Source organism: Streptomyces sp. NPDC021080, assembly GCF_044333225.1.
Lineage (GTDB): Bacteria > Actinomycetota > Actinomycetes > Streptomycetales > Streptomycetaceae > Streptomyces.
Map to the genome: position 1 here is coordinate 155083 of NZ_JBIRQM010000004.1, position 114302 is coordinate 269384.

At 71.6% G+C, this 114302-nt stretch carries 99 protein-coding genes, 2 tRNA genes and 1 pseudogene (1 of these 102 running past the window's edge); 30 read left to right on the plus strand and 72 right to left on the minus strand.

Going from position 1 to position 114302, the window contains the following annotated elements; all coding sequences use genetic code 11:
• Nucleotides 1-188: 188 nt before the first annotated feature.
• From ACH4S8_RS11425 to ACH4S8_RS11440, 4 genes are read left to right on the plus strand one after another with little or no spacing between them, the layout of a single operon-like run.
• The gene (locus ACH4S8_RS11425; RefSeq protein ID WP_398392495.1) at nucleotides 189-1151 is read left to right on the plus strand and encodes a metal ABC transporter solute-binding protein, Zn/Mn family; all 963 of its coding nucleotides are present in this window, start codon (nucleotides 189-191) and stop codon (nucleotides 1149-1151) included.
• Nucleotides 1152-1168: 17 nt separating this feature from the next.
• The gene (locus ACH4S8_RS11430) at nucleotides 1169-1942 is read left to right on the plus strand and encodes a metal ABC transporter ATP-binding protein (protein WP_398392496.1); all 774 of its coding nucleotides are present in this window, start codon (nucleotides 1169-1171) and stop codon (nucleotides 1940-1942) included.
• A complete protein-coding gene (locus ACH4S8_RS11435; RefSeq protein WP_398392497.1) occupies nucleotides 1942-2844 on the plus strand; it encodes a metal ABC transporter permease in 903 nt (300 codons plus the stop codon). The genes ACH4S8_RS11430 and ACH4S8_RS11435 overlap by 1 nt, the downstream gene beginning before the upstream one ends.
• A gap of 58 nt (nucleotides 2845-2902) precedes the next feature.
• Nucleotides 2903-3319, plus strand: coding sequence for a transcriptional repressor (locus tag ACH4S8_RS11440; protein WP_328555661.1), 417 nt, complete (start codon nucleotides 2903-2905; stop codon nucleotides 3317-3319).
• 22 nt (nucleotides 3320-3341) lie between these two features.
• Here the strand turns inward: ACH4S8_RS11440 and ACH4S8_RS11445 are convergent, their stop codons facing one another.
• From ACH4S8_RS11445 to ACH4S8_RS11465, 5 genes are all read right to left on the minus strand, one after another.
• On the minus strand, nucleotides 3342-3908 hold the full coding sequence (locus ACH4S8_RS11445) for a hypothetical protein (RefSeq protein WP_398392498.1): 567 nt from the start codon (nucleotides 3906-3908) through the stop codon (nucleotides 3342-3344).
• A 74-nt stretch (nucleotides 3909-3982) separates the two neighbouring features.
• Nucleotides 3983-4828, minus strand: a complete 846-nt coding sequence (locus ACH4S8_RS11450; protein WP_398392499.1) for an isoprenyl transferase — start codon at nucleotides 4826-4828, stop codon at nucleotides 3983-3985.
• Nucleotides 4829-4958: 130 nt separating this feature from the next.
• Nucleotides 4959-5705, minus strand: coding sequence for a DNA repair protein RecO (gene recO / locus ACH4S8_RS11455; protein ID WP_398392500.1), 747 nt, complete (start codon nucleotides 5703-5705; stop codon nucleotides 4959-4961).
• 137 nt (nucleotides 5706-5842) lie between these two features.
• Nucleotides 5843-6067, minus strand: coding sequence for a hypothetical protein (locus ACH4S8_RS11460; RefSeq protein WP_398392501.1), 225 nt, complete (start codon nucleotides 6065-6067; stop codon nucleotides 5843-5845).
• Nucleotides 6064-6222, minus strand: a complete 159-nt coding sequence (locus tag ACH4S8_RS11465; RefSeq protein ID WP_398392502.1) for a hypothetical protein — start codon at nucleotides 6220-6222, stop codon at nucleotides 6064-6066. The genes ACH4S8_RS11460 and ACH4S8_RS11465 overlap by 4 nt, the downstream gene beginning before the upstream one ends.
• Nucleotides 6223-6466: 244 nt before the next feature.
• On the opposite strand from ACH4S8_RS11465, the pseudogene ACH4S8_RS11470 reads away from it, so the two are divergent.
• Nucleotides 6467-6613, plus strand: a pseudogene (locus tag ACH4S8_RS11470) (transcriptional regulator); the annotation flags it as partial.
• Nucleotides 6614-6854: 241 nt separating this feature from the next.
• Entirely contained in the window at nucleotides 6855-7070 is a 216-nt protein-coding gene (locus tag ACH4S8_RS11475) for a hypothetical protein (protein ID WP_398393148.1), read from the plus strand.
• Here ACH4S8_RS11475 and ACH4S8_RS11480 read toward each other — a convergent pair.
• From ACH4S8_RS11480 to ACH4S8_RS11505, 6 genes are all read right to left on the minus strand, one after another.
• Nucleotides 6988-7932, minus strand: a complete 945-nt coding sequence (locus tag ACH4S8_RS11480) for a DUF6879 family protein (protein WP_398392503.1) — start codon at nucleotides 7930-7932, stop codon at nucleotides 6988-6990. The genes ACH4S8_RS11475 and ACH4S8_RS11480 overlap by 83 nt on opposite strands.
• A 62-nt stretch (nucleotides 7933-7994) precedes the next feature.
• Nucleotides 7995-8975: an SCO2521 family protein gene (locus ACH4S8_RS11485; protein WP_398392504.1), complete on the minus strand. Its 981-nt coding sequence runs from the start codon at nucleotides 8973-8975 to the stop codon at nucleotides 7995-7997.
• A gap of 1 nt (nucleotide 8976) precedes the next feature.
• Nucleotides 8977-9936, minus strand: coding sequence for an SCO2522 family protein (locus ACH4S8_RS11490; RefSeq protein WP_398392505.1), 960 nt, complete (start codon nucleotides 9934-9936; stop codon nucleotides 8977-8979).
• Complete coding sequence (locus tag ACH4S8_RS11495) at nucleotides 9933-10841, minus strand: SCO2523 family variant P-loop protein (RefSeq protein WP_398393150.1); 909 nt, start codon at nucleotides 10839-10841, stop codon at nucleotides 9933-9935. The genes ACH4S8_RS11490 and ACH4S8_RS11495 overlap by 4 nt, the downstream gene beginning before the upstream one ends.
• Before the next feature lie 2 nt (nucleotides 10842-10843).
• On the minus strand, nucleotides 10844-12688 hold the full coding sequence (locus tag ACH4S8_RS11500; protein ID WP_398392506.1) for an SCO2524 family protein: 1845 nt from the start codon (nucleotides 12686-12688) through the stop codon (nucleotides 10844-10846).
• A 68-nt stretch (nucleotides 12689-12756) separates the two neighbouring features.
• Nucleotides 12757-13602 carry an SCO2525 family SAM-dependent methyltransferase gene (locus tag ACH4S8_RS11505; protein ID WP_398392507.1) on the minus strand — a complete coding sequence of 282 codons (846 nt, stop codon included), beginning with the start codon at nucleotides 13600-13602 and terminating at the stop codon, nucleotides 12757-12759.
• A gap of 256 nt (nucleotides 13603-13858) precedes the next feature.
• Between ACH4S8_RS11505 and ACH4S8_RS11510 the strand changes: the two genes are divergently transcribed.
• Entirely contained in the window at nucleotides 13859-14377 is a 519-nt protein-coding gene (locus ACH4S8_RS11510; protein ID WP_398392508.1) for a GNAT family N-acetyltransferase, read from the plus strand.
• 100 nt (nucleotides 14378-14477) lie between these two features.
• On the opposite strand, the gene ACH4S8_RS11515 is transcribed toward ACH4S8_RS11510, so the two are convergent.
• Nucleotides 14478-15218 carry a FadR/GntR family transcriptional regulator gene (locus ACH4S8_RS11515; RefSeq protein ID WP_398393152.1) on the minus strand — a complete coding sequence of 247 codons (741 nt, stop codon included), beginning with the start codon at nucleotides 15216-15218 and terminating at the stop codon, nucleotides 14478-14480.
• Between the two features lie 270 nt (nucleotides 15219-15488).
• On the opposite strand from ACH4S8_RS11515, the gene ACH4S8_RS11520 reads away from it, so the two are divergent.
• The 5 genes from ACH4S8_RS11520 to ACH4S8_RS11540 are packed head-to-tail and all read left to right on the plus strand — an operon-like array spanning nucleotide 15489 to nucleotide 22113.
• Entirely contained in the window at nucleotides 15489-17117 is a 1629-nt protein-coding gene (locus ACH4S8_RS11520; RefSeq protein ID WP_398392509.1) for an ABC transporter substrate-binding protein, read from the plus strand.
• A 19-nt stretch (nucleotides 17118-17136) separates the two neighbouring features.
• Nucleotides 17137-18099 (plus strand): ABC transporter permease, encoded by a 963-nt coding sequence (locus ACH4S8_RS11525; protein WP_398392510.1) that lies wholly within the window; start codon nucleotides 17137-17139, stop codon nucleotides 18097-18099.
• Nucleotides 18096-20072, plus strand: coding sequence for a dipeptide/oligopeptide/nickel ABC transporter permease/ATP-binding protein (locus tag ACH4S8_RS11530; RefSeq protein WP_398392511.1), 1977 nt, complete (start codon nucleotides 18096-18098; stop codon nucleotides 20070-20072). Before ACH4S8_RS11525 ends, ACH4S8_RS11530 begins: the two co-directional genes overlap by 4 nt.
• Entirely contained in the window at nucleotides 20069-21181 is a 1113-nt protein-coding gene (locus ACH4S8_RS11535) for an oligopeptide/dipeptide ABC transporter ATP-binding protein (protein WP_398392512.1), read from the plus strand. Before ACH4S8_RS11530 ends, ACH4S8_RS11535 begins: the two co-directional genes overlap by 4 nt.
• Nucleotides 21178-22113 carry a dihydrodipicolinate synthase family protein gene (locus tag ACH4S8_RS11540; protein ID WP_398392513.1) on the plus strand — a complete coding sequence of 312 codons (936 nt, stop codon included), beginning with the start codon at nucleotides 21178-21180 and terminating at the stop codon, nucleotides 22111-22113. Before ACH4S8_RS11535 ends, ACH4S8_RS11540 begins: the two co-directional genes overlap by 4 nt.
• A gap of 1 nt (nucleotide 22114) precedes the next feature.
• On the opposite strand, the gene ACH4S8_RS11545 is transcribed toward ACH4S8_RS11540, so the two are convergent.
• From ACH4S8_RS11545 to leuA, 6 genes are all read right to left on the minus strand, one after another.
• Nucleotides 22115-23323 carry an exo-alpha-sialidase gene (locus ACH4S8_RS11545; RefSeq protein WP_398392514.1) on the minus strand — a complete coding sequence of 403 codons (1209 nt, stop codon included), beginning with the start codon at nucleotides 23321-23323 and terminating at the stop codon, nucleotides 22115-22117.
• Between the two features lie 188 nt (nucleotides 23324-23511).
• Nucleotides 23512-24189, minus strand: coding sequence for a response regulator (locus tag ACH4S8_RS11550; protein WP_398392515.1), 678 nt, complete (start codon nucleotides 24187-24189; stop codon nucleotides 23512-23514).
• Nucleotides 24186-25586, minus strand: a complete 1401-nt coding sequence (locus ACH4S8_RS11555; protein ID WP_398393154.1) for a sensor histidine kinase — start codon at nucleotides 25584-25586, stop codon at nucleotides 24186-24188. The genes ACH4S8_RS11550 and ACH4S8_RS11555 overlap by 4 nt, the downstream gene beginning before the upstream one ends.
• A gap of 107 nt (nucleotides 25587-25693) precedes the next feature.
• Entirely contained in the window at nucleotides 25694-27775 is a 2082-nt protein-coding gene (locus ACH4S8_RS11560; RefSeq protein WP_398392516.1) for an MMPL family transporter, read from the minus strand.
• Between the two features lie 172 nt (nucleotides 27776-27947).
• A complete protein-coding gene (locus tag ACH4S8_RS11565) occupies nucleotides 27948-28643 on the minus strand; it encodes a TerB family tellurite resistance protein (RefSeq protein ID WP_398392517.1) in 696 nt (231 codons plus the stop codon).
• A gap of 185 nt (nucleotides 28644-28828) precedes the next feature.
• Complete coding sequence (gene leuA / locus ACH4S8_RS11570; RefSeq protein WP_398392518.1) at nucleotides 28829-30580, minus strand: 2-isopropylmalate synthase; 1752 nt, start codon at nucleotides 30578-30580, stop codon at nucleotides 28829-28831.
• A gap of 320 nt (nucleotides 30581-30900) precedes the next feature.
• Here leuA and ACH4S8_RS11575 point away from each other — a divergent pair, with 320 nt between their 5' ends.
• From ACH4S8_RS11575 to ACH4S8_RS11605, 7 genes are all read left to right on the plus strand, one after another.
• Nucleotides 30901-31971, plus strand: a complete 1071-nt coding sequence (locus ACH4S8_RS11575) for a M4 family metallopeptidase (RefSeq protein WP_398392519.1) — start codon at nucleotides 30901-30903, stop codon at nucleotides 31969-31971.
• A 55-nt stretch (nucleotides 31972-32026) separates the two neighbouring features.
• Complete coding sequence (locus tag ACH4S8_RS11580; protein WP_398392520.1) at nucleotides 32027-32293, plus strand: protealysin inhibitor emfourin; 267 nt, start codon at nucleotides 32027-32029, stop codon at nucleotides 32291-32293.
• Nucleotides 32294-32436: 143 nt separating this feature from the next.
• On the plus strand, nucleotides 32437-33741 hold the full coding sequence (locus tag ACH4S8_RS11585) for a GH1 family beta-glucosidase (protein WP_398392521.1): 1305 nt from the start codon (nucleotides 32437-32439) through the stop codon (nucleotides 33739-33741).
• The gene (locus tag ACH4S8_RS11590) at nucleotides 33738-35000 is read left to right on the plus strand and encodes an MFS transporter (protein ID WP_398392522.1); all 1263 of its coding nucleotides are present in this window, start codon (nucleotides 33738-33740) and stop codon (nucleotides 34998-35000) included. The genes ACH4S8_RS11585 and ACH4S8_RS11590 overlap by 4 nt, the downstream gene beginning before the upstream one ends.
• A gap of 316 nt (nucleotides 35001-35316) precedes the next feature.
• Nucleotides 35317-35793 carry a hypothetical protein gene (locus ACH4S8_RS11595; RefSeq protein WP_398392523.1) on the plus strand — a complete coding sequence of 159 codons (477 nt, stop codon included), beginning with the start codon at nucleotides 35317-35319 and terminating at the stop codon, nucleotides 35791-35793.
• Between the two features lie 263 nt (nucleotides 35794-36056).
• On the plus strand, nucleotides 36057-37382 hold the full coding sequence (locus ACH4S8_RS11600) for a beta-xylosidase (RefSeq protein ID WP_398392524.1): 1326 nt from the start codon (nucleotides 36057-36059) through the stop codon (nucleotides 37380-37382).
• A gap of 123 nt (nucleotides 37383-37505) precedes the next feature.
• A complete protein-coding gene (locus ACH4S8_RS11605; RefSeq protein WP_398392525.1) occupies nucleotides 37506-38531 on the plus strand; it encodes a WxL protein peptidoglycan domain-containing protein in 1026 nt (341 codons plus the stop codon).
• Here the strand turns inward: ACH4S8_RS11605 and ACH4S8_RS11610 are convergent.
• Both ACH4S8_RS11610 and ACH4S8_RS11615 read right to left on the minus strand, forming a co-directional pair.
• Entirely contained in the window at nucleotides 38425-38763 is a 339-nt protein-coding gene (locus ACH4S8_RS11610) for a P-II family nitrogen regulator (RefSeq protein WP_398392526.1), read from the minus strand. The genes ACH4S8_RS11605 and ACH4S8_RS11610 overlap by 107 nt on opposite strands.
• Nucleotides 38760-40067 (minus strand): ammonium transporter, encoded by a 1308-nt coding sequence (locus tag ACH4S8_RS11615; RefSeq protein WP_398392527.1) that lies wholly within the window; start codon nucleotides 40065-40067, stop codon nucleotides 38760-38762. The genes ACH4S8_RS11610 and ACH4S8_RS11615 overlap by 4 nt, the downstream gene beginning before the upstream one ends.
• A gap of 260 nt (nucleotides 40068-40327) precedes the next feature.
• Between ACH4S8_RS11615 and era the strand changes: the two genes are divergently transcribed.
• Nucleotides 40328-41320, plus strand: a complete 993-nt coding sequence (gene era / locus ACH4S8_RS11620; protein WP_398392528.1) for a GTPase Era — start codon at nucleotides 40328-40330, stop codon at nucleotides 41318-41320.
• Between the two features lie 70 nt (nucleotides 41321-41390).
• On the opposite strand, the gene ACH4S8_RS11625 is transcribed toward era, so the two are convergent.
• Nucleotides 41391-41744, minus strand: a complete 354-nt coding sequence (locus ACH4S8_RS11625; RefSeq protein WP_398392529.1) for a cytidine deaminase — start codon at nucleotides 41742-41744, stop codon at nucleotides 41391-41393.
• A gap of 43 nt (nucleotides 41745-41787) precedes the next feature.
• Nucleotides 41788-42609: a helix-turn-helix transcriptional regulator gene (locus tag ACH4S8_RS11630; RefSeq protein ID WP_398393157.1), complete on the minus strand. Its 822-nt coding sequence runs from the start codon at nucleotides 42607-42609 to the stop codon at nucleotides 41788-41790.
• A gap of 141 nt (nucleotides 42610-42750) precedes the next feature.
• Here ACH4S8_RS11630 and ACH4S8_RS11635 point away from each other — a divergent pair, with 141 nt between their 5' ends.
• The gene (locus ACH4S8_RS11635; protein WP_398392530.1) at nucleotides 42751-44307 is read left to right on the plus strand and encodes an MFS transporter; all 1557 of its coding nucleotides are present in this window, start codon (nucleotides 42751-42753) and stop codon (nucleotides 44305-44307) included.
• Nucleotides 44308-44351: 44 nt separating this feature from the next.
• Here ACH4S8_RS11635 and ACH4S8_RS11640 read toward each other — a convergent pair whose 3' ends face one another.
• From ACH4S8_RS11640 to ACH4S8_RS11660, 5 genes are all read right to left on the minus strand, one after another.
• Entirely contained in the window at nucleotides 44352-44711 is a 360-nt protein-coding gene (locus tag ACH4S8_RS11640) for an MmcQ/YjbR family DNA-binding protein (RefSeq protein WP_398392531.1), read from the minus strand.
• A complete protein-coding gene (locus tag ACH4S8_RS11645; RefSeq protein ID WP_398392532.1) occupies nucleotides 44708-46012 on the minus strand; it encodes a hemolysin family protein in 1305 nt (434 codons plus the stop codon). Before ACH4S8_RS11645 ends, ACH4S8_RS11640 begins: the two co-directional genes overlap by 4 nt.
• Entirely contained in the window at nucleotides 46009-46506 is a 498-nt protein-coding gene (ybeY, locus tag ACH4S8_RS11650; protein WP_326787904.1) for an rRNA maturation RNase YbeY, read from the minus strand. Before ybeY ends, ACH4S8_RS11645 begins: the two co-directional genes overlap by 4 nt.
• A 12-nt stretch (nucleotides 46507-46518) precedes the next feature.
• Nucleotides 46519-47577 (minus strand): PhoH family protein, encoded by a 1059-nt coding sequence (locus ACH4S8_RS11655; protein ID WP_398392533.1) that lies wholly within the window; start codon nucleotides 47575-47577, stop codon nucleotides 46519-46521.
• Nucleotides 47578-47862: 285 nt separating this feature from the next.
• Nucleotides 47863-48966 carry a carbohydrate kinase family protein gene (locus tag ACH4S8_RS11660; RefSeq protein ID WP_398392534.1) on the minus strand — a complete coding sequence of 368 codons (1104 nt, stop codon included), beginning with the start codon at nucleotides 48964-48966 and terminating at the stop codon, nucleotides 47863-47865.
• A 550-nt stretch (nucleotides 48967-49516) separates the two neighbouring features.
• On the opposite strand from ACH4S8_RS11660, the gene ACH4S8_RS11665 reads away from it, so the two are divergent.
• Nucleotides 49517-50857, plus strand: a complete 1341-nt coding sequence (locus ACH4S8_RS11665; RefSeq protein WP_398392535.1) for an MFS transporter — start codon at nucleotides 49517-49519, stop codon at nucleotides 50855-50857.
• A 56-nt stretch (nucleotides 50858-50913) separates the two neighbouring features.
• Here the strand turns inward: ACH4S8_RS11665 and ACH4S8_RS11670 are convergent, their stop codons facing one another.
• The 10 genes from ACH4S8_RS11670 to hrcA form a co-directional block, all read right to left on the minus strand.
• Nucleotides 50914-51906 carry an adenosine deaminase gene (locus tag ACH4S8_RS11670; protein WP_398392536.1) on the minus strand — a complete coding sequence of 331 codons (993 nt, stop codon included), beginning with the start codon at nucleotides 51904-51906 and terminating at the stop codon, nucleotides 50914-50916.
• Between the two features lie 85 nt (nucleotides 51907-51991).
• On the minus strand, nucleotides 51992-52897 hold the full coding sequence (locus tag ACH4S8_RS11675) for a ribonuclease Z (protein WP_398392537.1): 906 nt from the start codon (nucleotides 52895-52897) through the stop codon (nucleotides 51992-51994).
• A gap of 6 nt (nucleotides 52898-52903) precedes the next feature.
• Complete coding sequence (locus ACH4S8_RS11680; protein ID WP_398392538.1) at nucleotides 52904-53281, minus strand: histidine triad nucleotide-binding protein; 378 nt, start codon at nucleotides 53279-53281, stop codon at nucleotides 52904-52906.
• 105 nt (nucleotides 53282-53386) lie between these two features.
• A complete protein-coding gene (locus ACH4S8_RS11685; protein ID WP_398392539.1) occupies nucleotides 53387-56635 on the minus strand; it encodes a S41 family peptidase in 3249 nt (1082 codons plus the stop codon).
• Nucleotides 56636-56729: 94 nt separating this feature from the next.
• Entirely contained in the window at nucleotides 56730-57284 is a 555-nt protein-coding gene (locus ACH4S8_RS11690) for a hypothetical protein (RefSeq protein ID WP_398392540.1), read from the minus strand.
• Between the two features lie 145 nt (nucleotides 57285-57429).
• Nucleotides 57430-57822, minus strand: a complete 393-nt coding sequence (locus ACH4S8_RS11695; RefSeq protein ID WP_398392541.1) for a VOC family protein — start codon at nucleotides 57820-57822, stop codon at nucleotides 57430-57432.
• 49 nt (nucleotides 57823-57871) lie between these two features.
• Complete coding sequence (locus ACH4S8_RS11700; RefSeq protein WP_398392543.1) at nucleotides 57872-58621, minus strand: 16S rRNA (uracil(1498)-N(3))-methyltransferase; 750 nt, start codon at nucleotides 58619-58621, stop codon at nucleotides 57872-57874.
• A complete protein-coding gene (locus tag ACH4S8_RS11705; RefSeq protein WP_398392545.1) occupies nucleotides 58618-59712 on the minus strand; it encodes a nitronate monooxygenase in 1095 nt (364 codons plus the stop codon). Before ACH4S8_RS11705 ends, ACH4S8_RS11700 begins: the two co-directional genes overlap by 4 nt.
• 110 nt (nucleotides 59713-59822) lie before the next feature.
• Complete coding sequence (dnaJ, locus tag ACH4S8_RS11710; protein ID WP_398392547.1) at nucleotides 59823-60959, minus strand: molecular chaperone DnaJ; 1137 nt, start codon at nucleotides 60957-60959, stop codon at nucleotides 59823-59825.
• On the minus strand, nucleotides 60960-61976 hold the full coding sequence (gene hrcA / locus ACH4S8_RS11715) for a heat-inducible transcriptional repressor HrcA (RefSeq protein ID WP_398392549.1): 1017 nt from the start codon (nucleotides 61974-61976) through the stop codon (nucleotides 60960-60962).
• A 175-nt stretch (nucleotides 61977-62151) separates the two neighbouring features.
• On the opposite strand from hrcA, the gene ACH4S8_RS11720 reads away from it, so the two are divergent.
• Together ACH4S8_RS11720 and ACH4S8_RS11725 are read left to right on the plus strand one after the other, a co-directional pair.
• Complete coding sequence (locus ACH4S8_RS11720; protein ID WP_398392551.1) at nucleotides 62152-62889, plus strand: MBL fold metallo-hydrolase; 738 nt, start codon at nucleotides 62152-62154, stop codon at nucleotides 62887-62889.
• Between the two features lie 186 nt (nucleotides 62890-63075).
• The gene (locus ACH4S8_RS11725) at nucleotides 63076-63882 is read left to right on the plus strand and encodes a DUF3097 domain-containing protein (RefSeq protein ID WP_398392554.1); all 807 of its coding nucleotides are present in this window, start codon (nucleotides 63076-63078) and stop codon (nucleotides 63880-63882) included.
• Here ACH4S8_RS11725 and ACH4S8_RS11730 read toward each other — a convergent pair.
• From ACH4S8_RS11730 to ACH4S8_RS11740, 3 genes are read right to left on the minus strand one after another with little or no spacing between them, the layout of a single operon-like run.
• Nucleotides 63866-65152: a hypothetical protein gene (locus tag ACH4S8_RS11730; protein ID WP_398392556.1), complete on the minus strand. Its 1287-nt coding sequence runs from the start codon at nucleotides 65150-65152 to the stop codon at nucleotides 63866-63868. The two genes, ACH4S8_RS11725 and ACH4S8_RS11730, sit on opposite strands and share 17 nt — an antisense overlap.
• A 27-nt stretch (nucleotides 65153-65179) precedes the next feature.
• Entirely contained in the window at nucleotides 65180-66421 is a 1242-nt protein-coding gene (gene hemW, locus ACH4S8_RS11735) for a radical SAM family heme chaperone HemW (RefSeq protein WP_398392558.1), read from the minus strand.
• A 47-nt stretch (nucleotides 66422-66468) separates the two neighbouring features.
• Complete coding sequence (locus tag ACH4S8_RS11740; protein ID WP_398392560.1) at nucleotides 66469-68649, minus strand: SpoIIE family protein phosphatase; 2181 nt, start codon at nucleotides 68647-68649, stop codon at nucleotides 66469-66471.
• 193 nt (nucleotides 68650-68842) lie between these two features.
• Here ACH4S8_RS11740 and ACH4S8_RS11745 point away from each other — a divergent pair, with 193 nt between their 5' ends.
• Nucleotides 68843-69427: a two-component system response regulator gene (locus ACH4S8_RS11745; protein WP_398392562.1), complete on the plus strand. Its 585-nt coding sequence runs from the start codon at nucleotides 68843-68845 to the stop codon at nucleotides 69425-69427.
• Between the two features lie 158 nt (nucleotides 69428-69585).
• Here ACH4S8_RS11745 and ACH4S8_RS11750 read toward each other — a convergent pair whose 3' ends face one another.
• Both ACH4S8_RS11750 and lepA read right to left on the minus strand, forming a co-directional pair.
• Nucleotides 69586-71457 carry an AMP-dependent synthetase/ligase gene (locus ACH4S8_RS11750; protein ID WP_398392564.1) on the minus strand — a complete coding sequence of 624 codons (1872 nt, stop codon included), beginning with the start codon at nucleotides 71455-71457 and terminating at the stop codon, nucleotides 69586-69588.
• Nucleotides 71458-71670: 213 nt separating this feature from the next.
• The gene (gene lepA, locus ACH4S8_RS11755; protein WP_398392567.1) at nucleotides 71671-73539 is read right to left on the minus strand and encodes a translation elongation factor 4; all 1869 of its coding nucleotides are present in this window, start codon (nucleotides 73537-73539) and stop codon (nucleotides 71671-71673) included.
• A gap of 314 nt (nucleotides 73540-73853) precedes the next feature.
• Between lepA and rpsT the strand changes: the two genes are divergently transcribed.
• Nucleotides 73854-74120: a 30S ribosomal protein S20 gene (gene rpsT / locus ACH4S8_RS11760; protein WP_385397191.1), complete on the plus strand. Its 267-nt coding sequence runs from the start codon at nucleotides 73854-73856 to the stop codon at nucleotides 74118-74120.
• 350 nt (nucleotides 74121-74470) lie between these two features.
• On the opposite strand, the gene holA is transcribed toward rpsT, so the two are convergent.
• The 8 genes from holA to leuS form a co-directional block, all read right to left on the minus strand.
• Nucleotides 74471-75460, minus strand: coding sequence for a DNA polymerase III subunit delta (holA, locus tag ACH4S8_RS11765; RefSeq protein WP_398392570.1), 990 nt, complete (start codon nucleotides 75458-75460; stop codon nucleotides 74471-74473).
• A 136-nt stretch (nucleotides 75461-75596) separates the two neighbouring features.
• Nucleotides 75597-75842: a hypothetical protein gene (locus ACH4S8_RS11770; protein ID WP_398392572.1), complete on the minus strand. Its 246-nt coding sequence runs from the start codon at nucleotides 75840-75842 to the stop codon at nucleotides 75597-75599.
• A gap of 84 nt (nucleotides 75843-75926) precedes the next feature.
• Nucleotides 75927-76757 carry an arylamine N-acetyltransferase gene (locus tag ACH4S8_RS11775; protein WP_398392574.1) on the minus strand — a complete coding sequence of 277 codons (831 nt, stop codon included), beginning with the start codon at nucleotides 76755-76757 and terminating at the stop codon, nucleotides 75927-75929.
• 4 nt (nucleotides 76758-76761) lie between these two features.
• The gene (locus ACH4S8_RS11780; RefSeq protein ID WP_398393159.1) at nucleotides 76762-79386 is read right to left on the minus strand and encodes a ComEC/Rec2 family competence protein; all 2625 of its coding nucleotides are present in this window, start codon (nucleotides 79384-79386) and stop codon (nucleotides 76762-76764) included.
• Nucleotides 79387-79400: 14 nt separating this feature from the next.
• Nucleotides 79401-80207: a helix-hairpin-helix domain-containing protein gene (locus tag ACH4S8_RS11785; RefSeq protein ID WP_398392576.1), complete on the minus strand. Its 807-nt coding sequence runs from the start codon at nucleotides 80205-80207 to the stop codon at nucleotides 79401-79403.
• 636 nt (nucleotides 80208-80843) lie between these two features.
• Nucleotides 80844-81689 (minus strand): DegV family protein, encoded by an 846-nt coding sequence (locus tag ACH4S8_RS11790; protein ID WP_398392578.1) that lies wholly within the window; start codon nucleotides 81687-81689, stop codon nucleotides 80844-80846.
• Nucleotides 81690-81761: 72 nt separating this feature from the next.
• Nucleotides 81762-82493 (minus strand): hypothetical protein, encoded by a 732-nt coding sequence (locus ACH4S8_RS11795; protein WP_398392580.1) that lies wholly within the window; start codon nucleotides 82491-82493, stop codon nucleotides 81762-81764.
• A gap of 145 nt (nucleotides 82494-82638) precedes the next feature.
• Complete coding sequence (leuS, locus tag ACH4S8_RS11800) at nucleotides 82639-85524, minus strand: leucine--tRNA ligase (RefSeq protein ID WP_398392582.1); 2886 nt, start codon at nucleotides 85522-85524, stop codon at nucleotides 82639-82641.
• Nucleotides 85525-85945: 421 nt separating this feature from the next.
• On the opposite strand from leuS, the gene ACH4S8_RS11805 reads away from it, so the two are divergent.
• Both ACH4S8_RS11805 and ACH4S8_RS11810 read left to right on the plus strand, forming a co-directional pair.
• Nucleotides 85946-87232: a cytochrome b/b6 domain-containing protein gene (locus tag ACH4S8_RS11805; RefSeq protein ID WP_398392584.1), complete on the plus strand. Its 1287-nt coding sequence runs from the start codon at nucleotides 85946-85948 to the stop codon at nucleotides 87230-87232.
• Nucleotides 87229-88848, plus strand: a complete 1620-nt coding sequence (locus tag ACH4S8_RS11810) for an NADH-ubiquinone oxidoreductase-F iron-sulfur binding region domain-containing protein (protein ID WP_398392586.1) — start codon at nucleotides 87229-87231, stop codon at nucleotides 88846-88848. Before ACH4S8_RS11805 ends, ACH4S8_RS11810 begins: the two co-directional genes overlap by 4 nt.
• 156 nt (nucleotides 88849-89004) lie before the next feature.
• Here ACH4S8_RS11810 and ACH4S8_RS11815 read toward each other — a convergent pair.
• The 10 genes from ACH4S8_RS11815 to ACH4S8_RS11860 form a co-directional block, all read right to left on the minus strand.
• Nucleotides 89005-89077: transfer RNA gene (locus tag ACH4S8_RS11815), tRNA-Ala, on the minus strand.
• A gap of 670 nt (nucleotides 89078-89747) precedes the next feature.
• Nucleotides 89748-89981 carry a hypothetical protein gene (locus ACH4S8_RS11820; RefSeq protein WP_037618755.1) on the minus strand — a complete coding sequence of 78 codons (234 nt, stop codon included), beginning with the start codon at nucleotides 89979-89981 and terminating at the stop codon, nucleotides 89748-89750.
• Between the two features lie 3 nt (nucleotides 89982-89984).
• A complete protein-coding gene (locus ACH4S8_RS11825) occupies nucleotides 89985-90158 on the minus strand; it encodes a hypothetical protein (protein WP_398392589.1) in 174 nt (57 codons plus the stop codon).
• Nucleotides 90159-90620: 462 nt separating this feature from the next.
• A tRNA-Ala gene (locus ACH4S8_RS11830) sits at nucleotides 90621-90693 on the minus strand.
• A 117-nt stretch (nucleotides 90694-90810) separates the two neighbouring features.
• Nucleotides 90811-91497, minus strand: coding sequence for a histidine phosphatase family protein (locus ACH4S8_RS11835; RefSeq protein ID WP_398392591.1), 687 nt, complete (start codon nucleotides 91495-91497; stop codon nucleotides 90811-90813).
• The gene (rsfS, locus tag ACH4S8_RS11840; RefSeq protein ID WP_398392593.1) at nucleotides 91494-91937 is read right to left on the minus strand and encodes a ribosome silencing factor; all 444 of its coding nucleotides are present in this window, start codon (nucleotides 91935-91937) and stop codon (nucleotides 91494-91496) included. Before rsfS ends, ACH4S8_RS11835 begins: the two co-directional genes overlap by 4 nt.
• 126 nt (nucleotides 91938-92063) lie before the next feature.
• Nucleotides 92064-93875, minus strand: a complete 1812-nt coding sequence (locus tag ACH4S8_RS11845) for a LytR C-terminal domain-containing protein (protein WP_398392595.1) — start codon at nucleotides 93873-93875, stop codon at nucleotides 92064-92066.
• Between the two features lie 17 nt (nucleotides 93876-93892).
• Entirely contained in the window at nucleotides 93893-94459 is a 567-nt protein-coding gene (nadD, locus tag ACH4S8_RS11850) for a nicotinate-nucleotide adenylyltransferase (protein WP_376451910.1), read from the minus strand.
• 233 nt (nucleotides 94460-94692) lie between these two features.
• Nucleotides 94693-94854 (minus strand): hypothetical protein, encoded by a 162-nt coding sequence (locus ACH4S8_RS11855; RefSeq protein WP_037618764.1) that lies wholly within the window; start codon nucleotides 94852-94854, stop codon nucleotides 94693-94695.
• A 176-nt stretch (nucleotides 94855-95030) separates the two neighbouring features.
• Nucleotides 95031-95222, minus strand: a complete 192-nt coding sequence (locus tag ACH4S8_RS11860) for a hypothetical protein (protein WP_398393190.1) — start codon at nucleotides 95220-95222, stop codon at nucleotides 95031-95033.
• Between the two features lie 70 nt (nucleotides 95223-95292).
• Between ACH4S8_RS11860 and ACH4S8_RS11865 the strand changes: the two genes are divergently transcribed.
• Nucleotides 95293-96432: a M48 family metallopeptidase gene (locus ACH4S8_RS11865; RefSeq protein ID WP_398392598.1), complete on the plus strand. Its 1140-nt coding sequence runs from the start codon at nucleotides 95293-95295 to the stop codon at nucleotides 96430-96432.
• A gap of 142 nt (nucleotides 96433-96574) precedes the next feature.
• Here ACH4S8_RS11865 and ACH4S8_RS11870 read toward each other — a convergent pair whose 3' ends face one another.
• The 5 genes from ACH4S8_RS11870 to proB all read right to left on the minus strand — a co-directional run bounded on the left by ACH4S8_RS11870 (nucleotide 96575) and on the right by proB (nucleotide 101827).
• Nucleotides 96575-97642, minus strand: coding sequence for a hypothetical protein (locus ACH4S8_RS11870; RefSeq protein WP_398392600.1), 1068 nt, complete (start codon nucleotides 97640-97642; stop codon nucleotides 96575-96577).
• Between the two features lie 123 nt (nucleotides 97643-97765).
• Nucleotides 97766-98380, minus strand: a complete 615-nt coding sequence (locus ACH4S8_RS11875) for a hypothetical protein (protein WP_398392602.1) — start codon at nucleotides 98378-98380, stop codon at nucleotides 97766-97768.
• Between the two features lie 242 nt (nucleotides 98381-98622).
• Nucleotides 98623-99909 carry a glutamate-5-semialdehyde dehydrogenase gene (locus ACH4S8_RS11880; RefSeq protein ID WP_398392604.1) on the minus strand — a complete coding sequence of 429 codons (1287 nt, stop codon included), beginning with the start codon at nucleotides 99907-99909 and terminating at the stop codon, nucleotides 98623-98625.
• Between the two features lie 61 nt (nucleotides 99910-99970).
• A complete protein-coding gene (locus ACH4S8_RS11885; RefSeq protein WP_398392606.1) occupies nucleotides 99971-100438 on the minus strand; it encodes a hypothetical protein in 468 nt (155 codons plus the stop codon).
• Nucleotides 100439-100720: 282 nt separating this feature from the next.
• Complete coding sequence (gene proB / locus ACH4S8_RS11890; RefSeq protein WP_398392608.1) at nucleotides 100721-101827, minus strand: glutamate 5-kinase; 1107 nt, start codon at nucleotides 101825-101827, stop codon at nucleotides 100721-100723.
• A 256-nt stretch (nucleotides 101828-102083) separates the two neighbouring features.
• On the opposite strand from proB, the gene ACH4S8_RS11895 reads away from it, so the two are divergent.
• A complete protein-coding gene (locus ACH4S8_RS11895; RefSeq protein WP_398392610.1) occupies nucleotides 102084-103484 on the plus strand; it encodes a polysaccharide pyruvyl transferase family protein in 1401 nt (466 codons plus the stop codon).
• Nucleotides 103485-103551: 67 nt separating this feature from the next.
• Here ACH4S8_RS11895 and ACH4S8_RS11900 read toward each other — a convergent pair whose 3' ends face one another.
• From ACH4S8_RS11900 to obgE, 7 genes are all read right to left on the minus strand, one after another.
• Entirely contained in the window at nucleotides 103552-104688 is a 1137-nt protein-coding gene (locus ACH4S8_RS11900; protein WP_398393161.1) for a glycosyltransferase family 2 protein, read from the minus strand.
• A 304-nt stretch (nucleotides 104689-104992) separates the two neighbouring features.
• Nucleotides 104993-107098 (minus strand): hypothetical protein, encoded by a 2106-nt coding sequence (locus tag ACH4S8_RS11905; protein ID WP_398392612.1) that lies wholly within the window; start codon nucleotides 107096-107098, stop codon nucleotides 104993-104995.
• 170 nt (nucleotides 107099-107268) lie between these two features.
• Complete coding sequence (locus tag ACH4S8_RS11910; protein ID WP_398392614.1) at nucleotides 107269-108768, minus strand: D-ribitol-5-phosphate cytidylyltransferase; 1500 nt, start codon at nucleotides 108766-108768, stop codon at nucleotides 107269-107271.
• 193 nt (nucleotides 108769-108961) lie between these two features.
• Nucleotides 108962-110173: a hypothetical protein gene (locus ACH4S8_RS11915; RefSeq protein WP_398392616.1), complete on the minus strand. Its 1212-nt coding sequence runs from the start codon at nucleotides 110171-110173 to the stop codon at nucleotides 108962-108964.
• Between the two features lie 118 nt (nucleotides 110174-110291).
• Nucleotides 110292-111842, minus strand: a complete 1551-nt coding sequence (locus tag ACH4S8_RS11920) for an alkaline phosphatase D family protein (RefSeq protein WP_398392618.1) — start codon at nucleotides 111840-111842, stop codon at nucleotides 110292-110294.
• A gap of 525 nt (nucleotides 111843-112367) precedes the next feature.
• A complete protein-coding gene (locus ACH4S8_RS11925; protein ID WP_398392620.1) occupies nucleotides 112368-113891 on the minus strand; it encodes an FG-GAP-like repeat-containing protein in 1524 nt (507 codons plus the stop codon).
• Between the two features lie 317 nt (nucleotides 113892-114208).
• Nucleotides 114209-114302, minus strand: partial view of a GTPase ObgE gene (gene obgE, locus ACH4S8_RS11930; RefSeq protein WP_398392622.1) — the 3' end only. Its footprint extends 1343 nt past the window's final position; only the last 94 of its 1437 coding nucleotides appear in the window; the start codon falls outside the window, past its right edge — the gene reads right to left on this strand; it ends in the stop codon at nucleotides 114209-114211.

Genomic DNA, 114302 nt, shown 5'->3' on the forward strand with positions numbered 1-114302 from the left:
TTCATTACGAACGGACGGCAGCGAATGCTTCAGGTTACCGGCGTCGGCCACCCCCGCATCAAATCGGTTCCCGCAGTGGACCGCTTCCTGCCGATTGAATCCACTTGATACCCGTTGCCGCGGGGCGTGCGGGCGCCCTTCCGAGGGCTTGTTGACAATCGTTTCCAGATTTGTTGAAAATGACTGTCATGAACGTACGACGACGCCTCATACCGGGGATCGCGGCCGTGGCGGCCACCGCCCTCGGCCTCGGCGCCCTGACGGCCTGCTCGGGTTCCGCCTCGGCCGACGCCAGGAACGGCGGGAAACTCGACGTGGTCGCGTCGTTCTACCCGCTCCAGTACCTCGCCGAGCAGATCGGCGGGTCGCGTGTGAGCGTCACGAACCTGACCCGGCCCGGCCAGGAGCCGCACGACCTGGAGATCAGCGCCCGCGAGACCGCGCGGCTCCAGGACGCGGACGTCGCCCTCTACCTCAAGAACCTCCAGCCGGCCGTCGACGACGCGGTGGCCCAGTCCGGCGTGAGGACCAGGATCGACGCGGCCGCGCTGACGACGCTGGAGAAGCACGGCAACGAGGTCGGCGGGCACGCGGCCGCCCACGACCACAGCGAGGGCGAGGACACCGGTGCCGCCGACCCGCACGTCTGGCTCGACCCGGTGCGGTTCGGCCAGGTGGCCGAGGGCGTGTCGGCCGCGCTGAAGAAGGCCGACCCGAAGCACGCGGCCGACTACGACCGGAACATGGCGGCGCTGCGGAAGAAGTTCACCGCGCTGGACGAGGACTTCCGCGACGGGCTCGCGCACACGAGGACCAAGACCTTCATCACCACCCACGCCGCGTTCGGCTACCTCGCCGAGCGCTACGGGCTCACCGAGGAGGCCGTCAACGGCCTGGACCCCGAGTCGGAGCCCAGCGCGAACCGGGTGAAGGGGCTGGAGAACCTGGCGAAGGCCGACGGCGTCACGACGGTGTTCTACGAGACGCTCGTCAGCGACCGGACCGCCGGCACCATCGCCCGGGACCTGGGGCTGCGGACGGACGTCCTCGACCCCCTCGAAGGCATCACCGACAAGTCCAGGGGCAGCGACTACATGCAGGTCATGCGGTCGAACCTGAAGGCCCTCCAGACGGCTCTCGGAACGAAGTGATCACTGTGGAGGACGTCATGAGCGAGGCCGAGTCCGTCGTGTCCCTGCGCGGTGTCCGGGCGGAGCTGGGTTCGCGCCCGGTCCTGCGCGGCATGGACCTGACCGTGCGGCGCGGGGAGGTCGTCGCGCTGCTCGGCGCGAACGGCTCCGGCAAGTCGACCGCCGTGCGCAGCGTCATCGGCCAGGTCGCCGTCAGCGCCGGCGAGATCGAGATCTTCGGCGTCCCGCGCCGCCGCTTCCGCGACTGGCACCGGGTGGGCTACGTCCCGCAGCGGACCACGGCCGCGGGCGGTGTGCCGGCGACGGTGACCGAGGTCGTCGCCTCGGGACGGCTGTCCCGGGCCCGCTTCGGCCTGCTGCGCAAGGCCGATCACGCGGCCGTACGACGGGCCCTGGAGCTCGTCGGGATGGCGGACCGCGCCAAGGACTCCGTGAACGCCCTGTCGGGCGGACAGCACCAGCGGGTCCTCATCGCCCGCGCGCTGGCCTCCGAACCCGAACTGCTGATCATGGACGAGCCGATGGCGGGCGTGGACCTGGCCAGCCAGGAGGTGCTGGCCGCCACCCTGCGCGACCAGGTCTCCCAGGGCACGTCGGTACTGCTCGTCCTGCACGAACTGGGCCCGCTGGAGCCGCTGATCGACCGCGCGGTCGTCCTGCGGGACGGCTGCGTCCTGCACGACGGCCCGCCACCGAGAGCGGTCGGCCAGCACGCCCTGCCCGGCCACGACCACGTACACCCGCACGCGGCCCATGACGCCGAACCCCTCCGGACGGGACTGCTCAGCTGATGGACATCCTCGACTACGCCTTCATGCAGCGGGCGCTGCTCGCCGCCGTCCTGGTGGGCGTCATCGCGCCCGCCGTCGGCATCTACCTCGTCCAGCGCCGCCAGGCCCTGATGGGCGACGGCATCGGCCATGTGGCGATGACCGGCGTCGGCCTCGGCTTCCTGCTCGACACCTCACCGGTGTGGATGGCCACGGCCGTCTCGGTGCTGGGTGCCGTGCTCATGGAGCTGATCCGCTGGTACGGGAAGACCCGCGGGGACATCGCCCTGGCCATGCTCTTCTACGGGGGCATGGCGGGCGGCGTGATGTTCATCAACCTCTCGCCGGGCGGCTCGAACGCCAACCTGACCTCGTACCTCTTCGGCTCGCTGTCGACGGTGAGCGCGTCCGACGTGACGGCGATCTGTCTGCTGGCCGCCTTCGTCATGGCGGTCACCCTGGGGCTGCGCCGGCAGTTGTTCGCGGTCAGCCAGGACGAGGAGTTCGCCCGGGTGACCGGTCTGCCGGTGCGGGCCCTGAACCTGCTGACGGCGGTCACGGCGGCGGTCACGGTCACCGTCGCGATGCGGGTGGTCGGCCTGCTGCTGGTGAGCGCGCTGATGGTGGTGCCGGTGGCGGCGGCCCAGCAGCTCACCCGGAGCTTCGCGGCGACCTTCGCCGTCGCGGTGGCGATCGGTGTGAGCGTGACGATCGGCGGCACGGTGACCTCGTTCTACCAGGACGTTCCGCCCGGCTCGACGATCGTGCTGCTGACGATCGGCGCGTTCGTCGCGCTGACGGCGCTGGCATCGCCCCTGGCCCGGCGCCGGGCCCGTGCGGTGGCCGCGGCGCAGGCCGCCGGCGACCCGGCGGAGTGTGCGATTCCGGCCGGCCGCGGCCCGGAGAGCGCCGTCGGCGTCTGACCGTGCCCTGCCCGGACTGGCACAATGGCCGGGCAAGGGCAGACGCGAGGAGGCAACGGTGACAACCGCTGGATCGCCCGTCCGGGGCCGCTCCACCCGGCAGCGCGCCGCCGTGGCGGCGGCGCTCGACGAGGTGACCGAGTTCCGCAGTGCGCAGGAGCTGCACGACATGCTCAAGCACAAGGGCGACTCGGTCGGGCTCACCACCGTCTACCGCACGCTCCAGTCCCTCGCCGACGCGGGCGAGGTCGACGTCCTGCGCACCTCGGAGGGCGAGTCCGTCTACCGGCGGTGCTCCAGCGGCGAGCACCACCACCACCTCGTCTGCCGCGTCTGCGGCAAGGCCGTGGAGGTGGAGGGCCCGGCGGTGGAGAAGTGGGCCGAGGCCATCGCCGCCGAGCACGGCTATGTGAACGTGGCGCACACGGTGGAGATCTTCGGCACGTGCGCGGAGTGCGCGGCGGCGAAGGGCTGAGCCCCTTTCGGGGCCCGGGCCCTCAGACGCGGGTCAGGTTGCGGTCGAGGAGCGCCCGCAGCCGGTCCACGTCCTCGGAGGCGCGCACGGCGCGCTTGGGCAGCGTGGTGAAGCCGGTGGCGTTCTTGTCGGGGCTGAGCATGACGAAGACGTCCTTCGTCTCCCGGTATCGGGGCTGCGCGACCCAGTTGAGCACCGTGGTGGAGTTGTCCGTGGCCAGCGTCAGCCCGGCGTCCGTGACGGTCACCCGGAAAGTTCCCTGACGCTCCGCGAGCCGCTGGAACTGGCGGGCCATGAGCCAGGGCGACAGCAGCATGAGCGGTACGAAGATGGCGAGCCAGACTCCGAGGAACAGGGACCCTCCCCGTCCGGCCAGCGCCTCCGCGATCTGTACAACCGCCACGACGGCCACGCCACCGAACACCCAGTACTGCCTCCGGCCTGCCTTGCTGACACCTCTGCGCGCTCTCAGCGCCGAGGTGAAGTCCGCGACGACCGGCCGGTACTCCAACTCGACGGCATCGGCCCCGCGCTCCTGCGGCTGTTCCGGCGACTCCTGCTGCTGCGCAGCGCCCTGGCCCTCGACCACGGCCCCTCCCCAGTTCGGTGGTGATGAGCCGTGATCGTAACGCCGGATTCGAACAACCCTGCGGGCGGCGGGTGTTAGGAGCCGTCGCCCCGCATGGCCTGTTCCATGGCGAGCAGTTGCTCGTTCGGGACGGCGCCGCCGAAGCGGCGGTCGCGCTGCGCGAACTCGACGCAGGCCCGCCACAGGTCACGCCGGTCGAAGTCGGGCCACAGCACGTCCTGGAAGACCATCTCGGCGTAGGCGCTCTGCCAGAGCAGGTAGTTGGAGGTGCGCTGCTCGCCGCTCGGGCGCAGGAACAGGTCCACGTCCGGCATGTCCGGGTAGTACATGTACTTCTGGAGGGTCTTCTCGTTGACCTTGGACGGGTCGAGGCGGCCGGCCTTCACGTCCTCGGCCAGCGCCTGCGCCGCGTCGGCGATCTCGGCACGGCCGCCGTAGTTCATGCAGAAGTACAGCGTGAGCGCGTCGTTGTCCTTGGTCTGCTCCTGGGCGATCTGGAGCTCCTTGGCGACCGACTTCCACAGCTTGGGCATCCGGCCCACCCAGCGCACCCGGATGCCGAGCTCGTCGAGGGTGTCGCGGGTCTTGCGGATGAAGTCGCGGTTGAAGTTCATCAGGAAGCGCACCTCGTCGGGCGAGCGCTTCCAGTTCTCGGTGGAGAAGGCGTACAGGGAGATGCTGCCGACGCCGACCTCGACCGCGCCCTGGAGCACGTCGAGGACGCGCTCGGCACCGACCTTGTGCCCCTCGGTGCGGGGCAGCCCGCGGTCCTTGGCCCAGCGGCCGTTCCCGTCCATGACGATCGCCACGTGGTTCGGGACGAGCTCGCCGGGGAGTTTGGGCGCGCGGGCACCGGAGGGGTGCGGTTCCGGTGCCTTGTACTCGCGGCGCCGGCCGCCCAGGATCCCGCGTACGACCATGTGCTTCTCGTCTCCCTCTTGCGTGCTCGCGTGCGCCGGGCGCTCTGCTCGCTCTGCTTGCTGTTCTTCGCTGTCTCGCGCGTGTGCGTGCCGCGCTCGTGCCCTGCCGCCCGGGCCTGCCGGGCGGCGCCTACTTCTCCACGTACCGCAGGGAACGCAGTCCGCGTTCCAGATGCCAGTGCAGATAGGCCGACACCAGCCCGCTGCCCTCCCGGACGTGCCGCGGCTCGCACGCGTCCGCGGTCTCCCAGTCTCCCGTGAGCAGCGCGCCGAGAAGTTCGAGGGCCTGAGGCGAGGGTACGACGCTGCCGGGCACCCGGCAGTCGGCACAGACGGTTCCTCCCGCTGCGACCGAGAAGAAGCGGTTGGGTCCCGGCATGCCGCATTTGGCACAGTCGATGAAGCTCGGCGCGTAGCCGTTGACCGCGAGGGAGCGCAGCAGGAAGGCGTCGAGGACGAGGTGCGGCTCGTGCTCGCCGCGGGCGAGGGTGCGCAGCCCGCCGACCAGCAGCAGGTACTGCTGCACCGCCGGCTCCCCCTCGTGGTCGGTGAACCGCTCGGCGGTCTCCAGCATCGCGGTGCCCGCGGTGTAGCGGGCGTAGTCGGTGACGATGCCGCCACCGTACGGAGCGATCGTCTCGCTCTGGGTGCACAGCGGCAGCCCGCGGCCGATCAGTTCACTGCCGCGCGCGAAGAACTGCACGTCCACGTGGGAGAAGGGTTCGAGGCGTGCCCCGAATTTCGACTTGGTCCGGCGGACCCCGCGCGCCACCGCCCGCACCCGGCCGTGACCGCGCGTGAGCAGCGTGATGATCCGGTCCGCCTCACCCAGCTTCTGGGTGCGCAGCACGATGCCGTCGTCGCGGAACAGACTCATGCGGCCCATTCTCGCCTACGGCACGGACACCCCGGCCCGGACGGCCCGCATTGTGTCCGGGACCTCTCCCGGACCCTCCCCGGCCCCTCCGGAACCTCCCCGGGGCTTCGCGCCGCGCCCGGGGACGCACCGGCGCCTCACGGCACCTCGCCACGGCTGCGCGCGTTGACGTACGCGGTCGCCGCTCCGATCCGCTCCGCCGAGGTGGCCTGCCGCACGGCCTCCGGCAGACAGTCCCACTCCCTGCCGCCGCCGAGCGGCCTCAGCTGTACGTACGGCCCCTCGTGCCCCATGACCACGCCGACCCGGCCCGTGCGGGTGTCGACCGCGCAGGAGCCGGTCGGCAGCGCCGCCGCCCTCATCGCAGGGCCGCCGCGAGCCGGGCGGCGGCCTCGACCGAGCAGCCGCCCGGAAGGATCAGCGGACAGGGGGTGTCGCGCGCCACGCTCGCCGGGTCGATCCGCAAGGACGGCAAGATGATGCCCGCCCGTGCGAGCGCCGTCCGTAAATCCTGCACAGTTTCCTCCGCCTCTTCGACGCGGTGCGCCGAGTACCGCCGACCGCCGGGTGGCGTGTCCGCGTGCGTTCGTCCTTGCGCCGGTACGTGTGCTCGTGCGTGTTCTTCCCTCACCCTGCTCCACCGTCCTGCTCCGCGGATCCTTGCCGATTTCACGCTTCGCATCTTCATCGTGACGCTCCGCATCCTGAATCGGCAGGGTCCCGTCCGCCACAAGCACGGTGCAGCGCAGGGAGGTTGGTCCATGGCCAACGGTTCGCGGCAGGCCGCCTGGGAGTTTTTCGGTTCAGAACTGAAACGACGCAGGGAGGACACGGGTTTCACCCAAGTGGAATCGGGGGCGCGGTTTTTCGTCTCCGGCGGCTGTACCGGCCGGTTCGAACAGGCCCTGGTTCAGCGGGTACAGGACGGTTCGGCGCGCACGGCACACCTACGATCCGCTCAGGGCCGCCGCGCTGCCGCCGGCGGCGTCCCTCGCCCTGATCGAGGCGACGGCGGAGGACTTCACACGATGCGCGCCCACGGCCTGGCAACGCCGGCCGGCGCAAGAGCAGCCACAGCAACGGCGAGGGCGGCAACCGCCTCGAAGTCGCCGACGCGCCCCCGGGGTCGTCCCCGTCCGGGACAGCAAGTTGCCGGACGGCCCGGTGCCGTCGATCGGCGCGAACGCCTGGAGCGCGTTCGCCGTCGCCGCGGCGGGCCGAGCGGGGACGCCCCGGACGGGGGCGATGAGGGCGTCCCCGGGACCGGCGGTCCCGGCCGCCGCTACCGGCTGGCCTCCCAGAGTTCCTCGAACCACTTGGCGCACGGATCGACGTGGTCCTCCCTCGCGTCCAGCGTCGTCTTGACGTTGACCTGCCGGAGATCCTGCTCCACCTCGTAGCAGAGCGCTCCGTCGAAGATGACGAAGTCGCTCGTCGGACCGAGCCGGGCGTGCTCGGGCACCTGGGACAGCACCACCACCCGTGCCTCGATGCCCAGGGCGTTCTGGTTCTCGCAGAGCGCCGTCAGTTCGTCCTCGACGTGCTCGGGTTCATTGACGATGAACAGCCGTCTGACCCTCACCTGCCGCAGTTTGATGGCGTCGCGCTGCGCCAGCAGGTAGCGGCGTCCGGGCTCGCTGGTCCAGAAGTCCCGGTCGACGATGGTGCTGGTGGCGTCGATGGTGCTCTTCGTGCAGTTGGTCAGGCCCAGGAGCCAGTCGTGGTTCTCTCCCCGGCTTTCGGCGCTCCGCTTGGTGAGGCCCTCCATGAGCAGCGCGAGCCTGTTGATCTCGTCCCGCGCGAAGCTGCTCATGATCTCGGTGCCCAGCAGGCCGACGCGCGTCGCGCTGTGGGCCAGTTCGGCCACTCCGTCCGGACGCAGCACCGAACGCCCCATCTGGCTGAAGAGCCGGGTCGCTTCGTTGATACGGGCGAAGCTGGTGTTGACGACGTCTTCCATCTCACGGTTGTGCGAGACGAGGTTCTCGTTCATCTCGCGGTTGTGGGAGGCCAGGCTCTCCTTCATCTCCCTGATGCGGTCGCGCTGGCCGGTCTCCATCTCCTTCAGCCGGTTCTCGAAGTCGTTCATGTACTGGATGATCAGTGCGGCGCCGCCGATGACCAGGGAAACGATCAGCTTCCACACTTCGTCCTGGTTCTGGTCCAGAACATTGGTGAGCACATACACGGGAACAGCCACAACCAGCGTGATCAGGGTCTTCTTCAAGACTCCTGGCGTCGCGTCCATCTGCCTCTCCCCCCGTCGGGATCGTGCCCGGATCTGTCGCGTCAGGGCGCGGTCTGCGCCGTTGACGGTGCTGCGATGGCCTGCAGCGTCAGTTGGTCTCGGATGCGTTGCACGAGCGTCTGCCACTGCCGGGTGAACCCGGGCTCCGTCTCCAGCACCTCCCACAACGGGCTCAGTACCCGGTCCACTCGTGCGCCGGGCATCCACAGGTGCAGCAGGTGGTCGACCAGCGGGCGCATCACGCGCATCGCCGTCGTACTCTCGGCCGCCCCCGTCCGGATGCCGTCGAGTCGTCGTACGACCGTCGTCAGCAGCCAGTCGTGCAGGGCGAGGTCTTCGCACAGCCCGGCGACGGCGGCCGGCTCCGTGCCCTGCGGCAGCCGCAGTTCGACGGTCCGCAGCCCGTCGTCGTCGAGGGTGAAGCGTTCGATCGAGGCGGTGGCACCGTCCTGGACCGGCAGGGCGGCCCACCGCAGCCTGGTACGCCGCGACTTGAACGGAACCCCGTGGTCGAGCAGGGGGTGCCGCGACAGATGGCTCAGCAGGCCTTCCGCGATGGATCCGATCCCCAACTCGCCCGCTGAAGACATTGCTTGACCTTGCGTCAGGAAACCTGCGGCGACCGCCCGTTCCGGGAGCCGGCCCAGCGGCACCAGCACTCCCGGGCGGACGAGGTAGTACCCCCACGGCTGCCGCTGGTCGAGGCCCGCGGCCGGCGCGGAGAAGTACGCGGTGGCCTGGAGAATCCGGCCCTCGGTGAGGACCGCTCGGGCGGCCACCGTCCCGATGGCCCGGACCTTGGCGTCGTTGTCCGTCGGCAGCCGGCAGTCCACGCCGGTGAGGACGTCCGGGGAGCGCGCGTACAGATTGGGGCGTTCGGAGACGCGGACCCGTTCGTCCGTGCGCAGCCCGAGCAGCCGGGCGGCGTCGCGGCCGTCGAGGCAGTGCAGGGTCGGCAGCAGGCCCGTGCGCACCTCTCCGCAGGTCAGCAGGTACCGGGGCGGCTCTCCCGTGGCCTTCACGTCACAGTCCCGGCGGAAAGACGTAGGAGGCACGGTCGGCGATCTGAACGGGTATGTCGATGCCCTCCCGCGCGGACCGCTCGGCGATCTGCCCCAGTGCCGTGGAGTCCACGTGGATCTGGTCGAGGATCACCCGGACGGCGTGCTCGACGGGCAGGAACCGGGTCGGCAGCACCGTGCAGGTGAAGTACGCGGTGAACGGCGCAGCCGAGGGGGTGAGCCTGAGCAGGGCCGGCAGGTCGTCCCAGTCGTCCGGAAAGCCCTCGCCCTTCCACGGAGCGGGCTGCGGTACGGGCCGGCCGTCGTCCCGGAGCAGTCCGAGGCGGGACAGCTGCCAGACCGCGGCGAGAAAGGGGCAGGACCAGGTGCGGTGGTCGTCGCGGTCGTCCCACAGCTCCACGTCCATGTGGATGGAGTGGCGGACGGCTCCCGTCTCGCTGGGCGGCTTCCACCGGGTGGCGGTCATCGCGGCCGAGGTGCGCAGCGAAGGTGTGCGCTGGCCGTTGGTGAGCCAGCCGGTCCGGCTGACGGGCGGGCGGAAGCCGTTGCTGCCGGGTGGCGGAGACTCGACCAGGCGTCGCGTCACGGCCTCGGCGAGGTGGACGTCCTCGGCGATGGCGCACCCCGACTCGCGGGCCAGGTAGTCGATGACCAGGTCCGCTTCCCCGGCCGCCGAGAGCAGCATCGGAACGAGCTCGGCCGGTGTGGAGAAGCGGGTGAAGTAGTCGTCGATGAGGAAACAGGTGCTGAGGCGCAGCGTCCGGCCCCCGGTCAGGACGGCGACGGCGGCGCGCGCTGCGTCGATCCAGGGCCGTACGGCGGCGAAGTGCCGCCGGAGCCGGTCCGGGCCTTCGCGCAGGTCCTCCATGTGCAGATGCCCCAGTTCCAGGGAGAGGTGGGAGAGCGGCACCGACTCGGTGCGCGGCTCCGCGCTCGTCTCCCGGAATACGGCCTCTGTCACGGCTGCCCCCAGTACGCGTCGTCGGTCAGCCTCTTGGAGAGTTCCACCAGCGCGTGCCAGGTCGCCTTGTCGGCGATCCGGCTGCCGTGCACGTCCTCGTCGGTGATGAGCTGCTCGCAGATCAGCAGGACGGGTTCCAGGGGTACGGATCCGAGGACGCGGGTCTTTCCGATGCCGCGGCTCGCCGCCATGGCGTCGAGCTTCTCGTCGTAGGCGCGCATCCAGCGGGCCGTGGTGGAGGGCATCTGGGACAGCAGGGGTGCCCCGACGGCGGGCACCGCGGCACGTACGAAGCGGATGGCGCCCGCGAGCGCCTCCTCCTCGTGTCCCACCGCCGCGCCGATTTTCATCATGGCGGAGACGAGGTCGGCGGCGGCGCTCACGTGCTGGGTGGTCCAGCGGTGGTAGACGAGCCAGCGGGCCGGGACACCCCGCAGCTCGGGCTGCGAGGTCGCCTGGAGCACCATGTCCATCGCGTAGCTGCGTCCGGCGCTCAGGTCCACCACGATCACGTCGAACTCGGCGTTCAGGCTCAGGAAGAGGTCGACGCACCGGTGCAGGCTGTCCTCGTCGGTGACGAACTCGCCGCCGTCGCGGTCCGCGGGCAGCAGCACCAGGCTGCCGGACCTGCTGGGCCGTTCGCTCAACGCCTTGCGCTCGCTGTTGGCCCAGACGTCGATGCGTGCGGGTTCACCGATGTTTCCCCACAGATACGAATGCAGGCCCTGGTGGCCGAATCCGTCCAGCACCCTGGGGATCCCGAAGACCACGGCGGCGGTCGGGGAGCCGAAGTCGAAGTCCAGATAGCAGACGTTGTCCCCGTCGAGCGCCCGGCGGTAGGCGAGATTGGCGCTGGTGACCGACCGACCCGTGCCACCCTTGTCGGAAGCCGCGAAGACCAGCACGGTCACACCTCCTGGAACGCGGCGTTCCGGGCCCGGGCAAGCGCGTCGAGCTCGGCGAGGACGCCGAGGGCCAGCGCGTAGGCGGTACCGGGCTGTTCGTCGAGCAACTGCCTGGCTCTGCGGAGGTTCGCCTCGATGCCCTGCAGGCCGGCGCTCTCCTCGCTGTTGGCCGGGGGCGCCGGCTCCATCTGCTCCTTGCCGAGGAGGTGGGTGGACTCGCTGAGCAGGGCCCTCGCGAGGGTGGACAGTTCGGCGCTGCGGATCGGCGGTTGTGTGTAGAGCTGGCGCGCGGCGACCATGCATTCGGTGACGCGCTCGGTGATGCTCCAGGACAACGGCGTCTCGACGGCCCGCGATCCGGGATAGACGGCATGGACGTTGTCCCACAGCCCGGTGCCTTCGCCTTTCTCGATCCGGCGCGCCCACAGGTGGTCCAGGGTCTGTTCGGCGAGTCGCAGCAGCCGGTCGTGGGAGACGATGTTGCGGGAGAGCACGCACAGTTGGACGATCCGCTTCAGCAGTTGGGCCGAGAAGTCCGTCATCGTCCACTGCATGGGGGGTCCCTTGGCATCGCTGCCCTGCAGGGGCAGGGTGACGCCGGGAGTGTGGAGCAGGACGGCCCGGTCGTCCCGGGTGACACGACTGGTGATCCGGCCGCGTTCGGCGAGGCGTTCCATGACGGCGACCGTGCGGGTGAGGTCGTCGTCCGTGGCACGGCGGCGCACCAGGTCGTGGACGAGCAGGGCGGCGACGGAGAGCGAGAAGTACTCGGACTCCAGCCTCCGCTGGCCTGTCGTGCGCCAGGGAATGTCCTCCAGCGGCCAGGTGTCGTCGCCGAAGCGGGCGATCCCCGACCAGAACTGCTGGGTGATCTCCCAGCGCAGTCTCAGTGCCTCGGCGAGCTTCTGCTGCTCGGAGTTGAGGAGCCCGAGGGTGAGGGTCCGGTCCGAGGAGAGGTCCTGGATGCCGTCGAGCGCGACGACGGTGAAGTAGAGGTACGGGTTGGCGTGGGCGATGCCTTCGGGCTGCGCGCCGATCGGTTCCGTGGTCTGCACCTCGGGGGCGTCGCGCACGAGACTCCAGGCCCAGCCGCACTCGAAGAGCTGGTTCTCGTCCCTCAGGCGCTCCTCGACGTCGACGCCGAGGACGAAGCTCTCACTGACCGTGGCCCGCAAGGCCTTGAAACGCTCCTGGAACTGCTGGAGGACGACCCGGTCGGACAGCCGCCCCTGGCCGAGAAGCCGGCACAGGGTCCGGCCCTGCGCGGAATCGGTGTCGAATACATTGACCGCGAAGGAGCGCAGCAGGCTCACCATGGCGGCGGTGAGTCTGGTGTTCGTGGCGGCCCTGAGTTCCTGGATCCGCCTCCTCATGTCGGTCCGCTGCGTCTTGCCCTCGTACACCTTGAGGAAACCGAGCGTGGCGAGGCAGAGAGTCACGGACATCGAGAAGGAATCGACCACCCCCAGCTCGAGCTGTTCCTTGGTGAGTTCGTCCGCCGGTTGCTCGGGGGCGAAGTAGTAGCCGCCGCCGAACGTCGGCGTTCCGTCGTCGTCCGTGTACTGGTCCATGAACTCCGTGAGTGCCGTCACCAGGTTTCCGGGGAGTTCCATCGGGCCCCCGGCTCTCCTGAGGGCCTTCTGGACGTCGTCCTGGATGGTGTTCGGGTCGTCCAGCCGGAATGCCGGGATTTCGGTGGCCGGGTACATGAGACAAAGGAGCCGTTCGGCGTCCGCTACGCTGCTTCGACCTCCCCATTCACCCCAGTCCCATGCGCCACTCGCGAAGGAGTGACGGGCGATCGCCTGCCAGATGTCCAGCAGCTGCTGACGCGGCTTGATCTGCATACCCATGCCCCTCACACAGGCCTGGAAGGTGCGTGGAGGAATCGGCCGGGAACCGAACGGACTCGCCGTCAGGAACCGGACGCGTTCACCCCTTGCACGCTCCACCATTTCGAACGCACCGGCTTGTCGACATACGCATTCCGGCGTCCACAGGTCAAAATCATCGCCGTGTATCCGTCGCGCAGCAGTCCGCCCGGCTTCCCCACGGGAAAAATTTCGACATCGTCCGAATACCGGCCCACCACGTCGGCGATCTGCGATTGACTCACATAACAGGCCGGGAACCATTCGGTGCCGACCTTGTACCCTTCCGAATGCTCCATGAAAGCGGCGGCGAAAGGCGCGCCGGGTTTCAGGGCATTCAGGAAGCAACCGGTTCCGCGCTCGAATTCCTCGTACGAGGTGGACATCGACTCGGCGACGAAGAACATGGTCCCGATGGACCAGCGCCCCTGGCTCCGCTGAAGGTCGAACAGATTCCCGCGCTTGACACGGACGACTTCCTCGAACCGCGTCCTGCGGTCCGCCTCGAGCCGGCTGTAGACCTCGTGCTTGTCCCCCTTGGAGAGCACGTCCCAGAATTGGTCCCAGCACCGGTCGAAGTCACGGAGCTGACTCTTCAGATAGTGCACGTTCGCGGACGAGCGCTCCAGCAGGGTGATCCTGTCGCACCCGGGCAGCATGGCGAGGGCGGGATAGAGATTCGCGCCGGCCCCCACGTCGATACCGGAAAGCATCCTTCCGGAATTCTCACGGAAGTGATCACCGAAGCGGTCCCGGACGATGGAGATGATCTCCGCGTCATCGGGATGCAGGATCCGATAATTGTGATCAATGTACACCTCGGGATCAAACGCGTCCCAGGGTGCATCATCGTTCAACTTTCGCCCGCCGTCCGGCGCTCTCGAGGCCATCGGTCCAATGTAGCAACGCGACCGGTGGCTCGTACTCCTTTCCGACACGGATCCTTTGCGAATCTTTGACACAGGGTCCCCACCGACGCCCTGACGAATCAGTTTTTGGCCCTAATTCCACCTTGAACGGACAGTTGTTGCCAGGAATGATGGCTTGGCCTGTGCCGATCGCACCCGGACACAGGATGTGCGCCGACCGGCTCGTATTCACCCGTGCGAGACGGCACCTCTTTGACTCCTCTCACAAGGGGCCGAAATGATTCCTCTGCCCGGAGATCACTTCCCGGCCGTCACCGGTTCCACGCTGCACCGACGGCCGGGCGACAGGCCCCTGAAGATCAGACCGGTCACCGAGTCGGACCTGCCGGAAGTCCTCCGCCTCGACGAACAGGCCTTCCCGGAGGGCCCGTACACCTACGACATACTCCGGCAGTGGCTCGACGTGTGCGGCGAACGCCTGCTCGTCGCCGACGACGGCAGGGCCCTGCACGGATACATCGCCGTGGCCGCCACGCCGAACGCCACCCGCACATGGATACTCAGCCTCGCCGTCGCCCCGGTCCACCGCGGACACGGACTGGGCAGGCGGTTGATGCTGGAGACACTGCGCCACCTGCGTTCCGACGGCGTACGGGAGGTGTGGCTGACCGTGGCACCCTCCAACACGACCGCCATCGTGCTCTACAGGTCACTCGGTTTCGCGCCCGTCGGCGGCATCCACGAGGACTATCTCGGGCCGGGCAGGGACCGGCTGGTCCTGATGCTCTCCCTTTGACCCGTCGGGTCCGGGTCCGGTTTCGGCCAGGGGGCCGGCGCGGGGGCGGTGCCCGGGGCCGGGAACCCGGGAGCGGGGACGACGGTGAGCGGAGCCGTCGTCAGCTCACACCGCGGGAGCCCTGGGCGGCCCGCGCCTCGATGCCCCGGAAGTGGTCGGCCATCGCGCGCCGGGCACCCTCGACGTCCCTCATCCGCAGGGCGGTGAGGATGTCACGGTGACGGCGGGCCGTCACCTCCGGGGCGATGTCGTCGGTCCAGCCGCGCACCACGGCGACCCGCCGGAAGACGGTCCAGAACGCGCCGAGCAGCTGGGGCACGAGCGGGTTGCCGAGCGAGGCGTACAGCAACTCGTGGAACTCGCTGTCGAGTTCGGGGAAGGGGCGCCCGTCGTCGCCGGCCGCCTCCATCTCCGTGACCACGGCTTCGAGCCGGTCCAGCTCCTCCTCGGTCAGCACCTCGACCACCCGGCTTATCAGCCCCTCCTCCAGCACCTCGCGGACCTGGAGGATCTCGGCCAGCGCCCCGGTGGGATCGTCCGGACGGGCGAGTGTGCGGAAGGTGAGTCCGTCGACGAACGGCGTCATCGACGCCTCACCCACATAGGTGCCGTAGCCGTGCCGGATCTCGACTATGTCGAGCGCCTGAAGGGCCTTGAGCGCCTCACGGACCGAGTTGCGGCTCACCCCGAGATCGTTCATCAGCTCGGTCTCGGTGGGCAGCGGCGCACCGGCCGGAAGTCCCTGGTCGAGGATCAGCTGCATGACCTCGCGCTGGATCTGGCTGCTCACCCGGCGCTCGGGCCGGCGCCGGTTCCCGGTCTCCTCAGGCATGCGCCGCATCGTACGCTCGCTGGACATCGGACGTCCCACCTCCGGGCTGATTAAACGTCAACTTCGGCCAACTGCCCCTGATTCTTACCGCCATTGGTCGCGCCTGTGGAAGATACGCCATTCGTGTGCGGGCCCTTGACCCCCTCCGTCCCCTTTCCTATGGTCGCGCTGCCCCCCATGACGTAGGACGTCGTATCTCCTGTGTCCCGGGCCGGCCGCACCGACCGCTCCACCACCTCACCGGACCGTTCAACTGGACCACTCCTTGCTGGAGGAACCGTGCGCGACGTGAACCCCACTCCGACGCCGCACCGCCGGTCGTTCCTGAAGTACACCGGGGCCCTGGGCGCGGCCGCCGCCCTCTCCTCGACGCTCGGCGCCTGCTCGTCCGGACCGGAGTCGACGAACGACACCGGTGGTTCGGGCGGTGGCGCGAACGCCACGCTGACCGCCGTGATCGGCTACGGGAACGACGGCAGCTGGGACCCGACGCAGACCGCGTCCGCCTTCTGCATGGCCGCCAACAACCATGTCTACGAAGGTCTGCTCGACACCGACCCGATCTCCCGCGAGCCCTACGCCGCGCTCGCCACCCAGGTGCCCGCCGACCTCACCGGCACGTCCTGGAAGTTCACGCTGCGCGCCGGTGCCACGTTCCACGACGGGAAGCCGGTCACCGCGGACGACGTGGTCTTCGTCTTCGACCGGATCCTCGATCCCAAGACCCAGACGCTCGCCAAGGGCTTCTTCGCCCCCTGGCTGAAGGAGGTCCGCAGGATCGACGGGCAGAACGTCGAGCTGGTCCTCAAGTTCCCGTTCCCCGAGGGAATCTCCCGGCTCACCCTGGCAAAGATCATGCCCAAGCACGTCTTCTCCCTGCCGGGCGCCTGGGACGACGCGATCAAGGGCAAGGCGATCGGTTCGGGCCCCTACCGGCAGACCGCGCACCACCCGAAGTCCAACACGACCTTCGAGGCGTTCGCCGCCTACAACGGACCGCGCAGGCCCGCCTTCAAGAAGATGAACTGGCTGACCATAGTGGACGCCGCGCCCCGCGTCGCGAGGATCTCCGGGGCGAGCGCCGGGGCCCAGATCGCCGACAACATCCCGTACGCCAACATCGCGCAGCTCCGCAAGGGCGGCATGACCGTCCAGGGCGGCGCGGGCATGAACAACCTGTTCCTGATGTTCAACACCAAGCACAAGCCGTTCGACGACGTCCGCGTCCGCCAGGCGCTGCACTACGCCATCGACACCGGCAAGATGGTCGAGGTCGCGCTCAAGGGGCACGGGAAGCCGTCGAGTTCCTTCCTCAACGAGGCCAACCCCGCCTACCGGCCCGCGAAGACCGTCTACTCCTACGACCCGGAGAAGGCGAAGAAGCTCCTGAAGGCGGCCGGGGTCAAGGGGCTGAAGATCGAGATCCTGTCGGTGAACGTCAGCTGGATCGTGGACTGCCTGCCGACCGTCAAGGCGTCCTGGGACGCGATCGGTGTCGAGACGACGCTGTCCCCGCAGGAGACCACGGCCGTGTTCACCAAGATGGACCAGAAGCAGGACTACCAGGTCGTCGCCGCCGCCTCGAACCCCAACCAGTTCGGCCTCGACGCCGACCTGATCATGCACTACAACTACGGCCCCCAGAACCTCTGGATGGGCTACGCCCGCTGGGCCGGCGACCCGGTCGCCAGGCAGCTCTTCAAGGACATGGACCGGGCGACGCGGGAACCGGACGCCGACAGGAAGAAGACGATGATCCAGGACTACATCGACGTCGTCGCCGAACAGGCCGTGCTCTACCCGGTCGTGCACAACGAGCTGATGACGGCGTGGAACCCGCGCCGCCTCGCGGGGATAAGGCCCCAGCCCTATCCGGGCATCAACCTGCTGCAAGCCAAGTGGGTCTAGGCGACAGGGGAGTCCGTACGTGGTCACCGTCGTCAGGATCCTGCTGCGCCGGATCGCGCTGCTCGTACCGCTGATGCTCGGGATCGTCCTGTTCGTGTTCCTGGTGATGCGGTTCTCGGACGTCGACCCGGCGTCCGCGTTCTTCCAGGGCGCCAACCCGACCCCGCGGCAGCTGCACGACTTCAGGGAGCGGAACGGGCTGCTCGATCCGCTGCCCGTGCGCTACGTCCACTTCGTGGGAGACCTGCTGCACGGCGACATGGGCACCAGCGCGCTCACCAGGGCGCCGGTCGTCGACCAGGTCACCACCGCACTGCCGCTCACCCTCCAGCTCACCTTCCTGGGACTCGGCATCGCGGTGGTGCTGGCGCTGCTCGGCGGGGTCACGGCCGCGATCCACCGCGACCGGCTGCCCGACCAGATCATCCGGGTGGTGTCCCTGACCGGGGTCGCGGCACCGGGCTTCTGGCTGGCCCTGCTGATGATCCAGTACCTCGCCGTCGACCGGGGCTGGTTCCCGACCGGCGGCTACGTCAACCCGGCCGACTCGCTGACCGGCTGGCTGAAGACCATGGCGCTCCCCGCGCTCGCACTGTCCCTGCCGGTCGCCGCCCAGCTCACCCGGATCGTCCGGACCTCCGTGGTCGAGGAGCTCGACAAGGACTACGTGCGCACCGCGATCGGCAGCGGGCTGCCGCCCCGGGTGGTCGTCGGCCGCAACGTCCTGCGCAACGCCCTGATGAACCCGCTGACCGTGCTGGGCCTGCGGGTCGGCTATCTGCTGGGCGGGGCGGTCGTCATCGAGACGATCTTCTCGCTGCCCGGCATGGGCAAGCTGATGATCGACGCCGTGCAGAACGGGGACCCGGCCGTCGTGCAGGGCGTCGTCCTGACCACCGCGTTCGGCTTCGTGGTCGTGAACCTCGTCATCGACATCCTGTATCTGCTGGTCAACCCACGGCTGAGGGAAGCGACCCGATGATCACGCGGAAGGATCTGGCCGGTGCCCTCGTCCGGCCCGGAATCCGGCTGCGCGGCCTGCGCAGGCTGCCGCCGCTGTCCAGGATCGCGGTCTGCTTCCTGGCCGTGGTCCTGGTGACGGCGCTGTTCGCCCCGCTGCTCGCGCCGCACGACCCGCTCGACCAGCAGCCGCAGGCGGACGGCACCGGGCATCCGTCGGCCGCCCACTGGATGGGGCAGGACAGCCTCGGCCGGGACATCCTCAGCCGGCTGATGTACGGGGCCCGCTGGTCCCTGGCCATCGGCCTCGGCGCCACCGCGCTCGCCCTGGTCGTGGGCGCGCTGCTCGGCGCGCTCGCCGCGACCTCGCGCAAGGCGGTCGACGAGACGCTGATGCGCTGCCTGGACGTGGTCATGGCGTTCCCCGGCATCGCGCTCGCCGCCGTGCTCGTCGCCGTCTTCGGCGGCGGCATCACCGTGCTGATCTGCGCGATCGCGTTCCTGTTCACCCCGCCCGTGGCCCGGGTCGTCCGGGCGAACGTGCTCGACCAGTACGGCGAGGACTACGTCACCGCCGAGCAGGTGATCGGCGCCCGCACCCCGCACATCGTGCTCCGGCACGTGGCCGTCAACTGCGCGGCCCCGGTCCTGGTGTTCTGCACCGTGCAGGTCGCCGAGGCGATCGTGTTCGAGGCCTCGCTGTCCTTCATCGGCGCGGGGGTACGGCCCCCGGACCCGTCCTGGGGCAGTGTCATCGCCGACGGCAAGAACATGGTGCTGACCGGCGGCTGGTGGGCCACCGTCTTCCCCGGTCTGCTGATGCTCCTCACCGTCCTGTCGCTGAACGTCCTCTCCGAGGGCGTCTCCGACGCGTGGGCCGCGCCGGCCGCCCGGGAGGTGTCCGTGCCTCCCGCCGAGAACCGGCTCGAAGCCCCGGAACCGGGCGGCGGCACGGTCGTCGAACTGCCCGGCCTGGCCGAGGCCGCGGCCCGGCTGCGCGCACGGGCCCGGCCGCCGGTGACGGGCGGGCAGCCCGTGCTCGCCGTCGAGCGTCTGGCCATCGGCTTCGACCACCGGCACGGCGGTGTGGACATCGTCGACGGCATCAGCTTCGAGGTGTACCCCGGGGAAGTCCTGGGCCTGGTGGGCGAGTCGGGCTGCGGGAAGTCGCTGACGGCCCTGACGGTGATGGGCCTGGAGCCCAAGGGCGCCCGGGTGCGCGGCCAGGTCCGGTTCCGGCAGCGGCAGCTGGTGGGCGAGCCGATGCGGGTGCGGCGCCGGCTGCTGGGCCACGAGATGGCGATGGTCTACCAGGACGCGCTGTCGTCCCTGAACCCGGCGATGACGATCAGGGCGCAGCTGAAGCAGGTGATACGGCGGGGCGGCCGGCGCACGGCGGCCGAACTCCTCGCCCTGGTCGGCCTCGATCCCGAACGCACCCTGCGCAGTTACCCCCACGAACTGTCCGGGGGCCAGCGCCAGCGGGTGCTGATCGCGATGGCGCTGTCCCGGGAGCCCGCGCTGATCGTCGCGGACGAACCGACGACGGCCCTGGACGTGACGGTCCAGGCGCAGGTCATGGAGCTGCTGCTGCGGCTGCGGGCGGAACTGGACTTCGCCCTGGTCCTCGTCTCGCACGACCTGGCGCTGATCTCGGCGGTGACCGACCGGGTGGTCGTGATGTACGGCGGGCAGATCGTCGAGACGGGGGCGACGGCGGACCTGGTGGAGTCCCCGGCCCACCACTACACCCGCGGGCTGCTGGGCAGCGTCCTGTCCCTGGAGTCGGCGGCGGAGCGCATGACACAGATCAGGGGGGTCGTCCCCTCCCCCGCCGACTTCCCGGCCGGCTGCCGGTTCGCCGACCGGTGCCCGATGGCCGACGAGACGTGCCGGACGACGGCGCCCGGCCTCCTCGGCACGCCCACGCACACGGCGGCCTGCCACCACCCGGCCGTCGGCCTGGTGACCACGGAGAGCGAGGCCGTGACATGAGTTCATCCCCGGTGGAGGCGCTCGTCCGGCTCACCGACGCGCACGTCGTCCACAAGGCGCGCAGCGGCGGAGTGTTCACCCGGGACCGGGTGTACGCCCTGACCGGCGCCGACCTCGCCGTCCTGCCCGGCGAGACGATCGGGGTCGTCGGCGAGTCGGGCTGCGGCAAGTCGACCCTCGCGAAGGTGCTGGTGGGGGTGCAGCGGCCGACGTCCGGCACGGTGACCTTCGGCGGCCGTGACCTGTGGTCCCTGAAACCGGACAAGCGGCGCACGGCCGTCGGCGCCGGCACGGGCATGATCTTCCAGGACCCGTCGACGGCCCTGAACCGCCGGCTGCCCGTGCGCCGGATCCTGCGCGACCCGCTGGACGTGCACCGGCGCGGCGGCGCGGCCGAACGCTCCGACCGGGTGCGGGAGCTGATGTCCCTGGTCGGTCTGCCCCGGGCCCTCGCGGACGCGCTGCCGGGTCAGCTCTCCGGCGGTCAGCGCCAGCGGGTGGCGATCGCCCGCGCCCTGGCCCTGGACCCCGGTCTCGTGGTGGCCGACGAGCCGACGAGCGCGCTGGACGTGTCGGTGCGCGCGCAGATCCTCAACCTCCTCCTCGATCTGAGGGAACGCCTCGGCCTGGCCCTGGTGTTCGTGTCCCACGACATCCAGACGGTGCGCCGGATGAGCGACCGGGTGATCACGATGTACCTCGGACGGATCGTCGAGGAGGCCCCGGCCGGCGAGGTCACCGACGGCTCCCGTCACCCGTACACCCGGGCGCTGTTCTCGGCGACCCCGGGCCTGCTCGACCCGGTCGAGCCGATCCCGCTGACCGGACCCGTCCCCTCGGCGACGCGCCCGCCGAGCGGCTGCCCCTTCCGCACCCGGTGCTGGAGGGCGGACGAGGAGTGCGCGACCCGGATGCCGGAGTTCACGGCCGCGTCGGCCCCCGGGCACCGCTTCCGGTGTCACCATCCTGTCGAGGAGGGCCGGTCGACGCGCACCCTCGTCGCGCAGGCCGAATCCGCGCACGCCGGATTCGCCCAGGCCGAGTCCGCCGCCGAGTCCGCCGCCCCGGCCGACGTTCCGCCCCAGCAGCACATCCGGGAGCCTTCATGACCTTCCCCGCCCCGCTGACCGGTGTCGTACCGCCCGTCTGCACGCCCCTGACACCGGACCGCGAGGTGGACGTCCCGTCGCTCACACGGCTGATCGACCATCTGGTGGACGCCGGGGTGCACGGCCTGTTCGTCCTCGGCTCGACGTCCGAGGTGGCCTATCTGACGGACGCGCAGCGCAGGCTCGTGGTGGAGACGACGGTGGCCCATGTCGCCGGCCGGCTGCCCGTCCTGGCCGGCGCGATCGACATGACGACGCCCCGCGTGCTGGACCACGCGCACACGGCCCGTGCCGCGGGCGCGGACGCGATCGTCGTCACGGCCCCCTTCTACACCCGCACCCATCCCGCCGAGATCGCCCGCCACTTCCGTCTCGTCGCCGCCCGCGCCGCGCTCCCCGTGTTCGCGTACGACCTGCCCGCCTCCGTCCACAGCAAGCTGAGCCCCGACCTGGTCCTCGAACTCGCCGCCGAGGGCGTCCTGGCCGGCCTCAAGGACTCCAGCGGCGACCTCGGCGGCTTCCGTACGGTCGTCACCGGCGCCCGGACGCGCCCCGGGGTGAGCGGTTTCACCGCGCTCACCGGCTCCGAGGTGGTCGTCGACTCGGCGCTGGCCCTCGGCGCGGACGGCGTGGTCCCCGGTCTGGCCAATGTGGACCCGGTGGGCTACGTACGGCTGTACGAGCTGTGCGCGGCGGGCGACTGGCAGCGGGCCCGGGCGGAGCAGGAGCGGCTGTGCGAGCTGTTCGGTCTGGTGGGCGTCGGCGACCCGGCCCGGATGGGCGGCAGTTCCTCGGCGCTCGGCGCCTTCAAGGCCGCGCTGCACCTGCGGGGCGTCATCGACTGCGCCGCGACGGCGGAGCCCCAGGTGCCGCTGTCGCCGGGCGAGGTCGAACGCGTGGGCAAGTACCTGGCGTCGGCGGGGCTGCTCTGAGCTACCCGAGGAGTCCGCGGACCGGAAGGCGCCGGAACTCGATGGACTCGTACGGTCCCGTGTCGCCGGTCTCGTAGAGGATGCCGACCCGGCCGGCACCGAGCTGGACGAGGTCCGAGTAGGCGGCCCGCCGCGTGGACAGGGTGGCCGCCTTCACGAAGTCCGCGCCGGCGGTCGTACTGCGCCATACGGCCATGGACTGCCGGACGGTGGGGACGGACGGGCCCGAGAACAGGAGCGGCGCGTGGCGGCCGGTGAGCTGCAGGACGCTGCCCTGGACGACGGGGACGTCGTTCAGGGAGGGCTGTACGGCGAAGGGGCGGTCCAGGGTCTCGGCGCCGTCGCTCGAATAGGAGTCGAGGCGGTTGCCGGGGCTCGTGCCGTTCTGGTCGCGCGAGGTGAAGTAGAGCCGCCCGTCGGGGAGTTCGGCCGCCGAGCTCTCGTTGGCGTTGTCGGTCCCGTCGTAGGAGTCGTCGACGAAGCCGATCCGCCAGGTGCGCCCGCCGTCGTCGCTGCAGAGCGCGTGCGCCCCGTAGTACCTGGCCTCCTGGCCGGTGTCGGCGGACCCGGCGGGCGGGGCGGCGGAGTGGTTCGCGGGCACGACCAGGCGTCCGGCGTGCGGTCCGTGGCGCAGGGCGATCGCGTGGCCGGGCCCGGTGGCGTACCAGCGCCAGCCCGGCGGCTTCACCTGGTCCGTGATGTCCCGCGGGGCGGTGAAGTGCCGCCCGTCGTCCCGGCTGGTCTGCGCGAAGACGCGTCGGCTCTGCTCCGCCGTGGCCTCGCCCCGCATGATCTGCGCCTCGGTCACCGCGCCGCTGTTGTAGGAGGTCAGCAGGACGATCCGGCCGGTCCGGGGGTCCACCACCGGCGCCGGGTTGCCGCGGGTGTCACCGTCACCGGCGGCGACGACCCGCAGCGGACCCCAGGTGCAGCCGCCGTCGGAGGAGCGTCTGAGGACGACGTCGATGTTCCCGGTGTCGCCGGCGCCGCTGTGCCGCCCCTCGGCGAAGGCGAGCAGCGTGCCGGCCCCGGTCATGACGGTCGCCGGGATGCGGTACGTGTCGTAGCCGTCCCGGCCCGCGGCGTACGGGACGGAGGAGGCGCATCCCCCGCCGCCCCGGGGCACGGCCGAGGCGGCGGGGCCGGCGGTGGCGAGGGCGGTGAGGAGTCCGGCGGCGGCGAACGCGAGCATGCGGCTCATGCTGGTCATGGCACTCCCTGGGCTGCGTCGGCTGCGTCGGGCATGGAACGTGGGACGTGGGACGTCCCGGTGCACCTAATGTGCCCCGGGGGCCACGGTGATACCCGTGCCCGCACGGCACGGTGACGGGGCGTCAGTCGGCTCCCGGCCGGGCGCGGGACGCCGGCGGCTCCCGGCCGGGCTTCGGGGCCGCCGGGTCAGGCCCGGCCCGTGTCTCCCGGGGTCACCAGGCCCGACTCGTACGCCACGATGACCAGCTGGGTCCGGTCGCGGGCGCCCAGCTTGCCCATGATCCGGCTGACATGGGTCTTCGCGGTGAGCGGGCTGAGCCCCAGCGCCGCGGCGATCTCGGTGTTGTTGAGGCCGCGCGCGACCAGGGTGAGCACCTCGCGCTCGCGCTCGGAGAGCCCCTCGGGGCCGCCCACCGTGAGCGCGGGGACGGACGGGGCGCGCAGGAAGCGGGCGACCAGGCGGGCGGTGGGGCCGGGCGAGAGCAGCGCGTCCCCGGCGGCCACCGTGCGGATCGCGTCGAGGAGTTCGGCGGGCCGGGTGTCCTTCACCAGGAAGCCGGAGGCGCCCGCGCGCAGGGCCTCCACGATGTGCTCGTCGGTGTCGTACGTGGTGAGCACGAGCACCCTGACCCCGGCGAGGTCCTCGTCGGCCGCGATGAGCCGGGTGGCCTCGATGCCGTCCAGGTCGGGCATGCGGATGTCCATCACCACCAGGTCGGCGCGCCCGGTGCGGGCCAGCTCGACGGCCTCCCGCCCGGTGGCGGCCTGCCCGACCACCTCCATGTCCCGCGCCGACTCCACGAGCATGGCGAACGCGGCCCGCACGAGGTTCTGGTCGTCGGCGAGGACCACACGGATGGTCATCGCGTCCCGCCCCGTCCCGGCTCGGCCCCGACCGCCGGACCGGGCCCGGGACCGGGTACGGCCTCGGGTTCCCGTGCGGGACCGCTGTCGCGCACGGCACCGGAATCCCGTACGAAACCGGGGGCGACCGGTGCCGCCGATGCCGCCGATGCCCGGAACGGGTCCGGGCCTCCTGCCGGTGTGCCCGGCTCCGGCTCCGGCCGCCGGTCCGGCACCGTCGTGCCCAGGGGCAGTACCGCCACCACCGCGAACCCGCCTTCCTCCCGCGTCCCGGTCTCCACCGTGCCGCCCACGCTGCGGGCCCGCTCCCGCATCCCCACCAGGCCGAAGCCGGGCGGTCCGCCCGCGTCGCCGACGCCGTCGTCCGTGACCCGCACCCGCAGCGCCCGGCCGTCCGTGCTCAGGTCCACCCGGACGCACGCCCCGGGACCCGCGTGCCGTACCGCGTTGGTCAGCGCCTCCTGGACGATGCGGTAGGCGGCGGCGCCCACGGCGGTGGGAACACCGTCGGCCCGTACCACCGCCGACTCCACCCGCGTGCCCGCCGAACGGGCCGCCGCCACCAGATCGGGCACCCCGTCGAGGCCGGGCAGCGGCCCCCGGCCCTCGCCGCCGCCGTGCTCGCCGTCGCGCAGCACCTCCAGTGTGGTCCGCAGTTCGCCGCGCGCGCTCCGGCAGGTCTCGGAGATGTCGTCGAGGGCCTTGGCGACGGCCGTACGGTCCAGGCGGTCGGGGTCGGCGGCCAGGACGTGGGCGGCGACGGAGGTCTGCACCCCGATCAGGGTGATGCTGTGGGCGAGCAGGTCGTGCAGGTCCCGGGCGATGCGCAGCCGTTCCTCGGCGACCCTGCGGCGGGCCTCCTCCTCGCGGGTGCGCTCGGCGCGCTCGGCGCGTTCGACGACCGAGGCGAAGTACTGCCCGTGCACCCGGACGTACACGCCGAGCACGATGAACGCGACGATCCAGCCGGTGACGCGCAGCGCCTGGGTGCCCTCGGCGGTGCCCTGCCCGAACTTGACCGCGAGCATGATGCCGATGACACCGCCGCCGACGATCAGCGATCGCAGGGGGCTTCCCGTGACGGAGACCGTGAACAGCGCGGTCATCGAGACGAGCAGCGGCGCGCTGTGGTCGAAGTCGAGCGCGTGGTACGGGGCGACGCAGGCGACGAGCAGGAGGAACGCCGGGAGCGGGGCGCACCGCCGGAAGACCACCGCGAGGTGCGCGGCGATCAGCAGGGTCCAGCCGAGCGCGTCGGGTCGCCGGCCGTCCGTGTGCAGGGTGAGCGCCACAGCGGTGTCGAGGATCAGCAGCACGCCCGCGAGCAGCGCGTCCTGGCGCAGGATCTGCGTCCGGCCGACGTTCCCCCGGTATCCGAAGCCGGTGAGGTGCAGCATGCGTTTGACGTCCACCGCTTCATCTTCCGTGAGGGGGCGCCCCCGCGGGAGGCGGGGGCGCCCGATGACTGTCGCCCGATGACTGTTGTCGGTCGTCCGGTGTGCGGTCAGCCGACGGGGACGGGGTCCTGCCGTCCGGCCGTCTCGGGGTCCGGCTCGCGGGAGAGGCCGCCCGGCCACCACACCTTGCGTCCCAGGGCCACGCTCGCGCTGGTCACCAGGTACGTACGGACGAGGAAGGTGTCGAGCAGCACTCCGACCGAGATGACGAAGCCGAGTTCGACGAGCTGGAGGAGCCCCATGTTCGTGAGCACCGCGAAGGTGGCCGCGAGGACGAGGCCGGCCGAGGCGATCACGCCCCCGGTGGTGCGCAGCGCGGTCAGCGCGGCGGCGGCCGGTTCGGCGCCCGAGAGGGACTCCTCCCGCATCCGGTGCATGAGGAAGATCCCGTAGTCGACGCCGAGGGCGACCAGGAACACGAAGGACAGCAGGCCGAGACCGGGATCGGTCCCCTCGAACCCGAGCAGCGGGCCGAAGACGAGGCCGCCGATGCCGAGCGCCGCTCCCCACACCGCGATGACGGCGGCGACGAGCAGCAGCGGCGCGACGAGGGAGCGCAGGAGCAGGATCAGGATCAGCAGCACCGAGACGAGCACGATCGGGACGACGACGAGCCGGTCGCGGGCGTCGGTGTCCTGGAGGTCGATCTGCTGGGCGCTCGGACCGCCGACGTACGATCCGCCGAGGTCCGCTCGCAGGGCCTTGATCGTGGCGGTCTCGGCCGCGGACTGCGGGGCGCCGCGCGCGATGACGGAGATCTCCGTCCAGCCCCCGCCGCTGCGTCCGCGCTCGGCGCTCGCGACCCCGGTGTGGCCGCGCACGGCGGACAGCGTCGCGTCCGCCCGCCCGGTGGGGGTGATCACGGTGATCGGCTGGGTGCCCCGCCCGGGGTAGGCGCGGGCGAGGGTCTCCATCGCGGTGACCGAGTCGGGCCGGTGGGCGAAGGAGTCCTGCTGCTTGAGCGGTCCCGGCAGGTTCAGTGTGCCGAGGGCGAGCGCTCCGAGCAGGGCGGCTCCGACGGCCAGGACGACGAGCGGCCGGCGGCCGGCGGAGGATCCCATGGCGGCGAACAGGCTCCGCCGCTGCCGGGGCTCGCTGCCGTGGGCCGGGACGAGCGGCCAGAACACCCGCCGCCCGAGCAGGACGAGCACGGCGGGCAGCAGGGTCAGCATGGCCAGGAGGGCGCAGAGCACGCCGACGGTGCCGGTCGGACCCATGCCCCGGCTGCTGTTGAGGTCGGCGGCGAGCAGGCACAGCAGTCCGGCGGCGACGGTCCCGGAGGAGGCGAGCACGGCGGGCCCGCAGCCGCGCAGGGCCTCCTTCATGGCGTCGTAGGGCCGCTCCACGCGCCGCAGTTCCTCCCGGTAGCGGGAGATGATCAGCAGGGCGTAGTCGGTCCCGGCGCCGAAGACGAGGATCGTCATCACGCCCGTGCTCTGGCCGGAGACGCTGGTGCCGAACGCCTGGTGCAGGCCGTAGGTGACACCCATCGAGAGATAGTCGGCGACGCCCGCGACGGCGAGCGGCACGAGCCACAGCAGCGGGCTGCGGTAGATGAGGATCAGCAGGAGGGCGACGACGGCGACGGTGGTGTAGAGCAGCGGTCCGCCGAGGGAGTTGTAGACCTCGCCCGCGTCGGTGGCCAGGGCTCCGGGCCCGCCGACGACGGCGCTCATCCCGTCCGTTCCCCGGGCGGTGTCGCGGACGGCGTGCACGAACGCGTCGCGCTTCTTCTCGTCGGTGCCGGGCGCGGTGGAGGCGAGGGGGTACATCAGGGTGGTGCCGTCGGCCGACGGCACGGCCCGGGGAGTGCCGGTGAGCGGGTTCGCCCGGGCGATCGCGGCGACCTGGCGGGCCGCGGTGTCCCGGTCGGCCGGGCTAAGCCCCCCGTCACGGTGGTAGACGAGCACCAACTCGGTGGCCTCGCCGCCGGGCAGCCGGTCCTCGGTCTTCGCGACCCGCGTGGAGTCGGCGCTCGACGGCAGATAGTCGACGGCCCGGTCGTGCCGCACGTCCGACAGCTTCGCCGCGAACGGGCCGACGACGGCCAGCAGCCCGATCCACAGCGCGAGCACCGCCCACGGCACGGCCCGCCGGCGCGACCGCGTTCTTGTCTCTCCGGCCCCCATGGACAGGGCCTCCCTTCGGTCCGGATGTCTGTTTCCTGATCCAGACTTCCGGTCCGGGAGGCGGCTTTCGTCGGCCGCGGGAGCGAGCCGGGCCCTACTGCGGGGGGTGTCCCGGGTCGGCCGTTACTCCCCGGGGAGTAGTGCGGCGGGCGCCGAGGAGGACGGGGTCGTCCTACGAGGGGGTGCGGGCCGTCGCCAGGAGGCGGGTCACGTCGTCCGAGCAGATGGTCAGGGCCGCGCCCACGGTGGCGAGGGCGTCGCGTTCGGCGGGGGTGTAGGGGCCGTCGGCGAGGGCGATGCGGGCGCCCTGGAGGAGGATCGCCTCGCGGCCGGTGGGGGCGAGGTGCGGGGCCAGCGGGTCCAGGGCCTCGTGGAGCTCTATGGCCAGGCTCGCTCCGCAGGGCTCGCCGAAGAAGCGGCCCGTGTCGGCGGCGAGGGCCTCGACGAGGGCGTTCAGCTGGTCCTCGGTGCAGTCGTCGAAGCCGGCCGAGCGGACGGTCGCGGCGGCGGTCTCCAGGGACGCTCGGGCGCAGCAGCCGCCCGCCGCGAGGACGGCGAGGGCGACGGTGTGGACGGCGTCGCGGAGCATCGCGGAGAAGCGGGTGGTGGTGGGGTGGTCCAGGACGTCGGCGCCGTAGTGGCTCCGGCAGGCCGCGCATTCGACGACGGGCCCCGTCTCGCCGCGCGAGAGGACGGGAACACCCAGAAGAGTGAAGCGGCGCCGGCCGGTGAGCCGCTGGTAGTTGCGGTCACCGCCGCAGCCGGGGCAGAAGAACTCCCCGTCGCCGACGGTGCTCCACGCCGTACGGGTGCCCAGGATGCGGGGAACCTGAACTGCACGACCGTTTCGTCCCCATCCTGGCAGCACGTCGCACACCTCCGTAATGCCACGGCAACATCGCCGTGCTGGCGTGATGTTAGCCACATAGGTGAGGTGTAGTCAGTACCTGGGACGAGACCTGCTTGTGACCTGCACACGATTTGGCCGGGACACGACCCGGCCCCGCCCGCCTCGAAAGGCGGACGGGGCCGGAAAGAACCAGGTGAACGAGGTCAGCGGGCCGCGCGGTTGACGGCGGAGACGACGGCCTTCAGCGAGGCACGTGTCGTGTTCGCGTCGATACCGATTCCCCACAGGACCTTGTCGCCGATCGCGCACTCGATGTACGAGGCGGCCTGCGCGGAGGCGCCCTCGCTCATCGTGTGCTCCTGGTAGTCCAGCAGGCGTACGTCGATGCCGATGGACTGCAGGGCGTCGAAGAAGGCGGAGATCGGGCCGTTGCCGGTGCCGCTCAGGACGGTGTCGGCGCCGTCGACCGTGGCCTCGACGGTCAGGGTGTCCACGCCGTCCTTGTCCGTGGTGGACTGACCGGTCCTGACCTGGATACGGCCCCAGGCGTTCTCGGGGTTGGGCAGGTACTCGTCCTGGAAGGTCGCCCAGATGTCCTTCGGCGTGACCTCGCCGCCCTCGGCGTCGGTCTTCGCCTGGATGATCTTCGAGAACTCGATCTGCATCCGGCGGGGCAGGTCCAGCTTGTGGTCGTTCTTCAGGACGTACGCGATACCGCCCTTGCCCGACTGCGAGTTGACCCGGATGACGGCCTCGTAGGAGCGGCCGACGTCCTTGGGGTCGATGGGCAGGTACGGGACGGCCCACTCGATGTCGTCGACGGTGACGCCCTTGGCGGCCGCCTCGGCCTCCATCGCGTCGAAGCCCTTCTTGATGGCGTCCTGGTGGGAGCCGGAGAAGGACGTGTAGACCAGGTCGCCCACGTACGGGTGGCGCGCGTGGACCTCCATCTGGTTGCAGTACTCCCACGTGCGACGGATCTCGTCGATGTCGGAGAAGTCGATCTGCGGGTCGACGCCCTGGGAGAACAGGTTCATGCCCAGGGTGACCAGGTCGACGTTGCCGGTGCGCTCGCCCTGGCCGAACAGACAGCCCTCGACGCGGTCGGCGCCGGCCATCAGCGCCAGTTCGGCGGCGGCGACGGCGGTGCCGCGGTCGTTGTGGGGGTGGATCGACAGGCAGACGTACTCACGGCGGGACAGGTTGCGGTGCATCCACTCGAACCGGTCGGCGTGCGTGGACGGCGTCGAACGCTCCACCGTGGCGGGCAGGTTGAGGATGATCTCGCGGCCCGGACCGGGCTGCCAGACGTCCATGACCGCCTCGCAGACCTCCAGGGCGAAGTCCAGTTCGGTGTCGGTGAAGATCTCGGGGCTGTACTGGTACCCGAACTCGGTCTCGGGGCCCAGCAGTTTCTCCGCGTACTCGACGACCAGCCGTGTGCCGTCGACGGCGATCTGCTTGATGTCGTCCTTGGAACCGCGGAAGACCACGCGGCGGAAGACCGGGGCGGTGGCGTTGTACAGGTGCACGTTGGCGCGCTTGGCGCCCTTCAGCGACTCGACGGTCCGCTCGATCAGGTCCTCGCGGGCCTGGGTCAGCACGGAGATCGTCACGTCGTCCGGGATCGCGGTCTCGTCCTCGATGATCGAGCGGACGAAGTCGAAGTCGGTCTGGCCCGAAGCCGGGAAGCCGACCTCGATCTCCTTGTAGCCCATCTTGACCAGCAGGTCGAACATCTCACGCTTGCGCGCGGGCGACATGGGGTCGATCAGCGCCTGGTTGCCGTCGCGCAGGTCCGTGGAGAGCCAGCGGGGGGCGACGGTGATCCGCTTGTCCGGCCAGGTCCGGTCGGGGATGTCCACCTGGTCGTACCGGCCGTACTTGTGGACCGGCATCGACGTGGGGCGCTGACGGTTGGTACGGGCGTGCTGGCTGCTCTGGCTGTCCGCCATGATGCGTAGGCTCCTCAGGATGTCCGAAAGGACGGCCGACGGCGCAACGCCAGACTCCGCGGGGAGGGGGTCGGCCTCGACTACAGGCCCTCGCCGCGGCAGCTAAGAAGAAGCAGCCCGAAACGCATGATGCTCCGCAGCGTAGCCGAGCCGCGCTCCGTGCGGAGGGCTGTATCAGTATGCGGGATCGCATGCCCCGAAAGGGACAAAAAGTGCGCTATACCACTTCCGGGCGAATCCCTCGGCCCGTTGTCTCCCCATTTCACCAATCATGGTTGCACGTAGTGACATGTGAATCACTCAGTGCAAGGGTGCCGGGCATGACGACCAACGGGGGCTTCGAGCCCGTCCACTGCACCATCGTTCCGCCCCACGTCCTCGACAAGCTCGCCCGGCACGAGGACCCCGCGCTCTCCGGTCCCGCCCGCCAGACCCTGGAGCGCGACGCGTACGAGCGCACCCACCGCCGGCTGACCACCGTCATCGGCGCGCCGGCCGTCGCCGCGCCCGCGGGGGCCGACGGCCGCGCGCCGCACCGCACGATCTACGACGCCCGCCACCGCCAGGACCTCCCCGGCAGGAAGGTCCGCGGCGAGGGCGACAAGCCCGGCAAGGACGCCACCGTCAACCGCGCCTACGCCGGCCTCGGCGCGACCTTCGACCTCTATCTGAACGTCTACGGACGCACCTCGATCAACGGCGAGGGCCTGCCGCTGGACGCCACCGTGCACTTCGACAAGGGCTACAACAACGCCTTCTGGAACGGCGAGCAGATGGTCTTCGGGGACGGCGACGGCGAGATCTTCCTCGACTTCACCATCCCGGTCGACGTCATCGGCCACGAGCTGACCCACGGCGTCACCCAGTACACGGCGAACCTCGCCTACTACGGCCAGTCGGGTGCCCTGAACGAGTCCATGTCGGACGTCTTCGGCTCGCTGATCAAGCAGTACGCGCTCGGCCAGACCGCCGCCGAGGCCGACTGGCTGATCGGCGCCGGGCTGCTCGCCCCACGGGTCACCGGCACCGCCCTGCGTTCCATGAAGGCGCCGGGCACCGCGTACGACGACGACGTGCTCGGCAAGGACCCGCAGCCCGGGACGATGGACGGCTACGTCTCCACCGGCCGGGACAACGGCGGCGTCCACCTCAACTCCGGCATCCCCAACCACGCCTTCTACCTCGCCGCCCAGGCCCTCGGCGGCCACGCGTGGGAGCGGGCCGGACAGATCTGGTACGACGTACTGACCGGCGGGGAACTGCCGGAGGAGGCCCTCTTCGCGGACTTCGCCCGGCTCACGCTCGCCGCGGCACGGACCCGGTACAACGAGGGGGAGGAACTGCAGGCGGTGACGAAGGCCTGGGAACAGGTCGGGGTGCCGTCCGCGTAGGCCCGGCGGAAAGCGCCGTAGCCGCGGGCGCCCGACTCGTACTAGACAGGACCCCATGCGTATCGAAGTGCGGCGTACGGGCGGTTTCGCGGGCATCGAGCGCCGTGCCGAGGTGGACACCTCGGCACGGCCCGACGCCCCCGAGTGGCACGCCCTGGCCGAACGGGCACTCGCCGCCGGCCACGGCACACCCCCGGCCGGCGTCCCGGACGGCTTCCACTACGAGATCACCGTGGACGGCAGGACGGTCCACGCCGCCGACCCGAGGCTCACGGAGGACCAGCGCGAGCTGATCTCCCGGGTGTTGAAGGAAGGGGCCTGAAGGAGAGGGCTGGAGGAGAGGCTCGCGGGAAGGCACTTGCGGGGGACGCCTGAAGGCGGGAGCCCGGCGGCGTGCCCGGCCGCCCGGCCGCGGGTTCACGCCGAACCGTTGACTTCCGTTACCGGCGGTACAGATGATCGCGCATGGCGACGAACCCTCTCCCGCAGTTCCCGTCCGGCTTCCTCTGGGGTGTGTCCACCTCGGCCCATCAGATCGAGGGGGCCGTGGACGAACGCGGTCCCTCGGTGTGGGACGCCTTCACGGCCGCGCCCGGACACGTCAAGGACGGCTCCACGGCGGCGGTGGCCTGCGACCACTTCCACCGCTACCCCGAGGACGTGGCGCTCCTCGCCGGCCTCGGCGTGGACGCGTACCGCTTCTCCGTGTCCTGGCCCCGGGTGAACTCCCCCGGCGGCCTCGACTTCTACGACCGCCTGGTCGACGCGCTGTGCGCGGCGGGCGTACGACCGGTGCCGACCCTCTTCCACTGGGACCTGCCGGCGGAGCTGGACTGGATGGACCGGGACACCGCCGAGCGGTTCGCCGAGTACACCTCCGTCGTCGCCGGCCGCCTCGGCGACCGCGTCAAGAAGTGGATCACTCTCAACGAACCCGCCGAGCACACCCTGCTCGGGCACGCGCTCGGCGCGCACGCCCCCGGCAGGCAGCTCATGTTCGACGCCCTGCCGGTGGCCCACCACCAGCTCCTCGCCCACGGTCTGGCCGTACGGGCCCTGCGCGCGGCCGGGGCGGGCGACATCGGGATCGCCAACTCGCACGGACCGACCTGGGCGGCCTCGGACCGCAGCGAGGACGTGGAGGCGGCCGACTTCTACGACCTCCTGCTCAACCGGCTCTTCGCCGACCCCGTCCTGCTGGGCCGCTACCCCGACGGCATCGCCGAACTGATGCCCGGTGACGTCGAGGCGGACCTGAAGATCATCGGCGAGCCGGTCGACTGGTACGGGATCAACTACTACCAGCCGACCAGGGTGGGCGCCCCCGAGGGAGCGGAGATCGAGTTCGGCGGACTGACCCTGCCCGCCGAACTGCCCTTCACCGTCAAGGAACTGGAGGGGTACCCGGTCACCGACTTCGGCTGGGCGGTGGTGCCCGAGGGGCTCACCGAGCTGCTCACCGGCTTCCGCGAGCGCTACGGCGACCGGCTCCCGCCCGTCGTCGTCACCGAGAACGGCTGCAGTTACGACGGCATCGACGACCAGGAGCGGATCGCCTTCCTGGACGGCCACATACGGGCGCTGCACCGGGCGTCGGAGCAGGGTGTCGACGTACGCGGCTACTTCGTCTGGTCGCTGATGGACAACTTCGAGTGGGCGGAGGGGTACGCGCGCAGGTTCGGCCTCGTGCACGTCGACTACGACACCCTGGAGCGGACCCCGAAGGCCTCGTACGCCTGGCTGCGGGACGCCCTGCGGGCGCAGAGATGACCGCCGCCGACGCGGTCGTCCCCGTGTCCGCCCTCGCCGAGCCCGTCGAGCGGGTGGGCCGGGGCTGGACCTCGGCGCTCTCGCTCGCCAACGGGGCGATCTGGGTGGGCTGGTACGGCCCCCTGCAGATCCTCCTCGCCTCCCAGGCTGAGGACTTCGCGCCCGGCTCCGGCATGTCCAAGGAGACGATGCTGGCCTGGGTGACGGGCGCGGGCGCGGTCGTCTCGCTGGTCGCCAACCCGCTCTTCGGCGCGCTGTCCGACCGGACGACGGCACGGTGGGGCCGCCGTACACCGTGGATCGTGGCCGGAGCGGCCGGCGGGGCGCTGTCCCTGCTGCTCCTGGCGGGAGCGGGTGGCGTGTGGACGATGGCGGCGGGCTGGTGCCTGGTCCAGCTGACCCTGAACGCCGCGTTCGCCGCGGTCACCGCGGCCGTGCCCGACCGGGTGCCCCGGCTCCAGCGCGGCAGCGTGGGCGGCTGGCTGGGCGCGGCGCAGATCCTCGGCGTGGTCGGCGGCACGGGGCTCGCGACGGTGGCCGGGGGCACCGGTGGCGGGTACGCGGCGTGCGCGGTGTTCACGCTGGTCGGCGTCCTGCCGTACGTCCTGCGCTTCGAGGACCTGCGGCTGCCCGAGTCGGCCCGGCCGCCCTGGTCGGGGCGGGCGTTCCTCGCCTCCTTCCGGCTGAGTCCGCGCGAACACCCCGACCTCGCGTGGGCCTGGCTGACCCGCTTCCTGATCAACCTCAGCAACGCCCTCGTGCTGCTGTACCTGCTCTACTACCTGCGGGACCGGCTCCACCTCGACGACCCCGAGCAGGGGGTTCTGGTCCTCACCGCGGTGAACGGGATCACGCTCCTCGCCACGGTCGTGGTGGGCGGGGTGTGGTCGGACCGGCTGGGGCGCCGCAAGCCGTTCGTGATCTGGTCCGGTGTCCTGATGGCGGTGGCCACCGCGGCGCTGGCCTGCTGGCAGACCTGGCCCGGCGCGATCGCCGCCGCGGCCGTCCTCGGCGTCGGCTTCGGCGTCTTCACCTCCGTCGACTTCGCCCTGATGACCGACGTCCTGCCGAAGGCCCTGGACCGCGGCAAGGACCTCGGCGTCATCAACATCGCCAACGCCCTTCCCCAGGTCGCGGCCCCGGTCCTGGCGGCCCCGGTCGTGACGTACCTGGGCGGCTACCGGGTCCTGTACCTGCTCGCGGCGGTGATCGGCCTGGCGGGGGCGGTGCTGGTGGTGCGGATCAAGGGGGTGGACTGAGGGCACCGGCCGCCCTCCCCGGCGGGCCCGCTTCCCGGGGGCCGACTTCGGCCACTTTTCACGACCGTTGCGGAAAGGGGCCCGCTTCCCTTGCAATCGTGAGGCGCCCGCGCCTCAATGGAACCGCACATTCCGACGGACCGTCAGATACGCCTCCGCACGGCGTCCCGCACCCCCGCACGCGGACGGTCCGCGTACACGTCTTCCCGCACCCTCACCGGCACGAAGGTGAGAAACCCGTGTGCCCGGACCAGGGCGGACGGCTCCGTCCCGACCATCCCCACATGGCAATTCCCCCACACGGGAAGGGATTTCGATGAGAGGCAAGCGACTCGCAACGGTCTCGGCGTTAGCCGCCGGCACCCTCGCCGCGACCGGACTGGCCTTCGCGCCGGCCGCCGCGGCCGTCACTCCCCAGACGGCCACCATCAACGCGACCTGCACCATCGGTGGCGGCGGTGCGGCCACCCTCACGGCCACGCAGGACGGCACGGCCGCGACCATCACCCTCAGCTCCACCGCCATCACGGCCCCGATCCCGATCGCCGCGAACTCGGTCACCTCGACCCTCTCCATGGTGAACGCGAGCGGCGGGACCACCGCCTTCAGCGGCAAGAAGAACCCCGCGATGGCCACCGGCAGCGGAGTCTCGGTGGGCCCCCTCGACGGCACCGTCGCCTCCGGCGACAGCCTGGAGTTCTACGGCGGCTCCCTGAAGATGACCATCTTCGGCATCACGATCACCTGTACGGCGGACACACCGCAGTCCCCGGGTCCGTTCGTCTTCGACTGACCCGCCGCGCCCTGACGTGAAGAGGGCCGGTGCCGCCCGCGCGCAGCGACACCGGCCCGGCCCCCCGGCGGCCCCGCGGTCCCCGGTCCGGCCGGCGACTCCGCCGCCCGCGAACCGCGCCGGTGACCATGACAGAAACTGATGGGCCATCAGTCAGTGCGCCGGGTCTCCATTGACTTCTCACACGACCGGCACATCAATGTCCCCCTGGCGGCGCAGACGAGCCGCTGCGCCCGCATCCCTCAGGAGGGGGGCAACACCCCATGTCAACCAAGGGTCCGACAACCCGAAGACGCCGCGTCGCGGCACTGCTCGGGGCAGCCGTACTCGCGCTCACCGTGGGAGGTGCGCTGGCCGCTCCGGCCGGAGCCGCACCCGTGAACGTGGACTTCGCCACGCACTGCATCCCGCCGGCGATCGCGGGCATCCCGCCGATCGACGGCACCACCACGGCGAAGATCACGGTCGACAACGCCAGTCCCAAGGTCGGCGACACGGTCACCGTGACCTACACGGTGGTCAGTCCCGCCGCCAGCAACCCCGTCGACCTCGCGCTGCCGGCCGACATCATGACCCCCACGGGCAAGGTCGCGCTGGGCGGGGCACAGACAGGAAGCGTCACCGTCGCCGGTCCCAAGAAGAACGACCCGGTGCCGGCCAAGGGCGCCTTCCCGTCGTTCAGCATGACCGGAACGTTCACCGTGACCGCGCCCGGCGCGATCACCCTGTCGCCCGGTGACTACAACATCCACACCAGCTACATCATGGAGCTGGACACCCCGTGCACGGTCACCAATCCGCCCGCCCCGGTGTCCGAGACGGTCACCGCGACCGGCGGACAGAGCAACACCCGGGCCATCCAGCTCGGTTCGGCCTCCGGGAACCCCGGTGACAGCGTGACCGTCACCGGCAGCGGCTTCACCCCGGGCGCGAGCGTCACCCTCGCCGGACGGTCCGGGGCCACCCAGACCGCCGACACGGCGACCGTGACCGCGAACGCCCAGGGCTCCATCAGCGGCTCGCTCGTCGTCAACGACAAGACGACGACCGGCGTGGTCGCGTACGAGGGAGGAAGCTGGAACGCGGACACCGGAGCGGGTCCGGCCGCGTACGTCGTCATCGACAACACGCCCGTCCCCGACGGCAGCCAGAAACTCACCACCACGGTGAAGGCGGGAACCCTGTCGATGACCCAGGCCGGGGACGCCGTCGCGCTGTCGGCGGTCGACTACGGCAAGGGCGGCGCCTCCACGGGCTCCCTGCAGACGGTGACGGTCAAGGACTTCCGCGGCGGGCCCGCGGGCTGGTCCCTGACCGGCAAGGTCACCGACTTCACCGGCCCCGGCGCGAAGATCGGCGCCGGCGCCCTGAGCTGGACCCCGGCCTGCGCGACCAAGGCCGGCAGCCCGAGCACCTGCCAGGCCGGCTCGTCCGGCACGGTGGGCACCTCGGGCGCGACCCTGGCGTCCACCCCCAACGGGACGCTCACCAGTGGTGAGTTCACCGTCGACGCCGGACTGTCGCTGAACGTACCGGAGTTCACGCCTCCCGGCTCCTACTCCGGTGTGCTCACGCTGACGCTCAGCTGACCGGTCCGCCACCCGACCGGTCTTCCGCACCCCGGTGGCCGGGCGCGCACCCGCCCGTCCACACAGGGGCTGTCACGACGACAGCCGCCCGTTCGCCGATGCCGTCCGCGGGGGTCCGCACCCATGCGCAAGCCGTACGCCCTCCTCCTGAGCGTGTTCCTGGTCCTGCCGGCCTTCCTGGCCCTCGTGGCCACGCCCTCGTACGCGGCCGACAACGGCAGCTGGTCGGTCTATCCCGTCTCCTCGCGCATCGCCGCGCGGCCCTACTTCTACCTCTCCGCCGACCCCGGCCAGACCCTCCGGGACAAGGTCACCGTCGCCAACAAGACCGGTGATCCGCTGACGTTCCGGCTGTACGCGGCCGACGCCTACAACACCGCACGCGACGGCGGTTTCGCCGTCCGCACCCTGGCCGAGAAGCAGCGCGGGGTGGGGGCGTGGGCCCGGCCGGCACGCTCCCGGATCACCGTGCCCGCGCACGGCGAGGTGACCGTGCCGTTCACGCTGCGGGTCCCCGAGCGGGCCGAACCCGGCGACCACCCGGGCGCGCTCGTGGCGCTCGACGAACGGATCGAGAAGGGCTCGGGCTCCCTCTCGGTGGGGGTGCGACGAGCCGTCGCCGCCCGGGTCTACCTCCGGGTAGGCGGCCCGACGGTCCCCGCCCTGGCCGTGGAGAAGGTCCGCCTCACCCACCACCAGCCGCTGGTCCCGGGCACGGGCTCCACCGTGGCGACCGTCTCGTACACGCTCCACAACACGGGCAACGTGACGCTGAACCCGAAGGTGCGGCTGAGGGCCGAGGGCCTCTTCGGGCGCACCCTGCTGTCCCGCGAGCTCACGGGCATTCCCTCGGAACTGCTGCCGGGCCAGCGGGTCCGGCTCACCGCCTCCTGGCACGGGTCGCCCCAGCTCGACCGGTGCGACGTGACGCTGACGGCCAGCGCGCCGGGGACGAAGGAGTCGGCGAGCGTGTCGTTCCTCGCGCTGCCGTGGCTCGTGGCCGTGCTGGCGGTGGCCGCGGCCACCGCGGTCGTGGTGACGCTCAGAGTGCGTCGGGCCCGCGTTCGCCCGTCCGTACCCGTACGACCGTCTCCACGGGTACGGACCACACCTTTCCGTCCCCGATCTTCCCGGTCTGCGCGGCCCTGACCACCGCGTCGATGACCGCGTCGGCCACCGCGTCCTCGACGACGACCTCGATCCGGACCTTGGGGACCAGGTCGACCTGGTACTCGGCGCCGCGGTACACCTCGGTGTGCCCGCGCTGGCGCCCGTACCCGCTGGCCTCGGTGACGGTCATCCCGTGCACACCGATCTCCCGCAGGGCGGTCTTGACCTCGTCGAGGCGGAAGGGCTTGACGATCGCGGTGATGAGTTTCATGCCTGGGGCTTGGCCTTCTGCGCGAGGGGAAGGGACGACGACACCGGGGCGCCGTGGCCCAGGACCCCGTGATCGTAGGCGCTCTCGGCGTGCACCGTAAGGTCCAGGCCGGTCCGCTCCTGCTCCTCGTCCGCGCGCAGCCCCATGAACCGGTCGATCGCGGTGCCGATGCCGTACGTGGCACCGAACGCGTACGCGCCGACGGCCAGGACGGCGACCAGCTGCCGACCGAGCTGACCGAGTCCTCCGCCGTACAGCAGCCCCTCGGCGCCGCCGGTCATCGTGTGGACGGCGAAGACGCCGATGAGCAGCGTGCCGATGATCCCGCCGACCAGATGGACACCGACGACGTCCAGCGAGTCGTCGTAGTTCAGCTTGAACTTCCATCCCACGGCGTACGAGCAGACGACACCGGCGGCGAGCCCGACGGCGAGCGCGCCCAGCAGGGACACCACCCCGCACGACGGGGTGATGGCCACCAGACCGGCCACGGCGCCCGAGGCGGCGCCCAGGGTCGTCGGGTGGCCGTCGCGGCGCTGCTCGACGAGGAGCCAGCCGAGCAGGCCGGTGCAGCCGGCGGCGAGGGTGTTGAGGAAGGCCGCGGCGGCCAGGCCGTTCGCGCCGAGGGCGGACCCGGCGTTGAAGCCGAACCAGCCGAACCACAGGAGACCGGCGCCGAGCACGACCATGGGGAGGTTGTGCGGCCGCATGGCGTCCTTCTTGAAGCCGAGGCGCGGTCCGAGCACCAGGCACAGCGCGAGCCCGGAGGCACCCGAGGCGATCTCGACCGGCATGCCGCCCGCGAAGTCGAGGGCGCCGAGACCGTCGTGGATCCAGCCACCCGGACCCCACACCCAGTGCGCGACGGGAACGTATACGAGCAGGGCCCAGACGGGCACGAACACGAGCCAGGCCCCGAACTTCGCCCGGTCGGCGACCGCCCCGCTGATCAGCGCGGCGGTGATGATCGCGAAGGTGAGCTGGAAGGTGGCGAAGAGCAGGGTGGGGACGCTCCCCTGCACGCTGTCCGGCCCGAGTCCGGCCATCCCGGCGTGCTCGAGACCGCCGACGAGCCCGCCGAACGCGTCCGGGCCGAAGGCGAGGGAGTAGCCGGCGGTCAGCCACACCACCGTGACCAGGGCGATCGAGACGAAGCTCATCATCAGCATGTTGAGCACGCTCTTCGCCCGGACCATGCCCCCGTAGAACAGGGCGAGGCCGGGGGTCATCAGGAGGACGAGCGCGGTGGCGGCGAGCAGCCAGGCGGTGTCGCCGGTGTCGATCCGGGAAGCGGCCAGGGTCACGGTCTCTCCAGCGGAGTGGGGGGGCACGGGGCGGGGGCGTCGTCAGAGCGTCGTCGGCGTGCGTTTCCGGTTGCGCACGCCGACGTTTCCGCCATGTTTCATTGCGCCGTGATTTCCGATTCCTCACCGGGGAGGCGGGCGGCGCGGGCCCCGGAACGCCCCGTGCGGCAGAACCGGAACGCTTGCTTCACGCGTACCGGGGCGGCCGCCCCGGGGCTGTCGAACACCTTGGTACGGCGGGCACCCGACGATCAGGGACAATGGGCGCCATGAGCGTTCGCAACCAGTCATCCGAGCCGTCCAAGGGCGGGGGCGCCTCCGGCGCCCTCGACGCGGTGGGGAACCACCGCGCCGGCTTCGCCTGTTTCGTGGGCCGCCCCAACGCGGGCAAGTCCACCCTCACGAACGCTCTGGTCGGCCAGAAGGTGGCGATCACCGCGAACCAGCCGCAGACCACGCGGCACACCGTGCGCGGCATCGTGCACCGGCCCGACGCGCAGCTGATCCTCGTCGACACCCCCGGCCTGCACAAACCGCGCACCCTGCTGGGCGAGCGGCTCAACGACATCGTCCGCACCACCTGGGCCGAGGTCGACGTGATCGGCTTCTGCCTGCCCGCGAACGAGAAGCTCGGCCCGGGTGACCGGTTCATCGCGAAGGAACTGGCGTCGATCAAGAAGACGCCGAAGATCGCGATCGTCACCAAGACCGACCTCGTCGACAGCAAGACCCTCGCCGAGCAGCTCATCGCGATCGACCAGCTCGGCCGGGAGCTCGGTTTCGAGTGGGCCGAGATCGTCCCGGTCTCCGCGGTCGGGGACAAGCAGGTGGGTCTGCTGGCCGACCTGATCGTCCCGCTGCTGCCGGAGGGGCCCGCCCTCTACCCCGAGGGCGACCTGACGGACGAGCCGGAGCAGGTCATGATCGCGGAGCTGATCCGCGAGGCCGCCCTGGAGGGCGTCCGGGACGAGCTTCCGCACTCCATCGCCGTCGTGGTCGAGGAGATGCTGCCGCGCGAGGACCGTCCCGCGGACAAGCCGCTCCTGGACATCCACGCCTTCGTCTACATCGAGCGCCCCAGCCAGAAGGGGATCATCATCGGCCCCAAGGGCAAGCGCCTGAAGGACGTCGGCATCAAGTCCCGCAAGCAGATCGAGGCCCTGCTGGGCACGCCGGTCTTCCTCGACCTGCACGTGAAGGTCGCCAAGGACTGGCAGCGCGACCCCCGGCAGCTGCGCAAGCTCGGCTTCTGAGCCGGTTCGGGCCTCGAGGACGGCCCGGTGTCGTCCGGGCCGTCCTTAATCTTCCGGCAGGAGGGGCTTCTCAGCCCGCGGTCACCGTCGTGTGCACGACGCCGTCGGGCCCGGCCAGCAGCACCGGCGTCCCGGGCCCGGCGAGATCCCGTACGGCCGCGCGGTCCGCGTCGCCGACGGCCTCCGCCTCGGACACCACGGCCGCCGCCTCCAGGGACTTCGCCCCGGACGCCACGGCCATCGCCACGGCCGTCCGCAGGGCGCTCAGCCGCAAGGACTCCAGCTCCACGGTCCCGGCGACGTACGTACGTCCCGTCTCGTCGCGTACGGCCGCGCCCTCGGGCACACCGTTGCGGGCCCGCGCGGAACGGGCCAGGGTGACGATCTTGCGGTCCTCGGGGTCGAGCGCGCTGCTGTCGGTCATGACCAGAGCATACGAAGTGCCGACGCCGTCCCCCGCCGAAGGGTCACCCGGCCACCGGGTACATCGAACCGCGGCGCCCCTCCGGCGAGGCGAGCCACTCCAGTTTCGCGGCCGTGTTCTCCTCCGGCAGCGGCGTGTGCAGCACGATCGTGAGGTCGGGCCGGACCGGCACCTTCATCGCGGTGGACTCGACGGCGAGCAGTCCCACCAGCGGATGGTCGAGCTCCTTGCGGATCTGCCCGGCGTCCTCGATGTCCCGCCGCTCCCACAGCTCAGCGAACTCGGTGCTCGCGTCGGTCAGTTCGGCCAGCAGCTCGCGGAACCCCTCGTCGTCCGGCGCGGCGGCGCACGAGGCCCTGAACTGGGCCACGACCGTACGGGCGTTGTGCTCCCAGGTACGTGAACGGCCCCGGTACAGCGGGTCGGTGAAGAAGTCGACGATGCAGTTCTGGGTGTTCTCCGGACGCATCCCGAGGACCACCGCGGCGGCGTCGTTGTACATGACGCAGTTGTAGTACGGGTCCATGATGTGCGCCGGATACGGCATCCACGTGTCGATCAGCCGCCGCAGCCCGTCGCACATGTCCCGGTTCCCGGGGGCGACTTCGGGCGCGGGCGGGTTCAGCCCGGCCAGCGTGTACAGATGGCGCCGCTCGGTGTTGCTGAGCCTGAGCACCCGGGCGACGGAGTCGAGGACCTGCGGCGACACGGAGATGTCCCGCCCCTGTTCCAGCCACTGGTACCAGGAGGCGCCCACACCCGCGAGGACGGCGACCTCCTCGCGGCGCAGCCCCGGAGTGCGGCGGCGGGCACCGCCGTCCGGGAGCCCGGCCTCGGCCGGTGACACCCGCGCCCTGCGGCTCATCAGGAACTCACGCAGTTCCGGGCGTCGTTGGGTCTTCGGCGCCTCGACCGTCACGTGTCTCCCCCTTCGGTGACTGGTGGTGCGGCCACCAGCATAAGTTCCGGCTCCCCACGGATATTCCGGCCGCCGCACGCTCTTGCCATGACCGCGAACACGACCACCGAGTCCGCCACCCGCACCCCCGGCGACGGCACGCCGGGCATCGATCCGTCCACCACGAACGGCCCCCGGGCCGACACCTCCACAGCCCGTCCCGGCCGGTCCGCCCGCCCTGAGGACGGCCGGCCACCGCGCCCCGACCGGCTGTCCCGGCGCGACGCACTCGTGCTCTTCGTGCTGTGCGCCGCCCAGTTCATGGTCGCGCTCGACTTCTCCGTCCTGAACGTGGCGCTGCCCGTGCTCGGCCGCGACCTGGGCATGAGCCCGTCCGCGCTCCAGTGGGCGGTCACCGCCTTCGCGCTGCCCTCCGGCGGCTTCCTGCTCCTCTTCGGCCGCATCGGCGACCTGTTCGGCCGCCGGGGGCTCTTCCTCACCGGACTGACCCTGTTCGGGGCGGCCTCGCTGCTGGCGACCCTCGCCTGGGACCCGGCGTCGTTCCTGGCCGGACGGGCCCTGCAGGGGCTCGCCGCGGCGGCGATCGTGCCGACCGGCATGTCGCTGCTGACCACGACCTTCCCGGAGGGTCCCGCACGTGACCGCGCGCTCGGCATCTCCGGCACGCTCCTGTCGCTCGGCTTCACGATCGGCATGGTGGCGGGCGGTGTCCTGACCGACGTGCTGGGCTGGCGTTCGACGATGGGCCTGCTGTCACTGTTCGCGCTGGTCGTGCTGCCGCTCGCGATCGGTCTGCTGCCCACGTCCCGGGCGCGGCACGCCGGCGCGGACACGGCCGGTGCGAAGGGCCGCCCCCGCCTGGACGTCCCCGGCGCGGTCACCGTCACCAGTGGTCTGCTGGCTCTGATCTACGCCCTGTCGACGGCGGCCGAGCGCGGTTTCGGCGGCGCGGACGTCGTCACGACGCTCGCCCTGGGCGTGCTGCTGCTCGGCGCCTTCGTCCGGATCGAGTCCCGCGCCGACGCCCCGCTCGTCAGCCTGAAGATGCTGCGCCGCCCCACGGTGGCGTGGGGCAACCTCGGCGGCCTGGTCACCTTCTCGATGATGTCGACGGTCGTCTTCGTCCTGACCCTCTACCTCCAGGAGACGCTCGGTCTCTCCGCCTTCGAGACGGGTCTGGTCTTCGGCGTGCAGGGCGCGCTGTCGGCCGTCGCCGGGATGTACGCCCCGAAGGTCATCGGCCGCTTCGGCGCCCGGCGCACGCTGGCCGCCTCGTTGACGGGCCAGGGCCTGTTCGTGGCCGGGATGCTGCTGCTGAACGCGCACACCTGGTCCGTCTGGATCGCCGCCGCCGGGGTGTCCCTGGCCAGCATGTTCCACCTGGGCGCGATCATCTCGTACGGCCTCACCGTCACCTCGGGCGTCCCCGACGAGGAGCAGGGTCTGGCCACCGGTCTGGTGACCTCGACCCAGCAGGTGGGCATCACCGTCGGCATCCCGCTCCTCGGGGTCCTCGCGACCACGTCGGGCGACCTGCTGAGCGGCGTCCGCACGGTGCTCGGTCTGGACGCGGCGATCGTGCTCGCGGCGGCGGCGCTGGTCGCCGTCGGACTCGGGCGGCGGGGCACGGCGCGCACCAGCTGAGGGCGGCGCCGGGCGGCCGGCGGGTCAGGGGCGGTCGGCCCCGGTCAGGGGCGGTCGAGGCGCAGGCGCTCGGCGCGCGGCAGACCGGCCACGACGAGATCGTAGGAATCCTCGACCAGCTCCCGGACCAGGCGGTCCGGGAGTCCGCCGTCCACGGTCACCGTGTTCCAGTGCCGCTTGTTCATGTGATAGCCGGGGACGATCAGCCCCGGGTGCTGCTCGCGCAGCCGGATCGCGTCCTGCGGGTCGCACTTCAGGTTGACCGTGAGCGGGCGTCCGTCCAGGTTCGTCAGCGCGAAGAGCTTGCCCAGCACCTTGAAGACCGAGGTCTCGGGGTTGAAGGGGAAGTCCTCGACGGCCGCGTTGAAGGACAGGCAGAACGCGCGCAGCTGCTGCGGGGTCACGCTGGCTTCTCCTCCTGCGGGGAGCCCGTCGGGCCGACCGGCTCGACCAGCACCGTGACGATCTTGTTCCGGCGTCCGGCGGCGGCCTCCGCGGTGAGCCGCAGCTCGCGCCCGTCGGGCAGTTCGACCGCCGAGGAGGCACCGGCGATGGGGACCCGTCCCAGCGCCTTGGCGAGCAGCCCGCCGACGGTCTCCACGTCCTCGTCGTCGTAGGCCTCGAAGCCGTACAGCTCGCCGAGGTCGCCGATGTCGAGACGGGCGGTCACCCGGAAGCGGTCGTCGCCGAGTTCCTGGACGGGCGGCAGCTCGCGGTCGTACTCGTCGGTGATCTCGCCGACGATCTCCTCGAGGATGTCCTCGATGGTGACGATGCCGGCCGTGCCGCCGTACTCGTCGATGACGACGGCGACGTGATTGCGCTCCTGCTGCATCTCGCGCAGCAGATCGCCGGCGTTCTTGGTGTCGGGCACGAACGCGGCCGGCCGCATGGCCGTGGAGACGAGCTCCGACTCGGCGTCGCGGCTGATGTGCGTCTTGCGGGCCAGATCCTTGAGGTAGACGATCCCGACGATGTCGTCCTCGTTCTCGCCGGTCACGGGTATGCGCGAGAAGCCGGAGCGCAGGGCCAGGGTGAGGGCCTGCCGGATGGTCTTGTAGCGCTCGATGACGACGAGGTCGGTGCGGGGCACCATGACCTCGCGCACGAGGGTGTCGCCGAGTTCGAAGACGGAGTGCACCATGCGGCGCTCCTCGTCCTCGATGAGCGACTCCTTCTCGGCGAGGTCGACCATCGCCCGCAGTTCGGCCTCGGAGGCGAACGGGCCGCGCCGGAAGCCCTTGCCGGGGGTGAGCGCGTTGCCGATGAGGATCAGCAGCGGCGGGATCGGGCCCATGATCCGGGCCAGCGGCAGCAGGACGTACGCCGCCGCGGTCGCGGTGTTCAGCGGGTGCTGGCGGCCGATGGTGCGCGGCGAGACACCGACCGCGACGTACGACACGAGGACCATGACGGCGATCGCGACCGCGAGGGCCTGCCAGGTCTTGTCGAACTCCTTCAGGCAGGCGTAGACGACGAGCGCGGCGGCCGCCATCTCGCAGACCACGCGGACCAGCAGCGCCACGTTCAGATAGCGCGTCGGGTCCGCGGTGACCTGCGCGAGCTTCGCGCTGCCGCGCCGGCCGCCGCGGACCGCCTCCTCGGCGCGGAAGCTGGAGACGCGCGCGAGGCCCGCCTCCGCGCAGGCGGCGAGCCAGGCGACGACGACCAGAACGATGGCACCGACGACGAGCTGTGGACTCATGACACGGTCGGGGCCGGAGACGGACCCGTGATGCCCTTCTCCGCACGCCAGCCGTCCACGATGGCGGCCTGCAGGCCGAACATCTCGGCCTTCTCGTCGGCTTCCTCGTGGTCGTAGCCGAGGAGGTGCAGCACACCGTGGACGGTGAGGAGCTGGAGCTCCTCGTCCATGGAGTGCTGCGTCGGAGCGTCCTTGCCCTGCTGCTCGGCGACCTCGGGGCAGAGCACGATGTCGCCGAGCAGACCCTGCGGCGGCTCGTCGTCGTCCTTGGACGGCGGACGCAGCTCGTCCATCGGGAAGGACATGACGTCCGTGGGGCCCGGCAGGTCCATCCACTGGATGTGGAGCTGCTCCATGGCGTCGGTGTCCACGACGATCACCGAGAGCTCGGAGAGCGGGTGGATGCGCATCCGTGCGAGCGCGTAGCGGGCGATGTCGAGGATCGCCTGCTCGTCGACCTCGGTTCCGGACTCGTTGTTGACGTCGATCGACATGGCGGTGCTGGTCTACTTCCCTTTGTGGCCCCGGCTCTTGTGGGAGCCGTTCTCGGTGCCGTTCTCGCTGTCGTACTTCTCGTACGCGTCGACGATACGGCCGACCAGCTTGTGCCGGACGACATCCTGGGACGTGAGCCGCGAGAAGTGGACGTCCTCGACACCCTCCAGGATGTCCTGGACCTGCCGCAGACCCGACTTCGTACCGCTCGGGAGGTCGACCTGCGTCACGTCACCCGTGATGACGATCTTCGATTCGAAGCCGAGCCGGGTGAGGAACATCTTCATCTGTTCGGGGCTCGTGTTCTGGGCCTCGTCCAGGATGATGAAGGCGTCGTTCAGGGTCCGGCCGCGCATGTACGCCAGCGGCGCGACCTCGATCGTGCCCGCCGCCATCAGGCGCGGGATCGAGTCCGGGTCGAGCATGTCGTGCAGCGCGTCGTAGAGCGGGCGCAGATAGGGATCGATCTTCTCGTAGAGCGTGCCGGGCAGGAAGCCCAGACGCTCGCCGGCCTCGACCGCCGGGCGGGTCAGGATGATCCGGTTGACCTGCTTGGACTGGAGCGCCTGGACGGCCTTCGCCATGGCGAGGTACGTCTTGCCGGTACCGGCGGGGCCGATGCCGAAGACGACGGTGTGCTTGTCGATGGCGTCGACGTAGCGCTTCTGGTTGAGCGTCTTGGGGCGGATGGTGCGGCCTCGCGAGGACAGGATGTTCTGCGTGAGCACCTCGGCCGGAGTCTCCTGGCCGTCGCCCTCCCCGTTCCCGCTCGCCCTGAGCATGGCGATCGAGCGTTCCACTGCGTCCTCCGTCATGGGCTGCCCCGTGCGGAGCACCAGCATCATCTCGTCGAACAGTCGCTGGACGAGCGCGACTTCACCGGCGTCGCCCACCGCGCTGATCTCGTTTCCCCGGACGTGGATGTCGGCCGCCGGGAAGGCCTTCTCGATCACGCGCAGCAGGGCGTCTCCGGAACCGAGAACGGTCACCATGGGGTGCTTGGCCGGGACGGTGAAGTGCGCGTGCGCCTGCCCCTGGACGGGGCCGTGAGCTGTGGGTGTCTGAGTCATGGGCCGGCTCTGTAGGCCTGCGTATCCTCCTCGGTCGGCACGCTTGCCACACGGGCAGCCTTGCGGTTCCCAGCGTACGTCGCGGTGCTCACGGAGCCGTAGGGCTTTTCCCGCGGTGACGAGGTCGTGACCTGAGGGCACGCCGGGGACGCCTCGCGGACATGCCGGGGACGCGCAGGGAACGCGGGACGCGCAGGCCGGCCGACAGGCAGGCAGGCAGGCAGGCAGGCAGGCAGGACAGCGTGACGGCGGGCGTCCTCAGGCCGAGCGGCCGAAGACCGACCGTCAGGCCGAGCGGCCGAAGCCGATCGTCGGGACCGCCCGGCGCAGCGGCCAGGGGCGGGTGACCTCCGGGAGCAGGCCCTCCAGGAAGGCGTACCGGTTCAGGGCCGCCGGGTCCTGGTCGGCGACCGAGTGGACCCGGCGCCACCAGGCGGCGATCTCCGACCAGCCGGGCGCCGACAGCGATCCGCCGAACTCCTGGACGGAGAGCGCGGCGGTCAGCCCGGCGAAGGCGAGCCGGTCGGCCAGCGGCCAGCCGGCCAGGGTCCCCGTGACGAAACCGGCGACGAAGACGTCCCCGGCTCCGGTGGGGTCCAGCGCCTCGACGGCGATCGCCGGGACCTCGGCGCTCTCCCCGGAACGCCCGTCCACGGCGTAGGCACCGTCGGAGCCCAGGGTGACGACCGCCAGCGGCACGTGTTCGGCCAGCGCGTGCGCCGCCGCGCGCGGGCAGTCGGCGCCGGTGTAGCGCATGGCCTCCTCGGCGTTCGGCAGGAACGCCTCGCAGTGCGCCAGATCGGCGAGTCCCGCCAGGTCCCAGCGGCCGGTGTCGTCCCAGCCGACGTCCGCGAAGATCCGGGTGCCGCGGCTCGCGGCCTGCTCGATCCAGGACGCGCGGACCCCCGGGGTCAGCGAGGCGACGGCGGCGCGGGCGCGCGGCGGGCAGTCGGGCGCCGCCTCCTCCGAGGGCGCCTCGTGCCCGTGGCTGACCATGGTCCGCTCGCCCTCGTACGCCATCGACACGGTGACCGGCGAGTGCCAGCCGGGCACGGTCCGCGACGGCGTGAGATCGATGTTCTCGCCCTGTTCCAGGGCGTCCCAGCAGTACTCGCCGTAGTGGTCGTCCCCGAAGGCGGCGGCGAGGGAGGTCCGCAGGCCGAGCCGGGCGAGGGCGGTCGCCATGTTCGCGACGCCGCCGGGGCTCGATCCCATGCCGCGCGCCCAGGACTCGGTGCCGCGCACGGGCGCGGAGTCGAGCCCGGTGAAGATGATGTCCAGGAAGACGGTGCCCGTCAGATAGACGTCCCAGGGCGGGTCGTCGGCCGTGCGCAGCCCGGCGAGCGGGTCGACATGGGCCTCGCGGAACGGTCCCTCTCCGTTGATCACGGTGTGCTCCCTGGGGGTGGTCCGGATCTGGCCAGTGTGCACCACACCGGCCACACGGGCCCGTGATCACGCCGGGGCGTCCGCGGTCCGTGGGGCGGGCGGGACATGTCCCGCCCGCCCGAACGACCCCACACCCGCACCCGCACCCGCACCCGCACCCGCACCCGCAGTCAGCCACGCACGGAACGGACCGGACCGGCCACCACGACGCACCCGCGGTCGGCGACGCACGGGAGGGGCCGTGCCGGTACATCGATGCCCGTCGCCACCGACGGTCACATCTCGCCCAACGGCGACGGGCTGATGTACCGGCACGGCCCCGCCCCACCCACCGGCCCGAACCCGGTACCGGCCCCACTTCGCGCCCGGCGTCCGAAAGAGAACGCCCCTGACCAGGGACTCCGCCGCAAACAAAGAGTGCCTCAGATCACATCATCACGCCTTCTTCGCGGACCCCCCACCTTGATACAAATTGCCCGCGCGTTCCTGTCCGTCGACAGCCGCCCCTCCCCCTCTTCTTGAGCCGCTCTCGCATGCCCTGGGAACGCCCGTGTCCGCCCGCACCCCCACGCCCTGGCCCCTCGTCGCCCTTTTCACGGCCGGGTACCTCGCCGCGTACCTCCTCCCCACCACCGTCGGCCGCCTCGACGCGGCACTCCCGCTGTCGGCCACCCAGGCCGGTGCCGTCGGCAGCGTCCTGCTGCTGAGCTCGGCCTCGGCCGGCTTCCTGCTCGCCTCGCGCGTCGACCGGTTCGGCCCGCGCGCGCTGGCCCGCGCCGGACTGCTCCTCGCGGCCGCCGGCTTCGGCACCGCCGCGCTCACGTCGGCGCTGCCTCTCGTGGTCGGCGGCGCGATCGTCGGCGGTTTCGGTTCCGGTACGGCCACCACGGTCGCCGCGACCGGGATCGCCGGCCGGCCCGATCCCCACCGGGTCACCACCCTGGGCCTGTTCGGCGTCTCCGGACTCGCGGGCGCGCTGTACCTGACCATCCCCCACCTCGGCCCGGGGCACGGATACCCGCTCGCCGCGGTCGCCTGCACGGCGCTGCTCGCGCTGTGCCTGACGGGGCGGCTCCCCGCCCGCGTCCCGGCCGCCCACGCCGTGCGCGCCGCCGCCCCGCTCCCGCACCGCCGCTCCGGCCTGCCGCTCGCCGGCGCGATGCTCCTCTGGTCCCTCGCGCAGAACTCCCTGTGGGGTGTGAGCGGCCGGATCGGTCTGACCCAGGCCGGCCTCACCGAGGTCGAGGTCGGCGTGGTCTTCGCGGTGGCGCTCGGCGCCGGACTGCTCGGTACCGTCGGCGCGGGCGCCCTCGGTCCGCGGCTCGGCCGGGCGCTGCCGATCGGCGGGGGCACGGCATTGATAGCCGGCTGTATCGCGCTGAGCGCGGCGGCCGGCGATCTGACGTCCTTCGCCGCGGGCGAGATCACCTGGAACGCGCTGTACCCGGTCGTGCTCTCGTACGTGATCGGCCTCGCCGCGTCCATGGACCCGCGCGGCCGGTGGGCGGTCCTCGTCGGTTCCGCCTCCTCGCTCGGCACCGCGTGCGGACCGCTCACCGGCAGCCTGCTGTCCGCCCGGGCGGGTTACCCGGCGATGGGAACGGTCCTGGCGGCCGGCCTGCTGCTGGTCGGCGTCCCGATGACGCTCGTGGCCCTGCGCCCGCGGCACGCCGGCCAGATCGTGGAGCTCCCCGTGGCCGAGGCCGCCGCCGCGGAGATCCCGGTGCAGGAGATCACCGTCGTGGAGATCCCCGTCGTGGAGATCGCCGTGGCGGAGATCCCCGTCGTGGGGATCCCACTGGAGGGCGTGCCCGCGCAGCGGAACGCGTACGGGACGGCGGGGCCCCGGCACACGGCGGCCACGCCCGCGCTCGGACCCGTGAGCGCCTGACTCCCGCGGGCGCCCGCCCGCCCCGAGGAGGGGAGGGTGGGCGGGTGCTCGACGGGCTACGGGAACTCGTACGCCTCGACCTCGGCGATGTACCGCGCCCGCCGCTCCTCGTCGTGCTCCAGGAAGGACGCCTCGAACGAGTTGCGCGCCAGCTCCCGCAGCCGCTCCTCGCCGAGACCGAGGGCCTCGCGCACGGCGCCGAAGTTGTCGCCGGCGTAGCCGCCGAAGTAGGCGGGGTCGTCGGAGTTGACCGTGCACAGCAGACCGGCGTCCATCATGGCGGGCAGCGGGTGCTCCGCCAGCACGTCCACGGCACGCAGCCGTACGTTCGACAGCGGGCACAGGGTCAGCGGAATCCGCTCCCGGACCAGCCGCTCGACCAGTTCGGGGTCCTCCATGCAGCGCAGCCCGTGGTCGACGCGCTCGACTCCGAGGACATCGAGGGCCTCGGTGATGTACGCGGGCGGCCCCTCCTCCCCGGCGTGCGCGACGCGCCGCAGCCCCAGCTCCGCCGCGGCCTCGTACACCGCCCGGAACTTGACGGGCGGGTGGCCGACCTCGGCGGAGTCGAGGCCGATGCCGGTGATCCGGTCGAGGTAGGGCTCCGCCGCCCGAAGGGTCTCCATGGCGGACTCGGCCGACTCGTCGCGCAGGAAGCACATGATCAGCTGGGTGGAGACGCCATGGGTCTCCTCACTGCGCCCGAGCGCCCGCCACAGCCCCTCGACGACCGTCCCCATCGGCACGCCCCGGGTGGTGTGCGCCTGCGGGTCGAAGAAGATCTCCGCGTGCCGGACGCCCTGCGCGGCGGCGCGGGCGAGGTAGGCGTCGGCCAGGTCGGCGAAGTCCGCTTCCGTCCGCAGGACGGCCATGAGCTCGTAGTACAGGTTCAGGAAGGTCTGGAGGTCGTCGAAGCGGTACGCCTCGCGCAGCTCCTCGGTGTCCGCGTACGGCAGCGTGACGCCGTTGCGCGCGGCGAGCGCGAAGGCCAGCTCGGGTTCGAGGGTGCCTTCGATGTGCAGGTGCAGTTCAGCCTTGGGGATGGACATCGAAGCATCGTACGGTCCGTCCACCGGTGTATCGAAAACGGCATCTTCCCGGCACCGGGACACCCGGCACCGGTCCGCCGTGTCCTCAGTGCCGCTTCGGGACCGGCACCCGCACCAGGTCGTGCGCCACCGTCAGCTCCCCGTCGAACCCCGCCGCGCGGGCCTCGCGCTCGAACTCCCCGGCGTCGGGATAGCGCTGGCTGAAGTGGGTGAGCACGAGGTGCCGCACGCCCGCCTCCCTGGCCACCCGGCCCGCCTGGCCGGCCGTCAGGTGGCCGTGGTCCGCGGCGAGCTGATGGTCCCCGTCGAGGAAGGTCGACTCGATGACCAGCAGGTCGCAGCCCTCGGCGAGCGCGTCCACGCCCTCGCACAGCCGGGTGTCCATGACGAACGCGAACTTCTGTCCCGGCCGGACCTCGCTGACGTCGTCCAGCGTGACGCCCCGCAGCGAGCCCTCCCGCTGCAGCACGCCGACGTCGGGGCCCTTGATCCCGTGCTCGGCGAGCCGTTCGGGCAGCATCCGCCGCCCGTCCGGCTCGACCAGCCGGTATCCGAAGGACTCGACGGGGTGGGAGAGCCTGCGGGCTTCCAGGGTGTACGCGGGGGTCGTCGCCAGGACTCCGTCCTCCGTGACCGGCACCTCGGTCAGCGGCACGGTCTCGCGGTAGGCGGTGGCGTACCGCAGCCGCTCGAAGAAGTGCGCTCCCGAGAGCGGGTAGTGCGCGGTCACCTCGTGCGGCACCCGGTCGAGGTTGATGCGCTGGATCACCCCGCCGAGCCCGAGCGCGTGGTCGCCGTGGAAATGGGTGACGCAGATGCGGTTCAGGTCGTGCGCGGCGACTCCGGCCCGCAGCATCTGGCGCTGGGTGCCCTCGCCGGGGTCGAAGAGGAGACCCTCGCCGTCCCAGCGCAGCAGATAGCCGTTGTGGTTGCGGTGCCGGGTCGGGACCTGGCTGGCGGTGCCGAGGACCACCAGTTCACGGGCGGACAAGGCCGGCTATCCCGGAGGCCACTGCATGCCGCGGCCGCCCAGGAGGTGGGCGTGCGCGTGGAAGACGGTCTGGCCGGCACCGCTGCCCGTGTTGAACACGACGCGGTAGCTCTCCAGCTTCTCCTCGGCCGCGACCTCGCCCGCCTCGCGCAGCACGTCCGCCGCGACGGCGGGCTCGGCTGCGGCCAGGGAGGCCGCGTCCGGGTAGTGCACCTTGGGGATGACCAGGATGTGGGTCGGCGCCTGCGGGTTGATGTCGCGGAACGCCACGGTCGTGTCGGTCTCGCGCACCAGCGTCGCCGGGATGTGCCCCGCCACGATCTTGCAGAACAGGCAGTCGTCCTGCGGTTCCCCGCCCCCGCCGGGCCTGGGCTCCTGCGTCATGCGTGTGCCTCCTCACGCCGGCCGATCATCACCTCCGCATGCTAGCCGCCCGACCCGGCGAACGGCTCGCGCCGCCGTCCGCCCGCGCCGGGCAGTGGCTCCGGGTCACAGCGGCGGCAGGACGGGCGCGGTCTTCGCCGGGTTCTCCTCCAGTGCGGCCAGCGCGATCCTGACCGCCTCGTCGAGCTGGGTGTCACGCCCGGCCGCGTGGTCCTGCGGCGTCTGGACGACCTCGACGTCGGGATCGACGCCGTGGTTCTCGACACCCCACTCGTAACCCTCCATCCAGAAGGCGTACTTGGGCTGGGTGACGCTGGTGCCGTCGACGAGGCGGTAGCGGCTGTCGATGCCGATGACGCCGCCCCAGGTGCGGGTGCCGACCACGGGCCCGATACCGAGCGCCTTGATCGCCGCGTTGACGATGTCGCCGTCGGAGCCGGAGAACTCGTTGGCGACGGCGACGACGGGACCGCGCGGCGCGTCCTCCGGGTAGCTGTAGGGGCGCAGACCGCGGGGCAGGTCCCAGCCGACGATCCGCCGGGCGAGCTTCTCCACGACGAGCTGCGAGGTGTGGCCGCCGCGGTTCTCGCGGACGTCCACGACCAGTCCCTCACGGGCCACCTCGACCCGCAGGTCGCGGTGGAGCTGCGCCCACCCGGCGCCGACCATGTCCGGCACGTGCAGATAGCCGAGGCGTCCGCCGGACCGCTCGTGGACGTAGGCGCGCCGGTCGGCCACCCACGCGTGGTAGCGCAGCGGCTCCTCGTCGGCGAGCGGCACGACGACCGCGTGCCGCGGATCGCCGCCGCCCGAGGGCGAGATCGTCAGCTCGACCGGCTTGCCCGCCGTGCCGACGAGCAGGGGCGCCGGCCCGGCCACGGGGTCCACCGGCCGGCCGCCGACCGCGACGATCGCGTCCCCGGCGCGCACCGCGACGCCGGGCGCGGCGAGCGGGGCCCGCGCGTCGGGGTCGGAGGTCTCCGAGGGGAGGATCCGGTCGATGCGCCAACTGCCGTCCTCGTGACGGGAGACGTCCGCACCGAGGAGCCCCTGCGCCCGGTCGCCGCCGCCCCATCCGCCGCGCGGGGTGACGTACGCGTGCGAGGTGCCGAGTTCGCCCTGCACCTCCCACAGCAGGTCGACGAGGTCGTCGTGGGTGGCGATCCGGTCCAGCACCGGCCGGTACCGGTCGAGGACGCCGTCCCAGTCGACGCCGCCGAGGTCCGGCCGCCAGAAGTTGTCCCGCATGAGGCGGCCCGTCTCGTCGTACATCTGGCGCCACTCGGCGGCCGGGTCGACGTACTGGCGCACCCGCGACAGGTCGACGGTGATGTTCGTGTCGCTCTCGTCGTCGTTCGAGGCGCGCCGGTCGCTGGGGACGACCTTGAGCTTGCCGTCGGTCCACAGCAGGACCCGCTTGCCGTCGCCGGTGACGGTGAAGTGGTCGGCGTCGGCGGCGAGGTGCTCGATGCGCTGCTGCGCGAGGTCGTACCGCTCCAGTTCGGTCTTCGGGTCCGGGTCGTCCGGGGTGGCGCGGGAGGCGCCGAGCACGCCGCGGACCGGGTGGCGCAGCCACAGCAGTCCGTCCTTGGCGGCGCGCAGCGTGGAGTAGCGGGCGGCCTCGACGGGGAACGGCACGATCCGGTCGGCGAGTCCGTCCAGGTCGATACGGGTGCTGGGGGCGCCCTCGCTGTCGGGCGTCTCGTCCTTGTCGGGGGCCTCGAAGGGCCTGCCGTGCCGCTGCGGTCCGAAGGGGGACGGGGTCGTCGCGGCCAGGGTGATCAGATACGGCCGGGAGCCGCCGACGAAGGCCAGGTCGAAGACGTGCTCGTCGTAGACGGGGTCGAAGGCGCGGGCCGACAGGAAGGCGAGGTGCTTGCCGTCGAGGGTGAACGCCGGCGCGTAGTCCCGGAAGCGCAGCGGGGTCGCCTCGGTGACCGACAGGTCGGTGGTGTTGGCGAGCTTGAGCTGGCGCAGCGGGCGGGGGCCGGGGTGGGACCAGGCGAGCCACGCCGAGTCGGGCGAGAAGACGAGGCCGGTGACCTCGCCGTCCTCGCTGCGGTCGACCTCGCGGACCTCGCCGCTCTCGCGCTCGACGAGCAGCACGCGCCCGTCGTGCGAGGCGACGGCGGCGCGGCTTCCGTCGGGCGCCACGGCGAGGCCGAGGACCCGGCCGAGCGCGCCGGCGGCGAGCCGTCTCGGGGTGGCTCCGGGGGCGACGCCGGTGGCGGGGGCGAACTCGAGGGCGTCGTCGCCCTCCGCGTCGGTCACCCACACCACGTGTTCCTCGCCCTCGGCGCGGAAGGCGCGGGGCATCCGGGCGCGGACGCCCTGCCCGTCGGCGAGGGCGCGGGTGGGGCCGGAGCGGTGGGTGACCCAGTGGACGGCGCCGCGCACGGAGACCGCGCTGCCGCGTCCGGTGTGGTCGGGCGCGGCGGCGGAGAACCAGCGCGAGGCGCTCACGGGGTGCGGCTGCTGGTCGACGCGCTGGCCGCCGAGCCGGATGTCGAGGCGGCGCGGTTCGGCGCCGTCGAGGTCGTCCAGGAGCCAGAGTTCACCGGCGGAGACATAGACCACGCGAGTGCCGTCGGTGGCCGCGTGACGGGCGTAGAACGATCCCCCACTCTCGGCTTCGCTCGAGCGGGAGGTGCCCCCAAGGGGGGTATGGCGGCGCAGGCCGGATCCGTCGGCGAGGGAGGAGTACAGGGCTCCTACGCCCTCGTGGTCGGAGAGGAACGCGATCCGCTCGCCGGCCCAGAAGGGGTGTTCGAGGTTGCCGTCGATGTCCTCGTGCAGCCGGACGAACTCACCGTCGCCGTCCCGGTCGATCCACAGCTTACCCGCCGTGCCGCCGCGGTAGCGCTTCCACCAGGCGGCCTCGCGTCCCATCGGGGCGGACAGCAGGACGACGCCGCCCTCGCCGTGGGCGACGTCGCCGACGGGCCCGTACGGCAGGGTCGTCGCGGGGCCGCCGTCGAGCGGGACGGCCCGGGCCCAGGTGCGGCGCAGGCTGGCCTGGCCGTGGGTGCTGAGGGCGAGCACCTGTCCGTCGGGGGTCCAGCCGCGTACCTGGGTCTTCGCGCTGCCCCAGTACGTCAGCCGTTTCGCGGGACCGCCGTCCAGGGCGGCGGCGTGCACCTCAGGGGCTCCGTCACGCGTCGACGTCCAGGCGACGGTCGTACCGTCCGGGGAGATGCGTGGATGGCTGACCGGTACGTTGTCGGCGCTGACCCGCCAGGCGCGTCCCCCGCCGTCGAGCGGTGCGGCCCAGATGTCGTCCTCGGCCGTGAAGACGGCCAACTCGCCGTGCAGATGCGGAAACCGGATGTACGCGGAGGCTGCGGAATCGGTCACCCGATCACCCTATGCAGCGCACGCGCGGCCCGACAGAGGTTCGGATCACTTGATCCCTGTACGGTCCGGCCCCCGGCCGGGCGGAGTGGGCAGGTCACTTGCCCTGTGAGGGCCAGCAGGTGGGGTCGCCCTTGCACCACATCGTCTTCGTCACGGTCACGGTCACGGTGGGGTTGGGGCCGCCGTACGTGGGGTGGTAGGTGACCGGCGGGGTGGGTCCCGCGCCGCAGTCGCCGAGGCCCCTCACGCGGAAGACCTGCCGGCCGCCGACGGTGGCGCGCAGATCGCCGCGTACGCAGGCGCCGTTGACGGCCCGGGTCACCTTGCCCTTGACGACGATGGCCCGGCCGTCACCGGTCTTCCCCTGACAGTCGACGGTGGCCACGGTTTTCTCGCTCGGCGAGGGCGACCTGCCCGCGGTGGAGGCGGTACCGACACGGGCGGTGCAGGTGAGCCAGCTCACGTCCACGTGCCGGCGTTTCAGTTCCTTGGTCGCCGTCTGGTCGGTCGTGTAGGACACGGTCGCGGTGCTGAGTCCGTCCACGGGCTGACACGCGGTCACCGCGAACACCCCGGCCGCGCCCAGCCCGAGGGCCGTCAGTACCCGTCCGCGCCTCGTGCGGCGCTTGAAATGCCTCAAAGCCCCCATGAATGGCAGCGTGCCACCGCGCGGCAGCACGCGGTAGACCGCATGCGGCCATCGGGGGTACAACCACCCGAAGGTGTTGCCCGGCGGGCCGGGGAGGTCGTAGAGTTCCCGCTTTCCCGGCCCCGGGCGGGTTTCTGACCGGCCGTCAGCCGAGCATCAGCAGCCACTCCTGGAGTTCCACCAGGTTGCCCTCGGGGTCCTTGAGGTGGGCGACGCGCATGCGGTCCGTCATGGGCGCGGGACCGTGCAGCAGGGTGGCGCCCCGCGAGACGACCTGTTCGCAGTAGGTGTCGAGGTCGTCCACCCGCAGCACCACCAGCGACCGGTGTCCGGTCACGGTGTCGCCGAGCTCTCCGAGGATCTCGGCCATCATGGCGCGGTCCTGGAGGGCGATGCCCGCCGACCCGGTGACCGGACTGAACTTCTCGTACGGGCCCTCGGCCGCGCCCGACTGGGGCTTGAGGCCGAGGACTTCGCAGTAGAAGCGATAGCAGGCGGCGAAGTCGGAGACGAGCAGTCGTACCTGAGCGAGTTCCATGGATTCCCCGGTGAGGTGCGGGCGGTGAGGCCGGTCGGCGGGCGGTGGGTCAGGACCAGCGGCCGGTGCGGGCCAGCAGCAGCGCGGCGGCCACGGTCCCGGCCGTCGAGGTGCGCAGCACCGTGCGCCCCAGGTGGAAGGTCCTCGCGCCGGCCTCGGTGAAGAGGGCGACCTCCTCGGCGGAGATCCCGCCCTCGGGGCCGACGACCAGGACGATCTCACCGGAGGCGGGCAGCGCGGCGGTCGCGAAGGGTTCGGTGCCCAGCGCGGTGTCCTCGTGGAGCACGGCGGCGAGATCGGCTTTGGCGAGAAGTGCGGCAACCTGCCGGGTCGTCATGGCGTCCGCGACCTCCGGGAAGCGCACCCGGCGGGACTGCTTGCCGGCCTCCCGGGCGGTGGCCCGCCACTTGCCGAGCGCCTTCAGCCCCCGCTCGCCCCTCCACTGCGTGATGCAGCGGGAGGCGGCCCAGGGGACGATCGCGTCGACGCCGGTCTCGGTCATGGTCTCGACGGCCAGCTCGCCCCGGTCCCCCTTGGGCAGGGCCTGGACGACCGTGATGCGCGGCTCCTCGGCGGCCTCCTCGGTGACCGCGCCGATCCGTACGATCAGCCGGTCCTTGCCCTCGGCGGCGACGACCACACCGTCCGCCCGGCGTCCGGCCCCGTCGGTGAGCGTGACCGCCTCACCGCTGTGCAGCCGTTTCACGGAGACGGCGTGCCGTCCCTCGGGTCCGTCGAGGACATGGTGTCCCTCGCCGTCCGTGTCGAAGTGCTCGACCAGGAACACCGGTGCCGTCATCGGGCCGCACCCTCTTCCGGGATCTCGGCGGCGGCCGACAACGCTGTCCCGGCGGCCGCGATTTCTGCGTTCAGTACCTCCACCAGCTGCCCGGCGGGCAGGTCACGCGCCATGCGGTGCCCCTGCCCGGCCCACAGTGCCATGCCCTGCGCGTCGCCCGCCTTCGCGGCGGCCTTGCGCAGCGGCAGGGTGAGGTGGTGGATCTCGGGGTAGGCGGCGGGGGCGTACGGGCCGTGCTCGCGCATGAAGCGGTTGGCCAGCGCGCGCGCCGGACGTCCGGTGAAGGCGCGCGTGAGTTCCGTGCGGACGTACAGGGGGTCGGTCAGGGCCTGCTTGTGCACGGCGCTCGCACCGGACTCGGGGGTGGCGAGGAAGGCGGTGCCGAGCTGGGCCGCGTTCGCGCCCGCGGCGAGGACGGCGGCGATCTGGCTGCCGCGCATGATGCCGCCCGCCGCGACGACGGGGATGTCCACCGTCTCGCGGACCTGCGCGACCAGGGTGAGCAGGCCGACGCCCGTGCCGTCCGTCTCCGGGTTGTCCCGGTGGGTGCCCTGGTGTCCGCCGGCCTCGATGCCCTGCACGACGACCGCGTCGGCGCCGGCCCGCTGCACGCCCAGGGCCTCCTCGGCGGTGGTGGCGGTGACCAGGGTGAGGGTGCCGGCGCGGCGCAGCGACCGGAGCACCTCCGGCTTCGGGACGCCGAAGTGGAAGGAGACCGCCGCGACCGGGTTGTCGAGGAGGACGGCGAGTTTGGCGTCGTAGCCGTCGTCGCGGCCGCTGTCCGGGTCGCCGAGCTCGGTCTCGTACCAGGCGGCCTCGCCGGCGAGCTGGTGGGCGTACACCTCGACCGCGGCGGCGTCCGCGTGCTCGGGCTGCGGGAGGAACAGGTTGACGCCGAAGGGACGGCCGGTCAGCCCGCGCAGCTGCTTGATCTCCTGGTACATGCCGTCGGCGGTCTTGTACCCGGCGGCGAGGAAGCCGAGCCCTCCGGCCTCGGACACGGCGGCCGCGAGCTGCGGGACGGAGACTCCGCCCGCCATGGGGGCCTGCACGATCGGGTGAGGGAAGAGATCGGTCAGCGCGGAGGACATGACGGCATGTTGTCACGTCCCCCGGACAAGTCCGAATCCGCCAGTCCGCCCGGAACCGGCCTTCCGTACGAAGGGCACGGGGCGTCTCCCGCCCCGTGCCTCCGCCTGGATCACCGGCCGTTGAAGGCGTCCTTCAACCGGGAGAAGAGCCCCTGCTGACCGGGCTGGAACTGACCGGTGGGCCGCTCCTCACCGCGCATCTGCGCCAGCTCGCGCAGCACCCGCTCCTGCTCCGGGTCGAGCTTGGTCGGCGTCATGACCTCGACGTGCACGACGAGGTCGCCGCGGCCGCCGCCGCGCAGGTGCGTGATGCCCCGGCCGTGCAGCGGGATCGACTGGCCGGACTGCGTGCCCGGACGGATGTCGACCTCCTCCATGCCGTCGAGGGTCTCCAGCGGCACCTTGGTGCCGAGGGCCGCCGCCGTCATCGGGATGGTGACCGTGCAGTGCAGGTCGTCGCCGCGCCGCTGGAAGGTCGAGTGCGGCAGCTCGTGGATCTCGACGTACAGGTCGCCGGCGGGGCCGCCGCCGGGGCCGACCTCGCCCTCGCCCGCGAGCTGGATGCGGGTGCCGTTGTCCACACCGGCCGGGATCTTGACCGTGAGGGTGCGGCGGGAGCGGACCCGGCCGTCGCCCGCGCACTCGTGGCACGGGGTCGGGACGACGGTGCCGAAGCCCTGGCACTGCGGACACGGCCGCGAGGTCATGACCTGGCCGAGGAAGGACCGCGTCACCTGGGACACCTCGCCGCGACCGCGGCACATGTCACAGGTCTGCGCGGCGGTGCCGGGCGCTGCGCCCTCGCCGTTGCAGGTGCCGCAGACGACGGCCGTGTCGACCTGGATGTCCTTCGTGGTGCCGAAGGCCGCCTCGTCGAGCTCGATCTCCAACCGGATCATGGCGTCCTGGCCGCGGCGGGTGCGCGAGCGCGGTCCGCGCTGCGACGCCGTGCCGAAGAACGCGTCCATGATGTCCGAGAAGTTCCCGAAGCCGCCCTGGCCGAAGCCGGCGGCGCCGGCGCCGCCCTGCTGGGACAGCGGGTCGCCGCCGAGGTCGTAGACCTGCTTCTTCTGCGGGTCCGACAACACCTCGTACGCGGCGTTGATCTCTTTGAACCGCTCCTGCGTCTTCGGATCGGGATTGACGTCCGGGTGCAGCTCGCGAGCGAGCCTCCGGAACGCCTTCTTGATCTCGTCCTGGGACGCGTCGCGGCGCACGCCGAGTACGGCGTAGTAGTCCGTGGCCACTTACGACTCCGCCAGGATCTGTCCGACGTACCGTGCCACCGCTCGTACCGCTCCCATCGTTCCCGGGTAATCCATGCGGGTCGGGCCGACCACGCCGAGTTTGGCTACTGCCTCGCCGCCCGAACCGTAGCCGACGGAGACCACGGACGTGGAGTTGAGTCCCTCGTACGCGTTCTCGTGCCCGATTCGCACGGTCATGCTCGAATCTCCGGCCTCCCCAAGCAACTTGAGGAGCACGACCTGCTCCTCCAGCGCTTCGAGCACCGGCCGGATGGTGAGAGGGAAGTCATGTCCGAAACGCGTGAGATTGGCGGTGCCGCCGATCATCAGACGCTCCTCGGTCTCCTCGACGAGTGTCTCCAGCAGGGTGGAGAGCACTGTCGAGACCGTACCCCGGTCGTCCGCCTCGAAGGCTTCGGGGAGGTCCTGGACGAGCTGCGGGACGTCCGCGAAGGGGCGCCCCGCGACCCGGCTGTTGAGCCGGGCGCGCAGGTCCGCCAGCGACGTCTCACCGAACGGCGCCGGGCAGTTGATCATGCGCTGCTCGACCCGGCCGGTGTCCGTGATCAGCACGAGCATCACCCGTGCGGGAGCCATCGACAGCAGCTCCACGTGGCGCACGGTCGAGCGGGTCAGCGAGGGGTACTGCACGACGGCGACCTGCCGGGTGAGCTGCGCGAGCAGCCGCACGGTCCGTCCGACGACGTCGTCCAGGTCGACGGCGCCGTCCAGGAAGTTCTGGATGGCGCGGCGCTCGGGCGCGGTCATCGGCTTGACGCCGGCGAGCTTGTCGACGAAGAGGCGGTAGCCCTTGTCCGTGGGGATGCGCCCGGCACTGGTGTGCGGCTGGGCGATGTACCCCTCGTCCTCCAGGACCGCCATGTCGTTGCGGACGGTCGCCGGCGAGACGCCGAGACGGTGCCGCTCGGTCAGCGCCTTGGAGCCGACCGGCTCCTCGGTGCCCACGTAGTCCTGGACGATGGCGCGCAGCACCTCCAGCCTGCGTTCGCTGAGCATCGCGCACCTCCAGAAGTCGACTCGGTGGTCTTCGTGGCCTTCGCGGCATTCGTCTGGCACTCAGCGCACGCGAGTGCCAACGTCCCCCGCCCAGTGTACGGCGGTGAGGCACGCCCCGGGCAAGGGCGGGCCTGCGATGTCGTGCACGGCACCCGGTCACCGTTAGCGTCGCCGCATGAGGCTGACTTGGGAAGAGCTGGGATGGGAAAGGGTGGCGCCCCGGGTGGGGCGACGGCGGCTTCCCGGCTGGGACTGCACGGCCGGGCTCGTCGTCGGCGAGGGGGCGGCGCTGATGATCGACGCGGGGTCGAGCCTCGCGGAGGGCGCCCGGCTGCGCGCCGACGCGCTGGCCCTGACCGGCGCACGTGTGACCCATATCGCGCTCACCCACCCGCATTTCGACCATGTCTTCGGTGCCGCGGCGTTCGCCGGCGTGGAGATCTTCGCCGCCGGCGGCTCGTCCGAGGGGTACGAACGCGGCCGCGGGGAACTGTGCGCGGACGCGGTGCGCAACGGTCTCGACCCGCGGGCGGCGGAGGAGGCGGCCGACACCCTCGTACGTCCGCGGCACTTCGTCCGGGGCACCTGGGAGCTGGAGCTCGCCGGCGGCGTCGAGGTCCGGCTGGTGCGGACGGGCGAGGGCCACACCGCCCACGACCTCGCGGTCGTCGTGCCGGGCGACCCGACGGTGGTGTTCTGCGGCGACCTGGTCGAGGAGTCGGGCGAACCGCAGGCGGGCCCCGACGCCGTGCCGTCGCGCTGGCCGACGGCTCTCGACCGGCTGCTGGAACTGGGCGGCGAGGACGCGCTGTACGTCCCCGGGCACGGGGCGGTCGTGGACGCCGCGTTCGTACGGGCCCAACGGGACGCCTTGGCGGCGCGCTTCGGCACGACGGGTCGCACGACGGATTAGGCGGGTCCGGCACGGGGAGGCCGGGCACGCCGGGTTCCGGCTCGGCGGGGCCGGGGAGGCCGGGGCCGGGGAGGCCGGGGCCGGGGAGGCCGGGGCCGGGTCCGGGTCCGGGTCCGGAGAGGCCGGGCACGGCGGGTTCCGGCGTGTCGCGGTGAGCCCCGCCGGACTTCTCCTATCGTCATCCGAATGCGCCAGTACTCTCCGGACCTGACCCCGCCGTGGAAGAAGCCCTCGTCCGTGCCCGAGGTCCCGGCGGACCCGGGTCTGGTCGTCGAGGAGCCCGGCACCGGCTTCTGCGGCGCGGTGATCCGCTGCGAGGCGGGCACGGTGACCCTGGAGGACCGCTTCGGCAAGCACCGGGTGTTCCCGCTGGAGCCGCGCGGCTTCCTCCTGGAGGGGAAGCCGGTGACGCTGGTCCGCCCGGCGGCCGCGGCACCGGTCCGGCCCGGCCGGACGGCATCCGGCTCGGTGGCGGTCCCCGGCGCCCGCGCCCGGGTCGCGCGCGCCGGGCGCATCTACGTCGAGGGCCGCCACGACGCCGAGCTGGTCGAGCGGGTCTGGGGCGACGACCTGCGCGTCGAGGGCGTCGTCGTGGAGTACCTGGAGGGTGTCGACGACCTCCCGGCGGTCGTCGCCGCGTTCGCCCCGGGCCCCGACGCCCGGCTCGGCGTCCTGGTGGACCACCTGGTCCCGGGCTCGAAGGAGTCCCGGATCGCGCAGGCGGTCACGAGCGAGCACGCCCTGGTGCTCGGCCACCCGTACATCGACGTCTGGGAGGCCGTGAAGCCGTCCTCCGTCGGCATTCCGTCCTGGCCCCGCGTCCCGCACGGCCAGGACTGGAAGACGGGCGTCTGCCGGGCCCTGGGCTGGCCGGAGAACACCGGCGCGGCCTGGCAGCACGTCCTGTCCCGGGTCCGCTCCTACAAGGACCTGGAACCGGCGCTCCTGGGCCGGGTGGAGGAACTGATCGACTTCGTCACGGCGCCGGAGTGACCGCCCGGCCTCCGGTGCCCCGGGTCCGGCGCCGGTGCCCCTTCAGATCCGGGTCCCCGCTGTGGCCGGACGCCATCCGCTGCCCGCCGAACCAGAGGTCCGGTGCCCACCGGAGGCAGCCCGCCGCCACGGCGTGCCGAGCGTCGGAGGGCTGGAGGGAGACGCTGTACCGGAGCCGGGGCAGGTCCGGCCGCAGCGGCTCGCTGTCACGGACGAACAGCCACAGCTGCGGGTCGTCGCGGTCGATCCCGCCCTTCGGACAGAGCTGGAGCGTGCGCAGCCACCCCTCCTCGTAGATGCCGACGCCGGCCAGCGAGTCCCACGCCACGGTCGTGGACCGCCCGCGCCAGGAGACGTGGAACCCGGCCGCGTCCATCGTGACGCGACGGCTCCACTGCCATCGCAGGCCTCGGACGACGAACCGCAGGACCACCCCGGTGAGCAGCACCGGCAGGACGGCGACCGCGTACCGGACGAACGCGCCCACGCCGTGAGCGTGCCCGTGCACGAGCAGCCAGGTGATCCACGCGTACAGCGCGATCGTCGGCAGGGCCACGGCGATGCGCCGACGGGCCAGGATCACACCCCGGTGGACGACCACCGTGTCCCCGATGTCGACCGGCTCGAACACCACCGGTTCGCGCGCCGCGGAGCCGGGCTGCGCGGCCGTCCGCTCCCGGTGGCCCTTCTCGTCCGGCGACCCCAGGTACGACATCGGCTGCTCCTTGCGCCCGAACCACAGCTCGGGCGCCCATTGGTTCAGCGCGTTCTCGTACTTCTTGTGGGCCCCGCCGACATCGAAGCGGTACCGGAGCCGGGGCAGCTCGGGCCGGAGCGGGTCCGCGTCGCGGACGAACGTCCACAGCAGCGGGTCGTCGCGGTCGATCTCGCCGCTCGGACACAGTTCGAGCGTGAAGACGACCTGATTGCGGTTCCGCGCCCAGTAGACGCCCACTCCCGCCAGCGAGTCCCAGCGGATCAGCGCGGCCTCCTTGCCGCGCACCCACCAGAACCCCGTGGCGTCGAAGGCGACGGTCCAGCGGCGCGCCCTCCAGCGGGAGACGAACAGGATCACCCCGGCGGGCCCCAGGGCCATGAGGATCACGACAAGGATCCACGCGAGGCCGATGTCCTCGCCCGTCGCGGCGATCCAGCAGCCCAGCACGCCGCCCCCGAGCAGCAGCAGCACGCCCGGAATCGCGGTCAGCAGCCTGCGCAGGCCGTAGCGCAGAACGGTCGCGTCCTCGGCTGGCCATACATCAGCGATCATGGCCGCGGACTGTACGCGAACGTTTGTTCAGTCCACCAGATCCCGGACGACGGCGTCCGCGAGGAGGCGGCCGCGCAGGGTGAGGACGGCACGGCCGGCGTCGTACGGGCCCGGTTCGAGGAGTCCGTCGGACAGCGCGCGGCGGGAGGCCGCGAGGCCGTCCGGGCGGAGCAGGGAGAGCGGGCAGCCCTCGCGCAGCCGCAGTTCGAGGAGGATCCGCTCGACCCGGCGGTCCTCGTCTGACAGCAGCTCACGCCCCGCCCCCGGGGAACGGCCGGAGGCCAGTGCCGCCGCGTACGCCCCCGGGTGCTTCACGTTCCACCAGCGAACACCGCCGACATGGCTGTGCGCGCCGGGGCCCGCGCCCCACCAGTCGGCGCCCCGCCAGTAGAGCTCGTTGTGCAGACAGCGGCCGGCCTCGGAGGTGGCCCAGTTCGACACCTCGTACCAGTCGAAGCCCGCCGCCGACATCACCTCGTCCGCGATGAGATAGCGGTCCGCGTGCACGTCGTCGTCCGTCATGGGGACCTCGCCGCGGCGGATGCGGCGCGCGAGCTGTGTGCCCTCCTCGACGATGAGCGCGTACGCGGAGATGTGGTCGGGACCGGCACCGAGGGCCGCTTCGAGCGAGGCCCGCCAGTCGTCGTCCGACTCCCCCGGCGTGCCGTAGATCAGGTCCAGGTTCACATGTGCGAAGCCGGCCGCGCGGGCCTCGGCGACACAGGCCTCGGGACGGCCGGGGGTGTGCGTGCGGTCGAGCACCTTCAGGACGTGCTGCCGGGCGCTCTGCATGCCGAAGGAGATCCGGTTGAAGCCTCCGGCGCGCAGGGTCGCGAGGTACTCCGGGCCGACCGACTCGGGGTTCGCCTCCGTCGTGATCTCCGCGTCGTCCGCGAGCCCGAACTCGTCCCGGATCGCGCCCAGCATCCGGACGAGATCGTCGGCGGCCAGCAGCGTGGGGGTACCGCCGCCGACGAAGACCGTGCGGACCGGGCGGGGGTCGTCGCCGAGGACCTTGCGGGCGAGCCGGATCTCGTCGGTCAGGGTGTCCGCGTAGTTGTCGCGGGAGGCGAGCACACCTCCGCTGCCGCGCAGCTCGGTCGCCGTGTAGGTGTTGAAGTCGCAGTAGCCGCAGCGGGTCGCGCAGTACGGCACGTGGAGATAGAACCCGAGGGGCCGCTCGGCGGCCCCGGCCAGGGCGTGCGCGGGCAGCGCCCCGTCGTCGGGGACGGGCTCACCGTCGGGAAGTGTGGAAGGCATGCCTTCCATTGTCCAGCACGGACGGGGTCCGGCGGCCCCGGTCCGGGTGAGCCCCGTTACTCCGCCTGCAGCACCAGCAGGGCCATGTCGTCCTCCGGCGGACGGGTGCCGAACGCGTGGACCAGTGCTCGGATCCGTTCCGCGATCAGCTCGGCGTTCAGGCCCGCGCAGCCCGCGAGGGCGTGCGCGAGACCGTCGTCGTCGTCGAACTGGCGGGACCCGTCGCGCCGCTCCGTCACCCCGTCGGTGACGCACAGGAGGGTGTCACCGGGGTACAGCTCGAAGGACTCGGAGGTGTATTCGGGGTCCTCGAAGACGCCGAGCAGGGTCTGCGGCCTCGCCATCTCCCGCACCGAGCCGTCGGGGGCCAGCAGCAGGGGCAGCGGGTGTCCGGCCGAGGCGAGCGTGCAGCGCACACCGCCGTCGAAGGGGACCAGCTCGCCGTAGAGCATGGAAAGGAAACGTGTCTGCGGGCCGAGGTCGGTGCCGAGCCCGGGTCCGCCCGCGGCCACGAGCGCGCGGGCCGCCGCGTCCGCCGTCTCCGTCGCGTCGTCGAGGAGGAGCTGGTTGAGACGGTCGAGGACGTCCGCGACGTCGTAGCCCTCGCGGGCCAGCAGCCGCAGCCAGGGCCGGGCCAGGCCGATCACGACGGCGGCCTCCGGCCCCTTGCCCTGGACGTCGCCGACGGCGAAGCACCAGCGCCCGTCTCCGGCCGGGAACACGTCGTAGAAGTCACCGCTCGGCCCGCCCTTGTCGAGCGGCTCGTAGACGAGGGCGCTGCGCACCCCGGGGATCTCGGCGACCGCACCCGGCAGCAGCCCGCGCTGCAGGACCCGGCTGATGGTGGCCTGGCGCGCGTACTGGCGGGCCGCGCCGATGGCCAGGGCGATACGGCGGCTGAGGTCCTCGACGAGTCCGGTGACCTCGTCGGGGAAGGCGGGCGGTCCGGCCCGCCCGATGACGAGCGTGCCCAGCGGCCGGCCGCCCGCGATCAGCCGGTACGCCAGTGCCGCCCCGCTCACCCCGCGGGCGCCCAGCACCTCGCCGGGCCAGGGCACCGGGACGGCCCGGGAGCGCACCGCGTCGGGCAGCCGCGGCGGGTCCTTCTCCAGGGCGTCGCGCAGCCCCTCGACGAGGTTCTCGCTGCCGTGCCAGACACGGGCGAGGCGGGGGCCGAGGGCGAGGCCGAGACCGCCGGCCCGGTCGGTGGCCTCGTCCTCCAGCCATACGGCGCACCAGTCGGCGAGGCGCGGGACGAGGAGCTGTCCGGCCAGCGCCGCGACCAGGTCCTCGTCGAGCTGCCCGGCGAGCAGGTCCGAGGCCTCGGCGAGAAAGGAGAGGGCACCCCGGTCGAGCCAGTCGTGGCCCCGTGCGGTGCCCGGGGCGCGGCCGGCGCGGTACGGCTCCTGGCCGGCCCCCGGCCCGTACCCCGAAACCCGCCCTTCGGCGTACACGCAGGGTCCGGGCCCGGCCGGCTCGGAACCGCCCGTGGACCCCGCGCAGCCGCCCGGGTCCGCGAACCCGCTCGTTCCCGCGAGATCCCCGGCGTCCCCGAATTCCCCCGGTCCGGGAAAGCCGTCGGCGTCCGTGAACCCTCCCGCCGCCGGCAGCCCGCCCGTGCGCGCGAATCCGCCCGGTCCGAGGAGAGCGCCCGGGTCCGCGAACCCGCCCGGCAGGCGCGGGTCGCCGGCGTCCGCGAGGACGTCCGTCCCCGCCAGGGCGCCGGCGGCCCCGTCGACCAGCAGCCTCGACCACACCGTCTTGACGCCCGGACGATAGGTGATTCCCCAGGCCTCGGAGAGCGCGGAGACCAGGCGCAGACCCCGCCCGTACTCCGGTGTCCCGTACGGCGGCTCGGCGCTGTCCTCCCGTATGGCGCGCGAGGGGTGGTGGTCGGAGACCTCGACGACCAGCGGGCCGGGCGGGCCGTCGGCCGAACGCTCCAGGCGGCACACCAGCTCGACGTCGGTGCCCGCGTGCACGACGGCGTTGGTGACCAGCTCGCTGACCACCACGGCCGCGTCGTCGGTGAGCCGGTCGTCGATGATCTCCGCGCCGGGCAGGGCCACTTCGGTCCAGCTCAGGAGTGTGTCCCGGAGGAATCGGCGCGCGGCCGCGGGGGCGAGCGGAGTGCCCGGCAACGATGTGCGCGACACGACGTCCTGGCCGGCCCGGTGGTGCGCGAGCGCGTCCGGTGCGCACGCCGTGGACTCCCGTTGCGTCGGAATGGCCCCCACTGTGCGGCTCCCTGGGCAGTTCGGACGAAAACACCTCGGACGATGCGGCCAGGGTGACAGACCGGCGGCACTCATAAGCACCGAGTCACCGAACTGGGCCGCCATGAGTGCGAACGGTGGTATGGATGTGCTCGAAGACGGACAGAATCGAGCATCCGGTCCGTATCGGCGGACCGAGTGAGGCACCGACACCATGAGCGCCGAGACGACGGCCGACGAGGGCGCGAGCATCCTCCTGGTCGACGACATGGAGGACAACCTGGTCGCGCTGGAGGCCGTCCTGCGCTCCCTCGACGAGCCGCTGGTGCGCGCGCGTTCGGGCGAGGAGGCGTTGAAGGCGCTGCTGCGGCAGCGGTTCGCGGTCGTCCTGCTCGACATCCGGATGCCGGGCATGGACGGATTCGAGGCAGCCGCGAACATCAAGCGGCTCGACCGGACCAAGGATGTGCCCATCATCTTCCTGACGGACACGGACACCGACGCGGGCTACGCGTTCCGGGGATACGCGACGGGTGCCGCCGACTATCTGACGAAGCCGTTCGACCCGTGGGTCCTGCGCGCCAAGGTCACCGTCTTCCTCGACCTGCACCGCAAGAACCGTCAGCTGGAGCGTCTGCTCGCCCGCGAACAGGACCGGTTCGGCGAACTCGCGGCCCGCCTGGGGAGGATGGACGCGCACCTGGCGGCCGAAGCCGTCCCGGACGTGCGCGAACTCCGCGACCAGGTACGGCAGATGGACGCGCTGCTGGGCAGGATGCGGCAAAGGTGGGGCGGTTGAACCGCAGCCGGCCGCAGAACGGACGCGGGACGGTGGAGCGGCAAGGAGTCACGGGACGGGGCGGGGACGCGCGGGACTCCACCGCTCGGCGAACGGTGGAGTCCCTCCCGTGTGCCTCAGGCCCCGCACCCCGCACGGGCCGGGCCTGAGGCCGGGGGCTACGCCTCGCGGGAGCCCGCGTACATCTCGTCGATGAGGTGCTTGTACGCCTTCTCGACGACCGGGCGCTTCAGCTTGAGGCTCGGAGTGATCTCACCGTGCTCGACGTCCAGGTCGCGGGGCAGCAGCCGGAACTTCTTGATGGTCTGCCAGCGCTGCAGGCCACCGTTGAGCTCCTTCACGTAGCCCTCGACGAGGGCGACCGTCGCGGGTGCCGCGACGACCTCGGCGTACGACTTGCCCTCCAGGCCGTTGCCCTTCGCCCACTCCAGGATCGACGGCTCGTCGAGGGAGATGAGCGCGGTGCAGAAGTTCCGGTCGGCGCCGTGCACGAGGATGTTGGAGACGTACGGGCAGACCGCCTTGAACTGGCCCTCGACCTCGGCGGGCGCGATGTACTTGCCGCCCGAGGTCTTGATGAGGTCCTTCTTGCGGTCGGTGATCCGCAGGTAGCCGTCCGCGGACAGCTCGCCGATGTCGCCGGTGTGGAACCAGCCGTCGGCCTCCAGGACCTCGGCGGTCTTCTCGGGCAGCCCGTGGTAGCCCTCCATGATGCCGGGGCCGCGCAGCAGGATCTCGCCGTCGTCCGCGATGCGCACCTCGGTGCCGGGCACCGGCTTGCCGACCGTGCCGGTGCGGTAGGCCTCGCCCGGGTTCACGAAGGAGGCGGCCGAGGACTCGGTGAGGCCGTAGCCCTCCAGGATGTGGATGCCGGCGCCGGCGAAGAAGTAGCCGATCTCCGGCGCGAGCGCGGCCGAGCCGGAGATGCAGGCGCGCAGGTTGCCGCCGAAGGCCTCACGGATCTTGGCGTAGACGAGCGCGTCGGCGACCTTGTGCTTGGCGCCGAGCGCGAACGGCACCGAGGGCGAGCCGGTGCGGCGGAAGTTGTCCTGGCTGGCCTTCGCGTACTCACGGGAGACCTCGGCGGCCCACTGGAAGATCTTGTACTTGGCGCCGCCGCCGGCCCGCGCCTTGGCCGCGACCCCGTTGTAGACCTTCTCGAAGATGCGCGGCACGGCCGCCATGTACGTCGGCTGCACCACCGGCAGGTTCTCGATGATCTTGTCCACACGGCCGTCGACGGCGGTGACGTGCCCGACCTCGATCTGGCCGGAGGTGAGGACCTTGCCGAAGACGTGCGCGAGCGGCAGCCACAGGTACTGGACGTCCGCCTGGGTGATCAGACCGGTCCCGGCGATCGCCTTGGCCATGTACGACCAGTTGCCGTGCGGCAGCCGGACACCCTTGGGCCGGCCGGTGGTGCCGGAGGTGTAGATGAGGGTGGCGAGCTGGTCGGCGGTGATCGCGCCGACGCGCTCCTTGATCAGCTCGGGGTGCTTCTCCAGGTACGCGGCGCCGCGCGCCTCCAGCTCGGCGAGCGTCAGGACCCAGTCCCCGGTCTCCACGCCCTCCGGGTCGACGACCACGACATGCGTGAGCTCGGGGAGCTCCGCACGCTTCTCCAGGGCCTTGGCGACCTGGGCCGCGTCCTCCGCGATCAGGACCCGGCTCGCGGAGTCGGAGAGGATGAACGCCGACTCCTCGGCGTTGGTCTGCGGGTACACGGTCGTGGTGGCCGCGCCCGCGCAGAGGATGCCGAGGTCGGCCAGGATCCACTCGACGCGGGTCGAGGAGGCGAGCGCGACGCGCTGCTCCGGCTCGACACCGAGTTCGATCAGACCGGCCGCGACGGCGTAGACCCTCTCGGCGGCCTGCGCCCAGGTCAGCGACTTCCACGCGTCCGGCCCGTCACCCGAGGCCGGTACCGGGTAACGGTATGCCTCGGCGCCGGGTGTGGCCGCCACGCGCTCCAGGAAGAGGGCGGCGACGGACGGCGGACGGTTCTCGATCAGGGTCTGTGTGTCGCTCACGACATCCTCCGGGGCCCGCGGCAGTGCGGCTGGCTCAATTGCGGCTGTTGTTTAACTCGCGAGTAACTACCGAGCAGAGATCAGACTAGAGCGCGTCCGGCCGGTGCGTAAGAGGCGACGGCCGGTCACTTCTTGCAGGACACACACATGAGACAAGCACAGGGCCCGCCGCACCGAAGCGCGACGGGCCCTGAATTCCGGGATTCGGCGTGGCTACTTCTTGCCCTTGGCCGAACCACCGCTGTCGTCACTGGAGAGCACGGCGATGAAGGCCTCTTGCGGAACTTCCACAGAGCCCACCATCTTCATCCGCTTCTTGCCCTCCTTCTGCTTCTCCAGCAGCTTCCGCTTGCGGGAGATGTCACCGCCGTAGCACTTGGCGAGGACGTCCTTGCGGATGGCGCGGATGGTCTCGCGGGCGATGACCCGGGAGCCGATGGCCGCCTGGATGGGCACCTCGAAGGCCTGCCGCGGGATCAGCTCGCGCAGCTTGGCGACCAGCCGGACGCCGTACGCGTACGCGGCGTCCTTGTGCGTGACCGCCGAGAAGGCGTCGACCTTGTCGCCGTGCAGCAGGATGTCGACCTTGACCAGGCTGGAGCTCTGCTCGCCGGTGGGCTCGTAGTCCAGCGACGCGTAGCCGCGGGTCTTGGACTTGAGCTGGTCGAAGAAGTCGAAGACGATCTCCGCGAGCGGCAGGGTGTAGCGGATCTCGACCCGGTCCTCGGACAGGTAGTCCATGCCGAGCAGGGTGCCGCGCCGGGTCTGGCACAGCTCCATGATCGCGCCGATGAACTCCGAGGGGGCGAGGATGGTCGCCCGCACGACCGGCTCGTACACCTTGTCGATCTTGCCCTCGGGGAACTCGCTCGGGTTGGTGACGATGTGCTCGCTGCGGTCCTCCATCTCGACGCGGTAGACCACGTTCGGGGCGGTCGCGATGAGGTCGAGCCCGAACTCGCGCTCCAGCCGCTCACGGATCACGTCGAGGTGCAGCAGTCCGAGGAAGCCGACACGGAAGCCGAAGCCCAGCGCCGCGGAGGTCTCCGGCTCGTAGACGAGCGCGGCGTCGTTGAGCTGGAGCTTGTCCAGGGCGTCGCGCAGCTCGGGGTAGTCGGAGCCGTCCAGCGGGTACAGGCCCGAGAAGACCATGGGCCGGGGGTCCTTGTACCCGCCGAGCGCCTCGGTGGCGCCCTTGTGCAGGGTGGTGATCGTGTCACCGACCTTGGACTGGCGGACGTCCTTCACGCCGGTGATGAGGTAACCCACCTCACCGACGCCGAGCCCGTCGGCCGCCTTCATCTCGGGGGCCGAGACGCCGATCTCCAGCAGCTCGTGGGTGGCGCCGGTGGACATCATCTTGATGCGCTCACGCTTGTTGAGCTGCCCGTCGATCACACGGACGTACGTCACGACACCACGGTAGGAGTCGTAGACCGAGTCGAAGATCATCGCGCGGGCGGGGGCGTCCTGGACGCCGACCGGGGCGGGGATCTCGGCGACGACCTTGTCGAGCAGCGCCTCGACACCGAGTCCCGTCTTGGCGGAGACCCTGAGGACGTCCTCGGGGTCGCAGCCGATGAGGTTCGCGAGCTCCTCGGAGAACTTCTCCGGCTGGGCGGCCGGCAGGTCGATCTTGTTCAGTACGGGGATGATCTTGAGGTCGTTCTCCATCGCCAGGTAGAGGTTGGCGAGAGTCTGGGCCTCGATCCCCTGGGCGGCGTCGACGAGCAGGACCGTGCCCTCACAGGCCGCCAGGGACCGCGACACCTCGTACGTGAAGTCGACGTGCCCGGGGGTGTCGATCATGTTGAGGATGTGGGTGCGGCCCGGATCCTCGGTCGGGGCCCAGGGCAGCCGTACCGCCTGGGACTTGATCGTGATGCCGCGCTCACGCTCGATGTCCATGCGGTCGAGGTACTGGGCGCGCATCTGCCGCTGATCAACCACCCCGGTCAGCTGGAGCATGCGGTCGGCGAGCGTGGACTTGCCGTGGTCGATGTGCGCGATGATGCAGAAATTGCGGATCAGCGCCGGGTCGGTACGGCTCGGCTCGGGCGCATTGTTAGGGGTCGCGGGCACGCAGGGTCCTGTCTCTTGAGGCGCCTGTCGCCTCGGGTCGGATCGATACGTAGGTTCCATGGTCCCACGCGCGGCGGCCTGCGACCGGTTTGGGCCGCGTGAGCGCGACGGCGGCGACCGGTTCGGAGTCCCCGACCAGGGCATCCCCGCCCTGTCCCCGGACGGGGAGTACGGCCGGTTTGGGCCGGTCGCACGGGGGCTGGTAGCCTGGGTGGCTGTGTCTCATGCCCTCTCAGCAGGGGACACACCCCAGAAAATCAAACGGCGGGTGAGGCATGACGTCTCACGCGCCTGAACCTGTAAAGGCTCATTCAGTGGCGAACATCAAGTCCCAGATCAAGCGGATCAAGACCAACGAGAAGGCCCGGCTGCGCAACAAGGCCGTCAAGTCCTCTCTGAAGACCGCGATCCGCAAGGCCCGCGAGGCTGCTGCCGCGGGTGACGTCGAGAAGGCCACCGTCGCGGCGCGCGAGGCTTCGCGCAAGCTCGACAAGGCCGTCTCGAAGGGCGTCATCCACAAGAACCAGGCCGCCAACAAGAAGTCGGCGCTTGCTTCGAAGGTCGCCGCGCTCCAGGGCTGAGTCGGCTGAGCCCTTCTGGGCTCAACCCCTGACTTGACCGTCGGCCGGACCCGAGCGGGCCCTCTCTCTCCGCTCCCGACCGACGTACCGGATTCACGCACGATCTGCGTTCGCCACGCGGGCGTGAGTCCACCGGCTTGAACCGAAGGCCCCGCTCCCTCCCTTCCCCGGGAGAACGAGCGGGGCCTTCGGTGTACGGCGGCGGTCCCTGGTCGGTGTCGTGGCGAACACCGCGTACGTGCGACCCGGCCACGGCAGATCCGGCTAAGGACGACGACCGGAACGAGCAGCGCGGGCGATGGCCCGGCCACGGACGACGACTGGAACGAACGGCACGGACGACAGCCCGGCTAAGGACGACGACCGGAACGAGCGGCACGGGCGACAGCCACGACCGCCTTCTCCAGGGCGTACTCGGGGTCGTCCCCGCCGCCCTTGACCCCGGCGTCCGCCTTCGCGACGGCCGTGAGCGCCATGGCGACCCCGTCCGGCGTCCAGCCCCGCATCTGCTGCCGCACCCGGTCGATCTTCCACGGCGGCATCCCCAGCTCACGGGCCAGGTCGGCGGGCCTGCCGCCCCGCGCGGAGGACAGCTTCCCGATCGCCCGCACTCCCTGCGCGAGCGCGCTGGTGATCAGGACGGGAGCCACGCCGGTCGACAGCGACCACCGCAACGCCTCCAGCGCCTCCGCCGCCCGTCCCTCCACGGCCCGGTCGGCCACGGTGAAGCTGGACGCCTCGGCGCGCCCGGTGTAGTACCTCCCGACGACGGCCTCGTCGATCGTCCCCTCGACGTCCGCGGTCAGCTGCGACACGGCGGACGCCAGCTCCCGCAGATCGCTCCCGATGGAGTCCACCAGAGCCTGACAGGCCTCGGGAGTGGCCGCCCGGCCGAGCGTGCGGAACTCGCTCCGCACGAACGCCAGCCGGTCCGCCGGCTTGGTCATCTTCGGACAGGCCACCTCCCGCGCGCCCGCCTTGCGCGCGGCGTCGAGCAGCCCCTTGCCCTTGGCACCGCCCGCGTGCAGGAGCACCAGGGTGATCTCCTCGGCGGGCGCCCCCAGATACGCCTTGACGTCCTTGATCGTGTCGGCCGACAGATCCTGGGCGTTGCGTACGATCACGACCTTGCGCTCGGCGAAGAGCGAGGGACTCGTCAGCTCGGCGAGCGTGCCGGGCTGCAGCTGGTCCGGGGCGAGGTCCCGGACGTCCGTGTCGGCGTCGGCGGCCCTGGCGGCGGCCACCACCTCCTGCACGGCACGGTCGAGCAGGAGATCCTCCTGGCCCACTGCCAGCGTGACAGGGGCGAGAGGGTCGTCTTGTGCGGTCTTCTTGGCCATCCCCGAAAGCATCCCACGCGCCACCGACAACCCACACCGCCGCGAGCCACGGGGCGGACCCGCGGTTCGCGGCAGTCCCGGACCACGGGGCGGACCCGCGGCTCGCGGCAGTCCCGGGCCACGGGGTGGGCCCGGGCTACGGCTCCTCGTGCCAGCCGTCCCACTCGGCCGCGAACTCGTCCAGCTCCTTCGGGTCCAGCTGTCCCTCGGGGTCCGTCAGGACCACCAGCCACTGCGCGTCCTCGGCGTCGTCCTCGCCCGCGAGGGCGTCCCGGACGAGCTGCGGTTCCTCCGGCAGCCCGAACCGGTCACCGACGGCCTCCGCCGCCTCTTCCGCGGCGTCACGGTCGGGCAGCACCAGTACATGTCTCACATCGCTCACCCGAACATTTTCCGCTACGGCGGACGCGGCCGACGCCGGGATCGGGGTCCGGCGCATGTGATCTGTGCGGCTGCCCGGCCGCGGCTACCGGGCCGCCCCGACCTCCGGCACCCGGTCCAGTTCGATCCCGAAGCGCTCCCGGTACGTGGCCAGCACCTCCTCGTCCGTTGCCAGTTCCGTCACCTCCTTGGTCCCGTCGGCCGTCGACACGGTGAACCTGCGGCCGCTGAGCGTGATCCGTCCACCGTCCTCGGTCACCCGCGAGCAGACCAGAGACCGGGTGAAGTGCGACTGCGGCGAGGTGCCGTGCCACCAGGCCCCGGCGACGAAGTCCCCGAGCACGCGCGGCCGTACCTCCAGCCGGTACTGGCGTTTGTCGCCCAGGAGGACATCGAGGTCCTCGTGTTCCCGCGAACCGCCGGCCCCCCGCACCCCCGCCGCGTCCGGCGCCGACTCCACGACCCGGAACACCCCGCCGGGATCCCGCTGTTCGCCCCGCTCCGTGAACGACAGCGGGTAGTGGCTGTGCGCCCCGAAACCGACGTCGGTCAGCCAGTCGCCCCCGTCCACCGTCCGCACCCGCAGCGCGAGATGGTCGTAGGGGATCCCGGGCTTCCCGTCGTCCCCGTACACCCGCGCCGCGAGGAACGTCACGTCGAAGCCCAGCGCCCCCAGCAACGCCCCGAACGCGCCGTTGAGTTCGTAGCAGAAGCCCCCTCTGCGCGCGCCCACCACCTTGTCCAGAAGGCGCTTCTCCTCCAGCACGATCTCCTCGCCGAGGTGGATCGACAGGTTCTCGAACGGCACTGTCCGCAGATGGCACAGCTGCAGCTCACGGAGCACATCGGACGTGGGCCACGCCGGGTGCTGGGCCCCGATGCGGCGAAGGTAGGCGTCGGCCTGTGCGGAATTCATGACTTCAGTGTCGCGCCACACCCAGCCCTTCGCCCGCACCCGTGACGGCGAGATCACCGTCCTCGTCGGTACGCAGCACCACCGCGCCCCTCGCCCGCAAGGCCTCGACCGTGCTCGGGGCAGGATGTCCGTAAGGGTTGTCGCTGCCCACAGAGATGAGCGCCAGCCGAGGAGCCGCCCTGCGTATGAGCTCCGGGTCCTGGTACGCGGAACCGTGATGGGCGACCTTGAGCACATCGACACCGTCCAGTTCCGCGGCCTTCGGCGATCTCGCCAAGACCCGCTGCGCGGGCGGCTCCAGGTCGCCGAGGAGCAGCAGCCGCAGCCCCGCGGACCGTACGAACAGGGTGACACTGGCGTCGTTCGGGTCGTCCGGCGGCGGAGCCGGATCCGGCGGCGGCCACAGGACCCGCCAGTCGAGGCGCCCGGCACGCCTCCGCTCCCCCGCCACGGCCCGGGTCAGGGGAATGTGCCGTGCGGCCGCCTCCCTTCGTACGAACTCGGCCTGCTCCACGGGCTCTTCGAAGCCGGTCGTCTCGATCGCGCCCACCGAACGCCCCCGGAGCACACCCGGCAGGCCCGCGACATGGTCGGCGTGGAAGTGCGTCAGGACGATCAACGGGATCCTGGTCACCCCGAGCGTGCTCAGACAGCGGTCCGCCAGCACCGGGTCGGGCCCGGCGTCCACCACCACCGCGCTGCCGTCCCCCACCGCGAGCACGCTCGCGTCGCCCTGCCCCACATCGCACATCGCGAACCTCCAGCCGGGCGGCGGCCACCCCGTGATCACCCTGGTGAGCGGCGGCGGCTGCACCACGAACAGCAGGAGCAGCACCGCCGCGACCGCGGTCGGCAGCGGATGCCTGAGCAGCCGTCGGCCGGCGGCCATGCCCACCGACACGACGAGGGCCAGCAGCAGCGCGCCCGTCCAGCTGCCCGGCCAGTCGACTCCCCCGCCGGGCTGGGCCGCCCCCGTGCGCGCGATGCCCGCGATCCACCGGGCGGGCCAACTCGCCGACCAAGCAAGGACCTTGGCCAGGGGCATCGCCACGGAGGCGGTCGCCAGTGTCGCGAACCCCAGCACCGTGGCCGGCGTGACCGCGAACTCCGCGAGGAGGTTGCACGGCACCGCCACCAGACTCACCCGGGCCGACAGCACGGCGACCACCGGGGCGCACAGGGCCTGTGCGGCGGCGGCCGCGGCCAGCGCCTCGGCCGGACGCGGAGGCACACGACGTCTCCGGAGCGCGGCACTCCAGCGCGGGGCGAGCGTGAGCAGCGCTCCGGTCGCGAGGACGGAGAGCAGGAATCCGTAACTGCGGGCGAGCCAGGGGTCGTACAGCACCAGGAGCAGCACCGCGGCGGCCAGGGCCGGGATCAGCGATCTGCGGCGCCCGGTCGCGACGGCGAGCAGCGAGACCGATCCGCAGGCCGCCGCCCGCAGGACGCTCGGGTCCGGCCGGCACACGACCACGAAGGCGAGGGTGAGTGCTCCGCCGAGCAGGGCCGTCGCCCGGAGCGGGACCCCGAGCCGGGAGGCGAGTCCCCGGCGCTCCACCCGCTGGGCGAGGCCGGGCGGCCCGATGAACAGCGCGAGGACGATGACGAGATTGCCCCCGCTGACGGCGAGGAGGTGGGTGAGGTCGGTGGCCCTGAAGGCGTCGTCCAGCTCCGGCGTGACCCGTGAGGTGTCCCCCACCACGAGCCCCGGCAGCAGTGCCCGCGCGTCCGTGTCCAGACCGTCGGTCGCCTTCCGCAGCCCTTCGCGCAGCCGGCCCGCGAACCGCTGCGGACCGGACGGCACCCCGACCACCTCCGGCGGCGCGCTCCCCCGTACCCGCAGCACCGCCGCGGTGCCGTCCCCGTCCGACAGGGCGGGCACGACCCGCGCCGCCACCCGCAGCCGGGTCGACGGCAGCAACGACAGCCACGGCGAGCGCCGGTCCGCCTCCCGGAGCACACCCCGTCCCGAACGCCCTCCGGCGGCCCCGGGCGCACCGGGTCGCGGGCGTCCGCCGGCCTTCCCGGGCACGGCCCGTCGCGAGCGGGCGTCGACGATCACCAGCACCGGCGTCCGGGTGGCCAGCACCGTGCCGTTCGCCTGTACGACCCGGGTGACGTCGGCGTCGAACAGCAGAGCCGTCGGGGCGATGCGGTCCCCTGTGACCCGGGGCCTGGTGAGCCGGGGATCGGAGGTGATCTCCACCTCCGCGGTCACTTCGGCGAACTTCTCCGCGAGCGCGGGGACAGGGCCGCGTCGCAGGTCCGCCGCGTGCAGCCCCGCCGAGGCCGCGGCGGCGCCGATACAGAGGAGCACGGCGGCGAGGGACACCCGCAACCCCGGTCGCGCCGTCCCTCGCCCCTGCCCGGCCGCCAGCAGTACGCCACCCGCGGCCAGGGACACGGCCACGACGGCGGTGACCCGGCCCGGCGACGCTCCGACGCTCACGGCCGCCGTGATCCAGACCGCCGCCGCGGGTGCCACGAGCCGGAGGTCGGCCGGCCCCTCCGTCCTGGGGTGCGAAGCCCCCAGCCGACTCCCCGAGGCCGCGTGCACGTGCCTCCGGCCGGTGGCGCCGGGCAGCCCCTCAGGGCCCGTCGGAGAGGCTTGCGGCTCCCCCGTGCCCATCGTCTCCGGACCCTTCATGGCCGTACCAGTTTCCGGAGATCGGCGAAGCGGCGGTCTCCGATCCCGGACACTTCGCGCAGTTCGTCGACCGAGCGGAAACCGCCGTGCGCCGTGCGGTAGTCGATGATGTGCCGGGCCAGGACAGGTCCGACACCGGGCAGGCTGTCGAACTGGTCGACCGTGGCCGTGTTGAGGGGGATCGGCGCGGCGGGCACCGCCCCCGCCTCGGCTGCTCCGGTGCCGGACGGCCCGGAAAGGACGGAGCCGCCCGATCCGGCTCCCGTCGGGGGCGCGGACGCGCCGACCACGATCTGTTCGCCGTCCACGAGGAGCCGGGCGCGGTTGAGGCCGTCGGTGTCCGTGCCGGGCCGCAACCCGCCGGCGGCTCGCAGGGCGTCCTCGACACGGGACCCGGCCGGCAGCCGCTGGAGTCCGGGGGCGCGCACCTTTCCGCCCACGTCCACGACGACCGCGCTCACGCCGGCGTCCGGGACGCTCGGCGCTCCGGCCGGGGCACCCGGTTCCACGCCCTGTCGGCCGCCCGGCGTGTGCTTCCCGCCGTACGGTGCCGCGGCGCTCACCACCTCGGGAGCCCGGACCGGCCGCGTCCGGCCGGCCCAGAAGTGCTGCACGGCGAAGACGGCGGCCACGACCAGCAGCACGGTCAGCGCGGCCACGCTCCCGCGTTCCAGACCGCACCTCGACTGCAGCCACAACGGGAGCCGCTCCCGCACGGCGAGCCCGGCCCGGTCCCGCCACGTGCCCGCCTCCCCGGCCGGATCATGCGAGGCCGGCTCGCTCACGGTCGGCTCGCTCGACATCGACGCGATTGAGATCGGCACGGTTGAGATCGGCTCGCTCGACGTCGGCGCGCTCACGGCCGCCGTCCTGCCGGCGGCCGAAACGTCCGCGGCGCGCAGGGTCCGGCCGGTCCGCCCTCCTCGGCCGACGCCCGGCCCGGTGTCCGCTCCGGCACCCGGTTCCCTGTCCGTTCCGGTGCCGCGGCCCGGGGCCCGGCTCCCGGGGTTCCGGGGACCCCGGGCGAGGTCATCGGTCAGAACTCCCGTGCCCACCGCCGTGTTCGCCCGGGGGACGTCCCCGGCATCGCGGTCCGCGCCCGGCGGTCCGTGGCCCGACTCGCGCCACGCACGGGCGCGTTCGGTGAACAGCGCGTCGGCGCGCAGACGGAGGGCCGCGGCCGAAGCCTCGTGGCGGCCGGTCCGGCTCGGCCTGTCGCGACGGCGATGCCGGCTGCGGCTGTCGGAGAGGGGTCCACGACCCGGGCCGCTGGTCGGGGTCGCGGTGCGTGAGCTCGATCGAAGTGCCATGCGGCGAGGATCCGGCATCCCGGCACCCTCGCGATGATCTTGCTCAATTCCGGTGGAAACCGGCCCAGTTGTGGATAAGTCCTTCACTCACACGAGCGACGCATGGGGACGACACGGCCGTCGGCCCCCTCATCGGGGCGACACGACCGCGGCCAGCAGCCCGGGGCCGGTGTGGGCTCCGATCACCGCGCCCACCTCGCTCACATGCAGTTCGACCAGTCCTGGCACCCGCGCCCGCAGACGGTCCGCGAGGGCCGACGCCCGCTCGGGGGCCGCGAGATGGTGAACGGCGATGTCGACCTGCGCGGTGCCCGCCCGGTCGGCGACGATCTCTTCCAGACGGGCGATCGCCTTGGACGACGTGCGGACCTTTTCGAGGAGTTCGATACGGCCGTCGTGGAGCTGCAGCAGCGGCTTCACCGCGAGCGCGGAACCCAGCAGGGCCTGCGCGGCCCCGATCCTGCCGCCGCGGCGGAGGTAGTCGAGGGTGTCGACGTAGAAGTGCGCGGACGTGCCCGCGGCCCGCTTCTCCGCCGCCGTGACCGCGTCGTCGACGGTGCCGCCCGCCTCGGCGGACTCGGCGGCGGCCAGCGCGCAGAACCCGAGGGCCATGGCGACCATCCCGGTGTCGAGGACGCGCACCGGCACCGGGGCGTCGCGCGCCGCCAGCACCGCGGCGTCGTAGGTGCCCGAGAACTCGGAGGACAGGTGCAGCGAGACGATTCCGGTGGCGCCGGACTCGGCGACCTCGCGGTAGGTCGCGGCGAACGTCTCGGGGCTGGGCCGGGACGTCGTGACGGGGCGCCGCTTCTGCAGGGCCTGGGCCAGGGAGCGGGCCGAGATCTCGGTGCCGTCCTCGAGCGCCTGGTCCCCGAGGACCACGGTCAGGGGAACCGATGTGATGCCGTGGCGCTCCATCGTCCGCGGCGGCAGGTAGGCCGTTGAATCGGTGACGATCGCGACATGGCGGGACATGAGCTGGAGATTACCTGGCGGGGCGGGTACTCGGCAGCCCGGCCCCTTCGGCCCGTGGTCGGGACGGCCGGATCATGTCGTGCTCTCGGGGCGGGGCTTCTTCTGCCAAGGGTAGGTGGGCCGTTGGCCGGGCGGGGTGATGGCCGAGCGCCTCGACCGGTCCTCGGGACGGGGCTGCGGGCTCGTGGGCCGGGCCTGTCCGTCGGAGGTGCCCGCGTCCCTGCCGGGAGCGTCGGGCCGGGACGTGGCGGGCCCCGGCTCCTCGGTCCAGTGACGCAGCGCGCCGGCCTCCACGTCGATCTGGGCGCTCAGGGTGTCCAGGTCGTCGCCGGCGAAGCGGTGGGCCCGGTCGCGGGCGGCCCAGCGCAGCGAGTCCGCCGACTTCGTGATCCGCCGGGTGCGCTCGCGCAGGCCGGGCAGCCGGGTGGCGAGCGTGTCCCGGTCGGGCTCGGCCTCCAGACGCTTCAGTTCGGCGTCCAGCTCGTGCCCGTGGGCGCTGAGCCGCTCGAAGAGGCTCAGGGACTCCTTGAGGGACTCGTCCTCCGGGGCGCTCGCCTGGAGCGCGTCCTGGGTGGCGCGCATCGATGTGCGCAGCGTCAGTCTGAGCTGGGCGAGCTCGCCCTGGGGGCCGGGCTGGGCGAGGGTCTTCGCGCGCAGGGTGGTGTCCTCGACCGTGCGGCGGGCCTGCGAGATGGTGCGGTCCACGCCGCGCTTGGCGGCGCCGATCACCTTCACCGTCGCGTACGCGCCGAACACCACGAACAGCAGGAAGAGCAAGGCGATCACGGTGATCACGGTCCCCATCACACTCCTCCTCCGACAGGCCGCGGCAACTGCCGCCGTGCTCTCAACGGTAAACGCTGCGGGCAGGTTCGGAGTTCCGAAAGGACCCCGAACCTGCCCGTAGGGGACTACCCCGAGCCGCCGTGCGCGGCCCGGACCTGCGCGGCTAGGCCGTGACGATGTTGACCAGCTTCGGCGCGCGCACGATCACCTTGCGGATCCCCGCGCCGTCCAGCGCCGCGACGACCTTCTCGTCGGCCAGCGCCACCTTCTCCAGCTCCGCGTCGGTGATCGACGGGGAGACCTCCAGGCGCGCCTTGACCTTGCCCTTGATCTGCACGACGCAGGTCACGGCCTCGTCGACGACGTACGCGGGGTCGGCCACGGGGAAGTCCTGGTGGACAACGGAGTCGGCGTGGCCCAGCTTGCGCCACAGTTCCTCGGCGATGTGCGGGGCCAGCGGCGCGACCATCAGCACCAGGGCCTCGGCGACCGGGCGCGCCAGGGGGCCGCCCGCCTTGGTCAGGTGGTTGTTCAGCTCGGTGACCTTGGCGATGGCGGTGTTGAACCGCATGCCCTCCAGGTCCTGGCGCACGCCGTCGATGGCCTTGTGCAGGGCACGCAGCGTGTCCTCGTCCGGCTCGGCGGCGACGACCGTGACCTCGCCGGTCGCCTCGTCGACGACGTTGCGCCACAGCCGCTGCAGCAGGCGGTACTGGCCGACCACCGCGCGCGTGTCCCACGGACGGGACACGTCCAGGGGACCCATCGCCATCTCGTACAGGCGCAGGGTGTCCGCTCCGTACTCGGCGCAGATCTCGTCCGGGGTGACGGCGTTCTTCAGCGACTTGCCCATCTTGCCCAGCAGCCGGGAGACCTTCTCGCCCTGGTGGAAGTAAGCGCCGTCGCGCTCCTCCACCTCGGTCGCCGGTACGGCGATACCGCGGCTGTCGCGGTACACGTAGGCCTGGATCATGCCCTGGTTGAACAGCTTGTGGAACGGCTCGGCCGACGAGACGTGGCCCAGGTCGAACAGGACCTTCGACCAGAAACGGGCGTACAGCAGGTGCAGCACGGCGTGCTCGGCACCGCCGACGTACAGGTCGACACCGCCGGTGGGCTGACCCTCGCGCGGGCCCATCCAGTACTGCTCGATGGCCGGGTCGACCAGCTTCTGATCGTTGTGCGGGTCCAGGTAGCGCAGCTCGTACCAGCAGGAACCGGCCCAGTTGGGCATGGTGTTGGTCTCGCGGCGGTACTTCTGCGGGCCCCGGCCGTCCTCCAGGTCCAGGGTGACGTGGACCCAGTCGCCGTTGCGGGACAGCGGGGTCTCGGGGGACGTGTTCGCGTCGTCCGGGTCGAAGGTGCGCGGCGAGTAGTCCTCGACCTCCGGCAGTTCCAGGGGCAGCATCGACTCGGGCAGCGAGTGGGCGACGCCGTCCTCGTCGTAGACGATCGGGAAGGGCTCGCCCCAGTAGCGCTGGCGGCTGAACAGCCAGTCGCGCAGACGGAAGTTGACGGTGCCCTCGCCGATGCCCCGGCGCTCCAGCCACTCCGTGATGCGCGCCTTGGCGTCGACGACGCCCAGGCCGTCCAGGGAGACGTCCTCACCGGCGGAGTTGACGATCTTCGCGTCGTACGAGGCGAAGGCGTCGTCCCAGGCGGAGGCGTCGGTGCCGCGGTCGTCCGAGGGCTCGACCACACAGCGCATGGGCAGTTCGAAGGCCCGCGCGAACGCGAAGTCACGGGCGTCGTGCGCCGGGACGGCCATGATCGCGCCGGTGCCGTAGCCCATCAGCACGTAGTCGGCGATGAAGACCGGGACCTTCTCGCCGTTGACCGGGTTGGTGGCGTACGCGCCGGTGAAGACACCGGTCTTGTCCTTGGCCTCGGCCTGGCGCTCGACGTCGGACTTCGAGGCGGCCTGCGCGCGGTAGGCGGCGACGGCCTCGGCGGGCGTCGCGTGCCCGCCGGTCCACACGTCGTGGGTGCCCTCGGGCCAGGCGGCCGGGGTGAACTTCTCGACCAGCGGGTGTTCCGGCGCCAGCACCATGTAGGTGGCGCCGAACAGGGTGTCCTGGCGGGTGGTGAAGACCGTGATCGCTTCGCCGTCGATCGGGAAGTCGACGCGGGCACCCTCGGAGCGGCCGATCCAGTTGCGCTGCTGCAGCTTGATGGCCTCGGGCCAGTCCAGCGCGTCCAGGTCGTCCAGCAGGCGGTCCGCGTAGGCGGTGATGCGCATGTTCCACTGGCGCAGCTTGGCCTTGAAGACGGGGAAGTTGCCGCGCTCGGACCGGCCGTCGGCGGTGACCTCCTCGTTGGCCAGGACGGTGCCCAGGCCGGGGCACCAGTTGACCGGCGCGTCGGAGGCGTACGCCAGGCGGTAGCCGCTCAGCACGTCGGCGCGCTCGCCGGCGGTCAGCTCGTTCCACGCGCGCGTGGCGCCGCCGATGGCGGGGACGCCGCGCTCACCGCTCTCGAACTGGGCGACCAGCGCGGAGATGGGGCGGGCCTTCGCGGCCTCGTCGTCGTACCAGGAGTTGAAGATCTGCAGGAAGATCCACTGGGTCCACTTGTAGTACTCCGGGTCGATCGTGGCGAACGACCGGCGCTTGTCGTGGCCCAGGCCCAGCGCGCGCAGCTGGACCTTCATGTTCTCCATGTTGGCCTCGGTGGACACGCGCGGGTGCGTGCCGGTCTGCACGGCGTACTGCTCGGCGGGCAGGCCGAAGGCGTCGAAGCCCAGGGTGTGCAGGACGTTGTGGCCGGTCATCCGCTGGAACCGGGCGTACACGTCGGTGGCGATGTAGCCCAGGGGGTGACCCACGTGCAGGCCCGCGCCCGAGGGGTACGGGAACATGTCCATGATGAACTTCTTGGGCCGGGCGGCCAGCTCCGGGTCCCCGGCCAGGTCGCCGGTGGGGTTCGGGGCCTCGTACGTGCCCTCGGCGTCCCAGAAGTCCTGCCAGCGTGCCTCGATGTCGGCGGCCAGGGCGGCCGTGTAGCGGTGCGGCGCGGCCGACTCGGCGGCAGCGGTGTTCGTCTCGCTCATGTCCTCAAAGCTCCATCGATCGTCTCTGCCAGCGGCTCAGTCGCTCAAGAAATGAAAAATCCCCTCGCACAGGAGGGGACGCCGCGCCGATGCCGACCACGATGCGTCAGTGGTCGGTGCTGATCAGCGCGGCTCGCTAAGCAGAAGGCGTACGGCACGCATGGCGTCAGGGTACCGCAGCGCCCGCACGGGCCGCGACGGGCTTCCGGACCCGTTCGCTCCCCCGGGTCACGCACAGCGACCAGAAAAAACGTTGAACGATGTTCAAATTTTACTTCGCTTAACGGACGCTTGCGGACAACACAAAGACCTCATTGCCCTTTGGTAACAACGCAATAACTCAAACGCGGAGCTGGACGCTATTTCTCGACCTAGAGTGCCCCTTCGGGACCGCTTCCCCGAACCGTAGGGAGTACCCCTCATGAACCCTCGTCGTAACAACAGCTCGCTTCCCCGGATGGGCCGTTCGGCCTACGGGGCGGCGTCGGCTGCCGTCCTGGTCCTCATACCCGTGATCGTGCTGGCGGGAGGCAACGCGGTCCAGGACTTCCTGAACTTCGGCGCCGGCGTCCTGTCGCTGGTCTCCCTGACCTGCTCGGTGATCTGGGGCCTGGTCGCCCAGGACCGGCTCATCCTCGACACGCGTCAGCGGATCATCGCGCAAGGCGTCCACCGTGTGACCGCCGTCGGCTCGATCGCGTTCCTCCTGGTGCACATCACCGTCAAGCTGGCACTGGACCACACCGTCCTGATCGCCGCGCTGATCCCCTTCAGCCTGGGCGTCACGGGCCTCGGCGGGCTCATCGGCCTCGGCTCGCTGGCCGGCCTGCTCATGATCTTCGTGGGCATCACCGGCGCGCTGCGCAACCAGTTCGCCGCACCGGCCGTGGTCGCCGCCCGCTGGCGCGCGATGCACATGCTGGCCTACCCCGCACTGTGCGCGGCCCTGGTCCACGGCCTGTTCGCCGGGCGCGCGGCGAAGCCCTTCTTCATGATCTCGTACGAGCTGTGCCTGGTCGGCGTCATGGCCGCCCTCGTACTGCGTGCCGCCCCGAACCCCATCAAGTACAAGGTCGCGGCGCGGATCCTGGCGCTCACCGGCGGCGGCAGCGCCCGCGGGTTCCGCGAGGACCTGGACGCGTCCCGTGCCGCCGCGATGGAGGCGCCGCAGGGTCCGGGAGGCCGCTCCGACCGACGTTCCGCGGGCGACGACGGCGCCCCGTCCTCCCGCAAGGAGCGCAAGGAGTCCTCGTCCACGCTGTTCGGCGGCGCGCAGGGCGCGGCGGACACGGCCGGCTTCGCGGCGGCCTACCGGACCGGGACGATGCCCACGGTCACGGCCCCCGGGACGCAGCAGTTCCCGATGCCCGGGAACGCGCAGCCCACAGAGACGTTTCCCCGCGGCGGCAACGGCGCCGCGCAGGGCGCCTGGCCCGTCCCCCAGTCGGCCCCCGTCGGCGAGGCCCCGGCATCGGCGTACGACCCGCTCCAGGACACCGGATACACCACCCCCGTCTATGGCAATCCGGCCACCGGGAGCTACGGCACGAGTGATGTGTACAACACCGGTGAGACGAACACGTCCTACCGCACGTACAACACCAACGACACGTACGACAGCGGTCCCACGACTGACGTACTGCCGGGCGCCTTCGACGCTCCTGGCTCCGGTGAATCATGGAATGCCCCTTCCGGAGGCTTTAAGTGAACGAGGCCCTGCCCGACGTCCCGGAAGTCCGCGTCGTCGGACTTCCGCAGCTCACGTCGGGTTTCGACCTGGTTGAACGCCTTGATCTGCCCATGCACCTCAAGGTGCACGGTCCGCTCGAACCCCTGGGGGGAGAAGACCTCGCCAGCCTCGCCGAGGACATCAATCTGAAGGGACGCGGCGGGGCGGGCTTCCCGTTCGGCAAGAAGCTGCGCTCGGTCGCCGAATCGGCCATCAAGAAGGGCATCCGCCCGGTGGTGGTCGTCAACGGAAGCGAGGACGAACCCGCCTGCCGCAAGGACACGGTGCTCATCAACCGTGCCCCGCACCTCATCCTCGACGGCGCCCTCCTGGTCGCGGAGGCCATGGGCGCGCGCACGCTGGTGATCGGCGTGACCCGCGAGTCCACGCAGCGCTCCATGGAGGCCGCGCTGGCCGAGCGGGGGCTGAGCAACCGGCGCGGATCGCCGCTTCGCGCGCGCGTGCAGCGCAATCCGGTGCGGATGGTGACCGGAGCCGCCGCCTCGCTGATCCGTTCCATCGACGGCGGTCCGGCCGTGCCGCCCGGCCGCAAGGTCAGCGCCTCCCAGTCGGGCGTCGGGGGTGCGCCCACCCTGCTGTCGAACGCCGAGACGTTCGCGCAGCTGGCCATCGCCGCCCGCATCGGCCCGGAGCGCTACCGCAACACGGGCCTGTACGACGAGCCCGGCACCGTCATGCTCACCGTCTCGGGCGCGGTCGCGCGCCCCATGGTGATCGAGGTCCCCACGGGCGTACCCCTGCGGTACGTGCTCCAGCTGGCCGGCGCCCCGGCGATGCCCCAGGGCGTGCTGACCGGCGGCTACCACGGCAAGTGGCTGGACGCGGCGACGGTCAACGACGCGATCGTCTCGCGGGACTCCCTGGCCGCGGTGGGCGGTGCGCTCGGTGCCGGCGCGATCCTGCCCATCACCCAGGAGACCTGCCCCCTGGGCGAGTCGCTGCGCGTGGCGCAGTGGCTGGCCGACGAGAGCGCGGGCCAGTGCGGTCCCTGCTACCTCGGTCTGCCCGCCGCGGCACGCGGCCTGGCGGACATCCTCAACGGCGGCGGCCCGGCGGCTCTCGAGGCGGTGAAGCAGGTCGCCAAGTCGGTGAAGCGGCGCGGTGCCTGCTCCCACCCGGACGGCTCGGCGATGTTCATCGAGTCGACCCTGAAGGCGTTCACGGACGACCTGGCCGCGCACGTCCTCGGAAACGGCTGCGGAAGGCCCGTGGAGGGCGTTCTGCCGCTCTTCGAGGACGGTCAGGTGCCCATGGGCATCCTTGCCGGCCCGGGCCAGCAGGAGGCGGGCCCCAGCCGTCAGAAGATCTTCGTCGACTGGACGCTGTGCCGCGGGCACGGCCTGTGCGCCGACCTCCTCCCCGAGGTCTTCGAACTGGGCGCCGACGGCTTCCCGACCGTGGCGCAGGCCCCGGTGCCCGCCTTCGCCGAGGCGAAGGCCCTGCGCGCGGTACGCCGCTGCCCGGCGCTCGCCCTGCGCATCGAGGAGGACACCAGGGGGGCGTCGGCGTCGCGTCCGAACCTGCCGGTCCTCTCCCAGGGACGCGGGCGCCGCGCGCTCGGCAGCGGCCGCTGACACGAAGGAGCGGGCCACCAGGAACGGTGGCCCGCCTTCGGCATGTTCCGCGCGGTGACCGGAGAGCCGTTCCGCGCAGCCGGAGAACCGTTCCGCGGAGTACGGGAAAACGAAGAAGCGGACCACCCTGATCGGGTGGCCCGCTTTCAACGTCTGTGGAGCTAAGGAGAATTGAACTCCTGACCTCCTGCATGCCATGCAGGCGCTCTACCAACTGAGCTATAGCCCCTCGTGGCCACGCGGCGAGACCGCGTTTTCACCGTGTCGCCCGGTTTCCCCGGCGGCGACGCCAACATTACACGGTCCCCCTGGTGAACCACCAAATCGTTTCCCGTCCGTACCGATTCGTGCCTCATGTCGCGTTCTTCGGGTCCTGCGGCGCACCGCGTCCGCCCCGATACGGCGGTTGGGCCGAACGGGGTACCGAAGGCGCGCGGTTCCCGGAGGTGCGGCGGGTTACTGGGGCCGGGAAGGCCGGAGCGGACGCCCCTGGGCCGTCACGGCGGCCCCTGGCGGGCTCCAGGGGCCCACGGCGGCTCACGGCGGCTCACGAGCGGCTCGCTGCGGCCCCGTCGGCCTTGAGGAGCGTTCCTGGGCGCGAAGGGCGCGCCGAGGCCGCTCGAGGGCGATGCGGCGTCCCGCTCACGCGTACGTGCCGTGGCGGCGGCCGGTGAGGCACGCGGGCGGACGGAACTGCGCCGCAACGGCACCGCATTGACATCGCCGGCCCGCGGCGGCCGGACGGCTGGACGGTTCCCCGGGCGGACGGCTCGCCGGGCGGGCAGCCCCGAGGCGGGAACGGTTTCCGTGCCGGGCGGGCACGACGGCCCCGGGACCGGAGGGCCCCGAAGCCGGAAAACCCCGGGGACGGCCCGTCCCCGGGGTCACACGGCCCCGGGTCAGGCCGTGGCGAACGAGTAGAACCGCTTGAGGGTGCAGTGCTCGTCGAGGAGCCGTGCGTAGATCGGCTCGCCCTCCAGTTCCCGGTACGTCTCGATCGGGTCGCCTTTTATGATCAGCGCCCGCGCGCATTCCTCGCACCAGTACTGGTAGTCGTGGTTGACCGGCTCCATGTCGCGGACGATCGGCGTACCACTGCCGCACCAATCGCATTTCCGCCTGTGTGCACCCATCAATCAGCTCCAGCTGTGGCCGCAGGCCGTGCACACGTAGGAGATTCCACCGTTGTCACCGAGAACCTGGGCAACGTGGACCGATCCGCAGGAAGGGCAGTCGAGGAGGGTGGCTTTCTCACTGTTCAATGCCACTTCGAGGAGATCGTGGACCTCCTCGAGGATGCTGGCAGGCATCGCTACTCCCTCCCGTCGGGCCGCGCCCCCTTCCGGCCGTTTGATTCTGCCACGGCCGGAGCAATACGGTCAGCGACGCCTGCGTACCAGTCCGGACACAGGCACCCAGCGCGGCTGTACAGAGCGGCGCGTACGAGCACGCCGGGAGCGCGTCCGCAAAGGTATACGCCCCAGGGACCCCAAGTGACTCAAGCGGATCCGAGAAGAGTGTGCCGAAGACCACGGCACCCACCGGTTCGAAGCGTGCGCGCGGCCCCTGACGGTGTGGCGGCCGGCTCCGGGGGTGCGTCCGGCGACGGTCCACCACGCGGCCCTCGGCGTTCGTCCGCCAACTGCGCCCGCTTCGGCGCGTTCTTCTCGGACGCGTCCCCAACTCGTGGACGGACGATGAAAGATCCCGCTCCCTGACGGGAACGGGATCTTTCTCCACTCTGTCCGACAACTCCGGAGAGGGTCGGTCTGTGGAGCTAAGGAGAATTGAACTCCTGACCTCCTGCATGCCATGCAGGCGCTCTACCAACTGAGCTATAGCCCCTTGCGTTCTTCCCGCCCTGCGGGCCGAACAAGAAGAACTTTAGCCTGCGACCAGCCGGAAAGTGAAATCCGGTCCCGCCGGGCCTGCGCGACCGGACGGAGAGCCGCCCGGCGCGCCTCAGTCGTCGTCGCCGAGGACGGGCTCGGGCAGCGTGCCGGCGTTGTGCTCCAGCAGCCGCCAGCCGCGGGCGCCCTCGCCGAGGACGGACCAGCAGCAGTTCGACAGACCGCCGAGGCTCTCCCAGTCCCGGGACTCCAGGCCGAGCAGACGGCCGATGGTGGTGCGGATCGTGCCTCCGTGGCTGACGACGACGAGGGTGCCGTCGTCGGGGAGCTTGTCCGCGTGCCGCAGCACCACGGGGGCGGCGCGGTCGGCGACCTCGGTCTCCAGCTCGCCCCCGCCGCGCCGCACCGGCTCACCGCGCTTCCACGCGGCGTACTGCTCGCCGTGGCGGGCGATGATCTCCTCGTGCGTCAGCCCCTGCCAGACGCCCGCGTAGGTCTCGCGCAGGCCTTCGTCGTGGGTGACGTCCAGGCCGGTCAGGCCGGCCAGCTCGGCGGCCGTGGCGGCGGCCCGCCGGAGGTCCGAGGCGACGATGGCGTCGGGCTTCAGGGAGGCGAGCAGCCGGGCGGCGCGCCGGGCCTGCCCGATGCCCGCCTCGGTCAGCTCGACGTCGGTCGAGCCCTGGAAGCGGCGGTCCACGTTCCAGGAGGTCTGGCCGTGCCGCCACAGGATGATGCGACGGCCCCGGCCCGGTTTCTCCTCGGGGGCCGCGCCCGCGGCCTCGCGGACCTCGGCGCTCACCGGAGCTCTCCCATGCCGGCGGAGTCCTCCTCGGCCTGGAACTTGGCGTGCTCGGCGGCCTTGCCCCGGGTCGCCTTGGCCTCTTCGGGCAGGTCCAGCTCCGGGCAGTCCTTCCACAGCCGCTCGAGGGCGTAGAAGACGCGCTCCTCGCTGTGCTGGACGTGCACCACGATGTCGACGTAGTCGAGCAGCACCCAGCGGGCCTCGCGGTCGCCCTCGCGGCGCACCGGCTTGGCGCCGAGCTCCTTGTTCAGGCGCTCCTCGATCTCGTCGACGATCGACTTGACCTGGCGGTCGTTGGGCGCGGACGCCAGCAGGAAGGCGTCGGTGATGGAGAGCACATCGCTGACGTCGTAGGCGATGATGTCGTGCGCGAGCTTGTCTGCGGCCGCCTGTGCGGCGGTCTGAATGAGCTCGATGGAGCGGTCCGTGGCGGTCACTACGCGGCTTTCCGTCGGCGGTCGGTTACGACTCAAGGGTCTCACGGACCGCCGAGGACACCCCACGCGTTTCTCCGGCCACGCCCCGGGGCCGGACCCCGGGGCGTGATGCCGGTCACTCGCGGGTCACCCCTTCGGGCTGCTGATGATCTTGTAGTCCTGGCCGAGGACTACGGACACGTCCGCGTTGCCGGCGGCCTTGCCCTTCGTCACCGCGCTGGTCGGCAGACCCAGGGTCTTGGCGACCTCGACGGCGTCCGCCTTCCTGGCGGCGTCGCCGTACGTGATCCGGGACACGCTCTGGACGGCGGCGGAGGTACCGGAGTCCAGGAACGTGTAGCCGCCGTTGACCAGGACGACACGGGCCTGGCTCGTGGCCGCCTTGAGGCCGGTGGCGTTCTCGATGCCGACGCGGACCGCCGAGCCGGCGTCGGGGCTCTTCGCCGTTCCGCCGAGGACGTCCTTGATCACGCTGCTGGAGGCGCTCGCGCTCAGGGTGCCGTCCTGCTGTACGGGCAGCAGCGCGGTCTTGTAGTCGCCGCCCTTGGCGAGGTCGGCGAGCTTGGCGAGGAAGGCGCCGAGGTCCTGGTCGGTCAGGGACGGGTCGAGGATCTGGGCCAGGGTCTGCACGGTGGTGGTCGCGGCCTGCTTGTCCGAGGACAGCTTGCGCATCACCCCTTGCATGACCTGTCCGAACCGGTCCAACTGGGCGTTCTGGGCCTCGCCGGGGGCGCGGTAGGTGGCGTAGGCGACGGCCATCTTGCCGCTGAGGGTCTGGTCCTCGCCCTTCTTGACGAGCGGGTCCTCGCCCTTCTTCTTGGCGGCGGGGTCGGGCACCGCGGTGTCGGTGGTGACCTCGATGTTGCCGACGAGTTCGACGAGGTTGTCGAGATAGGGGGTGTCGAGCCGCCAGGTGCCCTGGATGCTGGTGCCCAGCACGGTGTCGAGCGCGTCCCGCGTGCCGGAGGAGCCGTCGTCGTCGACGGACTTGGCGAGCGTGGTCGTCGAGCCGTCGTCGTCCGTCAGGGCGAGGGAGTTGGGCAGCAGGACGGTGGTGCCCTGCCGGGTGGTGGTGTTGTCGACGAGCAGGGCCGTGGAGGTGCCGCCGCCCTTGGTGTTGTGCAGATGGACGACGACCACGTCGCGCTTCTGCGCGGCGACGGGCGTCGTGGTCCCCGGCTTGGCGTCCGAGGCGGTGCCGGGAAGCCTGCCCGCGTACCAGAGGTAGCCCGCGCCGCCGACCACGACCAGGGCGACGACCACGACCAGGGCGACGACCCGGCTGCGGGCACGGCGCTTGGCCTCCTCGCGGCGCTCGGTGCGGTTCTCGGTGAACTTCAGCCAGTCGATGACGTCCTCGGACTCGGCTTCCTGGTCCTCCACGAAGGCGAACTGCTCGGTGCGGTAGTCCCGGTCGGCCCGGGGGGCGTCGTCCTCCGCCGGCCCGGCCTGCTGCGGGACACGGGCGGTCTGCTCGGCGACCCGGGGCTGCCGGCCGGTGCTCGCGGCGCCCGCCGTGTCGGCGCCGTGCCCGTAGCCGTCGTACGGCGCCTGGGTGGTACCGCTCCCGCCGGGCCGCGGCGCGGCGGTGCCGAACGGGTCGAAGGAGTCGTACGAGGAGACGGACGGCTGCTGACCGGTGTCGTAGGGCGACACAGGCTGCTGCTGGCCAGTGTCGTAAGGCGACACCGTCTGCTGCTGACCTGTGTCATAGGACGACACAGGCTGCTGGTGGCCCGTGTCGTAGGGCTGGACGGGTTCCTGACGGCCCGTCGCATAGGGGTCGTAGCCGTAGCCCTGCTGCTGCCGGGCGTCGTAGCCGTCGTACCCCTGGGCAGGCTGCTGCGGGACCTGCCGGTACACAGGCTGCCCGTACTCGTCGTAGCCGACGATCTCGTAGCTCTCGCCGCCCGCGTATCCGTCGTATCGGTCGTTCACCGGGTGCCCCTCTCGGCTCACTGGCCGCGGTACAGCTCACGCTTGTCGATGTAGCGCACCACACCGTCCGGCACCAGGTACCAGACGGGGTCGCCCTTGGCGACTCTCGCACGGCAGTCTGTGGACGAGATGGCGAGCGCGGGAACCTCGACCAGCGAGACACCGCCCTCCGGGAGCCCCGGGTCGGTCAGGGTGTGACCGGGCCGGGTGACCCCGATGAAATGCGCAAGGGAGAACAGTTCTTCCGTGTAGCGCCAGGTGAGGATCTGGCCGAGCGCGTCCGCGCCGGTGATGAAGAAGAGGTCCGCGTCGGGGTTGAGCGCACGCAGGTCGCGGAGCGTGTCCGTCGTGTAGGTCGGGCCGCCGCGGTCGATGTCGATCCGGCTCACCGAGAACTGGGGGTTCTCGGCGGTCGCGATGACCGTCATCAGATAGCGGTCCTCGGCCGGGGTGACCGTGCGGTCGGTCTTCTGCCACGGCTGCCCGGTCGGCACGAACACCACCTCGTCGAGGTGGAACTGCGCGGCGACCTCACTGGCCGCGACGAGGTGTCCGTGGTGGATCGGGTCGAAGGTGCCGCCCATGACGCCGAGCCGGCGCTTGCCCGGATTCGAGGGGCCGTTGCCGGGGCCGGTCGCCGGGCGCTTCGACGCACCGCCGGCCGCCGCGCCCGCGCCGCCCGTGGCGTCGCCGACGGCGCCGCTGCCGGTGTCATTCGCCGGACCGGTAGGCATGTCCTGCTCTCCCATGCGTGCAGACCCTACCGGCCCGGCCGAGGGGCTCCGGCCGACAGGGGCCCCGAGCGGGCCCTCGGGGCTCAGCGGTCGCGGTTGAAGCGCGTGGTGATCCACAGCAGCAGAAGCAGGATGAACAGGGCCCCGCCGCCGGTCAGGTACGGGCTGAGGCTCTCGTGGTTGCCGCCGTTCTCGCCCTCGGCGACGACGGTGGCCAACTGTGCGGCAGTGTGCTGGAAGCTCATCTCGGCAGGACCTATCCAGTGTGTGCGGGATAAAGATGTCGGCCCATCGTATGCGGGCGCCCACGCAGCGAACACGGCGACTCCGCCGTTGGGGACACCGGTCGCGGGACCGTCCCGCGGGCCCGCCCGCCCCGCCCCGGCCGGTCCGCTCACCGTGACCGCGTCGGCCGCGCCGCTCAGTCGTCGCGCTTGTAGCCGCGCAGCAGGAACCAGGCGGTCAGCACCACGCCGACGATCATGACGATCAGCACGACGCGGAGCAGATTGCCCGGACCCTGCTTGTCTGCCGCCGCTGCGGCCTCCGTGAGCCATGCGGCCGCGGGGATGTGCTCCATGTCGTACGACTCCTTCTCTGTACTGCCCGTCAACGGTATCTCCGCCTAGGCTGGGCACTGCCTTGGGGGCGCATGAGGCACTCAGACGCATGGGGGAACACATATGTCCGACGACGGCCACGAGCGGAACGGGCACGAGAAAGTGCCGAGCAGGCAGCGCAGGCGCTTCGCGGGGATCTCCTCGCGGGCCTACGAACACCCGGCGGACCGCTCGGCCCTGGTGGCCCTGCGCAAGCTCAGCGGTTTCGACACGGTCTTCAAGGCACTGAGCGGTCTGCTGCCCGAGCGCAGCCTGCGGCTGCTCTTCCTGTCCGACTCGGTGCGCGTCTCGGACGCCCAGTTCGCGCACCTCAACGACATGCTGCGGGACGCCTGTTACATCCTGGACCTGGAGAAGGTCCCGCCGATGTACGTGAACCAGGACCCGCAGCCGAACGCGATGTGCATCGGCCTGGACGATCCGATCATCGTGGTGACGACCGGACTCGTCGAACTGCTCGACGAGGAGGAGATGCGGTCGGTCATCGGCCACGAGGTCGGCCACGCGCTGTCCGGTCACGCCGTCTACCGCACGATCCTGCTGTTCCTCACCAACCTCGCCGTCCGGGTCGCCTGGATCCCGCTGGGGAACCTCGCGATCATGGCGATCGTGACCGCGCTGCGCGAGTGGTTCCGCAAGTCGGAACTGTCCGCCGACCGGGCCGGGCTGCTGGCCGGCCAGGACCTGCGGGCCTCGATGCGCGCCCTGATGAAGATCGCGGGCGGCAACCATCTGCACGAGATGAACGTGGACGCGTTCCTGGAGCAGGCCGAGGAGTACGAGTCGGCGGGCGACCTGCGCGACTCGGTGCTCAAGATCCTGAACGTGCTGCCGCGCACGCACCCCTTCACCGCGGTCCGCGCGGCGGAGCTGAAGAAGTGGGCCGAGTCCCGCGACTACCAGCGGATCATGGACGGCCACTACCCGCGGCGCGACGCGGACAAGGACACCTCCGTGTCGGACTCCTTCCGGCAGTCGGCGGCCAGCTACGCCGGCGACGTGAAGAACTCCAAGGACCCGCTGATGAAGCTGGTCAGCGACATCGCGGGCGGCGCGGGCGACCTCGGGGGCCGGGTACGGCGCGGCTTCGGGGGCTTCACGGGCGGCGCGCCCAAGGACGGCGCGGCCGACGGGGACACCGGTGCCGGACAGGCGCCGCGTGAGGACCGCTCCGGGGACGAGGACACCGACGGCCGGGACTGATCGCCCCGCCCGGTGCCGCCGCCGCTTCTTCCCGGCGGCGGCACCAGGCGGTCCCACCGCACGTCCGCGGCCCGGCTGCCCCGCCGCATCGCCCACGGCCCGGCTGCTCAGCTGCCCCGCTGCCCCGCTGCCCCGCTGCCCGCTAAACCTTCGGCTGCGCGCTCCTGGACAGCGAACCGCACACGGCGGTGGCGCTGCCGGTGGCGTACGGGTCGGTGCCGGCCGGGCCGCCCGCCTTGGCCTTCTCGCCCGCGAGCAGCGGCCGCAGCCGGCTCGCCGAGTCGTCCGAGCAGGCGAGCGGGCCGGCCTGGACGTAGGAGACCGCCAGCTCGGCCTGGTGCAGACGCAGGTCGTCGCGGTCGAAGCGGAAGGTCAGCTCGCGCCGGACGGTGAACAGGGAGGCCTTGGCCGGGGCGGTCGCGCCGGCCGGCTTCAGGGCGTAGACGAAGGTGTGGTCGGTGACGACCTCCAGGGTGTTCGCGTCGGTCTCCGCGGCCTGGAGGGTGCCCTGCACCCGGATCCTGTTGTCGGCGAGCTGCGTCCGGGTCGCGTCGAAGCGGATCAGCCAGCCGGTCGGGGCGTGCCGTCCGTCGGCGGCCGGGTGGTCGAAGCTCCGGTCGAACTGGTCGAGCTGCCGCGGGTCGAGCAGGATCCGTACGGGCCGGGTGGCGCCTCCGGTCAGGACGCTCGGGTCGAGGGAGGACTCGACGAGGTAGTCCCTGGCCGTGGTCAGGGCGATGCCGACCTGGCTGTCGGAGAAGTGCGCGGTGCGCCGGACGGCGGGCAGGGTGATGCCGTCGGCACCGGTGCGGAACTCGGCGGCGGGGCTGGCGGTGTACAGCCGGTCGGTGCTGGTGGAGCCGGGGACGGCGGTCTGCGGGGCGAGCGGGATCACCGTCATGCGCAGCGGTTCGGCCGCCCGGGCGGCGGAGCTCTGGTACGGGTGGCGTACGCCCATGTAGATCGCGGTGCCGAAGGCCATGGCTATCAGCAGGACGAGGATCAGTGCCTGCCGGGACAGCCCGCGCTGCAAAGGCGGGCGGCGGCGTACGGCCGGGCTGTGGTCGGCCATGCGTTCCCGGGCGGAGAACTCCTGGAGGCGGGCAGCCCGGACGAACGACTCGTCGAAGACGACGGATCGGTACTCGTCCTCGCCACCGGCGGGAGCACCCTCGGGTGTCCCCTCAGGTGGGTCTCCAGGCCCGCCCATACATTCAGAGTAGGTCTCCGGGGGCTCCGGTAAACGCTGTGGTGCGCGACAAGTTCTGACAGGTTCTCACCAGGACGGTCACGCTGTGCGACGGCCGACGGCGTCTCGGCGGGGTGAGGGGCCTCAGGGTGTCCGCGGCACCGCCGAGACCGTCGGCCGGGCGGGGCCGGCGGAGACGGTCGGGGCCGGGCCGGTGATCTTCTCCTGGCCCTGTTCGAGGCCGGAGGCGGCGGGTGAGGGGACCTGGTCCCGGCTGTCGGAGGACGCGCCGCGGTAGACCGCCGTGAAGGCGAGGGCGACCATGCCGATGCCCATGACGAGAGCGAGGAGCCAGGCGACGGGGCGGTGCCAGCGGGTCTGCTTGCCGTAGGGCCGGCCGTACACGCCCGGGAAGCCGTGGCGGCCCTCCAGGACATCGGCGTCGTCCAGGTCGTCCAGGTCGGGATCGTGGGCGAAGTCGCCGTGGCCGTCGGGGCCGAAGCCGTCCTCGTAGCGCTCGTCGTCGCCGCGGGCTCCGCGGGCGTGCGCCCGGCGCGCCTCGGCCTCGGAGGCCTCGGCACGGGCCTGGGCGGCCGCGAGCAGCCTTTCCACGGCGGTCGGTTCGTGGAACACCGCCGCCTTGACGAAGTCCTCGTCGAAGACCACGGAGGCGAACTCTTCGTCCGCGCCCCCGCGGTTGTGGTCGTCGTCGGGCTCCCAGCCGTCAGGGAACGGCGTGCCCCCCACGTCCTCCGGCACGGATCCAGAGTAGACCTGAGGGGTCAATTTGGGCAGACGGTACGGAAATTCATCCGCAGGACGGACAGCGCCTCGGTGGACCGCGGGCCGTGAACCGTCCGTCGCGCGCCCCGGCGCCCGGCACCGCGCCGCCCGCGCGCCCCGCACGGCTCGGCAACGGGCTCCAGGGGCCCCGGACGCCCGCGCGGGCCCGCCTCCGGGCGGGAAGGCGCCACGAGGACCCGCGCGCCCCTCCCGGCGCCTCAGCGGCGGATGTGGCCGTCGCCCGTGACGATGTACTTGGTGCTCGTCAGCTCGGGCAGTCCCATCGGACCGCGCGCGTGGAGCTTCTGCGTGGAGATGCCGATCTCGGCGCCGAAGCCGAACTGGCCGCCGTCGGTGAAGCGGGTCGAGGCGTTCACCGCGACCGTCGTGGAGTCGACCAGCTGGGTGAAGCGGCGGGCGGCCTGCTGCGAGGTGGTGACGATGGCCTCGGTGTGGCCGGAACTCCACAGCCGGATGTGCGACACGGCCTTGTCGAGCGAGTCGACGACGGCCGCCGCGATGTCGTAGGAGAGGTACTCGGTGTCCCAGTCCTCCGCCGTGGCCTCCACGACGGTGGCCTTGGAGTCCTCGGCGTAGGCGAGGACCCTCTCGTCGGCGTGCACGGTGACCCCGGCGTCCGCGAGGGCGTCCAGGGCGCGCGGCAGGAACGCGGCGGCGATGTCCTGGTGGACCAGGAGGGTCTCGGCGGCGTTGCAGACGCTGGGCCGCTGAGCCTTGGAGTTGATCAGGATGTCGACGGCCATGTCGAGGTCCGCCTGGGCGTCGACGTAGACGTGGCAGTTCCCGGTGCCGGTCTCGATGACCGGCACGGTGGACTCCTGGACGACCGTGCGGATCAGGGACGCGCCGCCGCGCGGGATGAGGACGTCGACCAGGCCGCGGGCGCGCATCAGCTCGCCGACCGATTCCCTGCCCTCGCCGGGCACGAGCTGGATCGCGTCGGCGGGCAGCCCCGCGCCGCCCACGGCGTCGCGCAGGACCCGGACCAGAGCCGTGTTCGACTCGTAGGCGGAGGACGAGCCGCGCAGCAGGACCGCGTTGCCCGACTTCAGGCACAGGGCGGCAGCGTCGACGGTCACGTTCGGGCGGGCCTCGTAGATGATGCCGACGACGCCGAGGGGGACGCGGACCTGGCGCAGGTCGATGCCGTTCGGGAGGGTCGAGCCGCGGACGACCTCGCCGACCGGGTCGGGCAGCGCCACGACGTCGCGGACGTCGGAGGCGATCGCGCGCACCCGCTCGGGCGTCAGCGTGAGCCGGTCGATGATGCTCTCGCTGGTCCCGGCCTCGCGGGCCTTGGCGATGTCCTTGGCGTTGGCGGCGACGATCTCGCTCGTACGGACTTCCAGCGCGTCCGCGATCGCGAGCAGCGCGTCGTCCTTCTCAACCCGCGGCAGCGGCGCCAGGTCGGCGGCGGCGGCCTTCGCGCGATAGGCGGCCTGGGCCACCGGGGACATGGAGTCGTACGGCGAGAGCGTGGTCATGGGGGAAGGGTAGTGCGCCCGGCGGGCCGCGTCGGCGGTCGTCCCATTCGGCGAGACAGGATCAAAAGGGATGAACGCCCACAGGTGTCGCGGGCAGCGGTCCGTATCCCTCGGCGATCCGCTGGTGGTACGTCTCGCGGTCGATGACCTCCAGGCCGACGATCTCCCAGGGCGGGAGTTTGGCGGTCTGGCGGTGCTCGCCCCACAGACGCAGCGCGACGGCCGCGGCGTCGTGCAGGTCGCGGGCCTCCTCCCAGTAGCGGATCTCCGCGTGGTCGCCCGCGTACCGGCTGGTCAGCAGGAAGGGGTGGTCGTGGGCGAGCTGTTCGAGACCGCGGCGCACCTCGGTCAGCGGGGCCTCGCCGCCCGACACGCTCAGCGTGACGTGCCACAGCCGGGGCTGGTCGGCGGGCCGTTCGCCTTCGTAGGTGTCGCCGGCCGCGACACTCGTCAGGGCCCGCTCCTCACCCACGGCACGGGAGGCGGGGCCACCGCGGGACGCCGCCGCCCCAGGGCGTACTCGTCTCACGACGGCCTCCTTTACCCGATGGTCGTACCGAATCCCTGACTCTCCCTGCCCCAAAGTTGAGCAGGTGAGAAGCCGCCGTGTGGCGGTTTTACGGAACGTCCACCGGTGGGGGCGGGGGATTCGGCCGTTTACGGGTGTACCGGACGGCCTGGTCCGGCGCACCGGACAGCCTGGTCGGCGATGCTCCTGGGGCGCCGGTTCCGACGCCGGGCCGATGGGGCCACCGTGACGTCCACCGGTCGGGACGCATGTCTCACGGACGCATGCGCCGGAACGCGCGTTCTACGGGTTCAGCAGGACGAGGTCGTCGCGGTGCACGACCTCGCGCTCGTAGGCGGGGCCCAGCTCGCGCGCCAGCTCCCGGGTGGAGCGGCCGATCAGCTGGGGAATCTCCTTGGCGTCGAAGTTCACCAGCCCCCGGGCGACGGCCCGGCCCGTGCCGTCGCGCAGCTCGACCGGGTCGCCCGCGGTGAACTCGCCCTCGACGCCCGCGATGCCCGCGGGCAGCAGCGAGGTGCGCCGTTCGACGACGGCGCGCACGGCACCGTCGTCGAGGGTGAGCGCGCCCTGCGGCGTGGAGGCGTGCTGGAGCCACAGCAGGCGGTCGGCCGACCGCCTGCCGGTGGCGTGGAAGAAGGTGCCGGTGTCCCGGCCCGCGAAGGCGTCGGCGGCGTGGACCGCGCTGGTCAGCACCACCGGGATGCCGGCCGCGGCGGCGATCCGGGCCGCCTCGACCTTGGTGACCATGCCGCCGGTGCCAACGCCCGCCTTGCCGGCGCTGCCGATCTCGACGTGGGCGAGGTCGGCGGGCTCGCGCACCTGGGCGATCCGCGAGGTGCCGGGCCTGCCGGGGTCGCCGTCGTAGACCCCGTCCACGTCGGAGAGCAGGATCAGCAGGTCGGCGCGGACGAGATGGGCGACGAGGGCGGCGAGGCGGTCGTTGTCGCCGAAGCGGATCTCGTCGGTGGCCACCGTGTCGTTCTCGTTGACGACCGGCAGGGCGCCCATCGCGAGGAGCTTGTCCAGGGTGCGCGAGGCGTTGCGGTGGTGGGCCCGCCGGCTGGTGTCGTCGGAGGTGAGGAGCACCTGTCCGACGCGGATGCCGTAGCGGGCGAAGGAGGCGGTGTAGCGGGCCATCAGCAGGCCCTGGCCGACGCTGGCGGCCGCCTGCTGGCGGGCGAGGTCCTTGGGACGGCGGCGCAGTCCGAGCGGAGCGAGACCCGCGGCGATGGCGCCGGAGGAGACGAGGACGATCTCCTTCTCGCCTCCGTCACGCGCCTTGGCGAGGACGTCCACGAGGGCGTCGACCCGGTCCGCGTCGAGGCCGCCGGAGGCGGTGGTGAGCGACGAGGAGCCCACCTTGACGACGATCCTGTGAGCCCGCGCCACAGCGTCCCTGTCGGCGTGCGTCCCGGTCTGCCTTGCCGCTGCCACCTGCGCTGTGTCCCCTCGCGTCGGTCCTGGTGCCCCGCCCCGCAATCTACGCGAAGAGGGAGCCTCCCGGCCCGCCGGTCCAGCAGGCGGACGGCGTCGCGTAGTTGCGTGATCACGAGTTGCTTACGCGAAAAAGGTTGTACTGGTTCCTCATGGGAATTAAAGGCACTGCAAAGTTAAGTTGAACAATGTGTCACCTACCGTGTCCCCCGTGAAGCGCATATTGCTGAGATCGGGCAAGAGCCCCTACGACGTCGTCCCCGTGGAAGAAGCCCTCCACCTGGACGTCTTCGCCACCAACTCGGGCAACCTCATCTTCAGCGACGCCGCGCACAAGATCCTCGAGACTCCGCGCACCGAGGTCGTCTCGAACGGCATCCGTACCGACGTGGCCGCCGCGGGCCGTATCAACGAGGAGTTCGACGCGTTCGTCGTCCCGTTGGCCAACGCGTTCCGGCCCTCGTTCGAGGCGCAGCTCAGACGACTGACGCGGCTCATAGGCAAGCTGAAGATCCCGGTGATCGTCCCGGGCATCGGCGCGCAGACCGGGCTGAGTTACAACCCGGCGCGGCTGAAGCCGATCGAGCCCGCCGTGCGGGAGTTCGTCTCCGCGGTGCTCGACCGCAGCGCGTCCATCGGGGTGCGCGGCGAGTTCACCGAGAAGTACCTGCGGGACATGGGCTTCAACGACGTCGAAGTCATCGGCTGCCCCTCCCTGTTCATGTACGGCGAGCGGCTGGACGTGCGCAAGCGCGCCGAGTCCCTCGGGCCCGGGTCCAGGATCGCGGTCAACGGTTCGCACAGCGCGATGCGGACGCAGGGCCTCGGTGCGGTCGTCCGCAACGCCCATGCGCGCTATCCGCAGCTGCGCTTCATCGGCCAGAACCTGAGCGACGCGCGGCAGCTGCACTGGCGTGACCTGTCGGACCCGAACGGCGCCGTGACCGAGATGCCCACGCATCCGGACCACCCGATGTTCCGGGAGGACAAGGTTCGCGTCTACATCGATCCCGTCACCTGGATCGACGATCTGCGCGACTTCGACTTCTCGTTCGGCTCCCGCATCCACGGGAACATCGCGGCGCTGCTGGCCGGCACGCCCGCGACGGTGCTGTGCGGCGACTCCCGCACGCTGGAGCTGTGCCGCTACTTCGACATCCCGCACCGGCCGATCACCAAGCTGCCCGCGGACCTCGACCCGGCGCAGCTCTACGCGGAGGCGGACTTCGGCGCGCTGACCCGCGGGCACCAAGAGCGCTTCGAGCGTTTCACGGGGTTCCTGACCCGCAACGGCCTGGAGAACACCTTCACGCACGGCGACGGGGGCGCGGCCCACGAGGAGCGCATCCGCTCCCTGGCCTTCCCGCCCGGTGTGCGGCCCTGGAACGACGCCGACATCGCCTCGCTCACCACGCGCTTCGGCTTCCTCCAGAGCCGCATCACCGAACTGTCCACGGAGAACGTCCGGTTGAAGCGGGAGCTGATCCGGTCGCCCAGGGCGCTGAAGCTCACCCCGGGGCCGACGGGAGCGCCCGGACGCTCGGTCTACCGGATGGCGCGGCGCGCGGTGGGCCGGCCGCTGCGCAAGGCGCTGCAGTCGGGCCGCCAGTAGAACGACGGACACCTCCCGGCGGCGGGTCCTTGCCACCGGCGCCGGGAGGAACCTCGGAGAGGCGGTCTCAGCGCCGGGGGCCGAGCACCCGCCGGGCCACCCGGCGCAGCCGCCGGAACGGCTTGGGGCGGGGCTTGAAGCCCTCGATGGTGACCGTCTCACGGGTTGTCGGGACGTAGCAGCTGTCCGGGACGCCCGCGCCCTCGTCACGGAAGTGCGGGTAGGCGAGGTAGACCTTGCGGCCGCGCGACTCCAGCACTATCCCCGGGGCCTTCTTCGACTTGACGAACTCCACCACGTCCAGGAGGAGATCGCCCCGGCCGCGGGCCACCAGGTGCAGCCGCAGCCGCTCGTGGACCTTGAGGCGGCCGGCGACACCCTCGTGCCAGTAGGCGTCCATCAGCGGCTTGGCCAGTTCGAGCTTGTGGCGGCGCACCTTCTCGCTCTGCTTCAGCAGACCGGGGCCGAACTGCGGGAGCAGCGTGATCAGGAACGGCCGGATCATCAGGGCGTCGCGGCGGGGACCCGCGGGCACGTGCTCGGCTATGAGGTTCATCAGCGCGCGGGCCGAGTCGAAGCGCAGGCTGTAACCGCCGCTCTTGGTCACGTGCTTGCCGTCGTCGCGGCCGACCAGGTGGTAGCAGTCGTAGTCGGCGATCACCGAGACGCCGTCGGCGCGGAGGTAGGCCTCCATCGTGAACAGCGCGTCCTCGCCGGTCTTCAGCGCCTCGTCGAAGACCATTGCGTGCCGGGTGAGCAGGTCACGGCGGAAGAGCTTCTGCGCGCTGAGCGTGAACTTGATGTTCGAGGAGAAGACGTCGGTACGGGGCAGGGTCTTGCCCCACATCGACTTCGGAGCCGTCCTGTTGACCCCGACGACCTTGCCGAGCACGACGTCCGTGCCCTGTTCGTCGGCCATGGCCACCATGCGTTCCAGCGCCTCGGGGCCGAAGTAGTCGTCGGCGTCCAGGAAGAAGACGTAGCGCCCCCGCGCCTTGCCGAGACCGACGTTACGCGGGCCGCTGGGGCCCCCGGAGTTGGCCTGCCGGATCACCGTCACGGACATGGCCGACCGCTCGGCGAACTTCTCCAGATACTCCCCCGTGCCGTCCGTGGACCCGTCGTCGACGGCGACGACCTCGATACGTTCCGGGCCGAGCGTCTGGTCCTCCACGGACTCCAGGCACTTCACCAGGTACGGCATTGCTTCGTACGCCCCGATGACGATGGTCACGTCGGGTTGCGTCACGTAATCCCCCTCGTTCGGGAAGTGTCACAAGAACATTTCCCCCTTATCACCTCAATCGCTACCTAGAAGACGACTGGAAGTACGAACCGGTTGCCCGGAACGACTCATTTTGTGACCCAGGTCACAGGAAACGTCGGGTGGCTTCTTACCCGTGAAGGCTCACAGAACGACGTAAGAGAAGCGGTGGAAGGCGTAAGAAACGGGCATGGCCCCGGGGAGAATTCCCCGGGGCCATGCCCGTGTGTGCCTATGGAGCGGATCAGCCGGTGACCGCGGCTTCGTCCGTCTCTCCGGTCACCCGCTGGGCGGGGACCGCGCTCGCGAGATCCACGTTCACGGCCTCGGCCGAAGCGATGCTCTCCTGGCCGCGGTTGCGCCGCTCGGCCTCGCGCGCCAGCTCCCGCACCGCGGAGTTGAACTGGTCGATGGAGGCCGGCTCGTCCGGGCCGAGCAGATAGCGCTTGAGCTCCTGGCGCCCGGCGGCCAGCGCGTCCGCGGACGGGTCGGCCACGGCCGTGAGCAACTCGCCCAGTTCGGCGGCCGAGTTGGACAGGATCACCGCGGCACGCACCGCGGTGTTCTGGCGCTTGAACTCCTCGACGCCGAGCTCCGCGGAGTCCGTGACGGCGTACGGCTTGCCGCTCGCGATGAAGTCGGAGACGACACTGGAGATGTCCGAGACCATCGCGTCGGAGACGTTGAAGCAGTCGTACAGGCGCGGTTCGGCGCCCGTGATGACGCGGTGCTCGGCGGTGCCGAAGGAGCGCCAGTAGACGTCGTTCCACTCGGCGCGCAGCCGGGCGATCTCGGCGTGCCGGGCCGCGTCGACCATGCCGTCACGGGTGGCCTCGGCCTCGTCGCCCTTCTCGCCGCCGGTGCCCGACAGCTCGGCGACACGGGCCTCGATGCGGGCCAGCTCGCCCTTGGCCTGCGCCTGGGCGGCCGCGTCGACGGCGAAGCGGGAGTCGGCGGCGCGCTCGGCGGCGGCCTTCTCGACCAGGGCGGTGATGCGCTTGTGCGCGGCCCCGGCCTCGGCGCTGACGGTGCCCGTGAAGGGGTGCGGCTTGTACAGGACACGGACCGGCGGGTCGGCCGCGACCAGCTTCTTCACGATGTTCTCACCGGCGAGCACGATCGAGGTGTTGCCGGGGTTGCCGTCCCAGCCCTCCCAGGTGGGGGCGTAGAGCACGGTGGGCATGCGGCCCTCGGGCACGCCCTGCCAGGTCTGGATCGGAGCCAGCTGCGGACGGCCGACCTCGACGATGTCGTCGTCGCGGACACCGACGTCGGCGATGGCGTAACGGTCGCGGCCCGCGCGGCCCGCGGTCCACACCTCGTCGTACGCCTTGCTGAACGGGTTGACGCTGGCGAGCTTGTCGCTGTCGCCGTGGCCGATGAAGACGTGCTGGATGGTGGGCACGCGCAGCATGTGGATGTTCTTGCCGACGTTCGCCGCGTAGAGCGCGACCCGCACCGTCGACAGGTCCATGTTCATCAGGTGCACCCCTCCGGGCACGCAGATGACCGGCACCGTGGTGGGCGCCATGCGCTCCAGGATCGCCCGCTCGCGGAGGATGATCAGCGGCCGGGTGTCCAGCTGCTCCATCGTCTCCAGCCACATGTTGACCTGGTAGGCGGAGTCCTTGGAACCCGAGAAGTAGAGCACCGTCTCCGGGCGGTAGTCGCCCAGCCAGCCGTCGACGGCCGCGAGGACCTTCTCCGCGTTCGGCGGGGTCTTCCGGCCGCGCACGAACGGGACGAGGGCCGCGACGTAGCCGAAGGCCAGCAGCAGCGACACGGCGACGCCCGCGAAGCCGTAGACGCTGTCGCCGGTCGCCCCGGCGACCAGGAGGCCGACGACGGCCACCAGGTCGAGGTGGAGCATCTTCTCCGCGGACCGGTGCAGCAGCCGGCGCGGCGGCGCGTCCGGGATGCGCAGGCGCGAGCCCAGGTCGACGTTGCGGGTGGCGACGGGCATCTTGCGGCGCAGGCGTATCAGCGTGATCAGCGCGCCGTGCGGTGCCTGGAAGCCGTAGAAGGCCAGGAAGCACGCGATGGCCGCGTAGAAGACCATGCTGTTCGACAGGTCCAGTCGCGCCAGGAGCAGGACGAGCAGCAGCTGCCGGATCAGGAACCTGATGGACAGACCGGCCCGCACCTTGCTGAGGCGGTTGACCAGATAGCTGCCGCGCCGGTGCAGATAGTGGTCCGCCAGATACGTCACGGCGGCCGCGGCCGCGAAGGCGCCGACGCTCGGCAGGAGCGCGGCGAGCATCAGAGCGGGGAAGCCCAGCATCATGAGGGCCGCCGCCGCCAGCTCGGCCGCGCTGCCCACCCGGGCAACGCGAATAGCGGTGGAAATCACGGAGAAACCTGCTCTTGAGGGGTGAGTGCCGGTTTGATACCAAAAAGTTCTTTTGATACCGAAAAGGGAACCAGAAGCGAAAAGTGAACTTTACGGACTCAGGCCCTTGTGATGACGCGGCGAACGCGTGAACACAAAGGCCTGAATTCCGAAAGACTATTCGTTTTTGATTATGCCACGCCGTCCTGGCGGTCCAGGACGCTGGCCAGAGCCGCCTCGAAACCGGAGGCCCGGCCCGCGCCCGCCGTCGGGTCCTGCTGACGGACGTCGATCACGTGACCCGTGAGCTCGGAGAGCAGGACGTCCAGCGAGGTGTGCGCGACGGCCTCGGAGGAGAGCAGCGAGCCCGCGGGCTCCTGGCCGAACGCCTTGGTGCGCATCGGGGTGGCGGTGCGCTCGGGGTTGATGCAGTTGACGCGGATGCCGTCGCCGGCCCACTCGTCGGACAGCGCCTGGGTGAGGTTCACCATGGCGGCCTTGGTGGAGGAGTAGAGGCTGTACTCGGCGCGGCCGCGGGTGTAGCTGCTGGAGGTGTAGAGCAGCAGCTGGCCCTTGCTCTCGGCCAGGTACTTGTAGGAGGAGCGGGCGATCTGCACCGGCGCCAGGTAGTTGACCTTCAGCGCTTCCTCGATGGTCGCGTTGTCCGTCTCGGCCAGCTTGCCGATGCGCAGCACGCCCGCGGTGTTGATGACGTAGTCGATGCGCCCGGTCTCCGCGTACGCCGTGGAGAGCGCGTCGTCGACCTCCTCGGGGTTCTCGACGTGCGTGCCGGTGGTGGAGCGGCCGAGCGCGTACGTCGTCGCGCCGTAGCCCTCGGCCAGCTCGGCTATGTCCTTGCCGATGCCGTACGAGCCGCCGAAGACGACGACGGTCTTGCCGGTGAGCAGCTCGCGGTAGGCGGCCTCGTCGGCCTGCTCGGGCGCGGCGGTGGAGGCGAGCTGGAAGAGCTTGTCGGCGATGAAGACGTCGACGGGCTGGGTGACCTTCATGTTGTACTCGTCGCCCGCCACGACGTGGATCGGCACGTCCGGCAGGTACCTGAGCACGACCGAGCAGTCGTCCGTGGCCTGGAAGTTGGGGTCACCGGCCGCGACCTGGTAGGCGCGGCGGATGGTGGACAGCTTGAACGCCTGGGGCGTCTGGCCGCGGCGCAGCCGGGAGCGGTCCGGGATCTCGGTGATGAACTCGCCGTCCTCGCCGTGGGTGCGGGTCACGATGATCGTGTCCGCGGACGGGATGGCGACGTCGACGGCCTGGTAGCGCTCCAGGGCCGTGACGCAGTCGTCTATGACGCGCTCGGACAGCAGCGGGCGCACGGCGTCGTGGAAGAGGACGTTGGCGTCCTCGCCCTCGGCCAGACCCTCGCCGAGGGCGGCGATGGCGCGCTCGGTCGTCTCGTTCCGGGTCGAGCCGCCCTCGATGACACGGGTCACCTTCGTGAAGCCCGCCTTCGCGACGATCTTCTCGACGTCCGGCACATAGCCCGGGGCCATGAGCACGATGATGTCGTCGATCGAATCGGCCTGCTCGAAGGTGGTCAGCGTGTGCTCGATGACCGCCTTGCCGGCGATCTTCAGCAGTTGCTTCGGAATCGACAGACCCACGCGCTGACCGGTCCCGCCGGCCAGGATCACTGCGGTGGTACGGGGCTTGGCAATGTGCTCAGACACAGGTGACCTACCTTGGGGCGACAGGGAACCCGGGAATGGTCCCACCTACGGTTACCGCCGTGCAAGGTGAGCGCCGTCCGCTGCATTTGTGCGCGCAACCGGGCATTCACCTTGCACACAGGCGACTTCGGGGACGCCGGACCGAATTGTCCGGATTTGATGTGAGTAACTCCACACGTCCCGTGCGCGTTCCTCACGTTCTTCTCAGACGCCTCAGCACCCGGTGACCGAGCACACGCACGAGTTCCCCCGACGGCGTCTGATGAACCGACCGGATCCCGTCGGTGCGCGCGGGCTCGGCGGCCACGGCGGCGAGCGCTCCGTACAGCGCCTGGGCCGCGGTCCCGGGGTCGATGCCCGGCGCGGCCGGCACGGTGGCGGCGCGCGGCGACGGCGGCGCCGACCGCGGTGACGGCGACGGCGGGGCGGACAGCAGCGCCGGGTCGCCGAGGACCCTTACCCCCAGGGCGCCGATCCGCCCGGCCATCTCCGCGCCGAGGGAGGCGGCCGCCTCCAGGGCCCACTCCGGGGTACGGATCCGGCCCCCGTCCGCCGGCGGACGGCAGACGTTCTTCATCCGCGGGACCGCGCCGCCCCGCACGAGCTTCGAATAGATCTCGTCCGGCAGTCCGTTGCCGCGGAATTCCCTGTTGAGGACCAGCAGCATTTCGGTCTCGGCCGGGGTCAGGGAGCGATCGGCCGTGTCCGGGACCTCCTCCAGGAGACCGCCGGGCAGGGCGAGCAGCGACTCGAAGGTGCGCATCAGACCACCGCGGTCGCCGTCGTCGACCACCACGACCGTGGTGTTCTCCGCGCCGACGACCCGCGTCCAGCGCTCGACGAGCCGGTCGTGGCGGTGCCGCCGCCAGAAGCTGGGGTTGGGCTTCTCGTACGGGGCCCTGCGCAGCATGTGGTCGAGCCAGTCCTCGTATCCCATGCGCAGGCCGTTCTGGACGTACTGCTGCCACTGCGAGGGCATGATCTTCGCCAGCGGGCGCAGGGTGACCAGGACGTGCACCCGGTCGCGGCCCAGGTCGCCGGCGATCCGGGCGGCGGTCGCGTCGTCGGGGGCGTCCGCGAAGAACTCGCTGCTGACCAGCGAGGTCCGCCCGCCGGTGGCGTGCACCGCGTCGACGAGCCGCTGCCAGTGCCGCTCGGCCGGCCGGACGTCGCCCATCATGCCGGGCCGGCCGCAGACCGCGAGGGCGGCCTCCATCGGATGTCTGCTGTGCGCGGGGAAGTCGACGCCGTGGGCGGCCATCGCGTCCTTCGCGGCGAACAGCGCGCCCTGGATCGAGGTGGTCCCGGTCTTGTGCGGGCCGATGTGCAGCAGCCGGGTCCCGGCGGGCAGTGGCCCGGGCCTCGCGGGAGCTGTCGTCTCAGGTGTCGAACAGTCGGTCTCCATGGTGAGAGGACGGTAAGGACGGATGCTGAACGCAGGCTGAGAATGCCCTGGGAATGCCCTGGGACTGCGGTGGGTCCCAGGGCGGCTCTCCCTCGTACGGGCCCGTGTGCCCGGTCCGTCACACGAGCCGTACGCCCGGCTCCCCCGCCTCGACCCGCAGCCGGGCCAGGGCGGTGGAGGCGGCGTCGGGCTTCAGCACCGTCTCCGCGACGCGCACCTGGGCGTCGATGCCGTCCCGCCGGATGTCGAAGAGGTGGTAGCCGCGGTGGGCGTCGATGAACTTCCAGTGCGGGTTGTCCGGCATCCGCGCGTCCCACTCCTTGTGGAAGGCGCTCTGGTCCTGGTCGCCGCCGCTGGAGATCGACGTCCCGACGAACTCGGCGCCCACGACGTCGGAGTCCGGGTCGGCGAAGTCCGCCTTGAGGTCGCTGATCATCGTGAGGTGCCGGTCGCCGCTGAGGACGACGGGGTTGCGGACGTCCGCGAACTCCTCCATGAGGGCGTTGCGTTCGGCCTGGTAGCCGTCCCAGGCGTCGTAGTACCAGAGCTTGCCCTCGCCGACCCTGAGGTCGGTCTCGGCCATCATGATCTGCGAGGCGATCAGGTTCCAGCGGGTGGGCGAGTGGCGCAGCCCGCGCAGCAGCCACTCCTTCTGCTCCGCGCCGAGCATGGTGAGCGCGGGGTCCTGCGCGCCTTCCTGGCCCGTCGCCTGGTCGCTGCGGAACTGCCGGGTGTCGAGGACGTTCAGCCGGGCGAGGCGTCCGAAGTCGAGCCGCCGGTACATCCGGATGTGCGGTCCGTCGGGGACCGCGGCGGCCCGGACCGGCATGTGCTCGTAGTACGCCTGGTAGGCGGCGGTCAGCCGGGCCACGAACGCGTCGTGCGTCTGCTTGTCGGGGTCCTGCGGGATCTGTCCGGCGAAGTCGTTGTCGACCTCGTGGTCGTCGAAGGTGACCACCCAGGGGGCGTTCGCGTGCATCGCCGCGAGGTGCGGGTCGCTGCGGTACTGGGCGTAGCGGTTGCGGTACTGGACGAGGGTGTACGGCTCACCGGTGCCCTCGTGCCGGCGCACGGCCGTCGCCGACGGCGAGGACTCGTAGATGTAGTCGCCGACGAACAGGACGACGTCGGGGTCCTGGTCGAGCATGTCGGCGTACGGGGTGAAATAGCCGTTCTGCCAGTTCTGGCAGGAGGCGAGCGCGACGCGCAGCGAGCCGCCGGCGCGGGAGGGGTGCGGCGCGGTACGGGTGCGGCCGGTCGGGGAGATCTGGCCGCCGGTGCGGAAGCGGTACCAGTACGCGCGGTCCGGGCGCAGCCCGCGGGCGTCGACGTGGACGCTGTGGCCGTACTCCGGGCGCGCCTGGGCGGTGCCGCGGCGCACCGGCTTGCCGAAGCGGGCGTCCTCGGCGATCTCCCAGTCGACCGGCACGGTGCGGTCGGGCATGCCGCCGCCGTTCAGCGGGTCGGGGGCGAGCCTGGTCCACAGCACGACCGCGTCGGGCAGCGGGTCACCGGAGGCCACACCGAGACTGAACACACCGTCGGGCAGGGGGGTTTCGGCCGCGCGTGCGGTGCCGGGCAGCCAGAGCTGGGCGGCGGCGGCGGCGCCGAGCACGGCGGCCGAGGCGGTGAGAAAGTGGCGGCGATCGCGTGAGACTGCTCCGGACATCGGCGAACTCCCTTGCGTCGGTTGCCTCTTGGACACCGGGAAGCCCACACGGCACAGCGGCCCACCTCTTGAACTCAGCGCATCGTATTCATGACGAACACACGAGCAACGAACGACCCGCCGCGACAGGGGATTTCGACGGTGCGCCGGCGGTCCCCGGAAGCCTCCGCCCGGAGACCGCCGACGGAACCGTCGTCTGTCGCGGCGGGCCTGACGCCCCGTCGCCCGACGCGGCGGACCGGACGCCCTGTCGTCTGCCGCGGCGTCCTCACGCCCCCTCGGCGGGCGAGGCCCGCCTCGGCTCAGTACGCGAAGGCCTGCCCCAGCCGGGCGCCCGTCGCCACCGTGCCCGGCACACCCGAGCCGAAGCCGTACGAGCCGAACGGGGTCACCCCGGAGGCGGCGGGCAGGGCCATGGCGCCGGTGACCGCCAGGACGACGGCCAGGGCCGTGCGCCGGGCTGCTGTGCGGGTGCTCGTCTCGAACTGCCCCCGGAATCCTGTGGGGGTCCGAAACGGGCCGGGGTCAGTCGCCGAGGGAGTAGCCGAAGCCGGAGCCGGCCGGTCCGGGGAGGCCCAGCGTGGCCCCGCCGAAGGAGACCGAACCGCTCGCCGTGATGCCGCCGGAGCCGGCGGAGAAGACCCACACCGCTCCGGTGCCCGCGTTCTCGCCCGGGTCGCCGACGACCAGGCCGTCCTTCTTGTCGCCGTTGCCGTCGACCAGGGCCGTCACGGCGCCGAAGCGGTCCAGCTTCTCGGCCGTGCCGGGCACGCCGGAGGTGCTCTGGGTGAACGCCTTGGCTCCGGTGCCGGTCAGCCCCGCGGCGCTGCCCCTGAGGACGAGCACGCTGCCGGCGTCGGTGACGGTGCCGACGTCCTCGCCGGGCAGTCCGGTCGCCACGTCGAGGTAGCCGTCGCCGTCGATGTCGCCGACGGACAGGCCGGCACCCATGCCGTCGCCCTTCTCGTCGGTGCCGGGCACACCCGGGGTGTCCTGGCTGATCCACACCGGCTTGCGGGTGGCCGAGACGCCCGCGGGGCCGCCGTAGACGACGCTCAGGCCACCGCCCTTGGTCGGCGCTCCGGCGTCGCCCGCACCGCCCGGGGCCGAGCGACCGACGACGATGTCGCCGTACCCGTCCTTGTCCAGGTCGCCGATCGCGATGTCCTCGCCTCCGACGGCGCGGCCCTGGGCGTCGTGCAGCAGAACCTTGTCGGTGAAGCCGTCCTTGCCGCCGACGAGCAGCGTCGTGGTGCGCGATCCCAGGTCCCCGGTGGTCACCGCGAGGTCGGCCACGCCGTCCCCGGTCACGTCACCGGCCGCCATCACCGGTTTGACCAGGTACTTCTGCGGATCGACGGTGAAGTAGTCCTTGCCCGCATTGCCGGCGCCACGGGTGAACGGGCCGTGCCGCACCGTCCCTTCCTCCTCGGCCGGGGCGTCCGGGTCCTCGGAGAGCCACCGGTCGGCACCCGCCGTCACCAGGTCGGGGTGCTTGTCGCCGTCGACGTCGCCGACGGTGAACTCCCCCCGCCACTCGTAGTGCGGGCTCCACGTGAGCTGAGTGGGAGCCGCCGACAGTCCTTTGGGGCCGCCCCAGTTGACGACCACGGAGTAACCGCTGTCCACGTCCATCATCGACACCGCCACGAACGAGAGCAGATCCGCGTATCCGTCGCCGTCGAGGTCGGCGCTCTGCAACCCGCAGCCGTAGCCGTACGCGGGAGTGTCGCCGCTGCCGTGTCCGGGCCAGGTCAGCACCTGCTTGCGTGCGGTGGACAGTCCGCCGGAGCCGCCGTACAGCACACTGACGGCCCCGGCGTTCTTCAGACCGCTCTCCGTGGTGTCCGGCGCCCCGATCGCCAGGTCGGGATAGCCGTCCCCGTTGAAGTCGTCGTGCAGCCGCTTGGCGCTCGGCGTGGTGGAGGCGGTCGTCGGCACCGGCACGGCGTTGACGGCGGGCACGGCCAGCGCGCCCGCGGCCAGCGCGACACCGGCGCCCATGAGGAAGGGCCTGCGGCGGGCGAAACGGGAACGGCGGTGGGACATGGGGATCCTGACCTGAGGGGAGCGACGGTTCCTGGAACAGCCGCTCCGACGGAGGGAAGGGGGCATGGCGAGCCTGCCGACGGGCGCGGCCGACCGGGTGGTCACGAGGTCGACCACCCGGCACGTCCTCACTCGTCCGAGCCGGGGCACATCCGATCGGGGTGTCCGGAACGCACGACGGGCGCGGAGAGGAAGATCCTCTCCGCGCCCGCTACGACTCGCGGCCCGGCTGTTTGGTTGTCCTGTGCCCGCCCGCGCTTTCCCTCGCGTTCACCCGGAACGGCCCGGCGGCGGGCACGCGGCCCGCCGGACGAGGCCTAGAACGGCTCGAAGTCGTCGTACTCCTTCTGCGACTCGTCCCGCTCGGCCTGCTGGTCGCGGCGGCGCTGGGCGGCGGGGCGCGGAGCCTCG

Bases quoted from the DNA above. Each gene is read 5' to 3' on its own strand.
- ACH4S8_RS11425 (WP_398392495.1), top strand. From the start codon at position 189: ATGAACGTACGACGACGCCTCATACCGGGGATCGCGGCCGTGGCGGCC.
- ACH4S8_RS11430 (WP_398392496.1), top strand. From the start codon at position 1,169: ATGAGCGAGGCCGAGTCCGTCGTGTCCCTGCGCGGTGTCCGGGCGGAG.
- ACH4S8_RS11435 (WP_398392497.1), top strand. From the start codon at position 1,942: ATGGACATCCTCGACTACGCCTTCATGCAGCGGGCGCTGCTCGCCGCC.
- ACH4S8_RS11450 (WP_398392499.1), bottom strand. From the start codon at position 4,828: ATGGTCGTACGCGGGATCCTGGGCGGCCGGCGCCGCGAGTACAAGGCA.
- recO (WP_398392500.1), bottom strand. From the start codon at position 5,705: ATGAGTCTGTTCCGCGACGACGGCATCGTGCTGCGCACCCAGAAGCTG.
- ACH4S8_RS11460 (WP_398392501.1), bottom strand. From the start codon at position 6,067: ATGAGGGCGGCGGCGCTGCCGACCGGCTCCTGCGCGGTCGACACCCGC.
- ACH4S8_RS11500 (WP_398392506.1), bottom strand. From the start codon at position 12,688: ATGCAGATCAAGCCGCGTCAGCAGCTGCTGGACATCTGGCAGGCGATC.
- ACH4S8_RS11505 (WP_398392507.1), bottom strand. From the start codon at position 13,602: ATGGCCTCGAGAGCGCCGGACGGCGGGCGAAAGTTGAACGATGATGCA.
- ACH4S8_RS11510 (WP_398392508.1), top strand. From the start codon at position 13,859: ATGATTCCTCTGCCCGGAGATCACTTCCCGGCCGTCACCGGTTCCACG.
- ACH4S8_RS11515 (WP_398393152.1), bottom strand. From the start codon at position 15,218: ATGCGGCGCATGCCTGAGGAGACCGGGAACCGGCGCCGGCCCGAGCGC.
- ACH4S8_RS11530 (WP_398392511.1), top strand. From the start codon at position 18,096: ATGATCACGCGGAAGGATCTGGCCGGTGCCCTCGTCCGGCCCGGAATC.
- ACH4S8_RS11535 (WP_398392512.1), top strand. From the start codon at position 20,069: ATGAGTTCATCCCCGGTGGAGGCGCTCGTCCGGCTCACCGACGCGCAC.
- ACH4S8_RS11540 (WP_398392513.1), top strand. From the start codon at position 21,178: ATGACCTTCCCCGCCCCGCTGACCGGTGTCGTACCGCCCGTCTGCACG.
- ACH4S8_RS11545 (WP_398392514.1), bottom strand. From the start codon at position 23,323: ATGACCAGCATGAGCCGCATGCTCGCGTTCGCCGCCGCCGGACTCCTC.
- ACH4S8_RS11550 (WP_398392515.1), bottom strand. From the start codon at position 24,189: ATGACCATCCGTGTGGTCCTCGCCGACGACCAGAACCTCGTGCGGGCC.
- ACH4S8_RS11555 (WP_398393154.1), bottom strand. From the start codon at position 25,586: ATGCTGCACCTCACCGGCTTCGGATACCGGGGGAACGTCGGCCGGACG.
- ACH4S8_RS11560 (WP_398392516.1), bottom strand. From the start codon at position 27,775: ATGGGGGCCGGAGAGACAAGAACGCGGTCGCGCCGGCGGGCCGTGCCG.
- leuA (WP_398392518.1), bottom strand. From the start codon at position 30,580: ATGGCGGACAGCCAGAGCAGCCAGCACGCCCGTACCAACCGTCAGCGC.
- ACH4S8_RS11575 (WP_398392519.1), top strand. From the start codon at position 30,901: ATGACGACCAACGGGGGCTTCGAGCCCGTCCACTGCACCATCGTTCCG.
- ACH4S8_RS11580 (WP_398392520.1), top strand. From the start codon at position 32,027: ATGCGTATCGAAGTGCGGCGTACGGGCGGTTTCGCGGGCATCGAGCGC.
- ACH4S8_RS11585 (WP_398392521.1), top strand. From the start codon at position 32,437: ATGGCGACGAACCCTCTCCCGCAGTTCCCGTCCGGCTTCCTCTGGGGT.
- ACH4S8_RS11590 (WP_398392522.1), top strand. From the start codon at position 33,738: ATGACCGCCGCCGACGCGGTCGTCCCCGTGTCCGCCCTCGCCGAGCCC.
- ACH4S8_RS11595 (WP_398392523.1), top strand. From the start codon at position 35,317: ATGAGAGGCAAGCGACTCGCAACGGTCTCGGCGTTAGCCGCCGGCACC.
- ACH4S8_RS11600 (WP_398392524.1), top strand. From the start codon at position 36,057: ATGTCAACCAAGGGTCCGACAACCCGAAGACGCCGCGTCGCGGCACTG.
- ACH4S8_RS11605 (WP_398392525.1), top strand. From the start codon at position 37,506: ATGCGCAAGCCGTACGCCCTCCTCCTGAGCGTGTTCCTGGTCCTGCCG.
- ACH4S8_RS11610 (WP_398392526.1), bottom strand. From the start codon at position 38,763: ATGAAACTCATCACCGCGATCGTCAAGCCCTTCCGCCTCGACGAGGTC.
- era (WP_398392528.1), top strand. From the start codon at position 40,328: ATGGGCGCCATGAGCGTTCGCAACCAGTCATCCGAGCCGTCCAAGGGC.
- ACH4S8_RS11625 (WP_398392529.1), bottom strand. From the start codon at position 41,744: ATGACCGACAGCAGCGCGCTCGACCCCGAGGACCGCAAGATCGTCACC.
- ACH4S8_RS11630 (WP_398393157.1), bottom strand. From the start codon at position 42,609: ATGAGCCGCAGGGCGCGGGTGTCACCGGCCGAGGCCGGGCTCCCGGAC.
- ACH4S8_RS11635 (WP_398392530.1), top strand. From the start codon at position 42,751: ATGACCGCGAACACGACCACCGAGTCCGCCACCCGCACCCCCGGCGAC.
- ACH4S8_RS11645 (WP_398392532.1), bottom strand. From the start codon at position 46,012: ATGAGTCCACAGCTCGTCGTCGGTGCCATCGTTCTGGTCGTCGTCGCC.
- ybeY (WP_326787904.1), bottom strand. From the start codon at position 46,506: ATGTCGATCGACGTCAACAACGAGTCCGGAACCGAGGTCGACGAGCAG.
- ACH4S8_RS11655 (WP_398392533.1), bottom strand. From the start codon at position 47,577: ATGACTCAGACACCCACAGCTCACGGCCCCGTCCAGGGGCAGGCGCAC.
- ACH4S8_RS11670 (WP_398392536.1), bottom strand. From the start codon at position 51,906: ATGTCCATCCCCAAGGCTGAACTGCACCTGCACATCGAAGGCACCCTC.
- ACH4S8_RS11680 (WP_398392538.1), bottom strand. From the start codon at position 53,281: ATGACGCAGGAGCCCAGGCCCGGCGGGGGCGGGGAACCGCAGGACGAC.
- ACH4S8_RS11690 (WP_398392540.1), bottom strand. From the start codon at position 57,284: ATGGGGGCTTTGAGGCATTTCAAGCGCCGCACGAGGCGCGGACGGGTA.
- ACH4S8_RS11695 (WP_398392541.1), bottom strand. From the start codon at position 57,822: ATGGAACTCGCTCAGGTACGACTGCTCGTCTCCGACTTCGCCGCCTGC.
- ACH4S8_RS11700 (WP_398392543.1), bottom strand. From the start codon at position 58,621: ATGACGGCACCGGTGTTCCTGGTCGAGCACTTCGACACGGACGGCGAG.
- ACH4S8_RS11705 (WP_398392545.1), bottom strand. From the start codon at position 59,712: ATGTCCTCCGCGCTGACCGATCTCTTCCCTCACCCGATCGTGCAGGCC.
- hrcA (WP_398392549.1), bottom strand. From the start codon at position 61,976: ATGCTCAGCGAACGCAGGCTGGAGGTGCTGCGCGCCATCGTCCAGGAC.
- ACH4S8_RS11720 (WP_398392551.1), top strand. From the start codon at position 62,152: ATGAGGCTGACTTGGGAAGAGCTGGGATGGGAAAGGGTGGCGCCCCGG.
- ACH4S8_RS11725 (WP_398392554.1), top strand. From the start codon at position 63,076: ATGCGCCAGTACTCTCCGGACCTGACCCCGCCGTGGAAGAAGCCCTCG.
- ACH4S8_RS11730 (WP_398392556.1), bottom strand. From the start codon at position 65,152: ATGATCGCTGATGTATGGCCAGCCGAGGACGCGACCGTTCTGCGCTAC.
- hemW (WP_398392558.1), bottom strand. From the start codon at position 66,421: ATGGAAGGCATGCCTTCCACACTTCCCGACGGTGAGCCCGTCCCCGAC.
- ACH4S8_RS11745 (WP_398392562.1), top strand. From the start codon at position 68,843: ATGAGCGCCGAGACGACGGCCGACGAGGGCGCGAGCATCCTCCTGGTC.
- holA (WP_398392570.1), bottom strand. From the start codon at position 75,460: ATGGCCAAGAAGACCGCACAAGACGACCCTCTCGCCCCTGTCACGCTG.
- ACH4S8_RS11775 (WP_398392574.1), bottom strand. From the start codon at position 76,757: ATGAATTCCGCACAGGCCGACGCCTACCTTCGCCGCATCGGGGCCCAG.
- ACH4S8_RS11780 (WP_398393159.1), bottom strand. From the start codon at position 79,386: ATGGGCACGGGGGAGCCGCAAGCCTCTCCGACGGGCCCTGAGGGGCTG.
- ACH4S8_RS11785 (WP_398392576.1), bottom strand. From the start codon at position 80,207: ATGTCGAGCGAGCCGACCGTGAGCGAGCCGGCCTCGCATGATCCGGCC.
- ACH4S8_RS11790 (WP_398392578.1), bottom strand. From the start codon at position 81,689: ATGTCCCGCCATGTCGCGATCGTCACCGATTCAACGGCCTACCTGCCG.
- ACH4S8_RS11795 (WP_398392580.1), bottom strand. From the start codon at position 82,493: ATGGGGACCGTGATCACCGTGATCGCCTTGCTCTTCCTGCTGTTCGTG.
- leuS (WP_398392582.1), bottom strand. From the start codon at position 85,524: ATGAGCGAGACGAACACCGCTGCCGCCGAGTCGGCCGCGCCGCACCGC.
- ACH4S8_RS11805 (WP_398392584.1), top strand. From the start codon at position 85,946: ATGAACCCTCGTCGTAACAACAGCTCGCTTCCCCGGATGGGCCGTTCG.
- ACH4S8_RS11820 (WP_037618755.1), bottom strand. From the start codon at position 89,981: ATGGGTGCACACAGGCGGAAATGCGATTGGTGCGGCAGTGGTACGCCG.
- ACH4S8_RS11825 (WP_398392589.1), bottom strand. From the start codon at position 90,158: ATGCCTGCCAGCATCCTCGAGGAGGTCCACGATCTCCTCGAAGTGGCA.
- nadD (WP_376451910.1), bottom strand. From the start codon at position 94,459: ATGGGCGGCACCTTCGACCCGATCCACCACGGACACCTCGTCGCGGCC.
- ACH4S8_RS11855 (WP_037618764.1), bottom strand. From the start codon at position 94,854: ATGAGCTTCCAGCACACTGCCGCACAGTTGGCCACCGTCGTCGCCGAG.
- ACH4S8_RS11865 (WP_398392598.1), top strand. From the start codon at position 95,293: ATGTCCGACGACGGCCACGAGCGGAACGGGCACGAGAAAGTGCCGAGC.
- ACH4S8_RS11870 (WP_398392600.1), bottom strand. From the start codon at position 97,642: ATGGGCGGGCCTGGAGACCCACCTGAGGGGACACCCGAGGGTGCTCCC.
- ACH4S8_RS11880 (WP_398392604.1), bottom strand. From the start codon at position 99,909: ATGACCACGCTCTCGCCGTACGACTCCATGTCCCCGGTGGCCCAGGCC.
- ACH4S8_RS11900 (WP_398393161.1), bottom strand. From the start codon at position 104,688: ATGCCGTACCTGGTGAAGTGCCTGGAGTCCGTGGAGGACCAGACGCTC.
- ACH4S8_RS11915 (WP_398392616.1), bottom strand. From the start codon at position 110,173: ATGGAGACCGACTGTTCGACACCTGAGACGACAGCTCCCGCGAGGCCC.
- ACH4S8_RS11920 (WP_398392618.1), bottom strand. From the start codon at position 111,842: ATGTCCGGAGCAGTCTCACGCGATCGCCGCCACTTTCTCACCGCCTCG.
- ACH4S8_RS11925 (WP_398392620.1), bottom strand. From the start codon at position 113,891: ATGTCCCACCGCCGTTCCCGTTTCGCCCGCCGCAGGCCCTTCCTCATG.